At 56.8% G+C, this 115,343-nt stretch carries 104 protein-coding genes, 1 tRNA gene, 2 pseudogenes and 1 riboswitch (2 of these 108 only partly in view); of the genes and pseudogenes, 48 read left to right on the top strand and 59 right to left on the bottom strand.

Features of this window, described 5'->3' with window-relative positions; translation table 11 throughout:
- Positions 1-67 carry the 5' end (the start) of an argininosuccinate lyase gene (argH, locus tag ACZ1HJ_RS07340; protein ID WP_472721657.1) on the bottom strand. 1,325 nt of this gene lie to the left of the window's left edge, so 67 of the gene's 1,392 nt are visible here — the first part of the coding sequence; it begins with the start codon at positions 65-67; its stop codon lies beyond the left edge, outside the window.
- A 21-nt stretch (positions 68-88) separates the two neighbouring features.
- Here argH and ACZ1HJ_RS07345 point away from each other — a divergent pair, with 21 nt between their 5' ends.
- Positions 89-655, top strand: a complete 567-nt coding sequence (locus tag ACZ1HJ_RS07345; RefSeq protein ID WP_472721658.1) for a TlpA family protein disulfide reductase — start codon at positions 89-91, stop codon at positions 653-655.
- A gap of 75 nt (positions 656-730) precedes the next feature.
- On the opposite strand, the gene ACZ1HJ_RS07350 is transcribed toward ACZ1HJ_RS07345, so the two are convergent.
- Together ACZ1HJ_RS07350 and ACZ1HJ_RS07355 are read right to left on the bottom strand one after the other, a co-directional pair.
- Positions 731-886 carry a hypothetical protein gene (locus ACZ1HJ_RS07350; protein WP_472721659.1) on the bottom strand — a complete coding sequence of 52 codons (156 nt, stop codon included), beginning with the start codon at positions 884-886 and terminating at the stop codon, positions 731-733.
- A 109-nt stretch (positions 887-995) separates the two neighbouring features.
- A complete protein-coding gene (locus ACZ1HJ_RS07355; RefSeq protein WP_472721660.1) occupies positions 996-2,027 on the bottom strand; it encodes an AraC family transcriptional regulator in 1,032 nt (343 codons plus the stop codon).
- Positions 2,028-2,207: 180 nt separating this feature from the next.
- Between ACZ1HJ_RS07355 and ACZ1HJ_RS07360 the strand changes: the two genes are divergently transcribed.
- Complete coding sequence (locus ACZ1HJ_RS07360; protein ID WP_472721661.1) at positions 2,208-4,088, top strand: SLC13 family permease; 1,881 nt, start codon at positions 2,208-2,210, stop codon at positions 4,086-4,088.
- Positions 4,089-4,160: 72 nt separating this feature from the next.
- Positions 4,161-4,904 (top strand): SDR family NAD(P)-dependent oxidoreductase, encoded by a 744-nt coding sequence (locus ACZ1HJ_RS07365; RefSeq protein WP_472721662.1) that lies wholly within the window; start codon positions 4,161-4,163, stop codon positions 4,902-4,904.
- Positions 4,905-4,908: 4 nt separating this feature from the next.
- On the opposite strand, the gene ACZ1HJ_RS07370 is transcribed toward ACZ1HJ_RS07365, so the two are convergent.
- Entirely contained in the window at positions 4,909-5,301 is a 393-nt protein-coding gene (locus ACZ1HJ_RS07370) for a hypothetical protein (RefSeq protein WP_472721663.1), read from the bottom strand.
- A gap of 57 nt (positions 5,302-5,358) precedes the next feature.
- Positions 5,359-6,606, bottom strand: coding sequence for a glycerate kinase type-2 family protein (locus ACZ1HJ_RS07375; protein ID WP_472721664.1), 1,248 nt, complete (start codon positions 6,604-6,606; stop codon positions 5,359-5,361).
- 330 nt (positions 6,607-6,936) lie between these two features.
- Here ACZ1HJ_RS07375 and crcB point away from each other — a divergent pair, with 330 nt between their 5' ends.
- From crcB to ACZ1HJ_RS07415, 8 genes and pseudogenes are all read left to right on the top strand, one after another.
- The gene (gene crcB, locus ACZ1HJ_RS07380) at positions 6,937-7,314 is read left to right on the top strand and encodes a fluoride efflux transporter CrcB (RefSeq protein ID WP_472722174.1); all 378 of its coding nucleotides are present in this window, start codon (positions 6,937-6,939) and stop codon (positions 7,312-7,314) included.
- On the top strand, positions 7,311-8,351 hold the full coding sequence (locus tag ACZ1HJ_RS07385; protein WP_472721665.1) for an RluA family pseudouridine synthase: 1,041 nt from the start codon (positions 7,311-7,313) through the stop codon (positions 8,349-8,351). The genes crcB and ACZ1HJ_RS07385 overlap by 4 nt, the downstream gene beginning before the upstream one ends.
- Positions 8,351-9,034, top strand: coding sequence for an HAD-IA family hydrolase (locus ACZ1HJ_RS07390; protein ID WP_472721666.1), 684 nt, complete (start codon positions 8,351-8,353; stop codon positions 9,032-9,034). Before ACZ1HJ_RS07385 ends, ACZ1HJ_RS07390 begins: the two co-directional genes overlap by 1 nt.
- Positions 9,031-9,747 carry an ATP12 family chaperone protein gene (locus ACZ1HJ_RS07395; RefSeq protein WP_472721667.1) on the top strand — a complete coding sequence of 239 codons (717 nt, stop codon included), beginning with the start codon at positions 9,031-9,033 and terminating at the stop codon, positions 9,745-9,747. The genes ACZ1HJ_RS07390 and ACZ1HJ_RS07395 overlap by 4 nt, the downstream gene beginning before the upstream one ends.
- A 201-nt stretch (positions 9,748-9,948) precedes the next feature.
- Positions 9,949-10,968 (top strand): amino acid ABC transporter substrate-binding protein, encoded by a 1,020-nt coding sequence (locus ACZ1HJ_RS07400; RefSeq protein ID WP_472721668.1) that lies wholly within the window; start codon positions 9,949-9,951, stop codon positions 10,966-10,968.
- Positions 10,969-11,099: 131 nt separating this feature from the next.
- Positions 11,100-12,314 (top strand): amino acid ABC transporter permease, encoded by a 1,215-nt coding sequence (locus ACZ1HJ_RS07405; RefSeq protein ID WP_472721669.1) that lies wholly within the window; start codon positions 11,100-11,102, stop codon positions 12,312-12,314.
- A 3-nt stretch (positions 12,315-12,317) separates the two neighbouring features.
- A pseudogene (locus tag ACZ1HJ_RS07410) lies at positions 12,318-13,615 on the top strand (amino acid ABC transporter permease).
- A gap of 12 nt (positions 13,616-13,627) precedes the next feature.
- Positions 13,628-14,395, top strand: coding sequence for an amino acid ABC transporter ATP-binding protein (locus ACZ1HJ_RS07415; RefSeq protein WP_472721670.1), 768 nt, complete (start codon positions 13,628-13,630; stop codon positions 14,393-14,395).
- 93 nt (positions 14,396-14,488) lie between these two features.
- On the opposite strand, the gene ACZ1HJ_RS07420 is transcribed toward ACZ1HJ_RS07415, so the two are convergent.
- From ACZ1HJ_RS07420 to meaB, 11 genes are all read right to left on the bottom strand, one after another.
- Positions 14,489-14,968: a hypothetical protein gene (locus ACZ1HJ_RS07420; protein ID WP_472721671.1), complete on the bottom strand. Its 480-nt coding sequence runs from the start codon at positions 14,966-14,968 to the stop codon at positions 14,489-14,491.
- A 170-nt stretch (positions 14,969-15,138) separates the two neighbouring features.
- Positions 15,139-15,636, bottom strand: a complete 498-nt coding sequence (locus tag ACZ1HJ_RS07425; protein WP_472721672.1) for a SixA phosphatase family protein — start codon at positions 15,634-15,636, stop codon at positions 15,139-15,141.
- On the bottom strand, positions 15,633-16,274 hold the full coding sequence (locus ACZ1HJ_RS07430; RefSeq protein WP_472722175.1) for a ferredoxin: 642 nt from the start codon (positions 16,272-16,274) through the stop codon (positions 15,633-15,635). The genes ACZ1HJ_RS07425 and ACZ1HJ_RS07430 overlap by 4 nt, the downstream gene beginning before the upstream one ends.
- Complete coding sequence (locus ACZ1HJ_RS07435) at positions 16,271-17,062, bottom strand: sterol desaturase family protein (protein ID WP_472721673.1); 792 nt, start codon at positions 17,060-17,062, stop codon at positions 16,271-16,273. Before ACZ1HJ_RS07435 ends, ACZ1HJ_RS07430 begins: the two co-directional genes overlap by 4 nt.
- Before the next feature lie 36 nt (positions 17,063-17,098).
- On the bottom strand, positions 17,099-17,962 hold the full coding sequence (gene argB, locus ACZ1HJ_RS07440) for an acetylglutamate kinase (protein ID WP_472721674.1): 864 nt from the start codon (positions 17,960-17,962) through the stop codon (positions 17,099-17,101).
- Between the two features lie 111 nt (positions 17,963-18,073).
- A complete protein-coding gene (gene yihA, locus ACZ1HJ_RS07445; protein ID WP_472721675.1) occupies positions 18,074-18,724 on the bottom strand; it encodes a ribosome biogenesis GTP-binding protein YihA/YsxC in 651 nt (216 codons plus the stop codon).
- On the bottom strand, positions 18,724-19,470 hold the full coding sequence (locus tag ACZ1HJ_RS07450; protein ID WP_472721676.1) for an MOSC domain-containing protein: 747 nt from the start codon (positions 19,468-19,470) through the stop codon (positions 18,724-18,726). The genes yihA and ACZ1HJ_RS07450 overlap by 1 nt, the downstream gene beginning before the upstream one ends.
- Positions 19,467-21,269 (bottom strand): membrane protein insertase YidC, encoded by a 1,803-nt coding sequence (gene yidC / locus ACZ1HJ_RS07455; RefSeq protein ID WP_472721677.1) that lies wholly within the window; start codon positions 21,267-21,269, stop codon positions 19,467-19,469. The genes ACZ1HJ_RS07450 and yidC overlap by 4 nt, the downstream gene beginning before the upstream one ends.
- 110 nt (positions 21,270-21,379) lie before the next feature.
- Positions 21,380-22,924, bottom strand: a complete 1,545-nt coding sequence (locus ACZ1HJ_RS07460) for a putative bifunctional diguanylate cyclase/phosphodiesterase (RefSeq protein WP_472721678.1) — start codon at positions 22,922-22,924, stop codon at positions 21,380-21,382.
- A 55-nt stretch (positions 22,925-22,979) separates the two neighbouring features.
- A complete protein-coding gene (ttcA, locus tag ACZ1HJ_RS07465; protein WP_472721679.1) occupies positions 22,980-23,873 on the bottom strand; it encodes a tRNA 2-thiocytidine(32) synthetase TtcA in 894 nt (297 codons plus the stop codon).
- Between the two features lie 41 nt (positions 23,874-23,914).
- A complete protein-coding gene (gene meaB, locus ACZ1HJ_RS07470; RefSeq protein WP_472722176.1) occupies positions 23,915-24,889 on the bottom strand; it encodes a methylmalonyl Co-A mutase-associated GTPase MeaB in 975 nt (324 codons plus the stop codon).
- Positions 24,890-25,003: 114 nt separating this feature from the next.
- Here meaB and hrpB point away from each other — a divergent pair, with 114 nt between their 5' ends.
- Entirely contained in the window at positions 25,004-27,448 is a 2,445-nt protein-coding gene (hrpB, locus tag ACZ1HJ_RS07475) for an ATP-dependent helicase HrpB (protein ID WP_472722177.1), read from the top strand.
- Positions 27,449-27,508: 60 nt separating this feature from the next.
- Here the strand turns inward: hrpB and ACZ1HJ_RS07480 are convergent, their stop codons facing one another.
- Together ACZ1HJ_RS07480 and ACZ1HJ_RS07485 are read right to left on the bottom strand one after the other, a co-directional pair.
- On the bottom strand, positions 27,509-27,886 hold the full coding sequence (locus tag ACZ1HJ_RS07480; RefSeq protein WP_472721680.1) for a GFA family protein: 378 nt from the start codon (positions 27,884-27,886) through the stop codon (positions 27,509-27,511).
- An 18-nt stretch (positions 27,887-27,904) separates the two neighbouring features.
- Complete coding sequence (locus tag ACZ1HJ_RS07485) at positions 27,905-28,846, bottom strand: sterol desaturase family protein (RefSeq protein WP_472721681.1); 942 nt, start codon at positions 28,844-28,846, stop codon at positions 27,905-27,907.
- A 151-nt stretch (positions 28,847-28,997) separates the two neighbouring features.
- On the opposite strand from ACZ1HJ_RS07485, the gene ACZ1HJ_RS07490 reads away from it, so the two are divergent.
- Positions 28,998-29,930 carry a LysR family transcriptional regulator gene (locus ACZ1HJ_RS07490; protein WP_472721682.1) on the top strand — a complete coding sequence of 311 codons (933 nt, stop codon included), beginning with the start codon at positions 28,998-29,000 and terminating at the stop codon, positions 29,928-29,930.
- Between the two features lie 82 nt (positions 29,931-30,012).
- Positions 30,013-31,092, top strand: a complete 1,080-nt coding sequence (locus tag ACZ1HJ_RS07495; protein ID WP_472721683.1) for a PLP-dependent cysteine synthase family protein — start codon at positions 30,013-30,015, stop codon at positions 31,090-31,092.
- Between the two features lie 32 nt (positions 31,093-31,124).
- On the opposite strand, the gene ACZ1HJ_RS07500 is transcribed toward ACZ1HJ_RS07495, so the two are convergent.
- The 10 genes from ACZ1HJ_RS07500 to ACZ1HJ_RS07545 form a co-directional block, all read right to left on the bottom strand.
- Positions 31,125-33,095, bottom strand: a complete 1,971-nt coding sequence (locus ACZ1HJ_RS07500; protein WP_472721684.1) for a sensor histidine kinase — start codon at positions 33,093-33,095, stop codon at positions 31,125-31,127.
- A gap of 67 nt (positions 33,096-33,162) precedes the next feature.
- Entirely contained in the window at positions 33,163-33,879 is a 717-nt protein-coding gene (locus ACZ1HJ_RS07505) for an RES family NAD+ phosphorylase (protein WP_472721685.1), read from the bottom strand.
- Positions 33,866-34,246 (bottom strand): MbcA/ParS/Xre antitoxin family protein, encoded by a 381-nt coding sequence (locus ACZ1HJ_RS07510; RefSeq protein WP_472721686.1) that lies wholly within the window; start codon positions 34,244-34,246, stop codon positions 33,866-33,868. The genes ACZ1HJ_RS07505 and ACZ1HJ_RS07510 overlap by 14 nt, the downstream gene beginning before the upstream one ends.
- Positions 34,247-34,397: 151 nt before the next feature.
- The gene (locus ACZ1HJ_RS07515; RefSeq protein ID WP_472721687.1) at positions 34,398-35,276 is read right to left on the bottom strand and encodes a lysophospholipid acyltransferase family protein; all 879 of its coding nucleotides are present in this window, start codon (positions 35,274-35,276) and stop codon (positions 34,398-34,400) included.
- Between the two features lie 44 nt (positions 35,277-35,320).
- Complete coding sequence (locus ACZ1HJ_RS07520) at positions 35,321-35,599, bottom strand: HPr family phosphocarrier protein (RefSeq protein WP_472721688.1); 279 nt, start codon at positions 35,597-35,599, stop codon at positions 35,321-35,323.
- A 10-nt stretch (positions 35,600-35,609) separates the two neighbouring features.
- Positions 35,610-36,002 carry a PTS sugar transporter subunit IIA gene (locus tag ACZ1HJ_RS07525; RefSeq protein ID WP_472721689.1) on the bottom strand — a complete coding sequence of 131 codons (393 nt, stop codon included), beginning with the start codon at positions 36,000-36,002 and terminating at the stop codon, positions 35,610-35,612.
- A 7-nt stretch (positions 36,003-36,009) separates the two neighbouring features.
- A complete protein-coding gene (gene rapZ, locus ACZ1HJ_RS07530; RefSeq protein ID WP_472721690.1) occupies positions 36,010-36,936 on the bottom strand; it encodes an RNase adapter RapZ in 927 nt (308 codons plus the stop codon).
- 11 nt (positions 36,937-36,947) lie between these two features.
- Complete coding sequence (locus ACZ1HJ_RS07535) at positions 36,948-37,391, bottom strand: HPr kinase/phosphorylase (RefSeq protein ID WP_472721691.1); 444 nt, start codon at positions 37,389-37,391, stop codon at positions 36,948-36,950.
- Positions 37,392-37,394: 3 nt separating this feature from the next.
- Complete coding sequence (locus ACZ1HJ_RS07540; RefSeq protein ID WP_472721692.1) at positions 37,395-39,104, bottom strand: sensor N-terminal transmembrane domain-containing protein; 1,710 nt, start codon at positions 39,102-39,104, stop codon at positions 37,395-37,397.
- 2 nt (positions 39,105-39,106) lie between these two features.
- Positions 39,107-39,808, bottom strand: a complete 702-nt coding sequence (locus ACZ1HJ_RS07545) for a response regulator transcription factor (protein ID WP_472721693.1) — start codon at positions 39,806-39,808, stop codon at positions 39,107-39,109.
- A 372-nt stretch (positions 39,809-40,180) separates the two neighbouring features.
- On the opposite strand from ACZ1HJ_RS07545, the gene ACZ1HJ_RS07550 reads away from it, so the two are divergent.
- Positions 40,181-41,779, top strand: a complete 1,599-nt coding sequence (locus ACZ1HJ_RS07550; protein ID WP_472721694.1) for a phosphoenolpyruvate carboxykinase — start codon at positions 40,181-40,183, stop codon at positions 41,777-41,779.
- Between the two features lie 178 nt (positions 41,780-41,957).
- The gene (locus tag ACZ1HJ_RS07555) at positions 41,958-42,347 is read left to right on the top strand and encodes an Imm39 family immunity protein (RefSeq protein ID WP_472721695.1); all 390 of its coding nucleotides are present in this window, start codon (positions 41,958-41,960) and stop codon (positions 42,345-42,347) included.
- A gap of 199 nt (positions 42,348-42,546) precedes the next feature.
- On the opposite strand, the gene ACZ1HJ_RS07560 is transcribed toward ACZ1HJ_RS07555, so the two are convergent.
- Positions 42,547-43,422 carry a 3-hydroxybutyryl-CoA dehydrogenase gene (locus ACZ1HJ_RS07560; protein ID WP_472721696.1) on the bottom strand — a complete coding sequence of 292 codons (876 nt, stop codon included), beginning with the start codon at positions 43,420-43,422 and terminating at the stop codon, positions 42,547-42,549.
- Positions 43,423-43,583: 161 nt separating this feature from the next.
- Here ACZ1HJ_RS07560 and ACZ1HJ_RS07565 point away from each other — a divergent pair, with 161 nt between their 5' ends.
- Entirely contained in the window at positions 43,584-44,417 is an 834-nt protein-coding gene (locus ACZ1HJ_RS07565; RefSeq protein ID WP_472721697.1) for a DUF6473 family protein, read from the top strand.
- A gap of 71 nt (positions 44,418-44,488) precedes the next feature.
- On the opposite strand, the gene ACZ1HJ_RS07570 is transcribed toward ACZ1HJ_RS07565, so the two are convergent.
- The 3 genes from ACZ1HJ_RS07570 to ACZ1HJ_RS07580 all read right to left on the bottom strand — a co-directional run bounded on the left by ACZ1HJ_RS07570 (position 44,489) and on the right by ACZ1HJ_RS07580 (position 47,404).
- Positions 44,489-45,415, bottom strand: coding sequence for an electron transfer flavoprotein subunit alpha/FixB family protein (locus tag ACZ1HJ_RS07570; protein WP_472721698.1), 927 nt, complete (start codon positions 45,413-45,415; stop codon positions 44,489-44,491).
- Positions 45,415-46,173 (bottom strand): electron transfer flavoprotein subunit beta/FixA family protein, encoded by a 759-nt coding sequence (locus ACZ1HJ_RS07575; RefSeq protein ID WP_472721699.1) that lies wholly within the window; start codon positions 46,171-46,173, stop codon positions 45,415-45,417. The genes ACZ1HJ_RS07570 and ACZ1HJ_RS07575 overlap by 1 nt, the downstream gene beginning before the upstream one ends.
- Positions 46,174-46,447: 274 nt before the next feature.
- Entirely contained in the window at positions 46,448-47,404 is a 957-nt protein-coding gene (locus ACZ1HJ_RS07580) for an ABC transporter substrate-binding protein (protein WP_472721700.1), read from the bottom strand.
- 114 nt (positions 47,405-47,518) lie between these two features.
- Here ACZ1HJ_RS07580 and ACZ1HJ_RS07585 point away from each other — a divergent pair, with 114 nt between their 5' ends.
- A complete protein-coding gene (locus tag ACZ1HJ_RS07585; RefSeq protein WP_472721701.1) occupies positions 47,519-47,986 on the top strand; it encodes an Lrp/AsnC family transcriptional regulator in 468 nt (155 codons plus the stop codon).
- A gap of 69 nt (positions 47,987-48,055) precedes the next feature.
- On the opposite strand, the gene ACZ1HJ_RS07590 is transcribed toward ACZ1HJ_RS07585, so the two are convergent.
- From ACZ1HJ_RS07590 to ACZ1HJ_RS07615, 6 genes are all read right to left on the bottom strand, one after another.
- Entirely contained in the window at positions 48,056-49,657 is a 1,602-nt protein-coding gene (locus tag ACZ1HJ_RS07590; RefSeq protein WP_472721702.1) for a BCCT family transporter, read from the bottom strand.
- A 30-nt stretch (positions 49,658-49,687) separates the two neighbouring features.
- Positions 49,688-50,851, bottom strand: coding sequence for an extracellular solute-binding protein (locus ACZ1HJ_RS07595; RefSeq protein ID WP_472721703.1), 1,164 nt, complete (start codon positions 50,849-50,851; stop codon positions 49,688-49,690).
- Positions 50,852-51,170: 319 nt separating this feature from the next.
- The gene (locus ACZ1HJ_RS07600; RefSeq protein ID WP_472721704.1) at positions 51,171-51,743 is read right to left on the bottom strand and encodes a cob(I)yrinic acid a,c-diamide adenosyltransferase; all 573 of its coding nucleotides are present in this window, start codon (positions 51,741-51,743) and stop codon (positions 51,171-51,173) included.
- 1 nt (position 51,744) lies between these two features.
- Positions 51,745-51,954 carry a twin transmembrane helix small protein gene (locus tag ACZ1HJ_RS07605; RefSeq protein WP_472721705.1) on the bottom strand — a complete coding sequence of 70 codons (210 nt, stop codon included), beginning with the start codon at positions 51,952-51,954 and terminating at the stop codon, positions 51,745-51,747.
- An 87-nt stretch (positions 51,955-52,041) separates the two neighbouring features.
- Positions 52,042-52,875 carry an SDR family NAD(P)-dependent oxidoreductase gene (locus ACZ1HJ_RS07610; RefSeq protein WP_472722178.1) on the bottom strand — a complete coding sequence of 278 codons (834 nt, stop codon included), beginning with the start codon at positions 52,873-52,875 and terminating at the stop codon, positions 52,042-52,044.
- Positions 52,876-52,910: 35 nt separating this feature from the next.
- Positions 52,911-53,528, bottom strand: coding sequence for an SH3 domain-containing protein (locus tag ACZ1HJ_RS07615; protein ID WP_472721706.1), 618 nt, complete (start codon positions 53,526-53,528; stop codon positions 52,911-52,913).
- Positions 53,529-53,668: 140 nt separating this feature from the next.
- Between ACZ1HJ_RS07615 and parC the strand changes: the two are divergent.
- From parC to ACZ1HJ_RS07630, 3 genes and pseudogenes are all read left to right on the top strand, one after another.
- Positions 53,669-55,973, top strand: a pseudogene (gene parC / locus ACZ1HJ_RS07620) (DNA topoisomerase IV subunit A).
- 101 nt (positions 55,974-56,074) lie between these two features.
- Positions 56,075-57,271: a DUF898 family protein gene (locus ACZ1HJ_RS07625; protein WP_472721707.1), complete on the top strand. Its 1,197-nt coding sequence runs from the start codon at positions 56,075-56,077 to the stop codon at positions 57,269-57,271.
- Positions 57,271-58,392, top strand: coding sequence for a M48 family metallopeptidase (locus ACZ1HJ_RS07630; protein WP_472721708.1), 1,122 nt, complete (start codon positions 57,271-57,273; stop codon positions 58,390-58,392). The genes ACZ1HJ_RS07625 and ACZ1HJ_RS07630 overlap by 1 nt, the downstream gene beginning before the upstream one ends.
- Before the next feature lie 3 nt (positions 58,393-58,395).
- On the opposite strand, the gene ACZ1HJ_RS07635 is transcribed toward ACZ1HJ_RS07630, so the two are convergent.
- A complete protein-coding gene (locus tag ACZ1HJ_RS07635) occupies positions 58,396-59,760 on the bottom strand; it encodes a cytochrome P450 (RefSeq protein ID WP_472722179.1) in 1,365 nt (454 codons plus the stop codon).
- 109 nt (positions 59,761-59,869) lie between these two features.
- Here ACZ1HJ_RS07635 and ACZ1HJ_RS07640 point away from each other — a divergent pair, with 109 nt between their 5' ends.
- The 6 genes from ACZ1HJ_RS07640 (at position 59,870) to ACZ1HJ_RS07665 (ending at position 64,900) form a co-directional block, all read left to right on the top strand.
- Positions 59,870-60,649, top strand: a complete 780-nt coding sequence (locus tag ACZ1HJ_RS07640; RefSeq protein WP_472721709.1) for a hypothetical protein — start codon at positions 59,870-59,872, stop codon at positions 60,647-60,649.
- A gap of 112 nt (positions 60,650-60,761) precedes the next feature.
- A complete protein-coding gene (tuf, locus tag ACZ1HJ_RS07645) occupies positions 60,762-61,937 on the top strand; it encodes an elongation factor Tu (RefSeq protein WP_472721710.1) in 1,176 nt (391 codons plus the stop codon).
- 66 nt (positions 61,938-62,003) lie between these two features.
- The gene (locus tag ACZ1HJ_RS07650; protein ID WP_472721711.1) at positions 62,004-62,423 is read left to right on the top strand and encodes an ATP-dependent Clp protease adaptor ClpS; all 420 of its coding nucleotides are present in this window, start codon (positions 62,004-62,006) and stop codon (positions 62,421-62,423) included.
- Positions 62,424-62,691: 268 nt separating this feature from the next.
- Positions 62,692-63,534: an HTD2 family dehydratase gene (locus ACZ1HJ_RS07655; protein ID WP_472721712.1), complete on the top strand. Its 843-nt coding sequence runs from the start codon at positions 62,692-62,694 to the stop codon at positions 63,532-63,534.
- Positions 63,531-64,772, top strand: a complete 1,242-nt coding sequence (locus ACZ1HJ_RS07660) for a CoA transferase (protein ID WP_472721713.1) — start codon at positions 63,531-63,533, stop codon at positions 64,770-64,772. The genes ACZ1HJ_RS07655 and ACZ1HJ_RS07660 overlap by 4 nt, the downstream gene beginning before the upstream one ends.
- Positions 64,773-64,824: 52 nt before the next feature.
- A tRNA-Trp gene (locus ACZ1HJ_RS07665) sits at positions 64,825-64,900 on the top strand.
- A 48-nt stretch (positions 64,901-64,948) separates the two neighbouring features.
- On the opposite strand, the gene ACZ1HJ_RS07670 is transcribed toward ACZ1HJ_RS07665, so the two are convergent.
- From ACZ1HJ_RS07670 to ACZ1HJ_RS07690, 5 genes are all read right to left on the bottom strand, one after another.
- Complete coding sequence (locus ACZ1HJ_RS07670) at positions 64,949-66,196, bottom strand: thioesterase domain-containing protein (protein ID WP_472721714.1); 1,248 nt, start codon at positions 66,194-66,196, stop codon at positions 64,949-64,951.
- Positions 66,197-66,339: 143 nt separating this feature from the next.
- Positions 66,340-67,452 carry an AMP-binding protein gene (locus ACZ1HJ_RS07675; RefSeq protein ID WP_472721715.1) on the bottom strand — a complete coding sequence of 371 codons (1,113 nt, stop codon included), beginning with the start codon at positions 67,450-67,452 and terminating at the stop codon, positions 66,340-66,342.
- Positions 67,453-67,517: 65 nt separating this feature from the next.
- Positions 67,518-68,291 (bottom strand): aspartate/glutamate racemase family protein, encoded by a 774-nt coding sequence (locus tag ACZ1HJ_RS07680; protein WP_472721716.1) that lies wholly within the window; start codon positions 68,289-68,291, stop codon positions 67,518-67,520.
- Positions 68,288-69,097 (bottom strand): GNAT family N-acetyltransferase, encoded by an 810-nt coding sequence (locus tag ACZ1HJ_RS07685; protein ID WP_472721717.1) that lies wholly within the window; start codon positions 69,095-69,097, stop codon positions 68,288-68,290. Before ACZ1HJ_RS07685 ends, ACZ1HJ_RS07680 begins: the two co-directional genes overlap by 4 nt.
- Before the next feature lie 2 nt (positions 69,098-69,099).
- On the bottom strand, positions 69,100-69,897 hold the full coding sequence (locus ACZ1HJ_RS07690; protein ID WP_472721718.1) for a hypothetical protein: 798 nt from the start codon (positions 69,895-69,897) through the stop codon (positions 69,100-69,102).
- 625 nt (positions 69,898-70,522) lie between these two features.
- Here ACZ1HJ_RS07690 and ACZ1HJ_RS07695 point away from each other — a divergent pair.
- The 5 genes from ACZ1HJ_RS07695 to rplA all read left to right on the top strand — a co-directional run bounded on the left by ACZ1HJ_RS07695 (position 70,523) and on the right by rplA (position 73,556).
- Positions 70,523-71,290 carry a hypothetical protein gene (locus ACZ1HJ_RS07695; protein WP_472721719.1) on the top strand — a complete coding sequence of 256 codons (768 nt, stop codon included), beginning with the start codon at positions 70,523-70,525 and terminating at the stop codon, positions 71,288-71,290.
- 113 nt (positions 71,291-71,403) lie between these two features.
- Complete coding sequence (gene secE / locus ACZ1HJ_RS07700; RefSeq protein ID WP_472721720.1) at positions 71,404-71,601, top strand: preprotein translocase subunit SecE; 198 nt, start codon at positions 71,404-71,406, stop codon at positions 71,599-71,601.
- Positions 71,602-71,791: 190 nt separating this feature from the next.
- Entirely contained in the window at positions 71,792-72,325 is a 534-nt protein-coding gene (gene nusG / locus ACZ1HJ_RS07705) for a transcription termination/antitermination protein NusG (protein WP_472721721.1), read from the top strand.
- A 105-nt stretch (positions 72,326-72,430) separates the two neighbouring features.
- Positions 72,431-72,856, top strand: a complete 426-nt coding sequence (rplK, locus tag ACZ1HJ_RS07710; RefSeq protein ID WP_472721722.1) for a 50S ribosomal protein L11 — start codon at positions 72,431-72,433, stop codon at positions 72,854-72,856.
- Position 72,857: 1 nt separating this feature from the next.
- On the top strand, positions 72,858-73,556 hold the full coding sequence (rplA, locus tag ACZ1HJ_RS07715; protein ID WP_472721723.1) for a 50S ribosomal protein L1: 699 nt from the start codon (positions 72,858-72,860) through the stop codon (positions 73,554-73,556).
- 70 nt (positions 73,557-73,626) lie between these two features.
- On the opposite strand, the gene ACZ1HJ_RS07720 is transcribed toward rplA, so the two are convergent.
- The gene (locus ACZ1HJ_RS07720) at positions 73,627-74,466 is read right to left on the bottom strand and encodes a hypothetical protein (RefSeq protein ID WP_472721724.1); all 840 of its coding nucleotides are present in this window, start codon (positions 74,464-74,466) and stop codon (positions 73,627-73,629) included.
- 269 nt (positions 74,467-74,735) lie between these two features.
- On the opposite strand from ACZ1HJ_RS07720, the gene rplJ reads away from it, so the two are divergent.
- The 6 genes from rplJ (at position 74,736) to ACZ1HJ_RS07750 (ending at position 86,862) form a co-directional block, all read left to right on the top strand.
- Positions 74,736-75,254 carry a 50S ribosomal protein L10 gene (gene rplJ, locus ACZ1HJ_RS07725; RefSeq protein ID WP_472722180.1) on the top strand — a complete coding sequence of 173 codons (519 nt, stop codon included), beginning with the start codon at positions 74,736-74,738 and terminating at the stop codon, positions 75,252-75,254.
- Between the two features lie 69 nt (positions 75,255-75,323).
- On the top strand, positions 75,324-75,704 hold the full coding sequence (gene rplL / locus ACZ1HJ_RS07730; protein ID WP_472721725.1) for a 50S ribosomal protein L7/L12: 381 nt from the start codon (positions 75,324-75,326) through the stop codon (positions 75,702-75,704).
- Between the two features lie 251 nt (positions 75,705-75,955).
- Entirely contained in the window at positions 75,956-80,092 is a 4,137-nt protein-coding gene (gene rpoB, locus ACZ1HJ_RS07735; protein WP_472721726.1) for a DNA-directed RNA polymerase subunit beta, read from the top strand.
- Positions 80,093-80,147: 55 nt separating this feature from the next.
- The gene (rpoC, locus tag ACZ1HJ_RS07740) at positions 80,148-84,392 is read left to right on the top strand and encodes a DNA-directed RNA polymerase subunit beta' (protein WP_472721727.1); all 4,245 of its coding nucleotides are present in this window, start codon (positions 80,148-80,150) and stop codon (positions 84,390-84,392) included.
- 232 nt (positions 84,393-84,624) lie between these two features.
- Positions 84,625-85,917 (top strand): nicotinate phosphoribosyltransferase, encoded by a 1,293-nt coding sequence (gene pncB, locus ACZ1HJ_RS07745; RefSeq protein ID WP_472721728.1) that lies wholly within the window; start codon positions 84,625-84,627, stop codon positions 85,915-85,917.
- 21 nt (positions 85,918-85,938) lie between these two features.
- The gene (locus ACZ1HJ_RS07750) at positions 85,939-86,862 is read left to right on the top strand and encodes an LAPAL motif-containing putative phage structural protein (RefSeq protein ID WP_472721729.1); all 924 of its coding nucleotides are present in this window, start codon (positions 85,939-85,941) and stop codon (positions 86,860-86,862) included.
- A 233-nt stretch (positions 86,863-87,095) separates the two neighbouring features.
- Here ACZ1HJ_RS07750 and arfB read toward each other — a convergent pair whose 3' ends face one another.
- The 5 genes from arfB to ACZ1HJ_RS07775 all read right to left on the bottom strand — a co-directional run bounded on the left by arfB (position 87,096) and on the right by ACZ1HJ_RS07775 (position 91,279).
- Positions 87,096-87,518, bottom strand: a complete 423-nt coding sequence (arfB, locus tag ACZ1HJ_RS07755) for an alternative ribosome rescue aminoacyl-tRNA hydrolase ArfB (protein WP_472721730.1) — start codon at positions 87,516-87,518, stop codon at positions 87,096-87,098.
- Positions 87,519-87,780: 262 nt separating this feature from the next.
- A complete protein-coding gene (locus ACZ1HJ_RS07760) occupies positions 87,781-88,398 on the bottom strand; it encodes a queuosine precursor transporter (RefSeq protein ID WP_472721731.1) in 618 nt (205 codons plus the stop codon).
- A gap of 2 nt (positions 88,399-88,400) precedes the next feature.
- Complete coding sequence (gene mepA, locus ACZ1HJ_RS07765; RefSeq protein WP_472721732.1) at positions 88,401-89,324, bottom strand: penicillin-insensitive murein endopeptidase; 924 nt, start codon at positions 89,322-89,324, stop codon at positions 88,401-88,403.
- Positions 89,303-90,688 (bottom strand): MFS transporter, encoded by a 1,386-nt coding sequence (locus ACZ1HJ_RS07770; RefSeq protein WP_472721733.1) that lies wholly within the window; start codon positions 90,686-90,688, stop codon positions 89,303-89,305. Before ACZ1HJ_RS07770 ends, mepA begins: the two co-directional genes overlap by 22 nt.
- Before the next feature lie 54 nt (positions 90,689-90,742).
- Complete coding sequence (locus ACZ1HJ_RS07775) at positions 90,743-91,279, bottom strand: acyl-CoA thioesterase (protein ID WP_472721734.1); 537 nt, start codon at positions 91,277-91,279, stop codon at positions 90,743-90,745.
- A 128-nt stretch (positions 91,280-91,407) separates the two neighbouring features.
- Between ACZ1HJ_RS07775 and ACZ1HJ_RS07780 the strand changes: the two genes are divergently transcribed.
- The 3 genes from ACZ1HJ_RS07780 to yaaA all read left to right on the top strand — a co-directional run bounded on the left by ACZ1HJ_RS07780 (position 91,408) and on the right by yaaA (position 94,604).
- On the top strand, positions 91,408-91,695 hold the full coding sequence (locus ACZ1HJ_RS07780) for a YggT family protein (protein ID WP_472721735.1): 288 nt from the start codon (positions 91,408-91,410) through the stop codon (positions 91,693-91,695).
- 72 nt (positions 91,696-91,767) lie between these two features.
- Positions 91,768-93,807: a DNA helicase RecQ gene (recQ, locus tag ACZ1HJ_RS07785; RefSeq protein WP_472721736.1), complete on the top strand. Its 2,040-nt coding sequence runs from the start codon at positions 91,768-91,770 to the stop codon at positions 93,805-93,807.
- Positions 93,808-93,839: 32 nt separating this feature from the next.
- Entirely contained in the window at positions 93,840-94,604 is a 765-nt protein-coding gene (gene yaaA / locus ACZ1HJ_RS07790) for a peroxide stress protein YaaA (protein ID WP_472721737.1), read from the top strand.
- Here yaaA and ACZ1HJ_RS07795 read toward each other — a convergent pair.
- A complete protein-coding gene (locus tag ACZ1HJ_RS07795) occupies positions 94,595-96,832 on the bottom strand; it encodes a response regulator (RefSeq protein WP_472721738.1) in 2,238 nt (745 codons plus the stop codon). The genes yaaA and ACZ1HJ_RS07795 overlap by 10 nt on opposite strands.
- A gap of 139 nt (positions 96,833-96,971) precedes the next feature.
- Between ACZ1HJ_RS07795 and ACZ1HJ_RS07800 the strand changes: the two genes are divergently transcribed.
- A complete protein-coding gene (locus ACZ1HJ_RS07800; RefSeq protein ID WP_472721739.1) occupies positions 96,972-102,416 on the top strand; it encodes an alpha-2-macroglobulin family protein in 5,445 nt (1,814 codons plus the stop codon).
- 48 nt (positions 102,417-102,464) lie between these two features.
- Positions 102,465-104,513, top strand: a complete 2,049-nt coding sequence (pbpC, locus tag ACZ1HJ_RS07805; RefSeq protein WP_472721740.1) for a penicillin-binding protein 1C — start codon at positions 102,465-102,467, stop codon at positions 104,511-104,513.
- 15 nt (positions 104,514-104,528) lie between these two features.
- Here the strand turns inward: pbpC and ACZ1HJ_RS07810 are convergent, their stop codons facing one another.
- The 4 genes from ACZ1HJ_RS07810 to ACZ1HJ_RS07825 all read right to left on the bottom strand — a co-directional run bounded on the left by ACZ1HJ_RS07810 (position 104,529) and on the right by ACZ1HJ_RS07825 (position 109,469).
- Positions 104,529-105,704, bottom strand: coding sequence for an acetyl-CoA C-acyltransferase family protein (locus ACZ1HJ_RS07810; RefSeq protein ID WP_472721741.1), 1,176 nt, complete (start codon positions 105,702-105,704; stop codon positions 104,529-104,531).
- 79 nt (positions 105,705-105,783) lie between these two features.
- On the bottom strand, positions 105,784-106,506 hold the full coding sequence (locus tag ACZ1HJ_RS07815) for a metallophosphoesterase family protein (RefSeq protein WP_472721742.1): 723 nt from the start codon (positions 106,504-106,506) through the stop codon (positions 105,784-105,786).
- Between the two features lie 146 nt (positions 106,507-106,652).
- Entirely contained in the window at positions 106,653-108,248 is a 1,596-nt protein-coding gene (gene serA, locus ACZ1HJ_RS07820) for a phosphoglycerate dehydrogenase (RefSeq protein ID WP_472721743.1), read from the bottom strand.
- A gap of 66 nt (positions 108,249-108,314) precedes the next feature.
- Positions 108,315-109,469 carry a phosphoserine transaminase gene (locus ACZ1HJ_RS07825; protein ID WP_472721744.1) on the bottom strand — a complete coding sequence of 385 codons (1,155 nt, stop codon included), beginning with the start codon at positions 109,467-109,469 and terminating at the stop codon, positions 108,315-108,317.
- 159 nt (positions 109,470-109,628) lie between these two features.
- On the opposite strand from ACZ1HJ_RS07825, the gene serB reads away from it, so the two are divergent.
- On the top strand, positions 109,629-110,498 hold the full coding sequence (serB, locus tag ACZ1HJ_RS07830) for a phosphoserine phosphatase SerB (RefSeq protein WP_472721745.1): 870 nt from the start codon (positions 109,629-109,631) through the stop codon (positions 110,496-110,498).
- A gap of 9 nt (positions 110,499-110,507) precedes the next feature.
- Here serB and ACZ1HJ_RS07835 read toward each other — a convergent pair whose 3' ends face one another.
- Complete coding sequence (locus tag ACZ1HJ_RS07835; protein WP_472721746.1) at positions 110,508-111,209, bottom strand: hypothetical protein; 702 nt, start codon at positions 111,207-111,209, stop codon at positions 110,508-110,510.
- A gap of 137 nt (positions 111,210-111,346) precedes the next feature.
- Between ACZ1HJ_RS07835 and ACZ1HJ_RS07840 the strand changes: the two genes are divergently transcribed.
- The 3 genes from ACZ1HJ_RS07840 to ACZ1HJ_RS07850 are packed head-to-tail and all read left to right on the top strand — an operon-like array spanning position 111,347 to position 112,449.
- Positions 111,347-111,679 (top strand): ArsR/SmtB family transcription factor, encoded by a 333-nt coding sequence (locus ACZ1HJ_RS07840; RefSeq protein WP_472721747.1) that lies wholly within the window; start codon positions 111,347-111,349, stop codon positions 111,677-111,679.
- A complete protein-coding gene (locus ACZ1HJ_RS07845) occupies positions 111,672-112,112 on the top strand; it encodes an SRPBCC family protein (protein ID WP_472721748.1) in 441 nt (146 codons plus the stop codon). The genes ACZ1HJ_RS07840 and ACZ1HJ_RS07845 overlap by 8 nt, the downstream gene beginning before the upstream one ends.
- Positions 112,113-112,137: 25 nt before the next feature.
- Positions 112,138-112,449, top strand: coding sequence for a YciI family protein (locus ACZ1HJ_RS07850; protein WP_472721749.1), 312 nt, complete (start codon positions 112,138-112,140; stop codon positions 112,447-112,449).
- Between the two features lie 133 nt (positions 112,450-112,582).
- On the opposite strand, the gene ACZ1HJ_RS07855 is transcribed toward ACZ1HJ_RS07850, so the two are convergent.
- From ACZ1HJ_RS07855 to ACZ1HJ_RS07865, 3 genes are all read right to left on the bottom strand, one after another.
- Entirely contained in the window at positions 112,583-113,050 is a 468-nt protein-coding gene (locus tag ACZ1HJ_RS07855) for a 6,7-dimethyl-8-ribityllumazine synthase (protein ID WP_472722181.1), read from the bottom strand.
- Positions 113,051-113,090: 40 nt separating this feature from the next.
- Positions 113,091-113,240: riboswitch (FMN riboswitch) on the bottom strand.
- A 119-nt stretch (positions 113,241-113,359) separates the two neighbouring features.
- On the bottom strand, positions 113,360-113,602 hold the full coding sequence (locus tag ACZ1HJ_RS07860) for an EF-hand domain-containing protein (protein WP_472721750.1): 243 nt from the start codon (positions 113,600-113,602) through the stop codon (positions 113,360-113,362).
- 270 nt (positions 113,603-113,872) lie between these two features.
- Complete coding sequence (locus ACZ1HJ_RS07865) at positions 113,873-114,871, bottom strand: asparaginase (RefSeq protein WP_472721751.1); 999 nt, start codon at positions 114,869-114,871, stop codon at positions 113,873-113,875.
- Between the two features lie 182 nt (positions 114,872-115,053).
- On the opposite strand from ACZ1HJ_RS07865, the gene ACZ1HJ_RS07870 reads away from it, so the two are divergent.
- Positions 115,054-115,343: the 5' portion of an invasion associated locus B family protein gene (locus ACZ1HJ_RS07870; protein WP_472721752.1), read on the top strand. 238 nt of this gene lie beyond the right edge of the window; the window shows 290 of its 528 coding nt (coding positions 1-290); the start codon lies at positions 115,054-115,056; the stop codon falls past the right edge of the window.

Raw genomic sequence — 115,343 nt, forward strand, 5'->3', positions numbered from 1 at the left:
CCATGATCGCGTCCGGCCCCGCGGAAAAGCGGCCACCCCACATCTGGTTCGAGGTCTTGTTGGTCATGTCCTACCCTTTGGAGGGAAAATGAAAGTCTTTGGTTCGCTCGTCCTTTATATGGCCCTAGCCTTTGGTGCAAATACTGCCATGGCTGATGTTTCGGATATTGCCGCCCTGCGAGAAGGCGACATGAAAAAGCTGAACCTGCATTCTGAACCGCGCGCCGTCAGCGATGCGACCTTCATCCACGAAGACGGTGGTGACGCCACACTGGCGGATTACAAAGGCCAATACGTGGTTTTGAATTTCTGGGCGGTCTGGTGCCCCCCGTGCAAAAAAGAAATGCCCATGCTTTCCGATTTACAGACCGAGCTTGGCAGCGATGATTTCAAGGTGGTCACGCTGGCTGCTTTACAAAATCCCCCGGCGGCGATGAAGAAGTTTTTTGATGAGCGGGGCATTGATAATTTGCCCCTGCACCGTGATCCAAAGAATGCTGTTGGACGCGACATGGGTATTTTTGGCCTGCCTGTTACCCTGATCCTTGACCCGGAAGGCCGTGAAATAGGCCGTCTTCAAGGTGAGGCGGACTGGAGCTCGGACAACGCAATCGAAATCTTGCGCGCCCTGATGGACCGTGGCGAGGCCAGTTAAAGCAAGGGCGTGATGCCGGTCTGCTGAACGGCACCACGCGTTGCGATGTATCTGATACCGGGGTGGGGTGGCAGATTACTCGGCAATTTGATCCTTGGTGACATCCCCGGCAGGCGGTGTGGTTCCGTGCGTGGGCCAGTCGCTGGGGAAACTCGAGCTGCCTACGATAAAGGCATGCGCCGGGAGTGTGAGGGCTGTCAGAAAAGCCACAACCAAAGCAATGCGTGTCATAACGATCTCTCCAAAATGATGTCTTGGTGAGATGAAGGTGGTTCATCGGACGCGGCACATCCTATTCATTCTGAAATCGACGCGTATTTTGCGGGATCAACGCGGATTTTCAGGAATCAACCAGCTCTGCGGCCAAAGCATCGCGCCTGTAGTCGCGTGGGCTGGTGCCGGTCAGCGACCGAAATGCCTTGTTGAACGGCCCCAGAGAGGCAAAACCGCAATCATAGGCAATTTCAAGTATGGTTTTCTGCGCCTTTTCAGGAGCTGAGAGCTCGGCTCGTGCGGCATTTATCCGGTAGCTGTTGATGAAGGCAGGAAAGTTGCGAAATCCCAACTCGCTGTTGATGACCTGGCGCAATCGATGCTCGGGCACACCCAGTTCTTCCGCCAGCGCGCCAATGGTCAGACCTTCGCGCCGCCAGAACTCTTCTGACATGGCCGTTTCTAGTTTGGCCAACGTGTATGTGTCGGCCTGTGCGGCACCGCTCACCGGCTTGCGCCCCGGTTTTGCATCGCTGAGCCACAGGCCACTCTCTGGCCGAAGCGACCAGATTGCAAACCCGGCAGCCAGCGCAAAAAAGGCGGATGACTGACCCAACAGGACAATGGTTGGCATATTGTCCGGTTCGACCAGTATCTCGACGATGATGATGACGATGCCCAAGACAACCATCGCCGTCATGAAAACAGGCCGAAACTGTCGTCGCTTTTCAACAAGATCATCGCCAGCGGTCATCAAGGTCGCCCACAGCAGGGCGAGATGCAAAACCAAGGCCATCGAGTGGCAAACGAAATCCATTACCGGGTAATTATGCGACAAACTGCTGGCAAGAACCGTGAGGCCGGCAAACATATACCACGGCCAATGCCGCCCCGGCGTGTCCAGAAAGATATCCAGAACCATCCACGTGAATGACAGGGTCATCATGACCGCCCCGAAGACGCCGATATTAAAGATCACGGGGGGTAGTTCGTATTTGAAGGTCGATGAGACCAACAGGTAGCCCATGACGCAGAAACCCATTGCAGCCACAGAATACGATTTTGCACGGGTCTGCGGGTTGCGCATCAAGACGATGGAAACCACCAAGATGATCCCGATCGTATTTCCCCGTAACAAAGTGTCCAGTATGGCCAGCACGCGCCCTGCCTTCGCAAATAATCCCGATAGCAGATAGCGTAGAGACACTGTTCATTCTCGTCAAAAACTGGAAGAGCAGGATTTTTCAGAAATCAACCTGTTTTGGTGGGCCAGATTGGCCGAAAATTGACCATTCCTGATTTTCGCCTCACACTTGAAGGAAAAGGGCGAGGGATTCATATGGAAAGCGTGGCCTTTACCACGGAAATGGCCGTCGTCGTCGGCGCGCTGGCATTCACCGTTTTCCTGTTTGTTTCTGAAATTATCCGTGTGGATCTGGCCGCTATTTTGGTTTTGGTGCTGATTGGCATCCTGTCCTACATCCCGGGGCTCGAGAACGTTGCCGATGTGAACCACCTCTTCGACGGGTTCGCCTCCAACGCGGTGATTTCAATCATCGCCGTGATGATCGTGGGCGCTGGGCTCGACAAAACCGGCATAATGAACAAGGTCGCAGCACAGATACTCAAGCGCGGCGGAACCACCGAAGCGCGGGTGATGCCCATCGTGTCCGGAACCGTTGGGTTTATTTCCAGCTTTCTGCAAAACGTTGGTGCGGCGGCCCTTTTTCTGCCCGTGGTCAGCAGGATTTCCGCCCGCACCGGTATCCCGCTGTCGCGCCTTTTGATGCCCATGGGGTTTTGCGCCATTCTGGGCGGCACCATGACAATGGTCGGCTCATCGCCCCTGATCCTTCTCAATGATCTGATCCGCACCGCCAACGAAGGCCTGCCTGCCGATGCCCAGATGGAACCCTTTGGCCTCTTCTCCGTCACCCCGATTGGGGCGGCGTTAATTCTGACAGGGATCTTGTATTTCTTTTTTCTGGGCCGGTTTGTTCTGCCCGGAAGCACGAAGGTCGAAGCATCGCAAGGACAAGGGACGTCGGAATACCTGGACCGTGTCTATGGGTTGAAGGCGGCCGTTTTCGAAGTAGATGTACCGGAAAACAGCCCGTTGGTGGGGCAAATCCTGGCTGACATAAATCTGGAAAACAACCTCTATATCATCTCAACATTTTATCGCGGCAAAGTGTCGATGGTACAGATTCTGACCGCCGAAATCGCAGCCCCCTGTCGGCTGGCGATCATTGGCAAAGAAAACGTTGTGCGCAGCTTTGCCGAAAAGTTCGGACTATATATCCGGCCCAGCCTTGATGTTTTTGCTGAGGAGTTTGCGCAAACGAATGCCGGTATCGCTGAAATCGTGATCCCACCGGACAGCAAACTGATCGGTAAATGCCCCCGCGATCTGCTTTTGAGAAAAACCTATGGTCTGAGCCTTCTGGCCATTCACCGCGGCGAAGAAAACCTGAGCCATGTTGAATACGGTGAACATAAGCCAACCGCGATTGGGCTGGTGCCGTTTCAATCCGGCGATATGCTGGTTGCCCATACGCGTTGGGACAACCTGGTCCGTATTAAGCATGACCGCGACTTTGTGGTTGTAACCGCCGATTTCCCGCAGGAAGAACTGCGCCCGAAAAAGGTCGGCTGGGCGCTCTTTTTCTTTCTCGTGTCGCTGACGATGATCCTGTTCACTGACGTGCGCTTATCGCTCTGCCTGCTGACCGGTGCGGTCGGGATGATGTTGAGCCGGGTCCTGAGTATTGACGAGGCGTACCGTGCCGTTGGATGGAACACAGTCTTTTTGCTGGCCAGTCTCATCCCGCTGGGTCAAGCCGTTCAAAACACCGGTACGGCGGAATGGATTGCGCAACAAATCCTTGTGGCGTTGGACGGTTGGCCCCTATGGGCGTTGCAGACGGGTATCGCAATCCTTGCCACCGCGTTTTCGCTGGTGATGTCCAATGTCGGGGCCACGGTTTTGCTGGTGCCGTTGGCTGTGTCCATCGCCGTGGCCGCTGGCGGTGACCCTGCAATTTTTGCACTGACCGTCGCCATTTCGACATCGAATTCCTTCATCATCCCCACCCATCAGGTGAATGCTTTGATCATGGGTCCGGCGGGGTACAAAGTGACAGATTTCGTGCGGTCGGGCGGGATCATGACAATCCTCTTCCTGATCGTTTCCATGGTGATGCTGAACATTATTTTTTGACACAACCGATGATGGCCAATGGCGTCCCGCTCGGGCTATGATGCTCAAAAATCTTGATCCGGAGAACGTCACATGAAAACAGCCATCGTCACCGGGGCGGCGCGCGGTATTGGTTTGGCCGCGACGCGTCAATTTCTCGATCAGGGGTGGCGCGTTGTGATGTTGGACAGGGACGCGCCGGCCCTCGAAAGCGCAGCGCTTGGTTTGTTGAATGTTGAACCCGTTGTTGCTGATGTGTCATCGCCAGAACAGGTGGCGCAGATCACCGCTCAGCTCATTGAGAGTTGTGACAGCATTGATGCCCTTGTGAACAATGCCGGTGTCGCGGATTTTGGACCCATAGCCGAAACTGATTTCCAGCGGTGGCGACAGGTCATGGAAACCAATCTGGATGGCGTATTCCTGATGTCGCAAGCCTTGCGCGAAAGCCTTTGTGCGTCGCAGGGCGCGATGGTGAACATCGCATCCATATCTGGCCTGCGAGCCAGCACCCTGCGCGTGGCATATGGCACGTCAAAGGCGGCGGTCATGCACCTGACCCAACAACAGGCCGTCGAAATGGGAGAACATGGCGTGCGGGTCAATTGTGTTTGCCCGGGACCGGTGGATACGAAACTTGCTATGGCAGTTCATACACCGGAAATCCGCGCGGCCTACCATGATGCTATCCCGCTGAACCGTTACGGCACCGAAGATGAGATTGCCGCGATGATTACATTTCTGTGTTCACCCGCGGCCAGTTTTGTGACCGGCCAGATCATTGCTGTTGACGGCGGATTTCAGGCTACGGGCATCGGCCTGCCAGGCTTGCGGTAAGCGCTTAAAAATTCACCTGCTTGCCGCTCAAAACTTCGAAGGGTTCAAGCGTGTCTTTGTTGACCCAGGCGTAACCATCATTGGTGATCATTACCTTATAGGGTGTCCAGCCGGTGTTTTCCCACCAACTGTCATATTCATTCGTATCTTCCTTGACGCGCCATTTGCCCCGGCTGGGTGGGCCGTCATCCGGAACGTAAACCGTAAATCCGCTGTCGCCGTAATATTGCCGGTACGTGGTACCTGACCATGTGCCGACGATGGTGTTTCCGGACAGCAATGCTTGAATTTGGCCGGCGGTGGCTTGCACGGTGCCAGCATTTTGTGTGTCACCTGCCAGAGCGGGCAAAGCACAAAAGGCCAGTGACGCAAGTGCCATAAACGATCTGCGAAACATACAACACTCCTTTAGGTTCGAGCGGTCAGCGTCGCATCTTTGATGTGTAATGGCGAGTCACGACGGGGTGATCAGAATGGCCCGGAAGTCATTAACATTTGTGAGCGTCGGACCGGTGATAACCTGATCTCCAATGCGCCCGAAAAATCCGTGTGCGTCATTTTCAGCGAGGGCCTGTGCCGCATCCGAAGCTTTGCTCAGAGTGTCTGGTCCGATGACCGCGCCAGCCACTTCCGCAGCGCCGTCCACGCCGTCTGTATCGCAGGCAATCGCGTGAATGCCGGGCGCCCCTTCCAGCGCAAGCGCCAGTGCCAACGCAAATTCTGCGTTGGGCCCGCCAATGCCATCGCCGCGACGGGTGACGGTCAGTTCGCCACCGGACAGGAGCAGGAGAGGTGCCGCATCCCGGTTCATGCCCGATTGCAGCGCGAGTGCCTGTTTGGCCTGTGCGCGCGCGACGTCACGCGCCTCGCCTTCCAACGCATCGCCGAGAATTTGGACAGCGACCCCCTTGGCCTGTGCCACGTCGGATGCCGCCTGCAAGGATTGCGCCGGTGCCGCGTAGATCACGTTTTCAACTGTGCTGAGCCGGACATCGTCTGGCGGCAGCGGCGCGCCACCCGCCTCTAGATACCGTTTGATCGTATCAGCCGGCGTGACGCCCCAATGCGCAAGCGCGGCCAAAGCGCGCGCGGCATCGCCGCTATCTCCGACGGTTGGTCCGCTGGCAATGTCTCCTGGGTCGTCCCCGGGCACGTCCGAAATCATCAAGGCCAGCATCTTCGACGGATACGCGGCTGCGGCCAGTTTGCCGCCCTTGACGGCCGAGATTTGTTTGCGAATGCCATTGATCTCGCCAATCGGGGCGCCACTGGCCAGAAGTGCGTTGGTCAATGCCTGTTTTTCTTCCAGCGTGATATCTCCCGCTGGGGCATTCAACAAAGCCGACCCGCCGCCAGAAATCAAAGCCAGCACAAAATCATCAGGGCCCGTCTCTTCAACCATTGCCAACATGCGGCGTGTGGCTTGCATCCCCGCGTCATCCGGCACGGGATGGGCGGCTTCGACAATTTCGATCCCCGCACAGGGCCGCGCGTATCCGTAGCGCGTGATGACCAATCCCTCGCAGGGGCCATATTCGGCCTCGACAGCTTCGGCCATACGCGCACTGGCTTTTCCCGCGCCGATGACGATCAATCGACCTTTGGGTTTGGGTGGTAAGGCTGCGCTCAAACTGCGTATTGGGTCAGCCACTTCGACTGCGCGATCAAAGAGATGGCGCAAAAAGACAAAGGGTTCAGTCATCGGGGATCTTTCAAGCGAGTCACGTTGTGGCAACATTAGCGCTAACAATTGCGCGTTAACAGGTCTCTTGCCGTAAAATTCCGGCAACCCGTTGCCATGCGGTGTTCGCGTTCGCTCACGTATGTCAGTTTGAGTTCAGGCCACTCAGGCCTTGGGGGGCGTCCCCCAAACCCCCGCGTGAACGGAATCAAGGGTGTGTCACGCCTGAGGTGTTCCGCGAGGAGGACACCGGAGGTGAGACGACGAGATATCCAGAGTGCGCATGCGCGTACGCAATTTGATCATGCCCTCAACTTGACAAAACCCATAGGGCGCGCGACAGACCCCGCCATGTTCATGTCCTTTCTTCAAGTGGCCTTGGGTGGTGCAATTGGCGCGTCAATGCGATTTGGCGCAGGTATGGCCGTGGCAAGAGCTGCCGGTCAAAGCTTTCCGTTGGCGATCCTGCTGGTCAACGTCATCGGTTCATTCCTGATGGGGTTGTTTGTGGTGTACGCCGTGCAGCGTGGCGTTGAGCATCTCAATCTCTTTGTTTTGACCGGCATCCTGGGTGGATTCACGACGTTTTCTGCCTTTTCTCTCGAAGCATTCACTCTGTTTGAACGCGGACAGGTCGGATCGGCTATCGTCTATGTGCTTTTGTCAGTGTTTTTGTCGATCGCGGCATTGGCGTTGGGGGTCTGGATGGCCAGAGGGATTTGGGCATGAGCCGGGTTCAGATGCTCACAATTGAGGCCGATGACGCGGATCAGCGGCTGGACCGTTGGTTGCGGCGCCAGTTTCCGCATCTTGGGCAGGGTCGGATCGAAAAGATGTGCCGAAAAGGCGAATTGCGCGTCGATGGCGGGCGGGTCAAACCAGCGACACGTCTGAGTATGGGCCAGCAGGTCCGCATTCCGCCGCTACCGGACCCAAATGCGCCGAAACCGGACTACGGCTCTCGTGTCTCTGAGGCAGATGCGAAACTAATCCAGTCGTGCGTGATTTACCGCGACGATGATGTGATCGTTTTGAACAAACCACCAGGATTGCCGGTGCAGGGCGGATCAAAGCAAGCGCGGCATGTGGATGGCCTGGCCGAAGCGCTGCGGTTTGGATGCGAAGAAAAACCCAGGCTGGTTCACCGGTTGGACAAAGACACTTCGGGGGTTCTGGTTCTCGCACGCACCCGCCTTGCGGCAAAGGGGCTGACCGCAGCTTTTCGCCACCGGGCCACGCGCAAGATTTACTGGGCGGTGATTGCGGGCGTGCCTTTGCCGCGTATGGGCACAATAAAATACGGGCTTGTCAAAGCGCCCGGACACGGCGCGAAGGGCGAGGGTGAAAAGATGCTTTGCCTGCATCCCCGCGATGTGGATGCAACGCCGGGTGCCAAACACGCCACGAGCGACTATGCCGTTCTGGATGCCGCGGGCAGCCGTACGGCCTGGGTGGCCCTGAGCCCGATCACCGGCCGAACGCACCAATTGCGCGCGCATATGGCAGAGATGGGTCATCCTATCATTGGTGATGGGAAATACGGCGGCTCGGGTCAGGAGAATTTGGGCGATGGCTGGGGCGCGCAGTTGGGTGGTGACATCAGTCGGAAACTGCACCTGCATGCGCGCACGCTGATGATTGAACACCCGATCACCAAGGCCATTCTTCATCTGACAGCCCCGTTGCCACCCCATATGACGCACACGTGGGAGACGTTTCAGTGGCAGCCCACGGACGCGCCGGAAGATCCCTTCGAGGCGGCGTGATGACGACGGCTAAACATCTGATCATCTTTGACGTGGATGGCACGCTTGTGGACAGTCAGGGCGATATTCTGGCCGCCATGACCCACGCCTTCGAGCGAGCCAACCGGACAGTTCCGACCGAACGTGACATTTTGGGCATTGTTGGTCTGTCTCTGGATGTTGCGATCCGGCAGCTTGCGCCGGACGCGCCTGACGAGATCAACGCGCAAATGGTGGACTGGTATAAAGAGGCGTATCTGCATCTCAGGGCCAAAGCCGGGGCCGCACAATCGTCGCCGCTTTATCCGCATGCACGCGCAACCCTTGAGCAACTTCACGGCGATCCGGATGTAATCCTCGGGGTGGCGACGGGCAAATCCCGTCGTGGTCTGGACAAGCTCTTGGAGGCACATGGGCTGGGAGACTTCTTTGTGACGCAGCAGGTCAGCGACAATGTCCCGTCCAAACCGCACCCTGCCATGTTGCATGCGGCGCTGGCCGAAACCGGGATGGATGCCTGCAATGCGGTGATGATCGGGGACACCAGTTTCGACATGGAAATGGCACGATCGGCGGGAATGTGCGGCATTGGGGTCAGTTGGGGATATCACCCCCGCGATCGCCTTGTTGCTGCGCACCACATTATCGATGATTTCCGTGATTTGACGATCTGTTTGAAATCGGTCTGGGATAAGCGGTCATGAGTGATTGGAAACTCAAACGATTTTGGGACACGGCGAGCGTGTCACCCAACGAAACCGGATTTGCCATTTTGTTGGATAACCGACCGGTCAAAACGCCAGCGAAGGCGTCTTTGGTTGTGCCCGCCCAAGCCCTCGCGGACAAAATTGCCGAAGAATGGAACGCGGTCGACGACCAGATTGACCCGGCCAACATGCCGTTCACACGCTCCGCAAACGCGGCCATCGACAAGGTGACCCATCAACACGCTGAAGTCGCCGACATGCTGGCGGCCTATGGGGATGCCGATCTGATCTGCTACCGGGCGGATGGTCCGGAAAATCTGGTGCAGCGCCAGGCAGAGGCTTGGGACCCGCTCCTGGCCTGGGCGGAAACAGCATTGGGGGCGCAATTGCAGACGGTGCAGGGCGTTATGCACGCTCCGCAAAATCCACAGAGTTTGGACGTGTTGAAACAGCAGGTTCACGCGCTGGATACATTTGCGCTAACAGCTTTTCATGACCTCGTTAGTCTTTCTGGCTCGTTGGTTATCGGTTTTGCGGCATTGCATGATGTCCACGACGCGGGGAAACTTTGGCATTTGTCGCGAATAGACGAGACGTGGCAGCAAGACCAATGGGGCGAAGATGAAGAAGCCATTGAAATGGCCGCAAAGAAAGAATCAGACTTTTTGCACGCCAAGTTCTTTTACAATCTTTCCCGTTCATCCGGGTAAGGGGCCGGGATGTCGGTTTCCGCAAGGTAAACTATACTGAATTCCCATGGTTTTTCGTGAACTTGGTCTTGACGTTTTGTGATGAATCCACACACACTCACGGGCACTGAGGGGTCAACGCCCCATTTACAGTATCGCCCCGGTCCGTAAAGGGCCGTACGAACCACCCCCAAAGGGTGGACAATCAGGAAGAGGTAAAAAATGAAAAAATCCGTATTTTTTGGCGCGCTCACGCTCGCCGGCCTGGGTGCCGGTGTCGCAGCGGCTGGTACGCTGGATGATGTGAAGCAACGCGGCAAACTGAACTGCGGTGTGACCACCGGTCTGGTCGGCTTTGCAGCGCCAGATGCAAATGGTGAATGGAAAGGCTTCGACGTTGGCGTATGCCGTGCTGTTGCCGCTGCCGTTCTGGGGGATGCGTCCGCTGTTGAATTCGTGCCGACAACAGGCAAAACGCGCTTCACAGCGCTGGCCTCCGGTGAAATCGATATGCTGGCCCGTAACACCACATGGACATTCTCGCGTGACGTGGACCTGAAGTTCACATTCGTTGGCGTGAACTACTATGACGGCCAAGGCTTCATGGTTCCAAAAGATCTGGGCGTTGGCTCGGCCAAAGAACTCGACGGCGCAACCGTCTGCATCCAGACCGGTACAACAACCGAGCTGAACCTGGCCGATTTCTTCCGTGCCAACAACATCAGCTACGAGCCTGTGCCAATCGAAACCAACGCAGAAGCACAACAGCAATATCTGGCTGGTGCCTGTGACGTTTACACCACGGACGCCTCGGGTCTGGCCGCGACACGCGCCACATTCGAAGATCCTGCTGGTCACGTCCTGCTTCCAGAAATCATCTCGAAAGAGCCTCTGGGTCCGCTTGTTCGCCATGGCGACAACGAGTGGGGTGACGTCGTGCGCTGGACGCTGAATGCGCTGATCACAGCTGAAGAGCTGGGCGTAAGCTCGGCCAACGTTGCAGACATGAGCTCTGCAGCTGGCAACAACCCTGAAATCAACCGCCTGCTGGGCACCGAGGGTAACCTGGGTGAGATGCTTGGTCTGTCGGCTGACTGGGGCGCCAAAGCCATCATGGCTGGCGGCAACTACGCCGAGCTGTTCGAGAAGAACATCGGTGAAAACACTCCAATCGGTCTGGCCCGTGGCCTGAACGCACAGTGGACCGATGGCGGCCTGATCTACTCACCGCCCTTCCGCTAAAATCCAAAAAGTTAAGGGCGCGGTAATCACCGCGCCCTTTTCCTATCTGTCGAACAAACACCTGAGCATGTACAGGAGCGAGGCACACCTCGCCGGGATAAAAGCTTGGGGGCAATCAGGGATACGTCTTTATGACAACCATTACCGACCCTCCGAAGGAGTCGTTTCGGTTATCGCAACTCATTTACGATACCCGCTACCGATCTTTAACATTTCAAGCCATTGCCGCGCTCGTTCTGGCGTTGTCCATTTGGTACCTCGGCAATAACCTGATCCAGAACCTGCGCGCTGCGGGCCTCAACATCTCCTATGATTTCTTGAGAGACCCCGCCGGGTACGACATCAACCAGCGACTGGTTGAATATGACAGCCAATCCTCACATGCCAAGGCGGCAATTGTCGGTGTTCTTAATACGCTGCTTGTTGCCTTTCTGGCGTGTATCACCGCGACGATCTTTGGTGTTCTGGCCGGTGTCATGCGGCTGTCGAACAACTGGCTCGTCTCCAAGATCATGGCGGTTTATGTCGAGATTTTCCGCAATATCCCGGTTCTGATCTGGATCATCATCATCTTCACCATCATGACGGCCGTGTTGCCCGGCCCGCGGGCGTTCCGCGGTGATGAGCCTGAAGCCTCGATGTTGATGAACGCATTTGCCTTTACCAACCGCGGTATCTACATCCCTGCACCCGTCTGGGCCCCGGGCTCCATGGTCGTGGTCGCTACCTTCCTGGCGTCTTTGGTCGGGATCTTCGCATACCGGCGCTATGCCACCAACCTGCTCTACGCCACCGGGCGCCTGTTGCCGGTTCTGTGGCCCTGCGTTGCAATGTTCTTTATCCCGGCCATTCTGATGTTCTTCATCATGGGCAAGCCCATCGGTCTGGATTTACCCGTTCTCAAAGGGTTCAACTTTACCGGCGGGATCAAGGTTGGCGGTCCGCTGATTGCCCTTTGGTTTGCGTTGTCGATCTACACGGGCGCCTTTATTGCGGAAAACGTGCGCGCTGGTATTCAGGCCGTCTCCAAAGGCCAGACAGAGGCCGCCTCTGCCTTGGGCCTGCGCCCGGGTCGCGTCATGAACCTTGTGGTTCTGCCGCAGGCGTTGCGCGTGATCATTCCACCGTTGATTTCGCAATATCTGAACATCACCAAAAACTCCTCACTGGCGATTGCCGTGGGGTACGCAGATATCACTGCGACCCTTGGTGGTATCACGCTGAACCAGACAGGTCGTGCAATCGAATGCGTGCTGCTCTTGATGTTGTTCTATTTGACGATCTCGTTGCTGATTTCAGCCTTCATGAACGTCTACAACAATTCAATCAAACTGAAGGAGCGCTGAGCCATGTCAGATACACAAGCACACTCAGTTTCCTTCGTACGTGAAACGACAATTCCGGAATCGCCGCCTCCGGCAGCGGAAACCGGGATCGTCAAATGGCTGCGTCAAAACCTGTTCGCCACACCGGCCAACAGCGTATTGACCATCGTTGCGCTCTACCTGATCTATCTGGTGTTGGCGCCTTCGGTACCTTGGATCATGAACGGTGTCTGGAGCGCGAACAGTCTCGCAGAATGCCGTGAAATCCTTGATGGCACATCCGGTGCGTGTTTCGCCGTGTTGTCGGAACGCTTGCCGCAATTGCTCTATGGCTTCAAATACCCGACCGATGAGTACTGGCGGCCAAATCTGGCCTTCCTGTTGCTGTTCATTGCGGCAGCGCCGGTGCTGTTCTTCGACCTGCCGCGCAAAATGCTGATCTTTACGGGCCTGTACCCGTTTATCGCATATTGGCTGATTTGGGGGGCAGTATTCTGGTCCCGATCGTCGCCTTGTTGGGCTTTCTTGGCGGTGCGCTGGTCTATCAACGCTTCGTTAAATCCAGCTTCGCAGCCGGTTTCTTTGGTGCAATCGTCACGGCCTTCGTGATCTGGACCATCGCAGGCATGATCATTCCGGACAACGCGTCGGATAATGCGATGCTGCCAGCGGTACCAAGCCGTGATCTGGGCGGCTTCATGCTCAACATGATGTTGGGTGTGACCTGTGTGTCCTTGTCCCTTCCCATCGGGATTGCCTTGGCGCTCGGCCGTCAGTCCGACATGCCGCTGATCAAATGGGTCTGTGTGATCTTCATCGAGTTCATTCGCGGTGTGCCTTTGATCACGCTGCTCTTTGTGGCTTCGGTGATGCTGTCCTATTTCTTCCCGCCGGAAAGCACGGTGGATCTGTTCCTGCGCGTTGTCATCATGATCACGATGTTCTCCTCGGCCTACATCGCCGAGGTGATCCGGGGTGGTCTGGCCGCCTTGCCCAAGGGACAATATGAGGGCGCGGACAGCCTCGGCCTTGATTACCCGCAAGCCATGCAACTCATCATTCTGCCGCAAGCGCTCAAGATCTCCATCCCGGGGATCGTGAACGTCGCGGTGGGTCTCTTCAAGGACACCACACTCGTCTCGGTCATCTCGATGTTTGACCTTGTGGGTATGATCCGCGGACCGATCCTCGCCTCGACGGAATGGAACGGCGTCTACTGGGAGCTTCTCGGCTTTGCCGCGCTTCTCTTCTTCGTCGTCTGCTATGGCATTTCACAATACTCGCAATGGCTGGAACGCCGTCTTGCGACCGATCATCGATAAGGAGGCCAGAAAATGGCTGAATCTGCACAAATGAAGGTCTCCGACGAGATCGCGATTACCATCCAGAACATGAACAAGTGGTACGGTTCTTTCCACGTGCTGCGTGACATCAACCTGACAGTCAACCGCGGTGAGCGGATCGTGATCTGCGGCCCGTCCGGTTCGGGTAAATCCACGCTGATCCGGTGCATCAACGCGCTGGAAGAACATCAGCAGGGCAAGATCGAAGTAGATGGAACGGTCCTGTCGAATGACCTCAAGAACATCGACAAGATCAGGTCAGAAGTTGGCATGTGCTTCCAGCATTTCAACCTTTTCCCGCATCTGACCATCTTGGAAAACTGTACGCTGGCCCCGATCTGGGTGCGCAAGACGCCCAAGAAAGAGGCCGAAGAAACGGCGATGCATTTCCTGGAAAAGGTCAAGATTCCCGATCAGGCCATGAAGTACCCCGGACAGCTCTCCGGCGGGCAACAGCAGCGGGTGGCGATTGCGCGTTCACTTTGCATGCGGCCTCGGATCATGCTCTTCGACGAGCCCACATCAGCGCTCGACCCCGAGATGATCAAAGAGGTGCTCGACACAATGATCGAGCTGGCCGAAGAAGGCATGACCATGCTCTGCGTGACCCACGAGATGGGCTTTGCCCGTCAGGTTGCGAACCGCGTGATCTTCATGGACCAAGGCCAGATTGTTGAGCAAAACGAGCCGGAAGAGTTCTTCAACAACCCGCAGAGCGAGCGGACACAGTTGTTCCTGAGCCAAATTCTCGGCCACTGACCGGCCCGTCAAAAACGCGAAAACCCCGTTGGTTTTGCCAACGGGGTTTTTTGTTGCCCACATACATGCGGGCAAACGGATTGATCTCAGCGATCAGAGTTTGAGTTCCATCTCGGTGAACCCGAAGATTTCGTTGTCTTTCGACTTCGATGCATTTGCGGCCGCAACGCCAAGACCGCAGATCGGGCAAAGTACAGCAACGCCAACGGCTGATCCCGTGCGCGCCTTCTTGGACAGGTTTACAGGTTTGAAGGTTGCGGCTTTCGTTTCTTCCTCGGTGGTACATGACAACGTGGCATTGACCGCGCCCTTGCTATAGGCGGGTACGTTGACCTTGGCTGGGGCGGCAAATTTGGCCGAGTACTTGGATGATGTAAGCTCGCAGTTGGCCGGTACACTGTCGCCGTTCTTCGTCACGCTCACTTCGACAGGCTGATACCCGGCGACAAAGGCTTGTGCGTTTTCACTGGTAAAGGTCGCGTTGACCCCGCTTGCATCCGGGCCCTGTACGGGTGCACATGCCGCTACTGCGACAAACGATAGAACAAGGGCTTTCGGAAATAGGTTTTGCATCGTTGATTCACTTTCATTTTTCGAGCCATGGGGGCTTAGGCGGTTCCTTGCCGATGTCCCGCCGGGCCGTCAACCTATGAAAACGCATAAGTTGTATCGGAATTTGAAAATGTCGCCTAAAAGTCGATCAATGTTGGGAAACGGGCCCCCACCTCAAGCGTTCTTGAAGATTACCCGTCCGTCAGCTCCCGTGGGGTGATAAAATTCACCACATATCCCATGCCGGGCCTGAGTTTTGACCAAGCGTCGATCGGAAAATCTGCAATCAGCGTGGCGCAGGTCGGATAGTCATCAAATCGCGCGTGTTTGGGAGGCGTTGCCACTAGCTCGGTGGCGAACCAGGCGATGCCCGGATTGTGGCCCAGTACCAACACGGATTGTCCCGACGCTTGTTGCAATATGCTCATCATGCGCCCTGCGCCTGCATGATAGAGCCCGTCGAGAAAGCGTTTATCGGCGTCTAACCCGAGACCTGAGCAGGTTTCCCGCGTGCGGGCCGATGACGAGCTGAGAATTTGATCCGGAAGGTAGTCGTTTAGCCGTAACCAGTCTCCCAATGCCTTCGCGGATCGCCGTCCGCGCGCGTTCAAAGGGCGTTCATGGTCCGGCATCAAGGGATCGTCCCAGCTCGATTTTGCATGACGCATCAGGATTAAACGGAGCGTCACAGGAATGCCTCCATGTGAAACGCCGATTGCGCTTCGTCCCGGCCATAGCTTTGGCTGACCGGACAAATGCGTCGGACAGCGCAACCTCGGGACAGGCAATCATTGCCTTCTCGGACCAGATCGGCCTTGCATGCGGCCACGTCATACGCATCTCCCTTGAGAGCGTCCACGGGGCAGGCCGTTTTGCAGGGTTGCGTCGCGCAGGCGATGCACGGGCTGGGCTTTGCTTCTGGTAGGGCCAGTTTTTCCGAAAAACCCAAGGCGCCGCGATACGACACCATCAAACCCGCCACGTCATGAACCAGCAAGCCCACGGGGGAAATATGTGCCCGTCCGCTGTCTTGTGCCCATTGAATGAAGGGTTGATAGGGCGGCCCCCCAAAGGGAAAAAACGCCTGGCATCCCAAATCATCTGCAAGGGCTGAGATCACACGTGTCGACCAGCGGTCAAGTGGGTCCGCGCCCTTGTCGCGGGCCTCCGGTGAAGCTGAAAAATGCACCCAAAATCCGGGTTCATGCGGGCCCAGCAGGACCAGTGTTTGAACGTCTTCCGGCGCGTTTTCAGGCGCTGGATGCCATGCACCATAAACTGCAAGACAATGCGGTTCCGCCAGTTTATGGAGGGCCGCCAGCGTCATTTTTTGAACGGCAGCCAAAGCGACCACCCCAGCTTCGACGGTTTTTCGTCCTGCCATTCGAGGCCGATCGTCATGTCGTCATGGCCTTTGTCCGGCTGTGCGATATAGGTGCCGAACATCCGGTCCCAAATCGACAAGGCAAAGCCATAGTTGCTGTCGTGCTCATGGCGATGGATCGAATGATGCACGCGGTGCATGTCCGGTGTCACCAGAACGCGCCGCACGATCGCATCCATGGCCAATGGCAGGCGGATATTGGCATGGTTGAACATCGCGGTGCCGTTCAGGATAATCTCAAAAACGATGATCCCGATTGCAGGCGGACCCAATAGATAAACCAGACCGATCTTCAACAACATCGACAACGCAATTTCAACCGGGTGAAACCGGATCGCCGTGGTGACATCAATGTCGCGATCCGCATGATGAACGCGATGAAAGCGCCATAATATCGGTACCTTATGGGTGATCAGGTGCTGCGCCCAAATCGCCATGTCAAAGATCAAAACCGTCAGGATCACCGCAACCCATAACGGTAAATCAACCGCGTTCAGAAGCCCCCAGCCGTGTGTCTGAGCATCTACTGCCGCGCCGACGGCCAGCAGGGGTAAGGCGATGGCAAGGAGCCGCAAAGTCAACGTGTCCAGGATGATGATCGCCCAGTTGGTGATCCACCGGCTGCTACGCGGCTGCATGCGTTGCCGACGTGGTATCGCTGTCTCGACCATCGCAAACAAGACGAACAGACCTGCAAAGACACTCAGGCGGACAAGGGCTTCGTTTTCCATGCTCCGGAACCTAAGTCAAAATGCCGTCTGCGCAAGTTACTTTGCACGGATAAGCGTACCAGCACCATGTTCTGTGAAAAGCTCGAGTAGCGTCGCATTTGGTGCGCGCCCATCCAGTATGACAACCGCCTGCACCCCCCCGTCGATGGCAGCCAGGGCCGTTTCGGTTTTGGGGATCATCCCACCGGCGATGGTGCCATCATCGGTCATTTGCTTGATCTGTTCCGCATTAAGGTCAGTCACGACAGCACCGTTGGCGTCCTGAACCCCATCGACATCGGTCAACAACAGCAAACGATCCGCATGCAACGCCGCCGCAATCGCACCAGCCGCAGTATCACCATTGATGTTGAATGTCTCACCGTTGCGGCCCGCGCCAAGAGGCGCAATCACCGGGATGGCATCTGCGGTGAAGAGGGTATGCAGAAAGCCCGGTTTGATTTCCGACGGTTCACCCACGAGCCCTAGTTCGGGGTTTGATGGATCGCATGTGATCAGGTTTGCGTCTTTCCCGGATAGACCAACAGCCTTTCCACCCTGACGGTTGATGGCTTGAACGATGCGTTTGTTAACGCGCCCTGACAAAACCATCTCGACCACTTCAATGGTGGCCTCGTCTGTGACACGCTTTCCGTTCACGAACTCGGATTCAATGCCCAGTTTATCAAGCATCTGATTGATCATGGGGCCGCCGCCATGAACGATCACAGGGTTCACACCCACTTGCTGCATCAAAACGACGTCGCGGGCAAACGCATCGACCGTCTCATCGCTGCTCATGGCGTGGCCGCCGAATTTGATCACAACTATGGCGCCATCGTAGCGTTGCAGATACGGCAACGCCTTGCTCAATGTCCCGGCGGCGGCGATCCAATCCTGGTTCATATCAAGTGTCTTCATCTTGTCCCTCGTCTCCAAGGGTTATCCCCGCATGCGCGGCGCGGCGCAAGGGGGTCACGAAGTATGGGAGTGCGGAACGTTAGGAGCTGATTATCAAGTCAACAGGGTGTTCTACTGAAGCGTAGCAATCGTGGCGCGCAACGTGGCAATGCCATCGCCCTTTTCGCTCGAGGTCAGAATGAGTTCCGGGAAGGCCGCGGGATGTGGCGAGAGCTTTTGCCGGACTTGGTCCAGCACCTTCTCCAGATCATGCGCTTTGACTTTGTCGATCTTGGTCATAACACATTGGAACGTCACCGCCGCGCTGTCCAGCAATGCCATGATCTCTTCATCAACTGATTTGATGCCGTGTCGGGCGTCGACTAGGACGAATGCACGCCGGAGGGTTTGACGCCCAGCAAGGTAGGCTTTCAGCAGTCGTTGCCATTTTTCAACGATCGGCAGAGGCGCATTGGCATATCCGTACCCCGGCAGATCGACGAGATAGTGACTGTCGGTCAGCGTGAAATAGTTGATCTCCTGGGTGCGCCCTGGCGTATTGGATGCCCGCGCCAGACCCTTTCTACCGGTGAGGGCATTGATCAACGTTGATTTGCCAACGTTCGACCGCCCGGCGAAACAGACTTCGGTGCGGTCCGCTGGCGGCAGGCCGGACATGGCGACGACGCCTTTCAGAAAATCGGTCTGGCCTGCAAAAAGCTTCCGACCTTTTTCGGACGTCAGCTCATCAGGGGCGTCAGCCACAGGAAAAGAGAGTTGCACTAGAGCACCTCAACCGGGTGGCCAAGTTCAATTTTGCCGCTCTTGGTAACCATCGCATAGACGCCAAAATTCTGGTGATCCAGATAGGCTGAAAGCGCGCCCAACGTATCCGCATCACGCACACCTGTCGCAGGGTTGGCGACCGTGGCCATGCATCGTACGATTGGCTCCACTACGTCCAGCTCGACCTCTCCGATACGCAGTTTTTTCCCGACCCAATCGAACTCTTCCCAAGCCTTCAAACCTTGGATGTGAATATTGCAGCGCCACCGTAATGGCGACAATTCTTGCTGCATGTAAGACGACAGATCATCGTGTGATGCCAGATTAATGAGGCTGATCGAGGCATAATCACTGTCGGTCATCCCGCGCCCCGGGACGCAATGAAAATGCGTGGATTGCGCGCGCTCCACCGGCATAAGTGGCCGTACCCAATCCAGGAATGCAAATGCATCACGGTCTGGGTCAAAGGTAATGTCAGGCCGGTCCGGATGCGAAAGGGTCACCGTTCCCGCATCTTCATCAACGCTGGCGCTGATAGCCATGAGCGCGCCGTTTTTTGAACCGCGAGAGTAGTTTGCGCAAGGAGCCCACGCCGTGCCATCGGATTTTGTGGCCTCATGGGCGACCGCCCATTTGCGATCCCAGGGCATCGTTTGCCCCTCTGTCAGCTCAACCGAACTCAGCGCCTCGCGTCCGTGCCCCTTGATCGGATGCCGCCATAATGCGCTGACCTCTGCCATCATTCGTCATCCGGTTTCGGTTTGCGTTTGAAGCTGGATTTTATGTTACCGAACACATCAGGCGTGTATCCTTGGCTGCGCATGATCAGGTATTGCTGCGAGAAAGTGATCATGTTGTTCGCGATCCAGTATACCACAAGTCCGCTGGCGAAACTGCCGAGCATGAACATGAATACCCATGGCATCCACGCAAAGATCATCTGTTGTGTCGGGTCTGTGGGCGCGGGGTTGAGCTTTTGTTGCAACCACATCGAAATGCCCAGGATCAGCGGCAGAATACCGATGAAGATAAGCGCCATGATGGAGCCGGGCTCTGGCGCGTCCCAGGGAAAGACACCCCAGAAATTGTAGAGGGACGAAGGATCCGGTGCGGACAAATCCTTGATCCAGCCAATCCAAGGGGCGTGTCGGAGTTCAAGTGTGACGAAAATCACCTTGTAGAGCGAAAAGAAGATCGGGATCTGCAACAGGATGGGCAAACAGCCAGAAGCCGGGTTTACCTTTTCCTTTTTGTAGAGGGCCATCATTTCTTTTTGTAACTGCTGGCGATCATCGCCTGCGCGCTCTTTGAGCTGTTCCATTTGCGGCTGCAGCTCTTTCATCTTTGCCATCGATACGTAGGATTTAAAGGCCAACGGCAACAGGATCGATTTGATGATCAGGGTCAATGCGATGATGGACCAACCCATGTTCCCGATCAGGGCGTTCAAATTGTGAAGCAGCCAGAAAATAGGTTTGGTCAGGAAGAAAAACCAACCCCAGTCGATGGAATCCAGAAAGCCGCCAACATTTTCCTTGTTTTGATAATTGCGAATGGCTTCCCATTCCTTGGCGCCCGCAAAAAGGCGGGTGCGTACGGTCACCGACTGCCCAGGTGCGACAGTCTGAGTGCTCAGTTTGGCGTTGGACTGATAAATCTCACGGCGCGTGTCGCGGAAGGTGCTGAATTTGGCACCGGTATTGTCATCCGGGATGAGGGCTGTCATCCAATAGTGGTCGGTGAAACCCGTCCACCCGCTATCGGTGACCGACAATTCTTCCTGTGCATTGGCGGGATCGAAATCGTCATAATCCGTTTCGGCCAGCTCGCCATCGATCATGCGAACCGCGCCTTCATGCAGGATGAAAAAGTTCTTCAGGTCATCTGGCAGGCCGTGACGTGCCAAAATCCCGTATGGCGCCATTGATGCCGGCGCGTCACCTGTGTTTTCCACGGATTGTTCGACATCAAACATGAAATCGGCGTCGACCTTGATCACACGCGTGAAGGTCAATCCTGCGCCGTTGTTCCAAGTCAGCGTGATTGGTGTATCCGGAGACAGCGTTTCACCGGATGCGACTTGCCAGATTGTGTTGGCATTAGGGACTTGATCCGCCGCCAAGCCAGCCCCGGGCGCCCAGCCAAACAGCGCATAATATGGCGCATCACTTCCAACGGGTTGCAACAGGTTTACGATGTCGGAGCCCGGCCGTAGCGTCTCGCGGTAGTTCTTCAGAGACAGCTCATCAATGCGCCCGCCTTGAAGCGACAAAGACCCTTTGAGGGTTGGCGTATCGATGGTTATGCGAGGGGCATCAACGACTTTTTCTTCCGCTTCACCTGCTGTTGTCGCGCCGGCGTCGGCGGTGGTTGCATCAGCCGTTGGTGTGGAAACTGCATCCGACGTAATCGCAGTTTCACCGGTCGCGTCTGCGTTGGGACCACCTGGCTGTTCCGGCGGCGGAAACAGTACGAACCAAACCATAATCACCAGGAAACTGAGAACGGTTGCGAGAATGAGATTTTTATTCTGTTCGTCCATCACCGATGGCCATCTTTCTGTTGCTTGTCTTGGGGTTCAACAGAGTGCAGCAAGAAAGGTCAAGGGTGTTTCGGAGATTCGGTGCCGACCAAGGCGGATAAGCCAGCAATTCAACCGGTTTTGTAGCCAATCGACGGGGTGTCTGAAAGCTTTGCCAGATGTTGCGTCATCCAACCTTGGGTCTTTTCAAGTGGCATCGGACGACCAATCCCAAACCCCTGAACATGCCGACATCCCAATTGGGCCAGCATCGTATGTTCACCGGCTGTTTCGACGCCTTCTGCAAGCGTGTCGAGATCCAGACGTTCGGCCATCAGAAGAATGGCTGACACCATCCTTTGTTGTTCCGCGTCTTGATCGACTTTCATCACAAAGGAACGGTCGATCTTCAACCGTTGAATATCAAACCGCCGGATAGACGAGATCGACGCATGGCCTGTACCAAAATCGTCCAAATCAATTTGGCAGCCCAGTTCCGACAAACCGCTGATATTGCGCGCGACCATGTCATCCGGGGAGGTCGCAACGACCGTTTCAAGAATTTCCACGGCCAATCTGTTGGGCGTTAACCCCTGCCGGTCCAACTCCCATTCGATTTTTTGGATCAGGTTCGGACTGCGCAATTCTTCCGGTGAAAAATTTACAGCCACTTGCGGAACGTGCATGCCAATCGCGTCCCAGGACGTTAAAGCGCGGAGCGCGTTTTCCAACATCACTTCACCGAGGCGTTCCATACGTCCGGCCTTTTGGATATGTGGCAAAAATTCCATCGGTGGGACAGTGCCGCGTTCCGGATGCTCCCACCGAGCAAGCGCCTCAAATCCCGTTATCTGACCGGTATCGGTAGAGATTTGTGGCTGAAACCACGGCAAAATCTGCCCGTTTTCGAGCGCGGTATCAATTTCGGTGTTAGAGGTGTGTTTCTGGACGTTAACGTCGCGCATATCCGGGGAATAGGCGCGAATGGACGATGGTCCGCTGCGTCTGGCTACGGCAAGTGCAATTTCCGCCGCGTTGGTCATTTTCTTGCCCGTGTCATTGCGGAAATTCGCGTCCATGCAAAACCCAACAGAAGCGGAAATATAGATTGTGGTTGCCCCGATTTCGATAGGTTCTTCAACGACAGCCTGCAGTCGCGAGGCAAGTTGCAACATGATATCGAGATTTAACAACCCAACCGGCGCAATCACGATACCAAATTTGTTTTCACCAACGCGGGAAATTTTATCGCGATTGCGCAGGGCCAAACGCAATCTATCATACATTTGATCAACGACATCCTGGGTCACGGCCATGCCGTACCGGTCCGCGATGGCATCAAAATCATCTGCACCAAGCACCAGGCACGCTGTCTTTTTCGATTTCTTACGGGCCAGTTTCAGTGCATTACCCATAATGCTGTTGAATTCGTTCGGATTTGAGCGGCGGTTGGTTCGCCGGGTTTCGCGCGCAGGCATGTTGAGTGGTTGGACCATTGCAACGATCGCCATGATGGCGGGAAATCCAATTGCGGTCAGCATCAGGACCAATTCGCCACCGACCCAATATCCGCCCAACACCACGGCAGGAAGAAACGCAAGAAGCTGCGGCCCGCTGAAGATGGTCCGGACCGACGATGCGGTGCCCCAAAATAGGTCTTTGATCTGCCGAGACATTATTCGATTCCCGTTACTGCTCGCAAAAAGCTAGTCTCGGCGCTTCAAAACGACCTTAACGGAATTTGGGCAAAGTCGGATCTTTTGCATCAAATTTTACCGACCCCAATTCGAGGCCGGAAAAATCGAAGAGTTTGGGGTCCAGAAGATGCGATGGACGGGCGTTCATCAAGGCGCGAAACATCACCTGACGCCGACCGGGGCTATTGGCCTCCCATCCATCCAGAATTTGTTTGACCTGCTGTCGCTGCAGCCCATCTTGCGAGCCGCATAAATCACATGGAATTATCGGGTAATTCATCGCGTTAGCAAACTTTTCGCAATCCGTTTCAGCGACATGAGCCAACGGGCGAAACACAAAAAGATCGCCCTCTTCATTCACCAGTTTCGGCGGCATGGTCGCCAACCGGCCACCATGAAAAAGGTTCATAAAGAACGTCTCGAGGATGTCATCGCGGTGATGGCCCAATACAACGGCCGTGCATCCCTCTTCTCGTGCAATTCGATACAGATTCCCACGCCGTAGCCGCGAACAGAGCGCACAATAGGTGCGCCCGGCAGGCACTTTGTCGACCACAATAGAATAAGTATCCTGATACTCTATGCGATGCGGCACCTGCATACGTTCCAGAAACTCCGGCAAAACCGTCGCCGGAAAACCGGGTTGTCCCTGATCAAGATTGCACGCCAGAAGATCCACCGGTAACAAACCGCGCCATTGCAATTCGTGCAGTACGGCCAGCAACGTGTAACTGTCTTTTCCGCCAGACAGACACACCAGCCAGCGCGCTTTTTGTGATGTCGTTGGATCCGCATCGCGGTCGACCATACCGTAGTGTTCGATGGCTTCCCGTGCCTGCCGGACAATGCGCTTGCGCAGCTTTTTGAATTCGGTTGTCCCGGGGGCACCTGCAAAAAGGGGGTGAATATCGTCGCTTTCGTCCAACATGAGCTGGCTTTAGGCGCTTTGCGCTTACCGGGCAAGGGGGATCAGGTTTTGAGGCGCGCCAGGATTTCTTGAGCCGCCAGCGATGGAACAATCGCACCGCGGGCTACGTTTTCTGCCATTTCTTGCATTGCCGAGCGGGCGTTTGGCGTTTCCAACTGGGCCAGAAGGCTTTGGCGCACCTCCTGTTCGAACCAATACCGCGCCTGTTCTGCCCGACGACCGGTAAAATGGCCGTTCGACTGGCGCCAATCTGTCAGCTTGGTCATTTCTTCCCAGGCCTTTTTCAACCCCTCCTCATGAAGCGCAGACACCATCATGGCCTTGGGGAACCCTTCGGGATCCTGGGGGCGTTTTCGCAACAACCGCAATGCGCCGGCATAGTCAGAACAGGTTCGCGTTGCGGCGGGCTTCAGATCGCCGTCGGCCTTGTTGATCAGGATGATATCGGCCATCTCCATGATGCCGCGTTTGACACCTTGCAATTCGTCCCCGCCGGCCGGCGCCAGAAGCAGGATAAAGAGGTCCGACATTTCAGCGACAACCGTTTCGGACTGCCCGACACCAACCGTTTCAATCAAAACCGCATCAAAACCGGCAGCCTCGCAGACGGCGACAGCCTCGCGCGTGCGACGGGCGACCCCGCCAAGATGCGTTTGACTGGGTGACGGGCGAATGAAGGCATTGGGATCACGGCTCAATCTCTCCATGCGTGTCTTGTCGCCGAGGATTGAGCCGCCTGAGCGTGCTGAACTGGGATCAACGGCCAATACGGCCACGCGTTTGCCCTGAGAGGTCAGCATCATGCCAAAACTCTCGATGAACGTGGATTTGCCCACGCCCGGCGTGCCGGAAAGGCCAATTCGAACCGCCTGGTGATCTGACCTGCGCAGCGCTTCCATCAATTCGGCCGCTTGGGCGCGATGATCCGGATGCGTACTTTCAATCAGGGTGATGGCCCGGGCCAACGCCCGGCGGTCCTGTTTGATGATCTTGTCGGCAAGCTCGGCGATGTTCATGGGCACGCTGTGTCTGGGCAAATGGGTCTGGCCGCCTTCATGCCTTGGCCTATGCATCTTTGTCCAGAGTATCTGGTTATGGAAAACTCCGCGAAACTGACAGATAAGCGTTTCATGAAGACCGATCTGCCCATTCAGGACGCGCTTGCCCCGCTGATGACCGCGTTGCGAGACCACGGCAGGGCTGTGTTGCAGGCGCCTCCGGGCGCTGGGAAAACCACGATTGTGCCATTGGCTATACATGCGGCCAACCTGTGCGAGGGGCGTATCCTGATGCTGGAGCCGCGTCGTCTGGCAGCGCGCGCCTCGGCAGAAAGGATGGCGCAAAGCCTTGGCGAAAAGGCGGGTCAAACCGTGGGTTACCGTGTCCGGGGACAATCCAAGGTAAGCGCACACACGAAAATTGAAGTTGTCACCGAAGGCATTTTGACCCGGATGATCCAATCGGACCCTGAATTGTCGGGTGTGGGTGCCGTGATCTTTGACGAGTTTCACGAACGTTCGCTGAACGCGGACCTGGGCTTGGCGCTATGTCTCGAAATCGCAGGCGCCTTGCGAGATGATTTGTTGCTCTTGGTGATGTCGGCCACGTTGGATGCCGCGCCCGTGGCTGTTCTGATGGGCAACGTCCCGGTGATCACGTCGGAAGGTCGTAGTTTTCCGGTTGAAACAGGATGGCTGCCACGTCCGGTGCCAAAGTCCACTCGGTTCGAGCAGGCAGTGTTCGATCTGGTTTTGCAGGCCGTTGCCGAGACGGAAGGCGGTGTGTTGGTCTTTTTGCCGGGGGAAGGTGAAATCAGACGCGTCGAAGGGTTGTTGAAGCAGAGGTTGCCACCAGACTGCAACCTACGTCCCCTGTTTGGCGCGATGGATTTTGCGGCACAGCGCGCGGCGATCGGACCCGTTGAGCACGGGCGGAAGATCGTTCTGGCGACCTCGATTGCCGAAACATCACTGACCATTCAGGACATACGCGTTGTCGTAGATGGTGGGCGCGCCCGTCGATCAAGGTTTGATCCTGCCAGCGGCATGGCGCGATTGGTGACCGAACCCGTGACACGGGCTGAGGCAACTCAGCGGGCGGGTCGCGCCGGGCGTGTGGCCGAGGGCATAAGCTACAGGCTTTGGACCCGAGGCGAAGAAGGCGCGCTGGCGGCCTTTCCGCCAGCTGAGATCGAAGCCGCCGACCTCAGTGGATTGGCACTCGAATTGGCGCTCTGGGGTAGCGCGCCAACGGACATGCCGTTTTTAACACCGCCACCGCCTGGTGGTTTTGTCGAAGCGCAAGATCTTTTGCGAATGCTTGGCGCGCTGGACGCTGACGGTCGGATTACGCCGCATGGTCGCAAGATCGCAGCACTGCCGCTGCATCCTCGTCTTGCGCATATGTTGATTACGGCCGGCCCCAAAGCCGCGCCCTTGGCCGCGCTCTTGGCGGACCGGGACCCGCTGTCGCGCGGTGCACCGGTGGATTTGTCATTGCGTCTGTCCGCACTAAGAGATCTCCGCGCCTTTTCGGACCGTTACCCATGGCAGGCCAACCGCGGCGCAATCGAACGCATCCGGGCTGAGGCCAAACGTCTGGCGGCGCGCGCCGGTGATGGTGGCGGTTACAGTGAGGCCGAAATGGCCGCGCTGGCCTATCCGGACCGTATCGGGTTGCGCCGCAAAGGCGACACCCCCCGTTATGTTTTGTCGGGTGGCAAAGGGGCAGTGCTGCCGGACGAGGATGACTTGTCCTCCACGCGCCTGATTGTGGTGACAGATCAGGATGGCGATCCGCGCGAGGCCCGTATTCGGCAAGCCATCGCGCTTTCGGAAAGCGAGTTGCGTGGGTTGTATGCGGATCAGATTGCCTGGCAGGAGTCCTGTGCGTGGTCCAAGCGTGAGCGCTGCGTGGTTGCACGGCGCCAGGAGTGTTTTGGTGCGCTGGTTCTGGATGATCGACAGTGGAAGGACGCGCCACCAGAAGCCTTCGCGCATGCGATGCTGGACGGCGTGCGCGAATTGGGTCTGACCTGGACAGATGCTGCCCGTCGATTTGTGGCACGGGTCAAGCTCCTGCGCGAGGCCGGACATTATGCGCCGGACATGTCCGATGCCGCCCTTTTGGAGGATCTGGAGGCATGGCTTCTGCCCTATGTTGAAGGTGTAAAATCAGCGCAGGACTGGAAACGTTTTGACATGTTGGATGCGTTGCGGGCCCGGCTGGATTGGGATCAGATGCAGGCGCTGGACCGGTCGACGCCCGCGCATTTCACCACGCCTCTTGGTCGCAAGATCCCGATTGACTATGGCGGAGAGCATCCGGAAATCAGTTTGCGCCTGCAGGAAATGTTTGGTCAAACCACGCATCCGACTGTTGGCAAAACGCCGCTGCGTGTCACGTTGCTTTCTCCCGCCAAGCGCCCCTTGCAAACCACGATGGATATCCCCGGGTTTTGGGCGTCGTCCTATGCAGATGTTCGAAAAGACATGCGGGGGCGATACCCCAAACATCCGTGGCCGGAAGACCCAACGGAAGCTGATCCGACATTGCGCGCAAAGCGACGCAAGTGAACAGCTTGGCGGCACGGGTCCCTGAGTGGCCCTGTTCACTAAATTGGATGTATTACAGATTTAACCGTCGTCGCGATCTTTCGCGTATTGCTTGGCGCCTGGAATAGGCGGGAGCCAGCGTTCGCGCCGAATTGTCCACGTTTCATAGGTGGGGACAAACTGATCCGGCGCGTCAAGGCTGCCCAGATGTATCTCAGTCTCATCCGCACTGCGCGCAAACACGGACGCACCACAGGCCGGACAATAATGTCGCCCGGTAAAATCGCGTGTTTCGCCGTCAATTTTGACGGCATCCTGCGGGTAAATTGCAGCGGCGTAGAACAGGGCACCGTGATGTTTGCGGCACTCCAGACAATGGCAGACACCAACCCGGCGCGGTTCTCCGGTGGCGACAACTCGAACATGGCCACACTGGCATCCGCCAGTCACACGCTTCATCCTTTGCCCTTTCTGAAATCAGCTTCGGGTTTGGCGGCGGTCCTTGAGCCGCTCATGCGTTTCAGCGGTGCCATCATGAAACGATCCGAACCATTTGTCCCATGGCATTTCCAGATTGCCGTAGTTCACTTCGAAGTACCGGTGATGCATCTGGTGGTGAAACGTCCCAAGCGCCAATCGTTTTTTGTCCTGGACCAGTATGTGCTCAAAACCGGTATGTGAGGTGACGGCAGTCAAGGCCTGATGCTGCAAATGAAACAGGATGTGTAGCGGATTGGCCGCGACGATGACGTGCAACAAGATAGAACTGAAGAACATCACGTGTTCGACCGGGTGCATCGATAAGCCTGACCAAGGGCCGACATTGACGTTGCGATGGTGTAGCGCATGGGCGAGCCGATAAAGCGGCCCCCAGTGAAGAGCACGGTGGATCCAATAGAAGTGGAACGATATCCAGACGGGTGTGAGCAAGAAGAGTGCGCAGAACCAGATTGGCTTGTCGGCAAAGACCAACACCGGCGCCCAGCCATTGCCCATCGCCCAGAGCATTAACACCTCGAATGCCGTCCAAACCCCAACACCGCTGGTCAAGGACCAGAACATATTATCACGGACTTGCCCGCCCATGGTGAATTGTCGGCCCTTTAGCATCAAATCGCGCTTTTCATATTTCAGGTCCATGCCTTGCGCTTTGCGTATGTAAAACAGCCAGTGCAGGCCGCCCGCCACCAACAGGAACAGCGCCATGTTGCGCAGCCATATGGCGGCGATCCATCCCGGGGCAAGCGTTGCCGTTGTTTCAAGTGACGGCGACAGGAAGCCCCACGAAATCAATGCGATCGCCAGCACAGCCGTATTTTCAGCCAAGCCCAGCCAACGGACCGCGATCCACTGTCCCATTCGTTGCGGGTTGGGCGGCCAGCTGAAAAAGGGTGACACTTTGAGCGGCACATCTGGCACGTGATGCCAGCCGGGCAGGGGGGATGATCAGATCGCTGGTCACTTGGCATTGCAGAGGTCCTTTTGGTTTGAATGATCATGCCATCTGCACATTCACTGGAAAAATAGAAATAGACGCAATATAAAATCTGAAAATCCGAGGATGTGACCCATGCTGACCAATCTGCGCCTTTCCTTGCGGGCCATTCGCGCGTTTGTAGCCGTGGTCGATCATGGTTCAATTGTCGGGGCTGCGCGCGATTTGAATGTCGCCGCATCCGCTGTCTCGGCAGGGCTGGATCAAGTTGAGGCTGAATTCGGCGCTGACTTGATGATCCGGACGCGCGCGCGTGGCATTTCGGTTACCGCTGAAGGCCGCGACATTGCCGCGCGGTTCCGCGCCTTGCTCGAAGACTACGCCGACGTCATGGATCATGGACGTGCTATGGCGCAATCGGTCAGTGGGAGCCTTCGGATTGGGTATTACGCCCCCGTCGCGCCTGCCTTTTTGCCACGCATCTTGCACCCGCTTTTGCAGGCTAACCCCGGATTGCGATTGGAACTGCACGAACATGATAACGACAGCGCCCAGGAGGCGATGTTGAACGGGCGCTTGGATGTGATCCTGTTTGCAGGCCAAGATGTCCGCAGCGGAATTGAAACCACGCCCTTGATGGAGCTGCCGCCCTATGTGCTGGCACCAGCGGGCCATCCGGTGGCACATTCGGGTCCGATCAGTCTAGCGGACGCCGCGCAGTATCCACTCATTCAACTCGACCGCCCTCTGGCCCGACCCTATCTCGACCGCCTTTTTCGGCAGAAGGGGCTCAAGCCTGATGTCATCGCACAGGTGGATAGCACCGAAATGGTGCGCAGTTTGGTGGGTGCCGGTGCGGGCATCGCGGTTTTGGCGATGCAGCCTCTGACCGACGTGACCTATAGTGGAGATCGGCTTTGTGCCGTGCCGCTCGAGCCGGGATTGGCACCTCTGCAATTGTTCGCAGGCCGTGTTCGGGGCCGCCCCCGAAAACCGGTGCATGTCTTTCTGGAGGCTTTGCGCGCTTTCTTCGGAGCGGAAGACGCACATCGCCTGATTTGCCAGTAAAGCCCGTGCGGTTGAGGGGGTGGTCGTTGTGAATACGTTCCGCTAGCGTAATCCCATCATTCGAAACCGGGGAGTGAGCCAGATGGCAGATCGTGGAATTCGCAGCACCAAAGGGCGCGGCAGACTATTCGACAGCGTGTTGGACACAATCGGCGACACGCCGGTGATCCGTGTGAACAACCTAGCGCCCGAGGGTGTCCGGCTCTATGTCAAAGCCGAGGCGTTTAATCCCGCCGCATCCGTAAAGGATCGATTGGCGGTGAACATTATCGAGGCCGCAGAGCGCAATGGCACGTTGAAACCCGGTCAAACCGTGGTGGAGGCGACCAGCGGTAACACGGGCATCGGTCTGGCAATGGTCTGTGCGCAAAAAGGCTATCCGCTTGTGGTAACCATGGCCGACAGCTTTTCCATTGAACGCAGACGCCTGATGCGCATTCTGGGTGCTAAAGTCGTTTTGACACCGCGTGCCGAGAAGGGCTTCGGCATGTATAAAAAGGCTGTCGAACTGGCGGAAGCCCATGGCTGGTTCCTCGCACATCAGTTTGAAACGGATGCCAACGCCGAGATCCATGAAGCGACGACCGCGCAGGAAATTCTGGCGGACTTTGAGGGCGACAGGCTCGACTATGTTGTGACCGGATACGGCACGGGAGGCACCGTCACCGGACTGGGCCGGGTGCTACGCAAAGAGCGTCCTGACACGAAGATTGTGCTTTCTGAGCCCGCGAACGCTCAATTGGTGGGCAGTGGTCATGCGCAGGAGCGCCTTGAGGATGGGGCGCCCGCAGTTAGTCACCCGGAGTTTGAGCCGCACCCGATCCAGGGATGGACGCCAGATTTCATTCCGCTTGTGTTGCAGGAAGCGATTGATGAAGGTTTCTACGACGATCTGATCCCGGTATCCGGCCCGGATGGTATAACGGGCGCGCGTGATTTGGCGGCCCAAGAGGGGATTTTCACGGGTGTCTCTGGCGGATCGACCTTTGCGGTTGCCTTGGGCATTGCACAAAAGGCAGAGGCCGGATCGGTGATCCTGTGCATGTTGCCGGATACGGGCGAACGCTACATGACGACACCTTTGTTTGAAGGCATCGCCGAAGAGATGTCAGACGAAGAGATCGAAATCTCGAACTCAACGCCCGGATATCAAATGGGTTGAAACAGGGGCGCTGCCGCCGGGCAGCACTTCATTCATTCGGCGGCGGCCTTGCTGGACTGTTCATCCGGAAGCCAGATGGTGAAGACGGCCCCGCCGCCCGTGCGGTTAGTGACCGAAATCAATCCGTTGGCATTCTGGATCAAGGTCTGACTGACGGACAGGCCCAATCCCGTGCCTTCACCCAGTTTGGTTGTAAAAAACGGATCGAAAACTGTTTCCAGTTTGTGCTCTGAAATACCGGCTCCGGTATCGGCAATGCTGAGTTGAGCGCCGGGCTGGCCATCGCGGTCGGTACGGCTGATCGCGATATCCAAGGCCCCTTGCCCCTCCATCGCCTGCACCGCATTGATAATCAGGTTGATGATCACCTGTTGCAGCTCACCGGGGTTTATCCGGACATGCGGGGCATCCCCGCGGTCAATTGAAACAGTAATCTCGGCCTTTGAGATTACGTGATCGACCAGAACGAGACAATCGTCCAGCACGCTTGATATATCGACACTTTCTTCGAAGTTTCCGAACTCTGTCGGCCGCGCAAACTGCAACAATTTACCAACGATGGCGTTGATCCGTCCGACCTGTTGATCAATCAGCTCAAGCTCCGTCATGACGGGGTCGGCCTCGTCACCAAGCGTTTGGCGGATCACATCAACGTTGCCTTGGATCACGGCAACGGGATTGTTGATCTCATGAGCCACCCCTGCTGTGATCTCACCGATAGAGGCCAGCTTTTCACTCATGACGAGTTGCTGATACGTGGTTTCCAGTTTCTTGTTGGCATCGCGCAGCTCAGTGGTTCGTTGCTCGACCCGGACATTCAGCTCATCGGCCCAAGACCGTAAGGTGCGATCTCGCTCCTGCACCTGATCCAAGAGTGTATCGAGATGTGCCGCAACGGTGCCGATCTCATCCTGCGCGGCGACAGGCCCGATCCGTGCGCCCAACTCACCGGATTCAACCTTTTCCATCGTCTTGGTCATTTGCTCAAGCGGTGAAAAAATCCCTCTGGCGAGGCGCAGAAACAGCGGCACGGTCAATGCCAATACAAGCGCAAAAGCCGCCAAAATCATGAAGTAGGCCGACCGTTTTGCGGCGGTGAACGGCGCTTCGAGAAACCCCACATAGAGCATTCCAACCCGGTTTCCGAAGCTGTCAATCAACGGCAAATACCCGGAGATATACCAGTCATTGACGACAAATGCGCTATCAAGCCAGGTCCGTCCTTCACTCAATACCTTTTGTCGAACCGCGGCCGACACACGTGTTCCAAGCGCGCGGGCCCCTTCAAAAAGCCGCACATTGGTTGAGACCCGCACATCTTCCAAAAACAGGGTTGCTGTGCCCTGTCTGTCGCCCTCAGCACCTTCGGAGTGATAGACCAACGCGTTGATTGTATCGATGAACCCGAGGTTGCGGTTCAACAAAACCCCACCCACCAGCACGCCCAACCGGCCGGGCACACGCACATCCGTCGCGGTATGTACCACCATGCCGCGGTCTTCTACGATGCGTTCCGTCGGGACGGCGGCCTCGGTTTCGATCAGGGGGAGGCGGGCTTGTTCGGCCAGTTCCGCGGACAGTGCCATCAAATCGTCACCGGTAAAAATATCGATCTGGCTGGCGGCACGCCCTTTGACGGCGGCATCTATCACGGGCCATGTTTTGGCGGCTTCCTGCGCGCGCCCGAGTGGCAGGTAATAGAGAAAGTCCAGTTCCAGCTCTGTCTGATTGCGGGCCAGAAACGCGGCAAAAGCGTCTTTTGGCAATTGCGCTGCTGTCCGAAAATCAACAGATCGAGCGAGGCTTTCGACGTCATCACCGGTCGTGAGGAGGATCTGTTGCATGTATTGTTCAGCGATGCGCAGATCACTTTCGACATTGGCGATCAGAACGTCATCGTAATTTGAGGACCAGCGCCCTATCGCCAACACCAAGAGCAGTGGCATCAGAACCATCAGCGGCAGCAGCGCGAGGATCAGCAGTCTTAGCCGAACGGATTTCATCGTGGGGTCCGTCTCAAGGTCATCGCGTGCAGTCTATCGTCAATGCCAAGACCCGGCAAATGCAGCGTTAGTCGGGATGTTGCAGCCCGTAATCTCCAACCAGAAACTGATGGCGCTGTTTCAAGGTTTCGCAATGGGCCCTCACACGCTGAGGCGTCACAAGGATATGCCATTTCTGCGTGGCAATCGGTGCGGGCTGGGCAAAGGCTTCGCAGGCTAAAACAGCGACATTGGCCCGGAGATCTGGATCGCGGGCAGAAACGTAACGGATTGCTTGGCAGCCATCTGCCCGCACGCGGTCCGCGAGGTCCAGACAATCCGTGTAATCATCAGGATCAGACCAACGGCCCTGTTCGGCCATTTCAGGTGTCGACAAATCGATGGATTGCTCCGCCTGAATGTCTGCCAGAACGGCCGTGTGTTCCACGGGCCAGCGCGGCATTGGGGTTTCAGGTGAGGCCGCAAAGAACCGCAAAGTCCCCCAGATGCTTTCGACCACGGCAGTCAAAACCCGTTCCGAGCCATACCACACACCCGGTGTGCGCCCGGCCCGCCTGAACCTGGACGCACGTGGGTAACAGCCATACCGGAAGGGCGACCAAAATTGGTAATCCAAGTGTGTGCATGGGGGCGGCACTGCAGGTTTTGACGCCTCCAGAATATCCTCCAACACAGATTGTTCGTTGTCGGTTTCTACAATTCGCATGGTTGAAGCGCGATACTGACCTTCGATCACCCGCCAGAGATTGCCGTGATAGGGCGGGAATACATCAGGTAGGCGCACGGGCGGCATCAAGATAATCCATCACCGCAATCAATCCCGTTGCCTGGGCCATCAGGTCGCGAGGAACGCCCAACAGATCGTTATTCTGATTGGCCATCCATCCCCGCATGCTGTCCGGGTCCGCCCCGACAATCGCATCCAAAGATCGAAAAATCCGGATCACGCAGGTTGCCAATTCAAATGGTTTGCCCTGCAACACAAACGCGCCGCCCTTCATTCGCGAAACTGTGGCTTCGCTGACACCGATAACATGTGCCAAATCGCGCTGCGACAATCCCAATTCCTGTGCTGCATTGAATGCAGCCTTCGCCACAACCCGTCCAGGTTCGGCGCTGACGTCATGCAGATTTTCAGCGAGGGCATTCATTACGTTATCCTTTCTTCAGAAATCAATATAGCATTTCTTTCTGAAGAATTCAATATACGGGCATTTTGCCAAGTTTTTGTTATTCAAACGCGCGGATAACGGCAGAAAACAAGGTTCAGTGTGCATGTGCACTGATTGAGGTCGTAAAGGTCTATTCGCCGAGCGACAGGGTGTGTTCGCGCAACCATGTCATGAACCCGCGCGGGTCCGTTTCCAGCATTTTCATCTGCTCATCGCTGATTGGCTCACCGACCACTGGTTTTTGCGGCTGATTGCAGCTGTGAACAACCTCGTGCAACAACAACCCTTGGCGCAGGGTTGCCGAAATCCGGTTGGCCATTTGATACCAACGGGAATTTGCCCCGGGGAAATAGATTGGCACCACCTTGGCGCCCGACCTACGGATCATTTGCGCGGTGAAAACATTCCACTCCCGCTCGATCGCAGGGCCAAAAAGTGAATCCGAGGATGCCACAACGCCCGACGGAAAGACGCTGATCAAGCCGCCTTCCTTCAAATGGGCCATCGCTTTTGCGCGCATTTCCACAGATTTGCGCTGAGCGTCCGGCTCATGCGGAAAGGGCACCGAAATCATGTACGAGGCCGCAACTTCGTCGATGCCGGTCAAAAGCGCGCGTGTCAGGATCTTGTAGTCATTGCGCCGCCGGCCAATCAGATCAGCCAGGATCATGCCATCCACCAGACCATGCGGGTGGTTCGACACGGCCACGACAGGCCCCGACAGCGGAATATTTTCGACCTCTGAATCCGGTGTTTCCAGATCAATGCCCATCGTCCCAAGAGCCGCACGCCAGAACGCTTGCCCAGTGGGTGCGCCACGCTTTTCGAACTTTCGGATCATACGGATAATGCTGACCTTGCCCGTCATCCATTCAATCGTGCGGATGATAAAGGCCGTCATTGGGGTATCAAACGAATTGGCGTAGGTCAGACTGCGACGGTCATAGGTGGTGAACAACACCTCCTCTGTCGTTGGTTCAACACCCCTGTCCTGCTGATTTTGCACCAACTGGTTTGTCCCTATATCGCCGCCTGCGCGTCTCCCTCGCGCTGTTACTTGTCTTCGCCGAACTTGTCGGCGACAAGGGCCTCAACCGCTGCGGCCATCGCCTCGGCATCTGGCCCCGAGACCTGCACGTCAATAGTAGTTCCTTTCGATGCTGCCAACATCAAAAGCCCCATAATACTGTCCGCACCGGCCGATTGCCCGTTTTGTGACACTTCTGCCGTAGCGTCAAAACCTTCAGTTACCTCAACCAGTTTGGCGGCTGCCCGCGCATGCAGCCCCTTTTCGTTTACGATCTTCAGATGCCGTTTGATGGTCTCAGTCATTTTTCGTTCGCTATTCCGCTGTCACATTGTGGCTGTCGATGTATTTTCGCCCGGCGTTGAGCGCTGCGCGCACGGCCTCTGGCACTGTGAGGTGGCGGCACTTGGCAAGCTTGATCAGCATCGGCAGATTTGCCCCATAGAGAATACGCCGATTTTCCGGCGCACAGGCCATTAAAGACAGATTTGACGGTGATCCGCCAAAAAGGTCCACGACAATTACCACGCCTTCACCTGTATCAACTTCGTTGGCAGCAATGCAGATTTCAGATTCCTTGGCCCCGCGATCATGATCCCCCTCAATCGTGATGGCGCGCGCGCCTGTCTGAGGTCCTACAACATGTTCGATCGCACGCAGGTATTCCCGGGCCAGCCCGCCATGTGCAACGATCACAATACCGATCACCGCTCACTCACTCCTTACTTTTACCTTGGGCCGTAAGGCCGCGCTCGGACAGCGCCGGCTCTGTCGCCCGTCGCTCCAGTTCGCGATGCCTAATTGACACCTGCCAGCCCTCCTCTGCAAGGGCTTTGGCCAATGTTTCTGCCATTGCAACACTGCGGTGTTGCCCACCGGTACAGCCAAGGCCGATCGCCAGGTATGCCTTGCCCTCAGCCTGATAGGCGGGCAACAACAATTCCGTCAAATCCTGCACTTTTTGACGGAATGGTTCGAACAACGGATCATCGCGAACGTAAGCGGCAACATCACTGCTGCGTCCGTCGAGGCTGCGCAGGCTCTCTTCCCAGTAGGGATTGCGCAGAAACCGGCAATCCAGAACCATGTCGAGGCCGCGCGGAAGCCCGCGTTTATAGGAAAAGGATTGCACTGATACGGCCAACTGGCTTTCCAGTTCGGTGACGAACCAGCGTTCCAATTCAGCGCAAAGATCACGTGGGGCCATTTCGGACGTGTCGATCACAATGTCAGCCCGCGCCCGGATTGGAACAAGAAGATCAAATTCGCGCGCGATCCCGATGTCGGGTGTCTCTGCCGGGGCCAAGGGATGGCGACGACGGGTTTCTGAAAAACGGCGCATCAGGACTTCCGCACTGCAATCAAGATACAATACCTGCATGGGCGCCGGACTTAAGCCGCTCATGCCATCAATGGCTTCGATCAGTGCGTTGGTCGAAAAATCGCGATTTCGCGTATCGATGCCCAAGGCCAACGGTTTTTCGGGCGCTGGCCCATCCAGTAGGCGAGGGAGCAAAGACAGGGGAAGATTGTCGATCGCCTCGTATCCCATATCTTCCAATGCCCTGATCGCAGAGCTTCGCCCGGCGCCCGAAGGGCCTGTGACAAGCACGAGGCGGTTGGCGGCCTGCTTAGGCGGCATGTGTGCGTCCTTTATTCGATCCGACCGTGCTCAAGATATGCCATGATTGCCGCAGGAAAATGGGTGAACGCAACTTTTCTTTGCATCGGTAGCGTTACCCCCAGGATTTCTGTCACTCGCAGAGGGGGTAATCTTTCGGTCTCTTCTGTGTCCAGATCTACAACCAGCGCCACTCTGGTGGGGCCTGCAACCGGAGCGGCCAGAATACCGATACCTCTCGCTTCGATGCGCCCGCGTAGAGTGTCTGGCGCGTCCGCGATCAAAGCGCCGTGACGTGTCCAAAGCAGGGTTTGGTCATCCGATACCAATTTGGCACCGTTGCTTAGCATGTGCAGAGCAAGGGATGATTTCCCGCTGCCGGATTTTCCTTGGATCAAAGCTGCGCGGCCCGCATGGGCGACCGTGGTTGCGTGGATGCATTGGCGAACAGCAGATGTGCCGGTCTCGGCGCTCATTGCTCAGACGGGCAGGCCCACAACGAACCTCGCCCCCAGAGGATCCGAAGTCACGTCAGCGTCTGTTGGGCGAATATTTTCCGCCCAGATCACGCCGTCATGTGCCTCGACAATCTGTTTCGAGATCGCGAGACCAAGCCCGGAATTGTTGCCGAAATCGCCTTCAAGGCGTTCCGAATAGAAGCGCTGGAAGACTTTTGTAAGGGCCTGATCCGGAATGCCGGGCCCGGTATCTTCAACCACCACCAACACGCGATTTTCGCGCTTGCGGGCCCAAAGCCGGATCGCATCTCCATCTTCACAAAAACTGATCGCGTTGGTGATCAGATTGACAAATACCTGCGCCAAACGCCCTTCAAGCCCGGTAATGACGATTGGTTGATCCGGGAAATCCGTAATGAAATCGATGCCCTTTTTGCTGGCCTCTTCGCCCAGATAGTGACCAAGGTTGCCCAGCATACTGACCAGGTCAAATGCTTCCTGCTCTTCCTTGACCAATTCGCTGTCGAGCCGTGATGCATTCGAAATATCGCTGACCAAGCGATCCAGCCGACGCACGTCATGTTCAATCACTTCCAGCAGTTTCTCCCGCTGATCGTCACGCTTGGCCACACGCATTGTGCCAACGGCACTACGCAGGCTGGCCAACGGGTTTTTGATTTCGTGGGCAACGTCTGCGGCAAACTGCTCGTTGCTATCGATCCGGTGATAAAGTGCGGCGACCATGCCGCGCAAGGCACCGGACAATCGTCCGATTTCGTCCGGACGCGCGGTGAGGTCTGGAATACGAATACGGCCTGACGCACCGTTCGATTGCTTACGATCCCCTCCAATTTCGGCGGCCGAGGCCAAGTCTGACAAGGGGTTCGCGATGGTAGACGCCAAAATCAGGCTGAGGCCGACGCTGACAAGGGTGGCGATGACAAACATCTGCAATACCCGCTCGCGTTCCGAAGCCACCAGATTGTCAATCTCACCTGACGCGCTGACCAGAGCGACAACAGCCACCGGCGTTGCGCCCTGCATGACAGGTGTTGCCACCGAGAAAACCGTTCCTTCATAGGCGTCGCCGGACGCCACCTGCGTGCCTTCACTCAACGTGGTTTCAACCAGTCCGCGGGCTTGTTCTTCCAAGGTTGGCGGCACTTTCTTGGCGGAAAACGAAGAAAACGGCCCTGAAATCAGGTTCCAAACGCTTGAAAGCGCGTCGGTGATAACTGTTGGGCGGTCTTCGTCAGGTGTGTCGCCGCGTTGGGCCTGTCCGACCGTGTGACCGGCCACCCGCCCGTCGGGGCCAAAGACATAGACCTCTACGCCGGACCGAATATCAAGCCCGCCGAGCGTCTCGTTGACGTCCACGCCGTCACCGGAAAACAAGCTGACAGGCAGGGTTGCAGGGAGTTGAGCTTCGAAGACATCTGCGATCAGTTCTACTTCGCCCACCAGACCATTGGCCCGCTGAAGCGCGAGACTGTCGCGTGACGAATTCAGGTACAGAATACCGGCGACCAGAACATTCAGTGCAATAAGGTTGAACGTGACAATTTTGCGGGTCAGTGACGACTCGCTCAAAGAGAATTTGCGGCGCCGTTCGCGCCGCACTCTCAATTCATCCTGAACGTTGTCGGGCGCAACAAAATCGTCGCCTAGAACAACGTCACCGTCCTTGTGTGGGGTGAGATCGCGCACGTCAGTCCTCTCGGCCAGAGCCACACCTATTCTTCGTTGTAACGATACCCGATACCGTACAGCGTTTCGATTGCTGAAAATTCATCGTCGACCATCCGCAGCTTTTTGCGCAGACGCTTGATGTGGCTGTCGATCGTACGATCATCCACATACACCTGATCGTCATAGGCAACATCCATCAGCTGATCGCGCGACTTCACAAAGCCGGGGCGCTGTGCCAGCGCCTGCAGCAAAAGAAACTCTGTCACTGTCAGTGATACGTCGAGACCCTTCCACGTGACCGCATGGCGCAGCGGGTCCATCCGCAGATCGCCGCGTTCAATCACTTTGGTTTCTTCCGTGTCGCCCACGATTTCCCCGGCAACCGCATCCTGGCGGCGCAGAAGAGCGCGGATGCGTTCAACGAGAAGACGCTGGGAAAAAGGTTTTTTGACGTAGTCATCCGCGCCCATGCGCAGGCCCAGTACCTCATCAATCTCATCGTCTTTTGATGTCAGAAAGATGACTGGCATGGATGATTTTTGACGCAACCGCTGAAGCAGATCCATCCCGTCCATGCGGGGCATTTTGATGTCCAGCACCGCCATATCGGGGAGCTTTTTGCTGAACGCATCAAATGCTTGCTGTCCGTCGTTGTAGGTTTCCACTTCGAAACCCTCAGCCTCGAGGGTCATCGAAACCGATGTCAGAATATTCCTGTCATCGTCCACAAGGGCGATTTTTGACATTGGGGTTTTCCTTATACTGCTCTTGTTGCCTGTTTTTTCGTTCACTATGCGCTTTTTCGCTCTTTACAATCAATCCCAAAGTGCGAATCGCCCTGTTTGACTGTCTCAATTGGGACACAAAACTTTTAGGAATGACTAAATTGACTCACTTTTGGTTTCAGCCTGGCGGCGTTTTTGGACCTGTGGGGTGATGGTTGCGCTAACTTCTGGTTGGTTGCGCTAACTGCGCCAAAGCGTCCTGTTCATTCCCAAAACCGTCATGCTAAGAGGCGCGCCAAAGGCGGCATACATCGCCATACCGGTGCCACTTTCGGCGCGTAGTAGCAATCTGATCCGCCAAACCGGGCGGAGTACTACAGGAGCACGACACATATGACATTCGGACGGGTAAACCCGCAATTCCGGCTTGAAGATCAGGGGATCAAAGGCTTGGGAAATGTCTATTACAACTTGATCGAGCCGGCGCTGATTGAGACAGCACTGAAGAACGGTGAAGGAAAATTGGGCCAGGGCGGCGCGTTTCTGGTGACGACGGGCAAATTCACCGGGCGCTCTCCCAAAGACAAGCATGTGGTAAAGACCGAGAGTGTGATGGACACGATCTGGTGGGAAAACAACGCCGCCATGTCGCCCGAAGGTTTTGACGCGCTCTACACCGATATGATCGAGCACATGAAGGGCCGCGACTACCACGTGCAGGATTTGGTTGGCGGCGCTGATCCGACCTATTCGATCAATGTGCGTATGGTCACGGAACTGGCGTGGCACGGGCTCTTTATCCGCACCATGCTGCGACGCCCGGATCGCGAGGATCTGGATGATTTCACGGCTGATTTCACAGTCATCAATTGCCCGAGCTTCCAGGCGGATCCGAAAAAGCACGACTGCAAATCGGAAACCGTGATTGCCATGAATTTCGACCGCAAAATGATCCTCATTGGCGGCACGGAATACGCCGGTGAAAACAAGAAATCCGTGTTCACGCTGCTCAACTACCTGCTGCCTGATCGTGGTGTCATGCCTATGCATTGCTCGGCCAACCATGCCAACAACAACGCGGTTGATACGGCTGTTTTCTTCGGGCTGAGCGGCACGGGCAAAACGACGCTTTCCGCCGATCCTGCCCGCACGCTGATCGGCGATGACGAGCATGGCTGGTCGGATCGTGGCACCTTCAACTTTGAGGGCGGCTGTTACGCCAAGACGATCAACCTCAACCCCGAGGCAGAACCTGAGATTTACGCCACGACGACCAAGTTTGGTACCGTCATCGAAAACATGATTTACGATGATGAAACACTGGAGCTGGATTTTGAGGATGACAGCCTCACGGCCAACATGCGTTGCGCCTACCCGTTGCACTACATCTCGAACGCGTCGCAATCGGCCATTGGCGGGCATCCCAAGAACATCATCATGCTGACCTGTGATGCGTTCGGTGTTCTGCCTCCCATTTCGCGGCTGACGCCTGCGCAGGCGATGTATCATTTCCTTTCCGGTTTCACATCCAAGGTTGCGGGAACCGAGCGTGGCGTGACCGAGCCGGAACCCACATTCTCAACCTGTTTTGGCGCGCCGTTCATGCCGCGCCGTCCCGAGGTGTACGGCAACCTTCTGCGGGAAAAGATCGCCAAACATGGTGCAACCTGCTGGTTGGTGAACACAGGCTGGACCGGTGGCGCCTACGGCACAGGCTCGCGCATGCCCATCAAGGCTACACGTGCATTGCTGACGGCCGCACTGGATGGCTCGCTCAACAAGGTTGAGTTCCGCAAGGACGAGAACTTTGGGTTCGAAGTACCCGTTGATGCCCCGGGTGTCCCAACGGTGCTGCTCAACCCGCGCCGCACATGGGACAAGCCCGACAGCTACGACCGTCAGGCCGAAAAACTGGTGCAGATGTTCGCGGATAATTTCGAGCAATACATCCCGCATATTGACGATGACGTAAAAGCCGCCGCAATCGGCTGACGCATAATCGACACCCGCATTTGAAAAGGAGCGTTTAATTGGCGCTCCTTTTTGGTGTCCGCTGTGCGGGACAAAGCGTACGTTAGCCTTTGAAGCAATCCTGTATTCGACGTAGAGTGCGAATACGTTTTATATTATTGCTTCCGAAGAACTCACTGACATCAAAGAAAGTTTGAAAATGGACTCCGACGGGAAGAGAAGGCTTCTAATTGGAGGCGTTGGATTGGTTCGGGGAAAGATTAGGCATGCCGGTAAAGTTATGGTTGGCCTATGTGACGAGTTGGAACCAAAGATAAATTCGACTTCTTTTCTGCACGACGCTCCATTCGAAACAGTCAGTTTGATTATTCAATTTGGCCAGGCGGCGGGCGAACCTGCGATAGGAAGGATAAACAAAAAGCACTCCGAACTTGAGGTCTCAATTGAAGTTCCTCTGTCGGAGATTCGATCCATAGGTGTTAAGGAATTGACAGATAGATTTCGAAATCTGACACTTGTCAGTCTGCGGAAAGTTGCAAGCAGCTACGATTTAGAAACCCCAGATTGGCTGAAGTCGGTTGATGTTTGACGTTCGTTTGAAACGCTGTTCTCGTTAACATGCGGTCATGAGGAAGCAGAGACCATAGCACCTGAATGTGACTTCCGTTTCGCCGCATTTTTCGACTTTAACTCACTGTCCGCTTTGGGCTCGAAGCTGTCATTCGCAGCACTGAAAGACACGTTTTTGCGGTCTGCAACGGCGTCGACAAACAGATATGGACGTCCGGTTATCTTGTCGGCACCGGTTCTTCGCCGCGGTAGTCATAAAAGCCTCGGCCGGTTTTTCGACCGAGCCATCCAGCCTCGACATATTTGGTCAAGAGCGGGCAGGGGCGGTATTTGGTATCTGCCAGCCCGTCATGTAGCACGTTCATGATGGCCAGACACGTGTCCAACCCGATAAAGTCCGCCAGCTCCAGCGGTCCCATAGGATGGTTTGCGCCGAGCTTCATCGATTGATCAATGGATTTGACGTTACCGACACCTTCATAAAGCGTGTAGACCGCTTCGTTGATCATCGGCATCAGGATACGGTTGACGATAAAGCCGGGAAAATCCTCTGCGGTCGCGGATGTCTTCTTTATCTTTTCGACCACTTCCATGCAGGCGTCGAACGTCTCGGAATCCGTTGCAATGCCGCGGATCAGCTCGACCAATTGCATGACTGGCACCGGGTTCATGAAATGGAAACCCATAAACTTTTCCGGTCTATCCGTGCGACTGGCCAGCCGGGTGATCGAAATCGAAGAGGTATTGGATGTCAGGATCGTGTGGGGTTGAAGATGCGGCAGCAATTCATCGAAAATGGCCTGCTTGACGGTTTCGCGCTCGGTTGCGGCCTCGATCACAAGATCCGTTTTCCCCAAATCGGTCAGCGTAAGCGTGGTATCGATCCGACCCAATGCACCATCCATGTCAGCTTGGGTGATTTTATCCCGGCTGACCTGCCGTTCCATGTTCTTCGTGATCGTCTCACGAGCGCTGTCCAGAGCGTCCTGACTGATATCCGTCAGCAAAACGTTATACTCCGCCAAGGCCATCACATGAGCGATGCCATTGCCCATCTGACCCGCGCCGACCACACCTATTGTCTTGATCGCCATCGTGATGCCCTCTCAGCCTCAATGGCTTCAACATAGGCCTGCCATAGGGCCGGTCGCAAGGGTCGAGGACCGTTAAAAACTGTGACGAATTCGAACATTAGAGAATTCTCAATGCAAATCTTGGAATCATAGTCATGGGTGAATGAAATTAGGTGGTAGATATGGCTTTTGAGCGGCTCGGGGGACGGACCCTAGACTATAAAACGTGTCAGTATCGGGGGTCCAAATTACAGTTTCGGGGCCCAAAGCGCGAGCTTGAGGGGCCCTATGCGGTTTTTCTGGGCGGAACGGAAACTTACGGTCGCTTCATAGAACGCCCGTTTCCGGCCCTGATCGAGGCGAAAACCGGCGTCAAATGCATAAACATGGGCTGGCCCAATGCTGGCGTTGATGTATATCTCAACGACACGGCCATGTTGGCGGCGGCATCGGATGCACAGGTGACGATCCTGCAAGTCCCCAGCGTGCAAAACATGTCCAACCGCTTTTATTCAGTTCATCCGCGCCGTAACGACCGGTTCTTGGAGCCGTCAGGCGTGTTGCGGGCGATTTTCAACGAGGTTGATTTTACGGAGTTCCATTTTGTGCGGCATATGCTGAAACGGTTGCAAAGCCTGTCACCCGATCGGTTTGGCGCGGTACGCGATGAGATGCAGGCTGCGTGGGTGTCACGGATGCAGCTTTTGTTGCGCAAGATTGATGGCAAAGTCGTCTTGCTGTGGCTCTCGGCGCGGCGCCCGGAAGAAGCGGCTAACAGCGTGGAAGTGGCACGCGACCCAAGCTATGTCACCCGCGAAATGATTGAACAGCTGCGCCCATTGACGGACCAGTTGATCGAGGTGATAGCCAGCGCGGCCGCCATGGCGGATGGCACAAAAGGTATGCGATTTTCAGAAGTCGAAGCCGCTGCGGCGCAAGAGGTTCTGGGGCCGACCGTGCATTACGAGGCTGCAGATGTGTTGGGACCTGTCATCGCACCAATGGTGCGGCCCTAAAAAAGGCCCGCCATTTTCATGGCGAGCCGCATTTTTGTAAAAGACGCCAGCGCCGAGGCGCAAACGATCTATCAGAGTTTTTCAGTCAGTTCCGGCACTGCTTGGAACAGATCGGCCACGAGGCCATAATCGGCCACCTGAAAGATCGGCGCTTCTTCGTCTTTGTTGATGGCCACGATGATCTTCGAGTCCTTCATGCCCGCAAGGTGCTGAATGGCGCCTGAGATGCCCACCGCGACGTAGAGATCAGGTGCAACAACCTTACCGGTCTGACCCACCTGCCAGTCGTTTGGCGCAAAGCCACTGTCGACCGCGGCGCGTGATGCACCAACGGCAGCGCCGAGCTTGTCGGCCAAGGCTTCGATGATCTTGAAGTCGTCTTCCGACCCAACGCCACGTCCACCAGATACAACCACGCCGGCTGATGTCAGCTCGGGGCGATCACTTTCGGCAACCTTGTCTTCAACCCATTCGCTCAGGCCAGGATTGGCGGCAGCAGAAATGGTTTCCACACTTGCCGACCCGCCTTCGCCAGCGGCGTCAAAGGTAGAGGTCCGGAAGGTCACAACCTTCTTGGCATCGCTTGATTTGACCGTCTGGATTGCGTTACCCGCATAGATCGGACGTTCGAACGTGTTGGCATCGACAACACCAGATGCGTCCGAGATCACCATCGCGTCCAACAATGCTGCCACACGGGGCATCACGTTTTTAGCGTCGGTGGTGGCAGGGGCCACGATGTGCTCGTAGTCGCTCGCCAGCGATACGATCAGCGCGGCGGTCGATTCCGCCATGCGGTGACCCAGAGATGCGTCCTCGGCGACCAGCACTTTGGATACGCCGTCGATCTTGGCCGCGGCAGCACCGGCATCAGCGGCAGAACCACCACAGCACAGCGCCGTTACGTCACCCAGTTTGCTTGCGGCAGTGACGGCCTTTGCGGTCGCGTCCATTGCCAGTTCGCCATCGGTTACTTCTGCGAGAAGAAGAACAGCCATTATACAGCCCCCGCTTCTTTGAGTTTCGCTACGAGCTCGTCGACCGAGCCCACGATTTCACCCGCTTTGCGCGCTTCGGGCTCGTCCGTTTTGACAACCTCGAGACGCGGGATGACATCAACGCCGTAATCAGCAGCTGTTTTCTCATCCAGCGGCTTCTTCTTGGCTTTCATGATGTTTGGCAGAGACGCATAGCGCGGCTCGTTCAGACGCAAATCAACGGTGATGATCGACGGCATCTTGACCTTGATGGTCTGCAGGCCGCCATCAACTTCGCGCGTGACTTGCGCGCTGTCGCCATCAATGTCCAGCGCAGAGGCGAAGGTCCCTTGAGACCAGCCCAGAAGCGCGCTCAACATTTGACCTGTTGCGTTCATGTCGTTGTCGATCGCCTGTTTCCCGGCCAGTACGATACCGGGCTGCTCTTCTTCCACGATCTTGGCCAGGATCTTGGCAACGGCCAACGGCTCAATATCATTGTGAACGTCGTCGGTTGCGACAACGAGGATGGCGCGATCTGCACCCATGGCCAGCGCTGTACGAAGTGTTTCCTGGCTTTGCTTGACGCCGATCGACACGGCGATCACTTCGTCCGCCTTGCCGGCTTCTTTCAGGCGGATGGCCTCTTCGACAGCAATCTCGTCAAAAGGGTTCATCGACATTTTGACATTGGCAAGATCGACACCGCTGCCGTCCGCCTTGACGCGGACCTTAACGTTATAGTCGATCACGCGTTTGACAGGTACGAGCACCTTCATTGGCATGGTCTCCGTTAAAATGACGGAGAGCCGCGCGGATGCGACTCTCCAAAAAGCTCTGAAGCGTTCAATATAGATTTGTTAATCAAGGAAACAGGGAAAAATCGTCACGTTTGCGTCTTACGACGTCGCGTTTCCGATTTTATCTGCTCAAACGGCGTCATCCGGCGGCAATAAGTGCCGGTTTGCCTGTTTTTGCCGGGCTTCCGATGATGTTTGCGATGTGACCGGGGCGGTGGTCGCCCCGATCTTTCTCGGTTGCGATTGGACTTGATCAGGAACCGCTTGCTGCGCTTACCCACGGCTCCCAGATGTTGCGGTTGTTTTCCAACCACTCGGCTGCGGCATCCTCTGGTTCCATCTCGTCAATATCGACCAACTTGGCCATCTCGGCGATCTGTGGATTGGTGAAGGAGATTTCGGTCAACACCTTATAGGCGCCCGGCCATTTGTCCGGCATGCCGTCCCAAGCGGCCTTTTTCAGATATCCATTGGCTGGATTGCCGCAATCATGCGCTTTGTCCGGGTTTGGTCCAAAACTTGGGTCTTTGTCACAGCCGTCTTCCCACACCGGGAAATCCACAAATTCTCCCGGCCAGACGGCCTCGGCAAAATTGGGTGTCCAGTTGAAGACAACAACAGGTCTCTTGTCTTCTTCAGCAGCAGCGATCTCTGCCCAAAGAGCCGCGGCGGATCCCGCATTGATCACGACGAAATCCATTTCCAAGGCTTCGACTTTTTCCTGCGCGTGTTTCAACCAATCAACCGGACCGTCCAGATAGCGGCCCTTTGAACCGGTTTCAGCAGTGGCAAAGAGTTCCGCGCAATCATTTAGCGCTTTCCAGTCCGGCAAACCGGGGCAGGCTTCCTTGCTCCAGAGCGGATACCACCAGTCTTCCCGCGTCACGGCGTCATGATCACCCGCATCATGCAGGCCGCCCTTTTCCAACGCTGTTGTAAAGGACTTGCCGAAGGCACCTTCCCAGACTTCCAGCTCAAGAGTTACATCGCCAAGGCGCACGGATTCGTAGACCGCCTGACTGTCTGTCGTGACGTACTCGACATTGTTCCCCATGGATTCGAAGATTTGCCCGACCACGTTGCTCATCACAATTTGGCTGGACCAGTTGTGGATCGGAATAACGATCGGTTCACTGCTGTCGGCGGCGTGTGACACCACCGGGGCGGCTGCCAGCACGGCAGACATCATTGCGATTTTTATCGGTTGCATACTACAGTTTTCCTCCAAAGATTCTGTACTATTCAAAATTGTACCCATGGCACGCGAGCCAAATCTGGTTTAAAATCCATCGAATTTGCCATTTTGTAGAGGATTTCATCTAAGATGACCGAGAGTGATGAGCTTGACCATGTTGACCGCGAAATCCTTCAGGCATTGAGCGAGGATGGTCGTGCCAGTGTTGAGAAAGTCGCAGAACATGTGGGGCTGTCCCCGACTCCGGTGCGTCGCAGAATAAAACAGCTGGAAAAGAGGGGTGTCATCACCGGCTACCGGGTTGTGATCGACCCCGAAAAATGCGGGCTTGATCTGGCCGTCTATGTTCTGGTGACACTGACGGCAGGAAGCGCTGAGATGATGGCCGAATTTGAACGGGCTGTGAAACAGATGCCCGAAGTTCAACGGTGTGACCTCCTGGCTGGTCCCAATTGCTATGTGCTGACGATGCGGGTCAAAAGCATGAAATATTACGACAAATACCTGCGGGAACATCTCGTGAGCTTGCCGAGCGTTCACGCGATTGAGTCGCGCTTTGTGATTGGTCAGGTCAAAGACGTGGCTTTGTTGCCCTGAATGCTGCGCGTCATGCAGAAAGGAAAAGGGGCGGTTGAACCGCCCCTTCTTTTGGTTTGAACACCCTGTTTAACGGTTCAGGAATTCGAGGTCATACTTATCCTCGACATCCGGTACCGGGTGATCTTCGTGCAAGGATTTAACCGTACCGTAGATCATGAAGAGCAGGATGACCGCGATCGGCAGACCGGCCACGATCGACGCGGTTTGCAGAGCGTTGAGCCCGCCCGCCAGCATCAACACGCCAGCCACCAGACCCGCGGTCAGACCCCAGAAGATGCGGAATTTGACCGGCGGGTTCTCATCACCCATCGACAACATCGTGCACATCACAAGTGTGCCCGAATCCGACGATGTCACGAACCATGAGATCAGCAGGATCGTGATCAGAACGGTGATTGGGTAGGTAAGCCAGCTATAGCCGAAGCCTGCGACGGTCTTGAACACGCCGGTGGCGTAGTCCTCATTGACCGCGTCCATAACGCCCGCGCCATAGAACAGATCTACCCCGGCAGCGGCGCCACCAAAGACACCCATCCACAGCATCACGACCGAGGTCGGGATCAGAAGGACGCAGAAGCAGAACTGTCGGATGGTACGGCCCTTGGAAACCCGCGCGATGAAGAGACCCACGAAGGGGCACCACGCAATCCACCAACCCCAGTAGAAGATGGTCCACCAGCCTTGCCATTGCACTTCGGGATCACCGTTGATCCAGAAACCCATGGGAATGACGTTCCAAAGGTAGTCACCGAAACCAGAGATAGTGACGCCCAGCAAAAACGCCGTTGGTCCAAGGATGATGAAGAGCACTAACAGACCGACGGAGGCCATCACATTTGCCTCTGAAAGGATCCGGACGCCTTTGCCCACGCCCGACGCGGCGGATGCCGTACCAAGACAGGTGATGATGGCGACCAGTATCAGTTGGTTTGTTTGCGTATTCTCCATCCAACCCAGGTTTTCGAGGCCGGCGGCAATCGGTGTCACGCCAAGACCAAGCGACGTGGCCAGACCAAAGATGGTGCCGAAGACACCGATCAGATCCACCAGATGACCCCAGGGACCGTAGATCTTGTCCTTGAGCACCGGGTAGAGTGCTGTCCGCAGTGTCAGCGGCAGATCGCGGCGATACGAGAAATACGCTAGGCTCAAGCCAACAAGGACGTAAAGCCCCCAGCCGTGAAAACCCCAGTGGAAGTTGGTCACCGTAACCGCCGAGATGGCGGCATCGACGCTGCCAGCCTCTGCGCCAGCGCGGTCCATGAACGGGCTGCCCTGGATGTGATACATCGGCTCGGCCACGCCCCAGTAGATCAACCCAGACCCCAGGCCCGCACTGAAGAGCATGCAGATCCATGAGAAAGTTGAAAAATCGGGTTCGTCGTCATCCTTGCCCAGTTTCACCTCTCCAAACCGGCTGATCATCAGCCAGAAAACAAAGAAAAGTGCAGCATTGACGACGATGACATAGAACCAGTCCATCGTGTTCAGGATGAAGTCTTTGCCCGCCGAGAATACCTCGGACGAGCGTTCGACATCCATGATTGTGTAGAGCACAAAGCCGATGATCATCACCATGGATAGGATGCCCATCAGGGGGTTCATGCCCGCGAATAAGCCCGACTTGGCTACAAGATTGTCGGGTTTGTTGGTTGTTTGGTCACTCATTTTCTTAACCTCTATATCCTGTGAGCCGCATCAGCGGACTGTGCCCGAGGCACCCTGACGGGCACCGGCGGTCAGCCAGGCTTGGAATGCTTCTTCGAGGCGGGCATGGTTTTGGGCCCACCAATTGGCGTCAGACCGGATGCTCAGCTTGTCCTCATAGGCGGGGCCATTGGGGATTTGCGCTAGCGTGTCGCCCGTCAGCCGCGAAACAGCGGATTTTCGGGTAGGGCCGTTGGGTAGGAAACCCACCATATTGGCCAGCGACGTGGTGCTGCTGGCATAGCGGATAAACTCGATCGCTTCGTCCTTGTACCGGCTGCCTTTGGGAATGCCGAAGAGATCCATTTCGATCACACGACCATCCATGTTGACGGTGAAATCCGCGCCGTCTTCCTTGGAGGCCGTAGCCCCCGTGGTGGCCCAGATCATCGACATGGCAACCTCGCCATCATTGAGAAGGCGCACCGGCTGACGCCCTGATTGCCAGAGCATCAAGCCCGGACGGATCGCGTTCATCTTCTCCAAGGCGCGCTCGACACCCTCTTCGGTTTCAAGCGTGGAATAGACATCGTCGCGCGCTACGCCATCGGCCATCAGCGCCCATTCCATTATGACCGTGGGATCGTTTCGGATCGCACGCGGGCCGGGGAAAGTTTCGGTGTCGAAGAAATCGGCGATGCTGGCCGGTGGGTTCGACGGGAAGGCCGATTTGCTATGGGCGAACGCCGTTGCCCAGACAATCACACCTACACCACAGTCGTTCAGGGCACCCTCAACGAAATCCTCTTCTGCGGGCGTGCCATCGGACCCCGCTGGCAGGGAAATTCCAGACAGATCCTCCAGCAGTCCTTCTTCGCAGGCGCGAAGTGAATCGGCTTGCGTCAGATCAACCACGTCCCAAATCACATTGGCAGATTCGACCTGATCGCGGATTTCGGAAATGCCACCATTGTAGTGTTCAACGTTGACACGGGACCGTGTCTCTTGCTCGTAGGGCCGCACAAAGCCCAGCATCTGGCTGCGCATGTAGGGACCCGTCCATGACGTAAACGTAATTTCGCTCGGCGCTGCAGCGGCCGCGCCATCCACGGCGGCGGTGCTTTGCGCAAAGGCCAATGCGGGTAGCACCGTTACTGCCAGTGTGGCCCCAAACATTCGGGCACGCGCAGGCAACGGGTTTCGGATAAATCTCATTTTTGTCCTCCCTGGTTCTAGGATCGCCCGGTTGTTTTTCTCACCCTAAAATTCTGTTTAGGATGGCCGGGATATTCTTGAGCTAAACTTCAGGCTGGCTGAATTTAACTTCAGGAAAGATTGAATGGGATTCGGCCCGTTACGGCAAATGGAATCGACTCTAATTGCCGATAAACCGACATTTGAAATTAAAGTTCTGGTTGAAGGCGGCAACGGCACAATCGTGCCAATGGGTCAATAGGTAGAACTACGCATGGCGGTTTGGAAGCTGTCGGGCACGGCCAAGTTGTTCGGCATGCGGGAGCAAATTCGCTTGAAATTAGCGATTGGCGCCGGGGACCCAAAGCACATCATCACGGCCATCATCATTGGCCATCCGCGCCGCAACGAAAAACCAGTCCGAAAGCCGATTGAGGTACTTTACGGCGGCCGGATTGATGTTTTCCATCGTGGCCAGTTCTACCGCCAGCCGTTCTGACCGGCGACACACAGTCCGACACAGATGCAGATAAGCGGCCAAAGATGATCCGCCTGGCAGGATGAAGCTGCGCAAGGGCTCCAGCACGTTGTTCATGGCGTCGATTTCGGTTTCGAGGCGGGCCACCTGAGCATCGCTTACACGCAATGGCGGATACTCCGCATCGGCATCTTTTTCCATGTCGGGGCGGCAAAGATCAGCGCCAAGATCAAAAAGGTCGTTCTGAATGCGGGCAAGGGCCGCGTCCACATCACCCTTGGCATGCAAGCGGGCCAGCCCAACGGTCGAGTTCACTTCGTCAGTTGTGCCATAGGCGTTGACGCGGGCGGAGTGTTTGGCCACGCGCGTGCCATTGCCCAGAGCGGTTTCACCGGCATCGCCGGTTTTGGTGTAAATCTTGTTCAGAACGACCATGTCATTGCCCCGTTTGTCTGCGGATAAAGACGAAAAGTAGGATAAGTGCGACAGCGATAAACTGCGCCCCAATGCGCCAACGCATGATCTTGTTGGCATGTTTCCGGTTGAATTCACCACCCTTGCCGAAGGTAAAGATGCCAAACATCAAAATACCCGCGACACCCAGACAGGCGATGGCCACGACGTAAAAAAGAGGGTCGTCTCTCATGGGCGGGTCCTTTCTCCGACACTGAGCGCACATTTAGGCGGCCCGGCGCGGAAAGCAAAACAGTTATTCATCAGCGGCAACTCAGGATCAGGACTTCGAGAGTACCCAATCAAGCGCGCGTGTCGGCAAAACACGTCGCAATGTGCCCATGATGTAGGTGGGTGTCGTCACGTAATACCGTGGTTTCGGGCGGCTCGATTCCAACGCATGGATGAGTTTCTGGGTCACCGCGGATGCAGGAAGTTCAAACTGGTCCTTTTTGCCATCATGTTCATAAAGACGTTTCAAGACCCCTGTGCGATACTGTTCGGCCCGGGGGGAGTTTTCCCAATCAATCCACCGTTCAAAATGCGGGATACTGTTTATGCGAATATCAGATGTCACCGGTCCGGGCTCAATCAGGATGACTTCAACACCGGTGCCGCGCATCTCGATGCGCATCGTGTCCGTCAGTCCTTCAAGAGCGAATTTCGTGGCATTGTATGCGCCGCGCATTTTCAACGTGACGAAGCCCAGAACCGAGGAACACTGGACGACCCGCCCGTGTCCCTGCGTGCGCATCACTGGCAAAACCTGCCGGGTTAATTCGTGCCAGCCAAAGAAATTCGCCTGAAAGATGTCACGCAGCGCATCGGTGGGTAAATCTTCCACGGCGCCAGGGCATCCGAACGCACCGTTGTTGAACAGTGCGTACAACGTGCCGCCCGTGGCTTCCAATACCTCTGCCAAGCCGGATGCGACGGTTGCTTCATCCTGATAATCGATCAGCGGACTTTCAAGCCCTTCAGCGATCAGCCGGTCGCAATCAACTTGTTTGCGGCAGGACGCAAAGACGCGCCAGCCGCGCGCCTTTAGCCCGTGGGCGGCATCATAGCCTATTCCCGAAGAACAGCCGGTGATCAGGATGGTTTTCTGGCTCATGCCCAAGCTATGGCGCGCCGGGATGTTTGATGCAATCAGTTTGCGGCGGCGCTGACCAACCAATCGGCCATCCAGCCTTCTTGCTGGGTGTCCAGCACGCGGATGTTAAGCCAGCCGTCCTCGGATGCGCCAATGACTTCAACTTCGGTGTCTTTGGTCAGTTTGCCAATGGCCAGGTAATAGGTGCTGGGACCATCCCGCATATTCACCACCGTGCCGGTGACGCGCCGAATATCCAGCGGTGGCAGATCCACCTCGGCCAGATCGGCGTCGGCATCAGGCGCCTCCGTGAGAACTTCGGTCTTCAACGGATCGCTTTCGAAAACGGGTTGTGCTTCTTCGGTCACATCCACGGCGGCAAGCGTGACCTGCAAGCGGCTTTCATCGGTCAGGTTGAGGTCATCAAGCGTCGAGAGCGCACGGGTCACGTCGCCTGCATCAGAGCTGTCTTCAACAGCCGCGGCACCAACCGTCGCGGTGTCCGCGTCCAAGACAGCAACGTCCACTTGCACAGGTCGGGCCAGAGGTCGCACATCGTCAAGCTTTGCGCGCGCTTGTAGCGACTGTGTCTGCGGCTGATAGTCAGCCCCGCCACTGAGCACATAGAATGACCATCCCAGAAAGGCGAATGTTGCTATGATAAAGCGCCACATCGCGCGTCCCCCATTTACCAAACGAATTTGAGCAGTGACGTGTATATAAGCGATTCCCTCCGTCGACACATGGGAAAAGCATAAAACTTTCCCACCTAACCCGCTTTACGGGCGAATCCGCCTTGGGTATCACAGCATCTATGAGCGATTTGCTGGACGACCCCAATATCGAGCCTGAAACAATATCTGAGCCTCTGCGCCGTGCGATCGGTGACAGGTATTTGACCTATGCGCTGAGCACGATCATGCACCGCGCGTTGCCGGATGCGCGGGATGGATTGAAGCCTGTGCATCGGCGAGATCCTGTATGCAATGCGCGAGTTGCGTCTGAGTTCGACCGGGGGGTTCCGCAAATCCGCCAAGATCAGCGGCGACGTGATGGGCAATTATCACCCGCATGGCGATGCTGCGATCTACGATGCGATGGCGCGGCTGGCCCAGGATTTCGCCGTGCGCTACCCGCTGGTCGATGGGCAGGGCAATTTCGGCAATATCGACGGGGATAACCCCGCCGCAAGCCGCTACACCGAAGCGCGCATGACCGCAGTCGCAGAGGCGTTGCTGGAGGGGCTTACCGAAAACGCCGTAGATTTTCGCGACAATTACGACGGGACGCTGACCGAGCCGGTCGTTTTGCCCGCGACCTTTCCCAACCTGTTGGCCAATGGGTCCTCAGGCATTGCCGTGGGTATGGCCACCAACATCCCGCCGCATAACATCGCGGAGCTGTGTGAGGCTTGCCTGCACCTGATCAAGACGCCGGATGCGCGGGACGACACGTTGCTCAAATACGTGCCCGGCCCCGATTTCCCGACAGGCGGTGTCATTGTAGAGCCGCCCGAAAGCATCGCGCAGGCCTACCGCACCGGGCGCGGATCCTTCAGGTTGCGTTGTAAATACGAGGTCGAGGATATGGGGCGGGGGCAGTGGCAGATCGTTGTCACCGAAATCCCCTATCAGGTTCAGAAATCCAAGCTGATCGAAAAGATTGCCGAGCTGATCCAATCGAAGAAAATCCCGATCCTTGCCGATGTCCGAGATGAAAGCGCAGAAGACATTCGACTGATCCTTGAACCACGCTCCAAAAATGTCGAGCCGGACGTGTTGATGGGGATGATGTTCCGCAATTCAGACCTGGAAGTGCGGTTCTCGCTTAATATGAACGTGCTGATTGATGGGGTCACGCCCAAGGTCTGCAGCATGAAGGAGGTCTTGCGCGCATTCCTCGACTTCCGCCAAGAGGTACTGATCCGCCGGTCGACACACCGGATGGAGAAAATCGACCATCGGCTTGAGGTGTTGGAGGGGCTTGTAGTTGCCTTCCTCAATCTGGACCGGGTCATCGATATCATCCGCTATGATGAGGATCCCAAAGCCGCACTGATGCGCGAAAACTGGTCCAAGACCCATGTCCGCGCCAACGACGAAGCTGATTATGTACCGCCGCCGCCCAGTGAAGGTGAATTGACCGAATTGCAGGCGGAATCGATCCTGAACATGCGGTTGCGCAGTTTGCGCCGACTGGAAGAGATGGAACTGCTGCGTGAGCAATCCGAGTTGATGGAGGAACGTGCAGGTCTTGAGGATTTGTTGGACAGCGAAGACTTGCAATGGGAAAGCATCGCAGAGCAGCTCAAAGACGTCCGCAAAAAGTTTGGCAAAGACTATGAATTCGGTGCGCGCCGGACGCAATTCTCGGAAGCCGGTGAAGTGGAAGACGTGCCGCTGGAGGCGATGATTGACCGTGAACCGATCACGGTTGTCTGCTCGCAAATGGGGTGGATCCGGGCCATGACTGGCCATATCGACCTCACGCGGGAGCTGAAGTTCAAAGACGGTGATGCGCCGCGCTTCATGTTCCATGCCGAGACGACGGACCGGCTGTTGGCGTTTGGGTCAAATGGCCGGTTTTACACAATCAGCGCATCCAACCTGCCGGGCGGGCGCGGCATGGGGGAACCGCTTCGCCTGATGGTCGACTTGCCGAATGAAGCCGAGATCGTTGATCTATTTATCCACGAACCCGCGCGAAAACTGCTCGTCGCGTCCAGTGCGGGCGACGGGTTTTTGGTGCTTGAAGATGACGTTCTGGCCCAAACGCGGAGCGGCAAGCAGGTCCTGAACGTCAAGGACGGGGTGCAGGCGCATGTGTGCCAGTCTGTGACCGGCGACCACGTGGCCTGCGTTGGCGAAAACCGAAAGGTCCTGATCTTTCCGTTGGATGAATTGCCGGAAATGGGCCGTGGCAAGGGTGTGCGGTTGCAGAAATACAAGGATGGCGGCCTGAGTGACGCCACCACATTTACGCTATCTGAGGGGCTAAGCTGGCTTGATCCGGCGGGGCGCACCCGGACTGAAACTGAATTGGCGGAATGGATTGGTAAGCGGGCCAGTGCGGGTAGAATGGCGCCGCGCGGCTTTCCGCGCGACAACAAGTTTACCTGAAATCTGCCTAAAAGAGACCTCATTTACCCGGAATATCCTTCTGGTAGTGCTACGGAATTCGAACTAAGGCACCCGAAAGAGTAAGCGTTGGAAGGTTCACCATGAACGACAATAAATCAATAATTGCGGGCCATTACACAGGCGACCGCAGCGAACTTTTCAAATTGGCTATGGTGACATCACTGCTGACCATGGGCACGCTTGGCATCTACCGGTTCTGGGCCAAGACACGTATCCGAAAATACATCTGGTCGTCGATCAGCGGAAAAGGTGATCGCTTTGAATACACCGGCACCGGTCTTGAAAAACTGTTGGGCTTTCTGGCCGCCGTTGTGATCTTGGCCATCTATCTGGGCGTGATCCAGATGTTGTTGTTCTACTTTGGTGTGAACCTTTTTCGCGAGCCGCAATCGATGGCCGAACTGGTGGCACAGCAAGCCGGGCTTTATGTCAGCGTGTTTGCCGTTCTGCCATTGATCCTGTTCGCTCAGTATCGCGCGCGCCGCTACAAAATGGCCCGAAGTCGATGGCGCGGTGTGCGTTTTGGCGTTGAAAACGGCGCATGGGGATACGCGATCCGTGCGATTGGACACTGGATACTGACGATCCTGACCTTGGGATTATTGTTGCCCCGACAAACCTTCATGCTGGAAAAATACATCACGGATCGCAGCTGGTACGGGTCCGCCAAGTTTGAACAGCAGGGTCGCTGGCAAGAGATGTATCCCGCAATTACGCATCTGGCGATCGGTATCGTGGTCACAGGGTTGGCAGTCGCCCTGCTTATCTCGGGCGGTTCAATTGCTGGCGTTCTGTTGGTGTTGGTCGGCTATATCTGGACGTTGATCGGGTATGTGTCCTACCGCGTGCGCACGTTCAAATACCTGACTGATCACAAAACTCTGGATGGCGACATCAGTTTTCGCGCAGTCCCGGAGACAAGCTCGGTCGTGGGCTACATCCTTCTGGGCGGGCTGGTCCTGATGATCCTCGGATCCATACTGGTGTCCGTTTTCACCGCGATTGTGAGCTTTCTTTTGGGCCCGTATTTGATGGCGGGTCCGGGTGAAATGGGTGTGATCGGTTTTGTTGCGGCGGCTGTGATTTACCTCGGCACGCTGACAATTCTTTCTGCCCTGTTGCTGGTCTGGATCACGCAGCCCACCCTGCAGCATGTCATTGCATCAACGGTGCTTGAAAACGCGGAAGCGCTGGATGCTGTTCGGCAACGTTCAACCGATGAAGGTGCGGATGCCGAAGGCTTCGCAGATGCGCTTGATGTGGGCGGCGCCATCTGATGCAAAGTGTGGCGGGCAGTTACTTTGACGGACAGTCGGCTGTGCGCCACCGGGTCGATCTGCGGATCGAGAATGAGACCGATCTGGTGATCATAGGTGCGACGTTGCCCGATGCATTGATCTGGCCCTTGTCCCGCCTGCGCGTCACCGACAAACGTGCCAAGACTGGTGAGATGACGCTGAGCCTGCATTCACATGAAGGCGATGAGAAGCCTCTGGAAACGGCGCGTGTCACCCTGAGTGAGCAATCCATGATCGCTCGGATTGAAAAGCTGAGCCCGGACTTGCACCGCAGGGACCTGCGCCCTGGTACGTGGGGCAGGGTGGTGAAATACACCACAATTGCTGTGGCATCGGTGGTGCTCATGCTCTTTGTGATCCTGCCACGAATGGCGGATACGTTGGCGGGATTGATCCCCATAGAAAAGGAAATTGCCCTTGGCAAATCGATCACCGCCCAAATTGAAAGGGCCTTGGGTGGGACGGATTTTGGCGCCCTGAACTGTGTCGATCCAATGGGTAGGGCAGCACTTGATCAGATGACGGCCACGTTAACCGAAAGCCGGGACATGCAATATGAATTGGACGTCACGGTTTTCGATCACCCGATGATGAATGCATTTGCCGCCCCCGGTGGCCAGATCGTCATCATGCGGGGCTTGATTGATCGGGCCTCAAGCCCTGAAATGGTGGCAGCCGTCCTCGCCCATGAAATCGGACATGTCGAAAACCGCGATCCCACGCGGCATGCATTGCGCGCCGTTGGCACGGGTAGTTTGCTATCGATCGTTTTGGGAGACGTTACCGGCGGGGTGGTGGCCGTTTTTCTGGCAGACCGTCTCTTGCAGGCCAGCTATACGCGCGAAGCAGAGGCACGCGCGGACGTCTTTGCGCTGGAGACGTTGAATAATGCGTCCATCGACAGCACCGGCATGGCAGATTTCTTTACGCAGATCGACGAAATGAGCGGCGAGAGATCAGAAGTGATGGAATATTTTGCCACTCACCCTGCCAGTGCGGGTCGCGCGGCGCGGGCGCGAGAAAATGCCGAACTGAATGGCGGCTCGGCAACGGTCTTGAGTGAAGAGCAGTGGCAGGACCTGCAAAACATTTGCGATTAATCTTTACGGCGTCATCGCTTCAGCTTCGAGCCAGACACCCCCTTCGGGCCTAAGGGTCAGGATCATGACAGGGTCCGGATCGCGACCCGGGACTTGTGTGAACCGGAACCGCGACAAGAGCGTGGCCAGAATGATCACCGCTTCCTGCAACGCAAAGCTGGCCCCGATGCAAATCCGCGGCCCATCCCCAAAGGGCAGGTAGGCATACCGTTCAATCGCCTTGCGGTCGGCAAAACGATCCGGGCGGAATGCGTCGGCGTCCTCCCACAGCAATTGGTTTCGATGCAGGGCGTAGATCGGGATGATCACGGTATCACCTGCCCGAATGTCCCGGCCGCAGAGGGTATCATCCGCAAGCGCTGTGCGTGAAACCATGGCCGCAGGTGGATAAAGGCGCAGAGCTTCGTCGGCAATCATGCGAATGAAGGGGAGGTTTGCGACATCGGCGCCTGTGGCTGTCCGGCCTTGCAGCACCGATTGTGCCTCGGCTCGGGCCCGGTCCTGCACGTCCTGATCGAAGGCACAAAGGTAGAGTGACCAGGCCAGTGTGAGCGCCGTGGTTTCATGGCCAGCCACGATAAAGGTCAGCAAGTTATCCCGTAATTCGGCCGTGTTCATCTGGCGTTTGGTCTCTGGATCTTCGCCGGCCAGCAACAGGTCCAGCAAATCGGGCACACCCTTGCTGCCGCGCGCGCGCCGGGCTTCGACGGCCTCATCGGCGACGCTCTTCATTTGCGCCACGGCCTTGCCGGTCATCATGCGACCCGGACGCGGCACCCAATCGGGAAACCCGAGGATGTCAAAAAGCGAGATTTTTCCGGCCTCGGCGATATAGGCGTCGATGGATTTGTGAACAGCGTCGCCATCAAACGTGCCATCCCCGGAGAACGTGACCTCGCTGATCACGTCAAAAGTTGTGCGCACCATGTCATCCGCCATGTCCACAGCACGCGGGCCCGCGGCGGCGATGCGTTCACAACTGCGCTCGGCCGCAGCCCCCATGATTGGTCCGAGATTTGTCACGTTGCGATGCGAAAAGACCGGGGCGGCCGTGCGCCTCTGCCAGCGCCAATGGGCGCCTTCAGCAATGAAAAGGCTATCCCCAATAGCCGGACGCAACAGGTTTTTGGTCACAATGGATTTTGGGTAATTGTCCAGGTTTTCCAACAACATCTGACGGATTGCACCCGGATCCATCACCATATGCCACCGTTTGCCGGTTCGGCCCGAGATCATCGGCTGTTTGGTCGCGATCTGTGGAATGATGGTCAGCAGGTTGTGTCGTGCAGCTTTGAGGCTTTGCAAAATACCCATCGGTTCGGTCACAAGCGGGACGTGAACGGGAAGGTTGGGTTTCAACATCGGCATACCTTTCGCGGTTGCCATAGATATAGGTTGGCCCGTGCGGCGCGGCAAATGATTGCGCTGAAACGTCCGCTGCGGTATCCGGATTGCATAAAAACCTGAAGGGATGCTGATGTTTCGCAAGTTTGCCGCCGTCCTGGCAGTCGTTCTACTTGGCGCATGTACCAATCCAAATGATCTCGATGACGCGCCTGCCTATCTGGGCAACTTCACTTTGGCGCATAATGTGGTTGTCGCGCCCAACATCACAAAAGGTCCCGCGTCACGGGAAGCCAGCACCGAAGAGTGGATCACCGAGATGAAGGCGGCCGTTGATGAGCGGTTCCGGCGATATGACGGGGACAAGCTCTATCATCTCGGGATCAGCATCGAAGGCTACGTCCTCGCCATTCCCGGCGTCCCGATCGTTGCCTCTCCCAAATCCGCGCTGATCCTGAATGTGACCGCCTGGGATGATGCGTCTCAGACCAAGTTGAATGAAAAGCCCGAACTGATCACGGTTGTCGAGAGTTTCTCGGGCAAAACCATTTTGGGGTCAGGGCTGACGCAGTCAAAAGAAGCGCAGATGTTCAACTTGACGCGCAATGCGTCGAAACTGATTGAGAACTGGTTGGTCAATCAAAACAATCAACTCGGTTGGTTCGAGGCCGATGGCAGACCTGCCAAGGAAAAACTGACATTGCTGGGGAATCGGGTGGAGCCGGAAGCGGATGAAGCCTATGCCTCTGAAGATGCTGGCGCAGAGGACGCAACGGCGACTGATACGCAAGCACCCGTTGAAGAAGCCGGTTCTGATGCGCAAACACCATCGAGTGACGCGGCAGCCGCCGCGGCGGCGGCTGCCACGATCATCGAAGAGCCCGAAGTGGTCGCACCCGGCGAGGACGGTTGATATCCGTGAATTGGCATGTAGCGCTTGATTTTCTGTGCGCCTTTCAATAAACGGCGCGCGATGAGCATAATCGGGCCGGCATGGCCCCCCAACAGACAAGGCGCCTCGAGACATGGCAAAGGAAAAGTTTGATCGTTCGAAACCGCATGTGAACATTGGGACCATTGGTCACGTTGATCACGGCAAGACGACGCTGACGGCGGCGATTACCAAGTATTTTGGTGATTTCAAGGCGTATGACCAGATTGACGGCGCGCCGGAGGAGAAGGCGCGTGGGATCACGATCTCGACGGCGCATGTTGAGTATGAGACCGATGCGCGCCACTACGCGCATGTGGATTGCCCCGGCCACGCCGACTACGTGAAGAACATGATCACGGGTGCGGCGCAGATGGACGGTGCCATTCTGGTGGTGAACGCGGCCGATGGCCCGATGCCCCAGACCCGCGAGCACATCCTGCTGGGCCGTCAGGTGGGCATCCCCTACATGGTTGTCTACATGAACAAGGTCGATCAGGTTGACGATGATGAATTGCTGGAACTGGTTGAAATGGAAATCCGCGAGCTTCTGAGCTCGTATGACTTCCCTGGCGACGACATTCCTGTGATCCCCGGCTCGGCGCTGGCGGCGATGGAAGGCAACAACCCAGAGATTGGCGAAGAGTCGATCAAGAAGCTGATGGCGGCCGTGGATGAATACATCCCGACCCCTGCGCGTGCGGTGGATCAGCCGTTCCTGATGCCGGTGGAAGACGTGTTCTCGATCTCGGGCCGCGGTACGGTTGTGACCGGCCGGGTGGAGCGTGGCGTGATCAACGTGGGCGACGAGATTGAAATCGTCGGCATCCGCGACACGGCGAAAACCACCTGCACGGGCGTTGAAATGTTCCGCAAGCTGCTGGATCGCGGTGAAGCGGGCGACAACATCGGCGCGCTGCTGCGCGGGATCGACCGTGACGGTGTTGAGCGTGGTCAGGTGCTGTGCAAGCCGGGTTCGGTGACACCACACACCAAGTTCGAGGCCGAAGCCTATATCCTCACCAAAGAGGAAGGCGGGCGTCACACGCCGTTCTTCGCGAACTACCGCCCGCAGTTCTATTTCCGGACAACGGACGTGACCGGCACGGTTGAACTGCCAAGCGGCACCGAGATGGTGATGCCGGGCGACAACCTGAAGTTCGTGGTTGAACTGATCGCGCCGATCGCGATGGAAGACGGCCTGCGCTTTGCGATCCGCGAAGGCGGCCGCACCGTCGGCGCCGGCGTCGTCGCCAAAATCATCGAGTAAGGCTTTGCCCAATAAACCAATGGAAAGCGGTCAATTTTTGGCCGCTTTCTTTTTTTATGTAAAGCCATGCGAGAATTGTATGGCATTGAATTTCAAAATGATGATGTCACGCCCATGGAGCACGTTGTTGAGCTCTTGGTGCGAAGTTTGGATCTGTCCGAAGCTGAAGCATTTGAACGCGTATTAGCAATCCACACTAATGGTTCCTTTGTTGTGACGCTGGCGGGCAAACCCAGTATCGACAATACTTTTGCTGAGTTAGTGCAAATATCAGATGAGCTGAATTCTGACGTGAAGTTTTCAACGGTTGGTCCGTTTCCCACGGATTACCAGGAAAAATGGGAAAGTGAATTGCAGAGTGCCACACTCGTGAAAAGTCCCATCGCTTTTTTGCTGATTGTCTTTTTGGTGGTCGGGCTTTTTATTAGTCTTGCCGCGATCGCCGGGTACAACCTGTTACCAACGACTGACATTTTCCGGCGATAATTTCGGCAGATCATTTTGCATGTTTCAATGATCCAGTTGCATTTAGCAAAGCACCTGCGACGCACTGTCGCGTGCCGCTTTAGCGCCTGAAAATGCTGCAACGCGGCAAATTCGCGAAAGGTTGTGCGAATTCAACAGTGTTTGTCTTTTTGCAGCTGCAGCATACGCGCGTTCGGTATGCCGTTGTCTACCGTTAAGTCTTTATAAACATTGATTTTTTTCTGCTCTCATATATATTAATCATCAATCAACAAACGGATGTGGCCAAATGGACAAGGTCAATTTCACCGCTTGGGCGGGCAAAGAAGATGTTGCGGAAGGCCAGGTGGATGCCACCATGGCCGCGATGCTGGCCGCCACGTTGGATGTAGCCACACCGCCCGCCACCGATGAAGAGTTGCCACAGCTCTGGCATTGGTGTTCTGTCTTGCCGACGGTCCCTATGGATGCCTTGGCCGCGGATGGGCATCCGGCCCTTGGCGGGTTTTTACCACCGGTTCCGCTGGAAAGACGTATGTGGGCGGGAGGACAGCTCGAATTCCTACAGCCCCTGCATGTCGGCGAAACCCTGACAAAAAAATCGCGTATTGCCTCTGTGACCGAAAAAGAAGGCGCCACGGGGCAGATGGTTTTTGTGTCGGTGGACCACGAAATCCACGGTGAAAACGGGTTGGCGATCAACGAAAGCCAGGACATCGTCTATCTGGCGATCCCCGACGAATTTAAACCGCCCAAGGCCCGGGAATTGCCGGAAGGGACAGCTTTTGCCGAAGAGGTCGCCGTAAACGAGGCACTTCTTTTCAGGTATTCGGCCTGTACCTTTAACGCACACCGCATCCATTTCGACCTGCCTTATGCGCAGGACGTTGAACACTATCCAGGCCTTGTGGTGCATGGACCGTTGCAGGCCACGCGCCTGATCGCCTCCGCCCGCACCGTCGCTGGCCGGGCACCGGATGGTTTCAAGTTTCGCGGTGTTCATCCACTGTTCCATACCGACGGCCTGCACCTGCGGGGCGCCTGGGACGGCGACGCGCTCAAACTTTGGGCAGGTGCGACGCAAGGCCACCAAACAATGCAAGCAGAAGCAACATGGAGAGACAAAAAATGACCGGAATTTTGCAAGGAATGCGTGTTGTTGAGGGTTCTGCGTTTGTTGCGGTGCCGCTTGCGGGAATGACACTCGCGCAGTTGGGTGCTGAAGTGATCCGATTTGACCGGATTGGCGGCGGTATGGACGCGCGGCGCTGGCCCGTGGCGCCTAATGGTGACAGCTTGTTTTGGTCCGGCCTGAACAAGGGCAAAAAATCCGTAGCTGTCGACATGAAATCACCAGAAGGGCGCGAACTGATCACACGGATTATCACAGCGCCCGGCGAGGACGCGGGGCTCTTTATCACGAACCTGCGCGTGCGGGGCTGGTTGGATCACGAAACGCTGAGTAGCCATCGTGAGGATATGGTGACGGTGACCCTTACCGGTGATCGTCACGGCAACCCGGCAGTAGACTACAGCGTAAACCCGAGCCTAGGTGTGCCGGCCATGACCGGGCCGGAAGGCAGCGAAGATCCGGTGGCACATGTGGTACCCTGTTGGGACTTGATCGCGGGCAACGTCGTTGTGTCCGCGCTGATGGCTGCGGAACGACACAGGTTGCGCCGCGGCGTAGGCCAGGAGGTTGAACTGGCGCTCAAGGATGTGGCTGCAGCAGCACTCGGCCACCTGGGTATGATCGGTGAGGCCGCCGTAACCGGGCATGGGCGCGCCAAGGCCGGCAATGCGCTCTATGGTGCCTATGGGCAGGATTTCATCTGCAAAGATGGTCGCCGGATCATGATCATCGGCCTGACCGAGCGGCAATGGGCAGGCATCGTCCAACAAACCGGAACACAGGATGCGATGGATGCTTTGCAGCGTCGCTCCGGCCTCGATCTGCGCGAAGAAGGCAACCGGTGGGTGCTGAAAGATGAAATTACAGCGATCCTGAAGCCGTGGTTTGCGGCACACAACGTCGCTGATTTTGCAGGCGCTTTTGATAAGGCGTCATTGACGTGGTCAGAATTCCGCTCCCTCGATCAGGCACTGCGTGAAGACCCCGACCTGAGCGAAGACAACCCAATGTTCAAAATGATGGATCACCCCGGTGTTGGTCGGTATCCCGTTCCCGGCAGCCCGACCGTCTTTTCGGAAATGGGCCGTACGGATCCTGTGCAGGCGCCGATCCTGGGTGAGAACACCGAAGAGGTGTTGGGCGATGTCGCAGGGCTGGATGATCGGGAGATTTCAATACTCTTCGACAAAGGCGTCGTACAGAGCCCCGAATGGTGCAAATCGAGATCAGCTGCATGAGTGCTTCGGGTCTTGCGCCCGGACGAAACATGTCGTACTTCGTCGCCTCGATAGGGGTATAGCTCAGCTGGTAGAGCGACGGTCTCCAAAACCGTAGGTCGCGGGTTCGAACCCTGCTGCCCCTGCCAAAACTACCTCCGTTTGACCAATTTGAGCGTCGTTTTGTCGGCTTTGCGTCACATCGACCAGTTGTCGATCACGTGTTTCCATTGCGCAATGCAATCGGGTTTAATCAGGCTTTTGTGATCCTCGGATGTCACTTTGTGCAACCGCAAATTCAAGCCTGCGATATCGTTCCATGCTCGAAGCGATTGGTTGTGGAAACCATCCGCATAGATCAGATCGACCGCGCCAGCGTAGGATTGCAATTTCTCTGCCGCGATCACCAGATGACCGTATGCCGGCTCCAGCCCCTGTTGCGGGCGTGACCATCGCGGACCCATCGAGTTCTTCGCGAGCCGCGCCATCATCCGAGCCTTGTAGAATTCACGTTTGGCGACAGATTTGAGCGCCAGCGCACTGGCAACCTGGCCATATCTACGGCTTGATTTCTGGGCTAAGGGCGTTACCGGTTCGATCAGCGCGATACCGGTGATTTCTTCGCCATCCGCCTGCAATCGGCGCGCAACCTCATAAGCCAGCAATCCGCAGAACGAAAAACCAATCAATTGGTAGGGTCCGTTGGGTTGTACCTTGCGCAGGCCTTCCAGATATTCGGTTACGTAGTCATCCAGACGTTTATGCAGGGAAATGCGCGGATCGCCCGTGATACCGGGGCTGACGAAAAGACGTCTGCCGTTCCATGTGCCGGCCAGGTGAGAAACGCCAAACCCGATTGCCAAAAGGCTGGGGCCGTTAACACCCTCGACATGGAAAAACGTGCGAGCGGATTGCTCTCCCCCGCGGCTTTCGACGAAACCTGACAGCTCCCGCGCCGTTGGGTGGAGCCAGACTTCCTCGAACCCGATTTCAGTGTTGAAATGGTCTGAGACGAGGCACGCAAGCGTGACGGCCTCCAGCGACGTGCCACCGTAGTCGAAGAAGTTTTCGTCCATCGGGATGCGGCGTTTTCCAAGGGCTTGCTCAAAGCAATTGAGCACTGCGATTTCCGTCGGCGATACGGTGGCACCCTGCGCCACTTGCGGGGCGGTTTCCGCTGCCTTGATCAGGCTCTGTGCAGCCTCTCGTGCAAGGCTTTGCGCATCCAGCTTCCCATTGGCGGTCAGGGGAAACTGCGCATGCGACAGTATCTGGCGGGGCACAGCCAGCGTTGGCAGGCGACGTGTCAGTTCGGCCCGCAACGCCTCGGGATCAATGTCATTTCCGGCGCGCGGCACACAATGACCGACAAGCACGGGATCACGCCCCTCAGTGCCGTCAACGGCGCTGACCCAGGCATCGGAAACGTCATCAAGGCCACACAATGCCTCGCGGATTTCAAGAAGGCTGATGCGAACGCCGTGAATATTGACCTCGCTCAGATCGGACCGGCCCAGTATTTCGACCTCATTGCCGGCCAGTCGCCGGGCAAGATCTCCGGTGCGATACCACCGTGCGCCGTCCCTTTTTACGAATTTTTCGGCCGTGAGTTCCGGCCGGCCGTAATAGCCCGCCGCAAGGGCGCAGCCCCGATCCAGATTTCACCTGTCTCGCCTACCGCAACTTCCCGACCATCGCCGTCAACAACCCGTAGGGTTACAAACGGCTGGGGTTGGCAGATTGTCGTGTCAACTGGTGGTGTGTCATTGTCAAAGGCCCGGAATGCGACGGCAGGAGCCTCTGTCGCGCCGTAAAACCCCAGCAACGTGACAGAGAGTTTTTCGTGCACCAGTTTCTGCAGGTCGGCTGAAATAGCCTCACCGCTGCAAATGAGTGTTCGCATCCCGGCAAGTGCCTCCGCCGCCCCTGCGGTGCGCAGGACAACGTTCAAAAGGCTGGGTGTGATGCGGAAGGTGGTGATACTCTCCTGCTTCACCAATTTCAAAAAGGCGCGCGGGTCTGTTCTGATTTCGGGTTCGGCAATGACAGTCGGCAGACCCACGAGAAGCGGCAGGAAGATTTCATCCACCATCGTAATGAAGCTTGAGGGCGTCCAGGCCAGATCCACATCCGTGTCGCGAATGGTAACAGACGGCACGACATGCTGCATCCGTTTCACGTAGCTTTCCTTTGAAATCATCACACCCTTGGGTCCGCCGGTCGAGCCCGAGGTGTAGACAATGAAGGCAAGATCAGGATGGGTGTCTTTTTGCCCCGTCTGACCGGGGTCGTGATGGGCGATATCTATGCCAATCTGGGCGTCTTTGTCGCGCGATGTGGCGCGCCGCAACACATGGGCCGCACCAATATCGGACATTATGGCGTCGCGTCGTTCGGCGCCAACATCCGGGTCGATGGGCACAGCACAAGCACCGGCGGCCTGGACACCGCACATGGCAACGGCCAGCTCGAGAGAATGCTCTATCTCGACCACAACTGGCGACCCCTGGCGCACGCCCGCCTGTTTCAGACGTGCCGCAAGCTGACCTGTCTCATCGCGCAGTTGACGACGCGTAAGCTCAGCACCCTGAAATCGAAAGGCGCAACGATCAGGATTGTTTTTCAGCGCATCAAGAACCATCGCGCCAAAGTCATAGTCCCGAAGTTCAGGGTTCTGATGGTCCTCTTGGACAGCGTCCATCACAGCGCAGTCCTGAGCCTTTTTTCGCTCGTCATACATCTGCACACTCCAACCGGCAGGTTTCGTCAGCTGCCGGATCCAACTGCCGCCAGGCGCTGCGCAGGGCGCGGTTCACTCTGACTGTCGCCGCGCAAACGGGCCGGGGTTCGAAAGGCTTGTTTTGAATGGCTCAGGCCGACTTCGGCAAAGGTTTTCGCAAATTTCACGGTCATCGGAATGGGGTCGATGACCGGCACGTCATATCCTTCGACCTTCAGGTCTTCTTCCAACTGACGCGCTGCCCCGAACATCTGGGTGCAGCCGATGATCAGCGTGTCGGCCCCGTCTTCCTCGATGGCGGCCTTGGCGGCCACAACAAGGCGCTCGCGCCTCAGATCAGACTGCGCGCGAAGGTCTGCGACACGAATGTCGATGGACCGGGTTGAAGCATATTTCTCTGCCAGGCCGTATTCCCGCGCGCGCCGCATGAACGCGGCATGGGTGGCCTTGGAAATCGACAAGACGCTGTAGCGATGCCCCAGAGTTGATGCGATGCTCATTGCCATCTGGCAAGGCCCAAGGACCGGAATGCTCACGCATTCGCGCGCGGCAATCAGGGCAGGATCCCCCATACAATCGATGACAACCGCATCTGCGCCGTCCGCTTCAGCGGCCATGATCTTGGCGACGGTATCTGGTGCAGCGAGAATGGAATCGTAATTGCTCTCGATTGACGCGGGACCTTCGTCCAGTTCGGTAAAATCTAGAATGTCATCCTTGTCGAGGATGCCCTCAAAGTCGGACGCCTGAACCAAACCCGTCGATACGATTGGCGTGATGACGCGGATATGAACGCTCATGGCCGCCACCGATGCAGTTGCAGGTTGCCCGTATTCTGGAAGCCCAGTTGTTCAAGGCACCGTTGTGATCCGATTGAATAGGCATGCACAAAGGCCTGTGTTCTGCCGTGTTTGGCAGCTTCTTGCAGGCGTCTCAGGACAAGGGCCTTGTAGATTCCGCGCCCGCGGGCTTCCTCCAAGGTGCTTGACACCCGCATCAGGACGGCGGGGCCGTCCCCGATATACGACAGATAGCCGACACCCACCGGCGTATCGTCATCATCCAGCGAGACGGCGTAAACCTCGGATGTCTGATTTTGGTGTTGGGTCAGATATGCATCGTGAAACACCTGCGCCACATCGTCGGGCACATCGAAACCGCGTGCCATGATGTCCCAGATCCGGCTGTCCGAGGGATCAGTAACTTTCCAGATGTTCAGACCTTCGGGCATGGCATGGTCATTCTCGGAGGCCACGGACCGTGCCATGGCGGCGATCATCAGCGGCGGATTGATGAACCCCTGGCTTTGCAGCAGCGGGAGAAGGCCATGTTCCGCACAGCGTGGGCCGGTCATCCAGTCAAAGCCACGCCCTGCGTCGCGAAACCGTGTGACGATTTCTTCGAGGGACGCCGCCGCTATGTCAGGATCATGTGTTGTCCAACGCCCGATGCTGAGCGCCGGGTGCGGATTTGGAGAGGTCCAGCCATCCACGCCCTTTATATCGAACGCGTCGATTGCGCCGGGCTGTGAAACCAGCGAGAAGTGACTTTCAAGGACCGCCTGCGCCGAGGCGACGGTCTCTACTTTTGGTCGCGTATCCAACATGGTCATTTCTTGTTACCCGTCCGGTCGTGCGTATCGAGATAAAGCATCGACCGACCCTTGCGCGTCAGAGCCGTCAGCAGGGGCAGTTCGTCTTCAAACTCACCCAATTCGATCTGCCAAAAGAATTTCGGCTGCGGGCCGGGGTAAATATCCATCGTGGGGCCGCTGCTGTAATACGTGTTGAGCAGAACCGGAACCTCGCATAGGAAAAACTCCGCAAAACGCTCGAAATCTTCTTCGCTGTCGAGCGGTTTCACTGACGAAATATGATCGTAGAGGTGATCGCGAATGCTGGTGCCTGCTTTGAAGGCTTTGGTCAGTTCGGCGCGGTAGGCTTTCGGCGTTGCGTCTTCGAGATCGCGCCATTTGACGATATCCACCTGCTTGGTCAGCTTACCGTTGATGGCTTTCTGCACCATCCGGGTGATGTCGGACGACAGCCGTTCAATCTTCGCGGCTTCCTCTTCGGGCAGCACATCGGTTTTGAGTTCCGCCATGCTGTTGTAGCGATAGGGATCATCCACCGGGCAGACATGGCCGTTCAGGCCCAGCCCTTCGCACATGTCGATGAAGCGGTTGATATAGGGTCGGTTAAACCCGCGGTTCTTGATGCTGATGAAAATCCACGCGTCGCGGCCCTCCAGCTCGAAATCACCGGCACGGTTGGTCAAGACGCCGCCAACGCCGGGCAACACGCATTCGCGCGCGGGCAGTTGTGCAGGGACGCTTTCCCTGAGCGAGATGTTTCCAGCAACGCTTGCTGCGTCAGCAAGCAAATTGACCATTCTGGCGCTGTACATATTAAATCCACCTATAAATTCGCGATCAAAACAGCCACCAAATGCCATTTCGATCAGTTAAAAATCAGTTATTGCTGTTGTTTTCGCCCATGCACATGCTGTGCAGTGGGCCGTGTTGTCCGACGCGTTGATCTTTATTTGGGCAAAACCAAACAGTAACATTGAAAAACCACCCTACAAAAAACAGAGCACTTTAGAGTTCAAAAACCACGCCTAATCACCAGGGCGCATAGTGTTAATACGCTGAAACGATACAGTAATCAGGCGGCGTTTGCGAGTCTTTTTGCCGGAGTTTATGGCAGAATTATGACTTCGCATCCCAAGTAGACGAAAAAGAGGCCGAACCGGCCCTAAGCCGTTACATCGTTGAGGTGATGTCGGAAGATTTTTTGATCTCACCACTCTACGAAATCGCGGCGAGTTCACAATCGGGGCAGACGTATCAGCAAAGAAGACGATCGTAAAATCCAACGCATTTTCCGTTTATTTCAGCACGAAAGCCGCATTCCGGTCGCCGTTTTGCCATGTTTAAGCCCGATTTCAGCCGCATCATTACCTTTAATCGTTTGCCGTGCTGCTGAGTGGCAAGTGGACACGTGGGGGCGTGACATTTTTGGACGATGACATGACCGGTTCTACGCATTCATCAGATGCGCCGCAGGTGAAAAAAGAAATTCAGGCGATACCCGCGAAACCAGAATTTTCGCCGGATGCTGAAGAAATGAGCGCTCAGGCGCTTGTCCGAAAGGTGATGGTTGCGCAAAAACGCGACGCTGCGCTGGACGCTTTGCCTGATTTAGAAGACTGCGAGGACGCCGCGCCCGACGCGTCTCCTTCCAAAACCATCCGTCACCCACGGCGTCTTTTCAAGCTTGGCAAAAAACAGAAGTCAGCCCCTGCCGAAATCCGAACGCCCAGTGAAACGCCCGCTGAGGCGACCACGAAGCCCACCAATACCGGCCCCGGCATGATTGCGCGTCTCTTTGGCCGCGCGGTTGGCCGCGTCCAAGCGTTCAGACCGACCCGGAAACAGTCATTTTTGGTTGTGCTGGCGGTGATTTTCTACCTGCGGCCCTGGTTGATCCCAATCACCCTTTTCATCGCCTTCTGGGTTGTCTTGATCGCCTATTTCTCAATTGGACCGGATCGCGTGGCGGAACTCGTCGTTACAGCCTGGCGCAAATTACACGCGCGACGTCCCGCTTTTGCCGATCGCCTGCGCGAGCGCGCTGAGGCAACCGCCAAAAAGATCGACGCCTTTCTGGACCGACTGCCTGAGAAATGGACAGACGGCATCTATGTGCCAGATTTTTCCGGGGAAGAAATCAAGCAAGACGATTTACCAGACCCGTTTGACCGATTGGCAAAAGAAGTACGTCAAGGCAGCGCATAAGCCGGGGCGCAACAGTTTTGCAATGCCCGCAAGTCCGGCGGCTTCTACTCTTGAATTTGCCTGCCTGCCCGCGTATGTCGCGCTGTACAGTTATCTCAGAGAAGTCAGCGCATATGGCACGCACAAACCCGCTTCAGTTCATTCAACAGGTGAGAGCCGAGGTCTCGAAGGTTATCTGGCCGACGCGCCGGGAAGTCATGCTGACCACGGTGATGGTTTTCATCATGGCCACGCTGACGGCAATCTTCTTTGCATTGGTCGATCTGATGATCCGCAGCGGTCTGCAGGGCATCTTGGGGCTGTTCGGGTAACACACTAGAAAATCCAGCCCGAACCCTTGAAATCAAAGGCGAAGGGCGGTAGTGGACACCACACTTTGAGGCATGGCGCGCTGCGATTCGAGTTGCGCGCCGATTTTTGTTTCGGGGATGCAGGCGCAACCGCCTGAAAAAGAATTGAATTTCGGCCTCAAGGGCTGAACAGACGAGGACAAGGTGCACAATGGCGAAACGGTGGTACTCGGTTAGTGTTCTCTCGAATTTCGAGAAGAAGATCGCCGAGCAAATCAGAACATCCGTCGTTGAAAACGGTCTCGAGGATGAGATCGAAGAAGTGCTTGTGCCGACTGAAGAGGTGATCGAAATCCGCCGCGGCAAGAAAGTGACCGCCGAGCGTCGGTTCATGCCTGGCTACGTGCTGGTGCGGATGGAAATGTCGGATCAGGGCTATCACCTGATCAACTCGATTAACCGCGTCACCGGTTTCCTGGGCCCGCAAGGCCGTCCGATGCCGATGCGTGATGCCGAGGTCAATGCGATCCTGAACCGTGTGCAGGAAGGCGAAGAAGCGCCGCGCACACTCATCCACTTTGAAGTGGGAGAGAAGGTTAAGGTCAACGACGGGCCGTTCGAGGATTTCGACGGTATGGTCGAAGAAGTGGATGACGACAACCAGCGCCTCAAGGTGACGGTGTCGATCTTTGGCCGGGAAACCCCGGTCGAACTGGAATACACGCAGGTCACGAAACAGACCTGACGTGTTCAAATCGTGGGAGGCGGCCGTCACGCGTGACGGCACCGAACCACGGGCAAACCTGTCCGGCCACCGCGGTGGTTTGGATGCTGTAAAAGGAGAAGGCTTATGGCCAAGAAGCTCGCAGGGACGATGAAACTGCAAGTGCCCGCCGGTCAAGCGAACCCATCCCCGCCGGTTGGTCCGGCACTGGGTCAGCGCGGCATTAACATCATGGAATTCTGCAAGGCGTTCAACGCCAAGACGCAGGAAATGGAGCCCGGCGCGCCGTGCCCGACCGTGATCACCTATTATCAGGACAAGTCCTTTGACATGGACATCAAGACGCCGCCTGCGTCCTATTACCTGAAAAAAGCTGCCAAGCTGAAATCGGCGGCCAACTTGCCCGGTCGAGAAACCGTTGGCACCGTGACCACCAAACAGGTCAAGGAAATTGCCGAAGCGAAGTGGAAAGACCTGAACGCGAATGATGTGGAAGCCGCGATGAAAATCATCCTGGGCTCGGCACGTTCCATGGGCATCGAGGTAAAGTAAGATGGCAAAAATTGGAAAACGTACCCGCGCGGCGCGCGAAGCATTCGCCGGTCAGGAAAACGTAACGGTTGAAGAAGCCGTTGCATTGGTCAAAGGCAGCGCAACTGCCAAATTCGACGAAACCGTAGAAATCGCCATGAACCTGGGCGTTGATACACGGCACGCAGACCAGATGGTCCGCGGTGTTGTTGGCCTGCCAAACGGCACAGGCAAAGACGTGCGTGTCGCCGTTTTTGCCCGTGGTCCCAAGGCTGAAGAAGCGACAAAAGCGGGTGCTGACGTTGTCGGTGCCGAGGACCTGATGGAAATCGTTCAAGGTGGCAAGATCGACTTTGAACGGTGCATCGCTACCCCTGACATGATGCCGATTGTTGGCCGTTTGGGTAAAGTTCTGGGCCCGCGCAACCTGATGCCAAACCCCAAAGTGGGCACGGTTACCATGGATGTGGCCGACGCTGTAAAAGCCGCCAAAGGTGGTGAAGTTCAGTTCAAGGCCGGCAAGGGTGGCGTGATCCATGCGGGCGTTGGCAAAGCATCATTCGATGAGGCCAAACTGGTGGAAAACATCCGCGCATTTGTGGATGCGGTCGCCAAGGCCAAACCAACCGGTGCAAAAGGCGCTTACATGAAGAAAATCTCGCTGAGCTCAACAATGGGCCCGGGCGTGAGCGTTTCTGTGGACAATGCGACCGGCAACTAAGCCGCGCTGATGCCAAAACAAAAGACCCGGTTGCAGGGATGCACCGGGTCTTTTTCGTTATTGGTTCGGGTCAGGCTGCTTCTGGCTCTTCTTGCTGAGCCAGATTTTTCTCAAATCGACCACGCCACGTCCCGCCGCAACTTTTGACCAGGCGGGCCACGCCCTTTCGGTCGTACGCGACACAGGCGGTAACCAGGTCCGCCAAAATGCCGTGGTCCTCGAAGTGCTGCCCCAGATCGGCATGGGCCACATCGGGAAATACGAAATGATCGCGATTGGGTTGGATTGCAAAGGCACGCATATGCTGGAGATCATTCTCCAGCCCGTGAAAGAGGAAGGCCCGCTCCGGCACCGGCGCATCATCGGCCGTTTCAAACCGGAAAGACTTGATGCCACTTCGCCAAGTTTGCCACCGCTTTTCGCCGGGCATCCGTTCTTTCGACATCGTAAACTGAGGTGATAGGGCTATGGCTGTGGTCACAGGAAAAAGTGCGGGTGCAACAAGCGCGCTGAATGCGCCCATGCCCAGACCCAAAGTCGTGATCCGTTTGATCTTGGCGCGCTCACGCAGTTTGTTGACTGCCGTTTGAACCGATTTGAGATAGTGTGGATCATTCATCCAAGAACGCCGCAGGTCACTAATGAACAAAGAATGGTGCCGGGCATTCTGCAAAACCGTCCCGGTAAACTCATCCGGTGGCATGTGGTCGCGTTTCTTGCCGATACCGGCAAAAGAAATGACCAAATGGTCGTTCTTGCCGCCTGCATATCTGATTCTGGTATAGGGTGTGCTTACCAGATCAATTGGTTTTCGCTGCTCAGCCGTAGACGTGTTTTTCTTCATGAACCGCAAGGTAAACCGGGGTTTTGCGCCCGGAAAAGGCAGTTTCTGAAAATTTTTTCCAACCATGGCCTATTTGCCCTTCACTTTTGGCCCGGTTCAGCCTATTGGGCGTGCTCGATAGGTCGTCGCGTCCGCGCGGCGATCTGTTGATTCGTCCAAGACGGTGGGTGGGGTTTCCCCTTAATTTCCTGCCTGAGACGGGAAAAGACATAATTGACCGTGGATAACCTCGGGCGATTTGGTGCTGTCCCCGTAATTCGGACTTAAACGCCGGAATGCAAATTTCGGTTTATCTGAGCCGGGGGGCGCAAGCCTTCCAATACTGGAGTGAAACTGTGGATAGAGCCCAGAAAGAGAAAGTGGTCGACGAGCTCGGCCAGATCTTTGAAAGCTCTGGCGTCGTAGTGGTTGCCCACTACACGGGTCTTACAGTTGCAGAGATGCAGGATCTTCGTGCCCGCGCCCGCGGCGCCGAGGCATCCGTTCGTGTCGCTAAAAACAGGCTCGCCAAAATCGCCCTTGAAGGAAAACCATGTGAAAGCATTGGTGACTACCTTTCGGGTATGACCGTTCTGACCTATTCCGAGGACCCCGTGGCAGCAGCCAAGGTGGCCGAGGACTTCGCCAAGGATAACAAGAAATTTGAAATTCTTGGCGGGGCGATGGGTGAGACCGCTCTGGACCGTGCTGGTGTTACAGCAACATCCAAACTGCCGTCGCGCGATGAACTTATCGCGACAATCGCCGGCATGCTGGGTGCTCCTGCTTCGAACATCGCGGGCTCCATTGGCGCACCTGCTTCTAACATCGCGAGCATCATTTCGACGATCGAAGAAAGGGCGGAAGCCGCCTAAGCAACTTGTAACATTCGCGTAGGGTTGATTTCCCGACGTTGGAACACATCTAAACGGAAAGAGTCTAAAATGGCTGATCTGAAAAAACTGGCAGAAGAGATCGTTGGTCTGACGCTTCTCGAAGCACAAGAACTGAAAACCATCCTGAAAGACGAGTACGGCATCGAGCCCGCCGCTGGCGGCGCGGTCATGATGGCGGGCCCGGCAGGCGACGCAGGCGGTGACGCCGGTGCAGAGCAAACTGAATTTGACGTTATCCTGAAATCGGCCGGTGCGTCGAAAATCAACGTCATCAAAGAGGTTCGCTCCATCACTGGTCTGGGCCTGAAAGAAGCAAAAGACCTGGTCGAAGCTGGCGGCAAAGCTGTCAAAGAAGGCGTCGACAAGGCCGAAGCAGACGACATCAAGGGCAAGCTGGAAGCAGCTGGCGCAGAAGTCGAACTGAAGTAAGTCTCGCCGGGGCAACCCGGACGAAAATTCTGGCTGGGTCCGGCAAATTCCGGGCCCAGCCGAACCTGTCTTAGAAAGGGCTTTCTGCCCGGACGTGGCGCAAAGCCCTTTCTAAGGTGCGGTTTTTGCAATCGGGAGGTCTGTGGTGGGACATGGACCGGGAATTGATTGCAACCCATCGTCTCGAAAGGACGCGGTGCAGGGGCCCGACTGCATGCGCGACCGTTGAGAAATGAAAGGTGACATCGACCATGGCTCAGACCTACCTCGGCCAGAAACGTTTACGCAAATATTTCGGCAAAATCCGCGAAGTGCTGGACATGCCAAACCTCATTGAGGTGCAGAAATCATCCTATGATCTGTTCCTGGATTCCGGCGATCAGCCCGAACCCATGGACGGCGAAGGCCTGAAAGGTGTTTTCCAGTCGGTCTTCCCGATCAAGGATTTCAACGAGACCAGCGTGCTGGAATTTGTCAGCTACGATCTGGAGAAGCCCAAATACGACGTTGAAGAGTGCATGCAGCGCGACATGACGTACAGCGCGCCTTTGAAGGTGACGCTGCGCCTGATCGTGTTTGATGTTGATGACGACACCGGTGCTAAATCCGTGAAGGACATCAAGGAACAGGACGTGTTCATGGGCGACATGCCCCTGATGACGCCAAACGGGACGTTTGTTGTGAACGGCACGGAGCGCGTGATCGTTTCTCAGATGCACCGCTCGCCCGGGGTGTTCTTTGACCATGACAAGGGCAAAACCCACAGCTCGGGTAAACTTCTGTTTGCCTGCCGCATCATCCCCTATCGCGGCAGCTGGCTGGACTTTGAGTTCGACGCCAAGGATATCGTCTTTGCCCGGATCGACCGTCGCCGCAAATTGCCGGTGACCACGCTGCTTTATGCGCTTGGTCTGGACCAGGAAAGCATCATGGATGCTTACTATGACACCGTCGATTACAAGCTGAAGAAGAAAAAGGGCTGGGTCACCAAGTTCTTCCCAGAGCGTGTGCGCGGCACCCGCCCGACCTATGACCTGGTGGATGCGAAATCCGGCGACGTGATTGCCGAGGCTGGCAAGAAAGTGACGCCCCGCGCCGTCAAAAAACTGATCGATGACGGCAAAGTCACCGATCTGCTGGTCCCTTATGAGCAAATCCTCGGCAAGTTTGTCGCCAAGGACATCATCAACGAAGAAACCGGTGCGATTTACGTCGAGGCCGGGGACGAGTTGACGCTGGAATACGACAAAGAGGGCGAAGTCACAGGCGGGTCGCTGCAGGAACTTCTGGATGCGGGCATCACCGAGATACCCGTTCTGGACATCGACAACGTCAATGTTGGCCCCTACATGCGCAACACGATGGCGGCGGATAAGAATATGAACCGCGTCACCGCGCTCATGGACATCTACCGCGTCATGCGCCCGGGTGAGCCACCTACAGAAGAGGCCGCATCGGCACTCTTTGACACGCTCTTCTTTGACAGCGAGCGCTATGATCTGTCGGCCGTTGGCCGCGTGAAAATGAACATGCGTCTGGCGCTTGAAAAGCCGGACACGCAGCGCACGCTGGACCGCGAAGACATCGTGGCCTGCATCAAGGCACTGGTGGAACTGCGCGACGGCAAGGGCGATATCGACGATATCGACCACCTTGGTAACCGCCGTGTGCGTTCCGTTGGTGAGCTGATGGAGAACCAGTACCGTGTAGGTCTGTTGCGCATGGAACGCGCGATCAAAGAGCGTATGTCGTCGGTCGAGATTGATACCGTCATGCCGCAGGATCTGATCAATGCGAAACCTGCCGCCGCGGCCGTGCGTGAATTCTTCGGCTCCTCGCAGCTGTCGCAGTTCATGGACCAGACAAACCCACTCAGTGAAGTCACCCACAAACGCCGTCTCTCGGCGCTTGGGCCAGGCGGTCTAACGCGCGAACGTGCGGGTTTTGAGGTGCGTGACGTTCATCCAACCCATTATGGCCGGATGTGTCCGATTGAAACGCCGGAAGGGCCAAACATTGGCCTGATCAACTCGCTCGCCACCTTTGCGCGCGTGAACAAATATGGCTTCATCGAAACGCCCTATCGCAAGGTCGAAGGCGGCCATGTGACCGACGATGTGCAATACATGTCTGCCACCGAAGAAATGCGTCACACCGTGGCGCAGGCCAACGCGTCGCTGGATGAAAAAGGCAATTTCGTCAATGAAATGGTCAACACCCGCCAGTCGGGTGAATACATGCTTGCGCCAAGCGAGAATGTGGACCTGATCGACGTCTCTCCCAAGCAGTTGGTCTCGGTCGCGGCCTCGCTCATCCCGTTCCTGGAAAATGACGACGCCAACCGCGCCCTGATGGGATCGAACATGCAACGTCAGGCGGTTCCGACGCTTCGCTCCGAGGCTCCCCTGGTGGGCACCGGCATCGAAGGTGTGGTTGCGCGCGACTCAGGCGCGTCGATCCTGGCCAAACGGGCCGGTATCATCGACCAGGTCGATGCGACACGTATCGTTGTGCGTGCGACCGAGGATCTGGAACTGGGTGACGCGGGTGTGGACATCTACCGCATGCGCAAATTCCAGCGTTCGAACCAGAACACCTGCATCAACCAGCAGCCACTTGTAAAAGTGGGTGACACGGTGATGAAGGGCGAAGTGATCGCGGACGGTCCATCGACCGATCTGGGTGAACTTGCACTGGGCAAAAACGTGGTCACGGCGTTTATGCCGTGGAATGGGTATAACTTCGAAGACTCGATCCTGATTTCTGAACGTGTGGCGCGTGATGACGTGTTCACCTCCGTTCATATCGAGGAATTCGAAGTGGCCGCGCGGGATACCAAGCTGGGTCCGGAAGAGATCACCCGTGACATCCCGAACGTTGGCGAGGAAGCCCTGCGCAACCTCGACGAGGCGGGCATCGTTTACATCGGTGCCGATGTGGAGCCGGGTGACATTCTGGTGGGTAAGATCACGCCCAAGGGTGAATCGCCAATGACGCCTGAGGAAAAACTTCTTCGTGCGATCTTTGGTGAGAAGGCCTCGGACGTGCGCGACACCTCGTTGCGCGTCAAACCCGGTGATTTCGGCACGGTTGTTGAAGTGCGTGTCTTTAACCGCCACGGCGTGGAAAAAGACGAACGTGCGCTTCAGATCGAGCGTGAAGAGGTTGAGCGCCTGGCGCGTGACCGTGATGACGAGCTGGCGATCCTTGATCGTAACATCTATGCCCGTCTGCAATCGCTGATCATGGGCAAGGTCGCTGTCAAAGGCCCCAAAGGTGTCAAAGCCAATTCGGAAATCACCGAAGAACTGCTTGAGATGCTGACCAAGGGCCAATGGTGGCAACTGGCGCTCAAGGATGAGAAAGACGCACAAATCGTCGAAGCCCTGAACGAGCAATATGAGGCGCAGAAGCGTACTCTGGACGCGCGTTTTGAGGATAAGGTCGAAAAGGTCCGTCGCGGTGATGATCTGCCCCCGGGCGTGATGAAGATGGTCAAAGTCTTCATCGCGGTGAAGCGCAAGCTGCAGCCGGGTGACAAGATGGCCGGTCGTCACGGCAACAAGGGTGTGATTTCCAAGGTTGTACCGATGGAAGACATGCCGTTCCTTGCCGATGGGACGCCGGTTGATTTCTGCCTCAATCCGCTGGGCGTTCCCAGCCGGATGAACGTGGGTCAGATCCTTGAAACCCATATGGGTTGGGCCGCGCGCGGTCTTGGTCTTAAGATCGACGATGCGCTGCAAGAGTATCGCCGGTCCGGTGACATGACCCCGGTGCGTGAAGCGATGAAAATCGCCTATGGCGAGGATGTCTACGAAGAAGGCATCGCTGGCATGGACGAAGAGCATCTGATCGAAGCGGCAGGCAATGTGACCGGCGGTGTGCCGATTGCAACGCCGGTCTTTGACGGCGCGAAAGAGGCTGACGTCAACGATGCGCTCAAGCGCGCGGGCTTTGACGAAAGCGGTCAGTCTATCCTGTTTGACGGTCGTACTGGTGAGCAATTCGCGCGTCCGGTCACGGTAGGTGTTAAATATCTGCTGAAACTGCATCACCTGGTGGATGACAAGATCCACGCCCGCTCGACCGGTCCGTACTCGCTCGTCACGCAGCAGCCGCTGGGTGGTAAGGCGCAGTTCGGTGGTCAGCGTTTCGGGGAGATGGAGGTCTGGGCGCTGGAAGCGTACGGCGCCGCCTATACCCTGCAGGAGATGCTGACGGTCAAGTCGGACGACGTTGCCGGACGGACAAAAGTCTACGAAAGCATCGTCAAAGGCGAGGACAACTTCGAAGCCGGTGTGCCTGAATCGTTCAACGTTCTGGTCAAAGAGGTCCGTGGCCTCGGCCTGAACATGGAACTCCTGGACGCGGAGGAAGCGGAATAACGGCGGGGTCCCACCCCCGCCAACCCTTCCAACGCCCGAATTCAAGGATTTGAAAATGAACCAGGAACTGACAAACAACCCGTTCAACCCCGTCGCGCCGGTCAAGGTGTTCGACGAGATTAAGGTATCGCTGGCCTCGCCAGAGCGCATCCTGTCGTGGTCGTATGGGGAGATCAAAAAGCCCGAAACCATCAACTATCGGACCTTCAAGCCCGAGCGTGATGGCCTGTTCTGTGCGCGTATCTTTGGTCCGATCAAGGATTACGAATGCCTTTGCGGCAAATATAAGCGGATGAAATATCGCGGCGTTGTCTGCGAGAAATGCGGGGTCGAGGTGACGCTGCAAAAGGTCCGTCGTGAGCGTATGGGCCATATCGAACTGGCCGCTCCCTGCGCGCATATCTGGTTCTTGAAGTCGCTACCATCGCGCATCGGCCTCATGCTGGACATGACCCTGCGCGATCTGGAGCGGGTTCTTTACTTCGAGAACTATGTTGTGATCGAGCCGGGCCTGACCGATCTGACCTATGGCCAGATGCTGAGCGAAGAAGAGTTCATGGATGCGCAGGACGCGTATGGCATGGACGCGTTCACCGCGAACATCGGTGCCGAAGCGATCCGTGAGATGTTGCAGAACATCGACCTTGAAGCCGAAGCCGAACAGCTGCGCGCCGATCTGGCTGAAGCCACTGGTGAGCTGAAGCCCAAGAAGATCATCAAGCGTCTGAAAGTGGTCGAGAGCTTCCTTGAGTCCGGCAACCGCCCGGAATGGATGGTCATGACGGTTATCCCGGTCATCCCGCCGGAACTGCGCCCGCTGGTGCCGCTGGACGGTGGCCGGTTTGCGACCTCTGACCTCAACGATCTCTATCGACGCGTGATCAACCGGAACAACCGTCTGAAGCGCCTGATCGAGCTTCGTGCGCCCGATATCATCGTGCGTAACGAAAAGCGGATGCTGCAGGAATCGGTTGACGCCCTCTTTGACAACGGCCGTCGTGGCCGCGTCATCACCGGCGCCAACAAACGCCCGCTGAAATCGCTTTCGGACATGCTGAAAGGCAAGCAGGGCCGTTTCCGCCAGAACCTTCTTGGTAAACGCGTCGACTTCTCCGGCCGCTCGGTCATCGTGACCGGACCGGAACTGAAACTGCACCAATGTGGTCTGCCCAAGAAGATGGCTTTGGAGCTGTTCAAACCGTTCATCTACTCGCGGCTCGAAGCCAAAGGCATGTCTTCGACCGTGAAGCAGGCCAAGAAACTGGTGGAAAAAGAGCGTCCGGAAGTCTGGGACATCCTCGATGAGGTGATCCGCGAACACCCGGTCATGCTCAACCGGGCACCAACGCTGCACCGTCTGGGCATTCAGGCGTTTGAGCCGGTGCTGATCGAAGGCAAGGCCATTCAGTTGCATCCGCTCGTCTGTTCGGCCTTTAATGCCGATTTCGACGGTGACCAGATGGCTGTGCACGTGCCGCTGAGCCTTGAGGCCCAGCTGGAAGCACGCGTGTTGATGATGTCGACGAACAACGTTCTGTCGCCCGCAAACGGTGCGCCGATCATCGTTCCGTCGCAGGACATGGTTCTGGGTCTTTACTATGTCTCGCTGGAGCGCGAAGGCATGAAGGGCGAAGGCATGGCTTTTGCCTCGATCGAAGAAGTTCAGCATGCGCTGGACGCGGGCGAGGTGCATCTGCACGCCAAGGTGACTGCGCGCATTCCTCAGATTGACGAGGAAGGCAATGAGGTGATGACCCGCGTGGAAACCACGCCGGGCCGTGTCCGTCTGGGCGCGCTTCTGCCGCGCAACGCCAAAGCGCCGTTCAGCCTGGTCAATAAACTTCTGCGCAAGAAAGAAGTGCAGCAGACCATCGATACCGTCTACCGCTATTGCGGTCAGAAGGAGTCGGTTATTTTCTGCGACCAGATCATGACCATGGGCTTCCGTGAAGCGTTCAAGGCGGGCATTTCGTTCGGTAAGGACGACATGGTGATCCCGGACACCAAATGGCCGATCGTTGAAGAAACCCGTGATCAGGTCAAAGGGTTCGAACAGCAATATATGGACGGCCTGATCACCCAAGGTGAGAAGTACAACAAAGTGGTTGATGCCTGGTCGAAATGTAACGATCAGGTGACCGAGGCCATGATGGGTACAATCTCGGCCTCCAAACGCGACGATGATGGGTCAGAGGCCGAGCCTAACTCGGTCTACATGATGGCGCATTCCGGTGCGCGTGGTTCGGTCACGCAGATGAAACAGCTGGGCGGGATGCGCGGCCTGATGGCCAAGCCGAACGGTGACATCATCGAAACGCCGATCATCTCGAACTTTAAAGAAGGTCTGACCGTTCTTGAGTACTTCAACTCGACCCACGGTGCGCGAAAAGGCCTTTCGGATACGGCGCTTAAAACCGCGAACTCGGGGTATCTGACCCGTCGTCTGGTGGACGTGGCGCAGGATTGCATCATTCGTGAGCATGATTGTGGCACGGATCGTGCCATCACAGCCGAAGCCGCCGTCAACGACGGTGAGGTTGTGGCCACATTGGGTGAGCGCATCCTGGGCCGTGTTGCTGCCGAGGACATCCTCAACCCGGGCAATGATGAGGTCGTGATTGCCAACGGCACGCTGATCGATGAACGTATGGCTGATGCGGTGGAAGAAGCTGCAGTGCAGACCGCACGCATCCGCTCGCCGCTGACCTGCGAAGCCGAAGACGGCGTTTGCGCCATGTGCTACGGTCGTGACCTTGCGCGCGGTACGATGGTCAACAACGGCGAGGCCGTCGGCATCATCGCGGCGCAGTCGATTGGTGAACCCGGTACACAGCTGACGATGCGGACATTCCACATCGGTGGTGTTGCGCAGGGTGGTCAGCAGTCTTTCCTCGAAGCCAGTCAGGAAGGCAAGATCGAGTTTGAAAACGCACAGACGTTGGAAAGCTCGAGCGGCGCGATCCTGGTCATGGGCCGTAACATGAAGTTGCGGATCGTCGGCGAGAAGGGTGTCGAACTGGCCAGCCACAAGGTTGGATACGGTACGCGTCTCTTTGTCAAAGAGGGTGACAAGGTCGCTCGCGGTGACAAACTCTTTGAGTGGGATCCATACACATTGCCCATTCTGGCCGAGAAATCCGGTACCGCAAAATTCGTTGACCTTGTCAGCGGTGTTGCCGTGCGGGACGTGACCGATGATGCCACAGGCATGACCCAGAAGATCGTGACCGATTGGCGCGCGGCCCCCAAGGGCAACGAGCTCAAGCCAGAAGTTCTGGTTGTCGGCAAGGACGGTGAACCGGTCCGCAACGATGCGGGCAACCCGGTGACCTATCCGATGTCAGTGGACGCGATCCTGTCGATCGAAGACGGTCAGGAGATCGAAGCCGGTGACGTGGTTGCGCGTATTCCGCGTGAAGGTGCGAAAACCAAGGACATCACCGGTGGTCTGCCGCGTGTGGCCGAACTTTTTGAGGCCCGTCGCCCCAAAGATCACGCCATCATCGCCGAGATCGACGGGTATGTCCGCTATGGGCGCGACTATAAGAACAAGCGTCGCATCAGCATCGAACCCGCGGATGACACGATGGAGCCCGTCGAATACATGGTGCCCAAGGGCAAGCACATTCCTGTTCAGGAAGGTGATTATGTCCAGAAGGGTGACTACATCATGGACGGCAACCCGGCCCCACATGACATCCTGAGCATCATGGGTGTCGAAGCGCTGGCGGATTACATGATCGACGAGGTGCAGGAGGTCTATCGTCTGCAAGGCGTGAAAATCAACGACAAGCACATCGAGGTCATCGTGCGTCAGATGCTGCAGAAATGGGAGATCCTGGATAGTGGCGACACAACGCTTCTGAAGGGTGAACATGTCGACAAGCAGGAATTTGACGTGGCCAACGAAAAGGCACTGTCGAAGGGTGGCCGTGCGGCCCAAGGCGAGCCGATCCTTCTGGGGATCACCAAAGCGTCGCTGCAAACCCGCAGCTTCATCTCGGCGGCCTCGTTCCAGGAAACCACGCGGGTTCTGACCGAAGCATCGGTTCAGGGCAAGCGCGACAAGCTGGTCGGCCTCAAGGAGAACGTCATCGTGGGTCGTCTGATCCCTGCCGGTACCGGCGGTGCCACGCAACAGATGCGCCACATCGCGCAGCAGCGTGATAACGTGGTCATCGAAGCACGCCGCGAAGAAGCCGAAGCCGCTGCAGCCCTGGCTGCGCCGACCGAGGATGACATCGTGGGTGGAGATGAGTTCGACAATCTGGTGGAAACACCGGAGAGCCGCGACGAGTAACGCAAAGCGTTTTGAATTCAAAAAGCTCCGCTGGAAACAGCGGGGCTTTTTTTGTGCACGTTCGCTGCGTTCAACAGGATGTCAAAAACCCCATCAAGTCGCGTGCGTCACGTGTTTGACCGACAAATCCGTGGACATTGACCGAACGGCGGCGTCTCTCGCTCAGCACAGGCTTGCCACTCACCGCCCCCTTTGATTTAACCATCCGGGTCACACCTGCCGGAGCCCTCTCATGGTCGATATCGCCACCCGCGTCCATAACCACAAATGGAAGATCGACCCAATCGTCCGGTCTCTGATCGATACTGATTTTTATAAGCTATTGATGTGTCAGTCTATTTTTCGCAACAAACCGGATACACAGGTCACGTTCAGCCTGATCAACCGCACCAAATCGATCCGTCTAGCCGATCTGGTGGACGAAGGCGAACTGCGCGAACAGCTCGACCACATCCGCTCCCTCTCGCTGACCCGCGGGGAAAGCACATGGATGCGCGGCAACACCTTCTACGGCAAACGCCAGATGTTCACGCCCGAATTCATGGACTGGTTCGAAAACCTGTCGCTGCCGCCCTACCATCTGGAAAAACACGACGGCCAGTATGAGCTGACGTTCGAAGGCAACTGGCCCGAGGTCATGCTCTGGGAAATCCCCGCGCTTGCGGTGCTGATGGAACTGCGTTCGCGGGCGGTGCTCAACACGATGGGCAAATTTGAACTGCAGGTGCTCTATGCCCGCGCCATGACCAAGCTCTGGGAAAAGGTCGAACGCCTGCGCGAGGTCGACGGGCTGCGCATAGCCGATTTTGGAACGCGGCGGCGGCATAGTTTCCTCTGGCAGGACTGGTGCGTGCAGGCAATGGGCGAGGGGCTGGGCGAGAAATTCGTCGGCACCTCCAACTGCCTCATCGCCAAGAACCGCGATGTCGAGGCGATTGGCACCAACGCCCACGAGCTGCCGATGGTCTATGCCGCCCTTGCCGACACGGACGCCGAACTGGCACAGGCCCCCTATGATGTTCTCAGCGACTGGCACGAGGAGCATGACGGCAACCTGCGCATCATCCTGCCCGACACCTACGGCACCCAAGGGTTTCTGGACAACGCGCCCGACTGGCTGGCGGGCTGGACCGGCATCCGCATCGACAGCGGCGATCCGGCCGAGGCCGCCGAGATTGCCATCAACTGGTGGAAAAGCCGGGGCGAGGACCCGCTGGAAAAACTCATCATCTTCTCCGACGGTTTGGGCGAGAAAAAGATCGCCGACCTGCACGCCCAATTCAAAGACCGCACGCGTGTTTCCTTCGGGTGGGGCACGCTCCTGACCAACGATTTCCGAGGCCTCGTCCCCGACGACGCCCTCAACCCGTTCAGCCTTGTCTGCAAAGCGGTTTCCGCCAACGGCCGGCCTACTGTTAAGTTGAGCGACAACCCCCGCAAAGCCATGGGCCCGCAGGACCAGATCGAGCGGTATAAACGCGTGTTTGGGGTGGGGGAGCAGGAGGCTTTGGAGGTGGTGGTTTAACGAATTTAAAGTATTGAAAAAATGAGCGACTTGATGATTAGTTTGAGCGACTTGGAATCCACGCCTGAAAGCGAAATCATTCTAAAAATTGATTTCGACCCGAAGGAGTCTTCTCCTGCAAGAGTCTTCGAACGAGTTGCCGGTTTAATTAGATCGCTTGAAGAGATGGACCGAGTTTTTGTCCAGAGTATCAGCAGCGAAATTCAGACGACGTTTATCCTCGAAGACTTAAGGCGCTCAAGCATAAAAGTTTTCCTGAGAAACGTTTTGAAGAATATTGATGATGACGCTCTGAAAGACTTGGATTGGAAGAAGCAAGTCGGCGCATATTTAGTCAAAGCAAAATACGCGGCAATTTCGTGGCTTGACGAACAATCTGAAGACAAAGCGCCTAGAAAAATTTCCGACCTTACTACTGAGGTTGCAAAGCTTGCGAAACAGACCGACACCCGAAGACTCCCGGATTACCCAGAACCAAATAAAACACGGTTGGCTCAGGCTATGGATCACTTCCAAGAAGAAAAAGCCAAATTCAAAGAGAGCGACAAAGTCACAATTACACTCGATGAAAAAGAGTATTCTGTGGTTTTGGAAAACACTTGGTCTCCTTCAGAATACCTGTCTGAAGAAGAAGAGGAACGAGAACTGTCTAATGAAGCAGACATGTTCTTGATTATTAGGAAACCTGATTTTCTCGGCAATACTCGGTGGCAATTCAAGCACGGTGATAATAGTCTTTCATTGCCCATCGAAGATGGGCAATGGCTAGAAAAATTTAAGGCCGGTGAGTTTCCAATAAAGCCGGGAGACGCTTTGCGCGTCAGAATAAGAAGCCGTTTCATTTATGATAAAATGGGCGACCTCAAGGAAACTGAGATGGCAATCATTAAAGTGTTCGAAGTAAAACCAATGGACGAGAAGACAAAAGACTTTTGGCCGGATTGAGCTAGTTTTGATTGCGATGAAAGCACGCGCGGGATCAAGGCCGCAGGCCGCCGCGCGATCGCCAGACCGCCCGCACGGGCTGGCGATTTGGCTAGCGTCGGTGCGTTCCACTGATCTTTTTCGGATTTGGCTGGGATAAACTGCCCTGAAAACACCGGATCATCGCCATCCCGCGGTCTGGCCATCGCGCGGCTCGGTCAGCATACGACAGGTGTGTGCCAACCCACCACGTTTCAATCCTCTCCGTCAACACGTCCCCTGAGCGCCTTTACCTCCCCCCGCACCTTTTTCGCCTTCAACCGCCGTTTCTTTGACCCGAGCGTGGGCCGCGTCGCAATCCGGCGTTTGGGTTTTTCAAGCGCTTTGCGGATCAGTTCGGCCAGCCGCTCCCGTGCGATGTCGCGGTTGCGGGATTGGTGGCGGGTTTCATCGCATTGGATGATCAGCGCGCCTTCCTTGGTCCAGCGCCGGCCCGCCAGCCGCTGCAGCCGTCGTTTCACCGCATCGGGTAGGTTGGGGGAGCGATCGGCTTCGAACCGCAGCTCAACCGCGGAGCTGACCTTGTTCACATTCTGCCCGCCCGGGCCGGACGCGCGCATAAACTGCTCAGTCAGTTCCCAGTCTTCGATGGTGATCTGATCATTGATTTTCAGCACAACGCCGTGCACTCCCAAAAGCGCAAATTCAGAAATTCAAAAGGGCCGCCCTATTCGGAACGGCCCTCTAGAAGTCAGCGGAAGTGGGCCGGTTAGGCGCACCAATCCAAGTGGTATTCAAGCACCCAAGGGCTGCCTCAGGTACGATCCTCCCGAACTGTTCCAACACCTCTTCCCATTACCTCTATAGACATGGGCACCTCCTTTCTGCTGTTAAACTCACCCGCAGCTTGCCACAGATTTTTTGTTTGTCAAAACAAAATCATGTGGTGCGATTGGTTAACGACCCCACGATGATGCGGAAGGGCACAAGGGCGATCAGTGCCAGCGCCAGTTTGACCAGCCAATCGGCCACCGCCAGCGAGACCCAGAGCGGTGCCGCGGGGCCCATGCCCAGAAGCGGCAGGACCTCACCCGCCCATCCCACATCATTGCCCGGCTCCAGCCATGTGAGCCCGGCCGAAAACGCGATGGTGAAGAAGAGTGCCGTATCGATCGAACTGCCGATGATGGAAGAGATCACCGGGGCCTGCCACCATGATCCGTGGCGCAGGCGGTCAAAGATCGAGATGTCGATCAGTTGCGCGGTGAGGAAGGCGAGGCCCGATCCAAGGGCGATCCGCAGGGTGACCAATGGCCCAAACTCGCCCATGATCTGCGTGCCGATGAAGGAACAGATCAGACCGACGACAAAGCCAGCGATCACGACCTGACGCGCGGCATCCCGGCCATAAACGCGGTTCATGACGTCGGTCACCAGAAAGGCCAGCGGATAGGTGAATGCGCCCCAGGTCAGCCATTGGCCAAAGAGGAACTGCACCAGGATGTTCGAGGCCACGACGATGGCGGCCATCGCAAGAATGCCGGGGAGATACCGCATGTTTACTGTGATTGCAGAACCGCCACGCATTGTCCGGGCAGGTCTCTCATTGTCAGCTCCCGCCGCGGTTTGGGTTTGGGCGCATCAGGATTTGGGGGCGGTGGATTTAGAATGTTTTTCACCCATTGTTGTGCATCCGCACATCCGTCGCCCGCGGGTGGTGCGGCCTGATTAACGCAGCCGCGGGCACCGTCCGGACATTTCAGGCGAACATGGAAGTGGTAATGGTGGCCCCACCAGGGGCGGACTTTGCGCAGCCATGCGCGGTCGCCTTTTTCGTCATTGCACATCCGTACTTTGGCACCGGGGAAGATGAAAATGCGGGCGGTGCGGGGGTCTTGGGCGGCTGCCTTGACGATTTCGTGGTGCTGGCGGGTCCAGTTGGAATTGGTATACGCCCCGTTTGCGCGGCGCATGGAGATAGATGAGATGTTTTCACGCTCCGTCCGCGTCAGGGTCAGGTTCGTGGCAGGGCGCAGCCAGATATCGGCGTCCATACCAACCTGGTGCGAGCGATGCCCGCTCAGCATCGGCCCGCCGCGGGGCTGGCTGATATCGCCCACATAGAGCCCGTTCCAGCCAGGTTGCGCGGCTGCCTTGCGAGACAGTTTCTGAATAAAATCAACGGTCTGCGGATGGCCCCAATTACGATTGCGACTGAGCCGCATGGCTTGCCATGTGGGGCCTGTTTCGGCCAGTTGCACCCCGCCAGCAATGCATCCTTTGGCGTATCCACCGTAGGGTTCGGCGGCCTGCGCCGAGCCGCGTGCGTGTTTCCCGAAGAGCTGTTTTGCTTCGATACCTTGCATCGACGCCGGAACATTCTGGGTGGAGAGTGCCTGTACCCGGGCCGGGGTTTCCGGCGTTGAGCCGCCGCAGCTGGCCAAGCCCAATGTCAGAGCCATCAGTTTGAAGAAACGGTCCATGTCTCGCTGTCTCCTTCGGCTTTGACCCAGCGTAACAGGAAGAGGCCGATCAGGAAAAGGGCAATAAGTGGCGAAACACCGATGCGCGCGCTGCCGCTCAGGGCCGTGATCGCGCCGATCAGGGCAGGGGCCATAAATGCGGTGGCGCGTCCGGAAAGCCCGTAGAGGCCAAAGCTCTCGGTCGGGGCATGTGGATCGGTGTGGCGCACCATCAGGGATCGGCTGGCGGCCTGCAACACGCCGCCCATGCCCCCGATCAATGCGCCGCAGACGAAGAAAACGGTGTCTGGGACGCTGGAACCTTCGGCGAGAGGAATGCCGAAAATCTGCTGGCGGTCCATTGAGACAATCGTGATGCAGACCACGATCAATACCCAGATCGACACCACAATCACCGGGCGGGGGCCAAATCGTTTGTCAGCCTTGCCACCTACCCAGCTGAAAGCGGCAGCGGAAATCGCGGCGATGATGCCGAAGACGCCGATGGAGACCAACTCCCAGTTCAACACAAGTCGCGCATAGGTGCCGCCAAATCCATAAAGTCCATTGAGCGCATCACGGTAAAACATTGAGGACCCGAGATAGGCCGTGAGGCTGAGGCGGTGGCGCAGGCTTTTGACCGTGTTGACCAGCAAAACCAGCGCATCCCCCATGCCTTTGCCTTGTGGCGGCGTGCGGGTGTCGCGGGTCCAGAGCAAATAGGGCAGGATGAAGATCACAAACCAAATTGCGGTAAACGGTCCGACGAAACGTGTGCCTTCGTTCTGCGTGGCATCCAATCCAAAGGCGGGGCTAAGGCCAATCAACGTCTTGCCGTTGGGTTGTTCCATGAAAAACAGCAACATGATTACCAAAGACAAAATGCCGCCCAGATACCCAAATGCAAAACCCGAGCCGGAAATCTCGCCGACCTCGGATTGCGAACCCAGTGACGGTAACTGCGAGTTGACGAAGACCAATGCATATTCCGCGCCGATAAAGCCAAAGCCAAAAGCAATCAGCATGGGCCACAGGGTCGAGCCGTCCGGATACGTCCACCAAAGCGCGAACGACCCCAGCACATACATGATCGAGAAACCAACGATCCACGGCAACCGTCGTCCGGCGGTATCGGCCAAGGCACCCATCAGAGGTGCACCAAATCCGATGATCAGCCCTGTCGCCGTCAGGCAAAGTGACCAGATGCTTTGCGCCCGAGCATCTGCAGCGCCTTCGTTCAATCCCGACGTCATGAAGAATTCAGCCGCGACGCCCACGAAATAGGGTCCAAAAACGAAGGTCAGCAGCAGTGTATGGAACGGCTGGCTGGCCCAGTCGAAAAAGTACCAGCCCCATATGCGTTTGCGCTGTGAAACCTCGCCCATGCCATCCCCTTGCATTTGCAGGCGATATGACAGGCTATTGACGAGGCTGGCAAGTTATTCCTGCATAGGGGGCCAGGGGCGTATTGCGTCCGCCTCGATCCATGCCTTGATCCAGTCGGGCGCGGGCGGTTTCTGGGCGTCGGATGCAATCATTTCGACAACCCTTTGCGGCTCAACGATCCCCGCTTTGCTGGTCACGGCAGAGCGATAAACGATATGGTTCGCGCACTCGCCGTTTTTCTTCCACATTGATTGTTCGACATAGAAAAACCTGTCGTCCCACCACGCCAATCGGGAGCGCATTTCGATGGTTTCGAACGTTTGGATGCGACGCCTGTATCGTACGCTGGCCCCCGCCATCGTTAATCCCCATTTGTTTTTGCGAAGAACACTGACCAAACCACTGCGTTGCGCAGCGGCAGTCCGCCCAAGATCATAGAGCGTCAGCGTGCGGCCGTTGTTCAACTCCATCCATAAATCGATATCCCAAGGCAGACACATATGCCGCGAAACATGGGTGCCTGTCAGAGGCAGCGGGGGTGAATTCCGGTGCTTCAGCAGCTGAATGAACAGACGTATGGCGGGGTACATCGCGGGTCTCCTTTGCGGGGTAAGTGTGGCGTGTCCGGCACCCCGTCAACCACAACCTCGCGTCAGGCTTGCGCTTTTGCGGCACTCCGCTTACCTGTGAGGCACGTCGCGATCAGGGGAAGACACCGATGCAGTCATTGTTTCAGATCATCATGCTCATACTGGACATTGTCTGGTTCTTCATCATTGCCCACGTGATCATGAGCTGGCTGATCAATTTCCAGGTCTTGAACCTGCGGCAGCCGCTCGTCGCTCAGATCTGGGATATGCTCAACCGTATTCTGGAGCCGGCGTATAATTTCATTCGCAGGTTTTTGCCGCCGATGTCGGGGATTGATCTGGCGCCGCTTGTGGCCCTTGTTGCGGTCTTTGCGCTCAGGATTATCCTGATCAACAATGCGGCTGTTTTTTACTGAACAGACCCTTGTTCACCGAATCTTAGTGTGAAATGATTTCCTGTAAGAGCAGAAAAAAATTACAGGGATCTCATGCCAGGCGCTGCCACGCTTTTGCGCGATGTATTTGGGTTTGACGCCTTCCGCCCCGGGCAGGAAGACATCGTCAAGGCCGTGTCAGAGGGTGAAAACGTGTTGGCGATCATGCCAACAGGCGGTGGTAAATCTCTTTGTTTTCAGCTTCCTGCGTTGATGCGCGATGGTGTGACGGTGGTGATTTCTCCGCTGATTGCCTTGATGCGGGATCAGGTTCGCGCGCTCAAGGCCGCCGGGGTTGAGGCAGGCGCCTTGACCTCGGGCAACACCGAACAGGAAACAGATGAGGTCTGGCAGGCGCTGGAAGATGGGCGGTTGAAACTGCTTTACATAGCACCGGAACGGCTTGCAGCAGGATCGGCCATTGGCATGTTGCGCCGGATCGGCGTTGGTCTGATTGCCGTCGATGAGGCGCATTGCGTATCGCAATGGGGGCATGATTTCCGGCCGGATTATCTGCGTATTGGCGAGTTGCGGCGGGCACTTGGCGTGCCGCTCGCGGCCTTCACGGCCACCGCGGATTCCGAGACGCGCGACGAGATCGTCGAGAAGCTGTTTGATGGCGACGCGCCCGCCCAGTTTCTGCACGGATTTGACCGGCCCAATATCAATCTGGCCTTCGCGGCAAAGGATGGCCCCCGTCGCCAGATCACGGAATTTGCGGCCGCGCGCAAAGGCCAGTCTGGCATAGTTTACTGTGGCACACGTGCAAAAACAGAAACGCTCGCCCAGGCTCTGCGACAAGAGGGGCACAATGCCTGTCACTACCATGGTGGTATGGATGCCGATGATCGCCGCCTGGTCGAAGCCCGTTTCAATACGGAAGATGGCTTGATTGTTGTGGCTACGGTCGCCTTCGGAATGGGCGTAGATAAGCCCGACATCCGATGGGTCGCCCACGCGGACCTGCCCAAATCAATTGAAGCCTATTATCAGGAAATTGGCCGGTCGGGACGTGACGGCGCCCCGGCAGAGACACTCACACTTTATGGCGCCGACGATATTCGATTGCGCCGCAGCCAGATCGATGAAGGCCTGGCGCCGCCGGAACGTCGCATGGCGGATCACGCGCGTTTAAACGCGTTGTTGGGGCTGGCCGAAGCTCAAGAATGCCGCCGCGCGGTTCTGCTGCGTTACTTTGGTGAGGATAAACCCGCCTGTGGCAATTGCGATACCTGCGAAACACCGCCGGATATCTTTGATGGTACCGAAGCTGTCCGCAAGGCACTTTCGGCGATCCTGCGAACAGACGAATTTTTCGGCGCGGGCCATCTGATCGACATTCTCACAGGTAACGAAACGGAAAAGGTGCGCGCCCGCCACCATGATCAGCTGCCAACATTTGGCGTTGGTCGTGATCTGGACCGACGGACCTGGCAGGGTGTTTTTCGCCAGATGATGGGGATCGATTTGGTGCGACCCGATCCGGAACGCCACGGCGCACTACGGATGACGCAACTGGCGCGACCGATCTTGCGGGGCGAAGACACGATTTCTCTGCGGCGGGACACATTGGTTTCAAAGTCGCGCCGCCCGGCCGCAAAAGCATTGGTGTCTGAGGAAGATGCACCGCTTTTGTCGGCACTCAAGGCCAAACGGCGCGCCCTGGCCGAAGCTGCACGCGTCCCGGCCTATGTGGTTTTCACGGACCGGACGCTGATCGAAATGGCAGAAACGCGCCCTGCCAATCTGGACCAGATGGCACGGATCAGCGGTGTGGGTGCCAAGAAACTGGAACGCTACGGTGATGCGTTTCTGGAAGTTATCAACGGCGACACACCGGACGTGCATCCGACACGGCGCAAACTGGCGGGGCGGACTTCGGGCGCCGTCTATGACCAATTGCTAGAGGCGCAGGCGGATTTGGCGCGCGGAGAGACAGGGATAGATCGCCCGCTGAGCTGTTCGGCATCGCTTTTGGCGCGAGTAGCGTCGACCCGACCAAGGGACGTTGGAGAGATGAGACGCCTTCTGGGCGAAAAGCGTGCGGAAAGATTTGGGTTGGCTTTTCTGGACGTCCTGAGGGCGGCGGGCTAAGTCACCTCTCAGAAAACGATGGGGGATATTGAATGCTGGTTGTGGTTTCACCTGCGAAGAAGCTCGATATGGGTGCCGTTGACGATGTTGAAGTGTCACATCCGGCGTTTCGCGATGAAGCGAAAACACTGGCGGATGTCGCGCGAAAACTGTCAGTCAAAGATTTGCAAAAGCTGATGGGCATCAGCCAGAACCTTGCGGAACTCAATGCACAACGCTTCAGCGACTTTGGCCAGATGGATCGGAAACCTGCGGCACTCGCCTTTGCTGGCGACACGTATCAGGGCTTGGAGGCCAGCAGCCTCGACCAAGAGGAAATGAGCTGGGCGCAAGACCATCTACGCATTTTGTCCGGTCTCTATGGGCTGTTGCGGCCATTGGATGCCATCGAGCCCTACCGCCTTGAAATGGGTAGCAGGTTAAAAACGAAACGGGGGAAATCCCTGTATGACTTCTGGGGCGACCAGATTTCGAGCGCGCTCAACCATCAAGCGGCCTCGGTGGGTGCCGATACGCTGATCAACTGCGCCAGTCAGGAATATTTCGGGGCGGTCGATCTGGATGCGCTCCAATTGCGGGTGGTAACCCCGGTATTCATGGAAGAAAAAGACGGCGCCGCCAAGATTGTGAGTTTCTTTGCAAAAAAGGCGCGCGGCGCCATGGCCCGTTTTGTTATCCAGAACCGGCTTACGGATGTCGATGGCATCAAGGATTTTAACGCGGGCGGATATGGGTACCGTCAAGATCTCTCGGATGAGAAAAACTGGGTTTTTCTGCGTGACTATCCTCAGGTTTGATCGTCGTCTACAGGGCTGCGTGCCTCTTCCGGACATGCCGCAACAATCCGTTCGATGATCGCAGCTTTTTTGAGGGGCTTGGTCAGATAAAAATCGAGACCTGCCTTCATAATGCCGTCCTGATCGCCATCCATGGCATGTGCCGTCATGGCAACAACGGGCACGTGTCGACCGGAGGTCTTTTCGATCGCGCGAATTTTTTGGGTGGCCTCTTTTCCATCCATTTCCGGCATCGATATGTCCATGAACACGATATCGGGATCGAAGGATTGGTAGAGGTCGACCGCCTCAATGCCGTTTTCGGCGAACTTCAGATCGATATCCAGCGCTTTGACCATTTTGGTATACACCAAGCGATTGGTCTTGTTGTCTTCCGCAGCGAGGACACGCATGGCCCGCGCCTCTGTGGTTTCTTCTGGTGCTGTAGGTGCGGGTCCAACGTTCTCAGGTGGAGTCTCTGCGGCATCTTGAATAGACGTTTCTGTCTGAACAGGCTCGACCTCAACCACCTCTATCGATTGCAGCGAAGAAAAGAGATCTTGCCGCGGCACAGGTTGCTGCAACAAGGCATGCAGATGACGTTTGCACGGGTCCTGATTGGCGGCGCTGGTGTTGGAACTAAGCATCACAATTGGCGTGTCATATCCTGCCTCACGGATGGCCTCGGCTAATTCCATGCCGTCCATTTCGGGCATCGTATGCGTGGTCAAAACCAAGTGGAATTCTTTGTCCATTTTGGACAAAGCTTCCGCTCCGCTGGAACATGGTACACATTCGATTCCCAGAACTCCAAGCTGTCGTTCCAGAATTTCGCGATTTGCAGTCAGATCATCGACCACAAGCGCGCGTTTCAATCCGGCGGGCATACGGGCCGCATCGGGTTGGATTTTTTCAGCCAGCGGGAGGGTCAGCGAAAAGCCGAAACTTGACCCTTGTTGATCAACGGAATCCACCCAGATTTCGCCCGCCATCATCTTGATCAGCTTCTCAGAGATCGCGAGACCCAGCCCCGTCCCTTCGAATTTTCTGTTACGTTCGTCATCGACCTGATTGAACTCACCAAAGATGTGCTGGATTTTGTCTTCTGGAATGCCGATGCCGGTATCTTCGATGGTGACATGCAGCGTCATCGCATCCGCATCGTCGGCCGCCACACCGATCACCCGCACCAATACGTGCCCGGATTCCGTGAACTTGACCGCATTGCCCATCAAATTGGTCATAACCTGGCGGATACGCCCGCGATCCCCAACAAATTGCGTTGGCAGGAACATGTCGTAATCCACCAACAAATTCAGGCTCTTATCCTGTGCCGTGGGCTGCAGCAACATGATCAACTCGTGGATGCAGCGCTCCAGATCAAAGGGTTCTTCATGCAGAACCATCTTTTCGGCTTCGAGCTTTGAATAGTCCAAGACATCATTGATGATCACCAACAAGGCCTCGCCGGAATTCTTGATCGTTTCCGCGTAAAGCTTCTGTTCGTCGTTCAATTCAGTGTCTTGCAGCAGATCGGCCATACCGACCACGCCGTTCATTGGCGTCCTGATCTCGTGGCTCATATTTGCCAGGAACGAGGATTTGGCCCGATTGGCGGCTTCGGCTTTTTTGCGGGCGTCTTTCAGCTGTGTTTCGTACCGTACGGTTTCGGTGATGTTGAGGGCGAGGCTCACGACATCCCCGCCATGGCCGCGCTGATCAATCAGTTTGAAGTAGGCGCCGTTCCAGATCCGGATCACCTTCGGCTCGGGCGCGTTGCTTTGCCAGCGATCCAGCATCATTTCACGCCATTCCGCGGGTTTCATATCGCCAATGTTTACGATGCCTTCTTCCGTCGCAAATTGCAGAACTTCGACATAGCTGACACCGGGTTGGACATCCTCCAACCCGTCAAAGACGCTTAGCCACGCGTTGTTGGCAGCAATCAGCCTGCTGTCGGAATCAAAAACCGCGAACCCGTCCTGGAAGGTTTCAATGGAATGCCACAACCGGCGTTCGGCAATTTCAACCTTTTCGTTCGCTACGTTCAGGTCCGATTTCACCCGCTGGTTTTCGTCTCGAACGTTCTGAACTTCGGCCCGAGTTTCAACGATTTCGTCAGACAAAGCGCGCGCATGACTGCCCAGCTTACGGTTCGCAGACTGCAACTCCGCCTGTTTTTGCTCAAGCAAGCGCTCGGCGGCCAATCGGGCGCGCCGTTCTTCTGACAGTTTGTTGGCAAGGCTCATGCCAGCCCTCCGCAAAGCCTTCAAGCGATCCGGCCACATTCTGATATCTAAGTGAACAACTGCTTAAAGAGAGCCGTCGAAATCGTTGTCAGTTGCGGGCAGCCATGGCACCATGAAACGGCATTTTTGGGAGGGTCTCATGCTCAACCGCATTCTCTTTGCATTATTTTTGACAAGCTTAGCCACAATCGCCTCAGCGCAAGGCGCAGGGCCTGTTTCGGAACGACACATCACTGTCACCCGAGATGTTGATTTTTTTGGTGGTGATCTTGATCCACTATTTGATACGACATTTGATGCCTGTCACAGGGCATGTATTGCCAATACGGCGTGCCAGGCGTTTACGTTCAATACGCGTTCCAATGCATGTTTTCCCAAGACGACAGTTTCGGAGCGGCAGGTCTATGAAGGTGCCGTTTCTGCGGAAATCAGCCTCACGGATCCGCGAATTCTGGCCGTTTCTGATGCGCGCGCCGCTGAGCTGAGCTTTCTGCAACCCCGGGATCTGGAAGAAGCGCGCGCGCAGGCCCATTCCATTGCATGGCGTCATCCCGCCGATGCGTGGACGATTGAAGCGATGTTGAGTGCCGCGCGTGAGCGTGAAACATCCGGTGATCATCTGAATGCCATGCGCTGGATTGGGGCGGCCGTATCGCGGGGCAACAGTAGCGACCTTTGGGTCGACTATGCACGTGTATCTCTTCTGATCACGTCACAGAACACATCCGAAACGCGCCGGTACCGGCTTCAGGCCGTTCAAGCCGCAACAAACGGGTATCTGAGGGCGCTATCCGATCCGGCACGGGCTACGGCGCTCAATACGTTGGCTTCTGCGCTGGAGGTTACCGGGCGAGGCCGGGACATGATCAGCGCGTTGCGGTTGGCACAATCCGTTCAGCCACGCCAGGATACGGCAACCGCGCTCGAAGCTGCCATTGCCAAATACGGGTTCCGCATCACAGAACATCGCAGCGATAATGAAAGCGCTGCGCCGCGGATTTGTGCGGATTTTTCCGAGCCTTTGTTCAAGGCTGGCGTGGATTACACACCGTTTGTACGTCTGCCGGACCCGGGTTTGGTTGTCTCGGCGCAGGACCGTCAGCTTTGCATTGACGGCGTGCAACACGGCCAGCGTTACACGATGACGTTCCGCAAAGGTCTGCCGGCTGCCAGCGGTGAAACACTGCACAAGGATGTCGAAATATCGGTTTACGTGCGGGACCGTGCACCATCAGTTGCTTTTGCGGGCCGTGCATTCATTCTGCCCAAAGCGGCAGACGCAGCGGTGCCGATTGATACGGTCAATCTTGATAGCGTTGATCTTTTGCTGCGGCGGATCAGTGATCGCAACCTGTTGCGCGCCATTCAGGATGATTACTTCGGTCGTCCGTTGAGTGAATATCAGGATCAGGCCTTTTCCAACGATGTGGCTGAAGAGGTCTGGTCAGGAACCGGTGAGGTTCAAAACAGCTTGAACCAGACTATGACAACCCGCCTGCCTTTGGGCGATGTCTTGGCGGATCAGCCGCCCGGCATCTATGCTCTGAGCGCACGGGTCGAGGGCCGTCCGCTCTATGATGATCCCGGTGCGACCCAATGGTTTGTCCTGACGGATCTGGGGCTCACGACGCTCAAGGGTACAGACGGGTTGCACGTGTTTGTAAGGGGTCTTTCAGACGCGGCCGCGCGCGAAGGCGTGGAACTGACCTTGCTGTCACGGGCCAACCGCGCGTTGGGAACGCTCAGGACGGATGCAGAGGGGCATGCACTCTTTGCTCCCGGCCTTACACGTGGGGAAGGTGGAGCGGCACCGGCATTGGTTCTGGCCCGCGCCGACAACCAGCAGGATGGCGGAGATCTGGCGTTTTTGTCGCTGACCGATCCGGCCTTTGATTTGTCAGACAGGGGCGTCGAAGGGCGCGTCGCGGCACCGCCGATTGACGTCTTTTTGGCCACGGATCGGGGTGCGTACCGGGCCGGTGAGGTCATTCATGCCACGGCACTTGCCCGCGATGACAAGACCCGAGCCAACGGAGGCCTGCCGCTGACGGCCATCCTTTTGCGCCCTGATGGGGTGGAATACGCCCGCCACGTCTCAACCGATGATCGCGACGGTGGCCATGTCTTTGCCATGCCGATTGGCGACACTGCGCCGCGCGGCACCTGGACGATCGAGATCAAGGCCGATGACGACGCGCCGGCGTTGGTCAATCGGCAGGTTCTGGTGGAGGATTTCCTGCCGGAACGGATTGATTTTGATCTGTCGCTGCCTGAGGGGCAAATCCGCCCCGGTGACACGCCACCGCTAACTGTCGAAGCCAGGTACCTCTTCGGCGCACCGGGTGCTGGCCTACGGGTTGAGGGAACAGCGCGCCTGATCGCAAAACGCACGTTGCCCGACTACCCCGGTTTTCAGTTCGGACGTCATGATGAGCGTGCAGATGCGCGAACGGGTTTTCTGGAGGGCAGTGAAACAGGCGCAGACGGCCGCGTCACACTCGCCATGCCGGTGCCCTCTGCGCAAGTGAGCGACCGTCCCTATGAGGTAGAGGCGCTGATCCGCGTACAAGAAGGATCGGGTCGTCCGGTTGAGCGGCGTTTGTCACGCCTTCTGGCTCCGGCCGGGCCAATGATCGGCATCAAGCCAGCGTTTGACGGTGTGGTGCCTGAAGGCACCGAAGCAACTTTCCAGGTCATCGGTATTGATGCGGACCTGGCACAAGTACCGATGCAACTCAGATGGAATCTCAACCGGATCGAGACCCGGTACCAATGGTACCAGCAATTTGGCAACTGGAACTGGGAGCCAATCACAACGCGCACCCGCATCGCAACCGGGGAAGCTGCGCTGACCGGTGAGGCATTGAGCGTGTCAGCCGGGGTGCAATGGGGTCAATATGAGCTGGAAGTCGAACGGCTGGACGGGCATTACGTGGCCAGTTCTGTGGCGTTTTATGCCGGGTGGTATGCACCTGCTGATGCATCGCAAACACCCGACACATTGGAATTGTCGCTTGATAAACCAAACTACCGGTCTGGCGATACGGCGCAGCTGCGATTGGTCCCGCGATATGCGGGTACGGCGGTGGTGACTGTCTTGTCGAACCGTGTGATCGACATGTTGGCCGTTGAGGTCGGTGAAGGTGAAAACATGATCCCGATCCCCGTGACGGATGAGTGGGGTGCGGGCGCTTATGTGACCGCTCAGGTCATTCGACCGATGGATGTGGCGGCGGGGCAGAATCCGGCCCGGGCGCTTGGTCTCAGCTACGCACAGATTGACCCCGGCGCACGGGCGCTCGAGGTGAAAATTGACGCCCCTGCCACAGCCGCGCCACGGGGGCCGCTGGATGTGGCTGTGCAGGTTGATGGCTTGGCTGAAGGGCAGGAGGGTCATGTCACATTGGCGGCTGTTGATTTGGGTATTCTCAACCTCACGGGTTTCAACAGTCCGGATCCAAGCAGTCACTACTTTGGCCAGCGGCGCCTCGGCGTCGAATTGCGTGACCTCTACGGGCGATTGATCGACGGGATGAATGGGGCCATGGGGCAAGTACGTTCGGGCGGCGATGCGGGCGCGCAGATGTCATTGAAATCACCGCCGCCCACGCAAAAGCTGGTCGCATTCTTTTCGGGCCCGATCAGCGTTCAGGCGGACGGCCGCGCGGTGGCGCAATTCGACATTCCCGATTTCAATGGCACGGTGCGGTTGATGGCCGTGGCGTGGTCAAACACAGCTGTCGGGCAGGCCGAGCGCGATGTGCTTGTGCGCGACCCGGTGGTGGTGACCGCCAGCCTGCCGCGTTTCCTGGCCCCGGGCGACCGGAGTGAGATGTTGTTGGAAATTGTCCACGCGGAAGGCCCTGCAGGGCGCATGGGGCTGGATGTGAGCGCCAATGGCGTTCGCCTTGAGGGCGATGTGCCGTCCGGGATTGATTTGGCGGAAGGCGCTACATCTGTCCTGACACTCCCGATAAGGGCCGAGAGTGTCGGAGATCACACGCTGCGTATCGCCCTGACAACACCAGACGGCAAGCAATTGACCAAAATGCTGACCTTGCCGGTGCGCGCGAATGATCCTGAAATTGCGCAGACCCGCCGTCTCGCGCTGGCCGAGGGTGAGACCTTTACGCTGAGCAATGATATATTCGACGGGCTGCAAGCGGGCTCGGGCCGGGCTGTGATTTCGGCGGGTCCATTGGCGAAACTGAATGCACCTGCATTGCTGACCGAGCTGGATCGATACCCATATGGCTGTACCGAACAGGTCACGTCGCAGGCGATGCCATTGCTCTATTTCAATCAGGTGGCGCAGGCGATGGGCATGGGCGATGCCGCGCAAATCGACGCGCGCATCGATCAGGCCATTGCGCGCATTCTGACACGTCAGTCCAGCAACGGTGCATTTGGTCTGTGGCGCTCGGGCTCCGGCGATTTCTGGCTGGACGCCTATGTTGCGGACTTCCTGTCCCGCGCCCGTGCCGAAGGGTATGACGTCCCCGCCCAGGCTTTTGCCATGGCGATGGATAACCTGCGCAACAGGGTGAATTACGCACCGGATTTCGACAGCGGCGGGGAAGATATCGCCTATTCATTGATGGTACTTGCCCGCGAGGGCGCGGCGCGAATGGGTGACTTGCGCTATTATGCCGACGTGAAGGCCGACGCCTTTGCAACACCCTTGGCGGCGGCGCAACTGGGTGCGGCACTTGCGGCCTACGGCGATCAGACCCGGGCCGACAGGCTCTTTGCTCGGGCCGGTCAGATGATCCAGACACAAACCGGTGACGAGCGCCAGCTGTGGCGCGCGGATTACGGCACGCGGCACAGAGATCGCGCCGCAGTTTTGACCCTGGCCGTCGAGGCAAAAAGCGACGTGATTAACGCCGCCACGTTCAGCGACGCGTTGGTGGTTCCCGGCGCGCATTTGTCGACGCAAGAGCAGGTCTGGACGTTGATGGCGACGCAGGCGTTGATCGATGCGCCCGATGCGTCGGGATTGACCATCGATGGTGTGCCCACCGCCAGTCCGTTCATGCGCAGTGTTGACGCTGGCATGGCCACGCCGCAGGTGATCCGCAACGAAGGGCGCTCTGCCACCGACATCACGCTTACCACCATTGGCGTGCCCCAAACGCCGCCCGACGCTGGCGGATATGGCTATGCCATTGAGCGCCGGTACTACGATATGGACGGATCCGAAGTGTCGCCGAATGGTGTGCCCTCGGGTGCCCGGTTGGTTACCGTGCTCACCATTTCCCCGTTCGAGAGCAGCGAGGCGCGGTTGATGGTGAACGATCCACTGCCGGCTGGGTTTGAAATCGATAACCCCAACCTTCTGCGGTCTGGTGATGTCAGGTCATTGGAGTGGCTGAAACCCACAGACGCCCGCCATACCGAGTTCCGGTCCGACCGTTTTTTGGCAGCGGTCGACTGGCGCAGCGATAAAGCTTTCCAACTGGCCTATATCGTGCGGGCTGTGTCCCCGGGCATGTATCACCACCCGGCGGCAACGGTCGAAGACATGTACCGCCCGCGTTACAGGGCGCATACCGATACTGGCACGCTTGCGGTTATGCGATGAACACTTTGGCAATGACATCACCCACTTGGCGAGGCAGAGGAGCAATGCATGTGGCGCATTGATCGATGGGTCTTGGTCACAGCGATGACGCTGTTTGCCGTTGCGACAACACGTGACGTCGCGGATCGATGGGTTGCGAACACGGAACTGCCTGTCTTGATTGCTGAAACTTCCGTGGAAGTTCGCGACCGGAACGCAAATCTCCTACGCGCGTATACTGTGGCGGATGGACGGTGGCGTCTTGGCGTGAATGTTGCAGATGTTGACCCGACATACCTCGCGATGCTCACCGCGTTCGAAGACAAACGTTTTTTCTCTCATGCTGGCGTGGACCCTTGGGCGATGTCGCGCGCGGCGGTACAGGCCATGTGGAATGGACGCGTGGTATCGGGCGGATCGACGCTGACGATGCAAGTGGCGCGTCTTCTGGAAGACAGCGGCACCGGCAAGTGGCGCGGTAAACTGCGCCAGATGCGCGTGGCACTGGCACTGGAGCGCCGCTTGAGCAAGGATCAGATCCTGTCACTCTACCTGACCCATGCGCCTTTTGGCGGCAACATCGAAGGGGTCCGGGCCGCGTCGCAGAGTTGGTTCGGCAAGGAACCAAAACGGCTGACACCTGCACAATCCGCGCTTCTGGTAGCGTTGCCGCAATCACCAAAAGCTCGCAGGCCTGACCGACATCCCGAGACTGCAAAGAAAGCCCGCGACAGGGTGTTGCAGCGGATGGCCGCGATATCGGTTTTGGCCCCCGATGCAATTCGCGTTGCCCGTGCGGCGCCGATCCCACGGAGCCGGCAAGCGTTCCCCGCCTTGGCCCCACACCTAAGCGATCTGGCCCGTTCGCGTGATCCTTTAACGCAACAGCATATCCTGACCCTCGACGGCAGCTTGCAAAAGGCGCTGGAGCGTCTGGCCCGTGCCCGATTGCACGCATTGCCGGACGACGTGTCGATTGCGATGGTGGTCGCTGATCACCACACTGGTGAGATTTTGGCATCCGTCGGCTCCGGTGGCTATGACACGGACCAAGAGCGGCAGGGATATGTGGACATGACCCGCGCGCTACGCTCCCCCGGCTCGACCTTGAAACCGTTGGTGTATGCCATGGCCTTTGACCGGGGCCTTGCCCATCCTCAGACGCTGATTGATGACCGCCCGACAGCCTTTGGCTCCTACGCGCCGCAGAATTTTGATGGCACGTTTCGGGGCGAGATACCGGTGGCAGAGGCCCTGCGGCAGTCTCTGAATATCCCTGTTGTCCTGCTTATGGATCAAATTGGCCCGGCACATCTTCTCCATGCGCTCAAGCGATCGGGTGTTTCCGCGCATGTGCCTGGCGATCAGGCGGGGCTGGCTGTGGCTCTGGGGGGTGTGGGTGTCACGCTGGTGGATCTGGTTCAACTCTATGGAATGCTTGCCCAAGGCGGGCAGGCAGCACCGCTGATCTGGGCGGGCGACGCCGCGCCAGACCTTGGCAAACATGCAGTGATCAGCCGATCCTCTGCCTGGCAGGTGGGCAACATACTGGCCTCGCTTCCCGGCCCAAATGGTATCCCGGCCGGGCGACTGGCCTACAAAACGGGCACGTCTTATGGCCACCGGGATGCCTGGGCCATTGGCTTTGATGGCCAGCATGTGGCGGGTGTCTGGATCGGCCGGCCTGATGGCACCCCGGTGCCCGGCGCATTTGGCGGTGATCTGGCCGCACCCATTCTTTTTGCAGCATTTGATCGGCTGAAAACGAAATCCGTTCCATTGCCGCCCCCGCCGCCTGAAACGCTGATTGTGTCCACGGCAAACTTGCCGCAGCCCTTGCGCCGCTTCAAAGGTCGCAATGCCGCGTTTCAGGCAGAACCTGACACACCCAAGCTGATCTTTCCACCTGATGGCGCACGTTTACCCGTCGGCGCCGCGTTGCCCGTCAAGGTGCGCGATGGCAAACCGCCCTTCACCTGGCTGGCAAATGGCACGCCCCTCTTAACGGGTTTGCAGCGTCGTGAGGCCGCGTTAACTGGTTTGTCGGTTGGGTTCTCGAAGCTTTCCGTGATCGATGCCGCGGGCCGATCCGCAACTGTGACCGTGCAGATCGACTAAGCGCAACGGGATTGTCTAGAGCCTTTCGATGGCCACGGCGATGCCTTGTCCACCGCCAATGCACATGGTGATCAGAGCTTTTGACCCGCCAATTCGCTCCAGTTCATAAAGGGCCTTGACCGTCAGGATGGCACCCGTCGCGCCAACAGGGTGGCCCAAAGCGATGGCCCCGCCATTGGGATTGACCTTAGCGCCGTCCAGACCCAAGCCTTTGTTGACCGCAAGAGCTTGTGCGGCAAACGCCTCGTTGGATTCGATCACATCAAAATCACCCACACTCAATCCCGTCCGCGCCATCAGGTTCTCTACGGCCGGTACCGGGCCGATGCCCATCACCTCGGGGCGCACACCGGCATGGGCATACCCCAAAACACGTGCTTTCGGCTTCAGCCTCGCCGCTTCGGCCGCCTCGGCCCGCGCCATGACAATGGCGGCGGCTCCGTCATTGATCCCGCTTGCATTCCCTGCCGTTACGGTTCCGTCCTTTTGAAAGACAGCGCGCAACCCTGAAAGGGTATCTACCGTGGTTGGTTTTGGATGCTCATCGGTGTCAAAAGACACCATATCGCGTTTGACCTTCACCTCGATCGGCACGATCTGTGATTTGAAATGTCCCGCGTCTATTGCTGCGGCCGCCCGGCTTTGGCTTTCTGCGGCAAATGTATCTTGATCTGTGCGGCTGATGCCATGTTCGGCAGCGACGTTTTCGGCGGTCACACCCATATGACCGGTGCCGAACGGACAATTCAAAGCACCCAGCATCATGTCCAATGCTTTGACGTCTCCCATCTTGGCGCCCCATCTTTGATCGGGCACGATGAAGGGCGAACGGCTCATGCTCTCCGCGCCGCCTGCCAGGGCGAAATCCGCATCCCCCAACATCAAGGTTTGCACGGCGGATACGACGGCCTGCGCACCCGACCCACATAGCCGGTTTACATTCATGGCCGGCGTCGTGTCTGGGATGCCCGCATCCATCGCCGCAATCCGTGACAGATACATGTCCCGCGGTTCGGTGTTGATCACATGGCCAAAAACCACATGCCCAACCTGGCCCCCTTCAACGCCGGACCGAGCCATGGCCTCGCGCGCCACATGCGCCCCCAGTTGTGCGGGCGGGATGGCGGCCAAAATGCCACCAAACGTGCCAATCGCAGTGCGCGCGCCGTCGAGAATTACGATATCGGTCATGGGAAAGCTCCGGAAATTGTCGAGTCGGTGCATCGTAGCGGATTGCGACCTGTGCTCACAGCGTGATGTTGCGTCACCACTATGGCGTCAGCGGGATCCGACCTTGGTCCGACAAGAGCCAGCATTGACGACCCTCCAGTACCGCAGGCCAAAGCGGCCGACCCCACCCGGCACCGCCATCCAGATCAATTCGATTGCCGAAGTGCTCCGGGTGATCCAGCGCCGTATGACCATGAACCGCCAGCCAGGGGTGGGGTGCGCTGTGCTCCAGAAAGGGGCCGCGGATCCATATCAGATCATCTTTGCTTTGTTGGTCCAGTGGAAGCCCGGGTTGTAGGCCTGCATGCACAAAAAGTATGTCGCCCTGCACATAATGATAGGGCAATTTTGCCAGCCAATCTCGGTGCTTTTGTGGGACAGCATCCAGCACTTGCGCGTGCTTGGTATCGGTTTCGCTGGCAAAGACGCCGTACGACGCCAAAGTTTCAAGCCCGCCCAGCCGGTGATGAAGCCACGTGTAATGCGGTTTGCTGAAACGGCTGTTCGCAATGCGCTCATGGTCCAAAAAGTCCAGAAACATCTGGTCGTGATTGCCGCGCAAGGTGATCCAATCGCGCCCATCTGCCTGTGCCGTGATCAAGAGGTCAATGACACCGCGGCTCTCCAGACCTCGGTCCACGTAATCGCCCAGAAAAACGATCCGAGCCGCGGGCCCGCCATCGCGTTCAACACGCGCAAGGGCAGCTTCCAGCATTTCAAGCTGGCCGTGAATATCCGGGATTACATAAATCGGGTCGCTCATGTAGGTACTGAGACGTGGCAGGGTTCAAATGTCCAGCGGCAATGCGTCTGATGCGCCCCGTGGCCCGTGGTTTAGGGCCATTCCCTCAAGAGTAACGCCGCCCCAATCGGGCGGCGTTTCCTTTGAACTACAGATGGATAGGGGGGTCAGACCACATCAAATTCCAGATGCCGGATCAGCTGGAACTTGCCTGTTTCCTTGAGCTTGGAAATCACCGGATCAGGCACTTTGTCATCGACGTAAAGCAACGCGATGGCCTCTCCGCCGGCCGCGGCACGACCCAAGGTGAAGTTCGCGATATTCACGCCGTTTTCGCCCAGGGTCTGGCCCAAGGTCCCGATGATGCCAGGCTCATCATTGTTGGTGGTGTACAGCATGTGACGTCCGATCTCGGCATCGATATTGATCCCCTTGATCTGAATAAAGCGCGGCTTGCCATCGCTGAAAACGGTACCGCCGATCGAACGTTCGCGCTGATCCGTCACGACAGTCAGTTTGATATACCCCTCAAAAGCACCGGATTTGTCCTGCTTGGTGGTGCTGATCTTCACACCGCGTTCTTTGGCAATCACCGGCGCGGAGACCATGTTCACCTCCGGGTTTACGGATTTCATGATGCCAGCAACCGACGCCGAGGTGAGCGCGCCAAGGTTCATTTCGGACACGACACCGTCATAGAGAATATTGATGGCCTTGATGGGTTCGTCCGTCATCTGGCCGATGAACGCGCCAAGATGATCAGCCAGTTTGATCCAAGGTCCCATGACCTTGGCTTCCTCGGCGGTCACCGACGGCATGTTCAGGGCATTGGTCACGGCACCCGTCAACAAATAGTCTGACATCTGCTCGGCCACCTGCAGGGCAACGTTTTCCTGCGCCTCGGTCGTAGCGGCGCCCAGATGCGGGGTGCAGACCACATTCGGCAAGCCAAAGAGCGGGTTTTCCGTGGCGGGTTCCTGCGCAAACACATCAAATGCCGCACCCGCCACGTGACCGGATTTCAAAAGCTCAGCCAATGCTTCTTCGTCCACCAGCCCGCCGCGCGCACAGTTGATGATCCGCACGCCCTTCTTGGTTTTTGCCAGATTTTCGCGGCTCAGGATATTGCGCGTCTGGTCGGTCAGGGGCACGTGCAGCGTGATGAAATCAGCACGCGGCAATAACTCATCCAACTCCACCTTTTCCACGCCCATTTTGTCGGCTTTTTCCTCACTCAGGAATGGGTCATAGGCGATGACTTTCATCTTGAGACCGCGTGCGCGCTCACACACGATCCCGCCGATGTTCCCGGCACCGATAACGCCCAGGGTCTTGCCGGTCAGCTCCACTCCCATGAACTTTGACTTCTCCCATTTCCCGGCATGGGTGGACGCCGAGGCTTCTGGCAATTGCCGCGCGGCGGCAAACATCATTGCGATAGCATGTTCAGCAGTTGTGATCATGTTGCCAAAGGGCGTGTTCATGACGATCACGCCTTTTTTGGAGGCCGCTTCTTTGTCGATGTTATCCGTGCCGATGCCGGCGCGTGCGATGACCTTGAGATTGTCAGCGGCTTTCAGGATCTTTTCCGTCACCTTGGTGGCCGAGCGGATGGCAAGGCCATCATATTGACCGATGACTTCGGCCAGTTTGTCTTTGTCCTTGCCAAGATCAGGTTGGAAATCCACGTCGATGCCGCGATCACGGAAGATCTGCACGGCGGTCTCGGAGAGTTTGTCGGATACGAGTACTTTGGGAGCCATTTTGAGCGTCCTTTGGAATATAATTTTGGGAGAGTGTGCGCAGGTTTTCCGCGCACCCGAATGAGATCAAGCGGTCTCGGTCAGCGCTTCGATTTCAGCTTCGAACGCCCATTCGATCCAAGGCATCAGAGCCTCGATATCGGACGTCTCAACCGTACCACCGCACCAAATGCGCAAGCCCGGCGGGGCATCGCGATAAGCACCGATGTCATAGGCCACACCTTCCGCTTCCAGCCGTTTGGCGACAGTCTTGGCAAAGCCTGCGCAATCCTGAATGCGGGCGTCGTCGAATTTCAGACATACGGATGTGTTCGACATGGTTGCCGGATCGTCGGCCAGAAATGAAATCCAGTCATGCATCTCGACAAAATCCGCGATGGCCTTGGTGTTGCCATTTGCGCGGGCCATCAGGCCTTGCAATCCGCCCACTGAACGGGCCCATTCAAGCGCCAACAGGTAATCTTCAACCGCCAGCATCGAAGGTGTGTTGATGGTGGCACCTTCAAAGATGCCGTCGATAAGCTTGCCTGCTTTGGTCAGGCGGAAGATCTTGGGCAGGGGCCACTCAGGCACATAGCTTTCCAGTCGCTCAACCGCGCGGGGGCTGAGGATGATCATGCCATGCGCGGCCTCGCCACCCAACACCTTTTGCCAGCTGAACGTGGTTACATCGAGCTTGTCCCAAGGCAAATCCTGCGCGAAGGCGGCAGATGTGGCATCGCAAATCGTAAGGCCTTGGCGCCCCGCATTGATCCAATCGCCATTCGGCACGCGCACGCCCGAGGTAGTGCCGTTCCATGTAAAGACCACATCGTTGTCTGTATCGACATTGCTGAGGTCAACAATCTGACCGTAATCCGCGGTTTTGACCTCAGCATCGAGTTTCAGCTGTTTGACCACATCTGTGACCCAGCCCGCGCCGAAGCTTTCCCAGGCCAGCATTTCAACCTTGCGCGCGCCCAGCAGGTTCCACATGGCCATTTCGACAGCGCCCGTATCCGAAGCGGGCACGATGCCCACTTTGTAGCTTTCCGGAATGCCCAGCACCTCGCGCGTGCCTTCAATCGCGGCTTTCAGGCGTTCTTTGCCCACAGTAGCGCGGTGGCTTCGGCCCAGAGGCGCGTCGCTCAGTCGGGTGACGTCAAATGTCGGGGGTTTGGCGCAGGGGCCAGATGAAAAACGCGGATTAGCCGGCCGCGTTGCCGGTTCTTGAGTAGCCATTGATGCTATCCTTCCAGATATGCGCCCTTCGTTGGGGAAGGGTGTCCCACGGATGGGAATATTCCTGACCGGGACCTTTCGCAAGTGCAGAATTGGCGCTATAGCGCCGCTTGAGTGATTAAATACGACCCACATGTCCACGATCGGAAACTTCGTTAAATGTTTGTCACGACCCTGATTGCGCCCGAGGGGCTGCTTGATCCTTCTTTGGTTGAAAATCTGCGCAATGCATGGGGCGGCGAAGACGTGCTTTGGTTGGCGCCGGATACCGCCGCGGAGTTTGCGGTATCGCATGTGCCCGATACGCGTTGGGAGGCATGGAGCAGCCTGCAAGCCATGCAGGTTGATCTTGTTGTCCAGCCCGCCGATGGCCGCCGCAAGAAAATGTTGCTGGCGGATATGGACAGCACGATGATCCAACAGGAATGCATTGATGAGCTTGCCGAAGAGGCAGGCGTGGGCGCACAGGTGAAAGACATCACCGCGCGCGCCATGAATGGCGAGCTGGATTTCGAAGGCGCGCTGGTTGAACGGGTCAAACTGCTGGAAGGGCTGGATGAGGCCGTGATTGCCCGCGTAATCGAAGAACGCATCACCTACACGCCGGGTGGTGATTTTTTGGTTGCGACCATGCGGGCAGGCGGCGCGCACGCGGCGCTGGTGTCGGGCGGGTTTACCGCCTTCACGGCGGAGGTGGCAGCAAAACTCGGCTTTGACGAAAACCGCGCGAATGTACTCCTGACCGACAAGGGACAGGTGACAGGTGACGTGGGGCGACCAATTTTGGGCCGGCAGGCCAAGATCGATGCCTTGGAAGAGATTACAGCCCGGCTAGGGGTCACAGAGGCGGATGTGATTGCCGTGGGTGATGGTGCCAACGATCTGGGTATGTTGGGCCGCGCGGGCACAGGGGTGGCTTTGCATGCCAAACCTGCTGTGGCGGCGGAATGTGACGTGCGGATAAACTTCGGGGACCTGACCGCACTCTTGTACCTTCAGGGCTACGCCAGAGACGAGTTCGTAAGCTGAAGTAATCGGTTAGTTAGGTGCCAGCGCCGTAATCCATGACCGGTTGCTGATGCGGTAGCCGTGTTTTTCGATCAAGGACTGAGCCAGCTGAGGAATATGAGCCGCACCCCAGATAACGGCAACCCTGTCGTTTGGTCGACGGTCAATTGCGATTTCACAACTTCGTAGTAAAGCGGCATCCCGGTCATCCATCACGACTTGCCGAAACTCCTTGCCAAACAGTCCTTCCAGCGAAGAGCCATCGGTCATGGGCGATGTGGCCATCGCGTCGGCCAGCAGAGCGCGGGCTTTGCCAAACCGCATGATCAGGCCCACAACCCGCAAGGCCACGTGAAACAAAACACGCTTCAACAGCGGAATCTGCTTCCATTTCTTTCGAAAGTCGTCGGCGTTCAGATCGCTGTTGAACCAATTGTCATGCGGATTCTTCGGCCCGGTAGGTTGCACAGCCAGTCCAGTGTCGTTTCTGCTGATGTTTCGATAGGCAGCCCGCGTGGTGCGGGCGGCAGGGCCTGCGCCGATGCCTTCTTTCAGAACGCAGTCATGGAGATTGGCCTCCTCCATCACCGCATCGAAGAAGGCGGCATCAGCGACGTGGATCATGGGAAACAGCGTGAAGCTCGGCTTGCCCCGTGCGGTAAGCGTCAATCGCTGGACCTGCAGGCCGTCATCGGTCTTGCGCGTGATCTGTTGTGGTCTGTCTTGATGCATGGTGGCGCTCGTTTGAGGTGTTCGAGCCATCCAGAAACCACGCCAAGCGTCCGGAATTGCGGCGATTGCAAGGGATTATTCGGGTATTTCAAAAAATTAACTTGAATGTTAATTAACATAAATGTAAATCAATGGACATGAGTAATTTGATCCAAACCTTTTCTGCCCTGTCGGATGCCACCCGTTTGGCCGTGGTCGAAAAACTGATGGCCGAGGGAGAGCTTCCGGTGAGTGACCTTGTCGAAACGGCGGATCTGTCCGCGCCAGCCATGTCGCGCCACCTCAAGGTTCTACGGCAAGCAGGTCTGGTACAAAACCGCGTCGACGGCACGTGGAGGCTTTATTCGGTGCGACCAGAGGCATTGAAGGTGATTTCTGACTGGACGCTGGATCATTGCGCCTTTTGGCAGGCCGGTATGGACCGGCTGGAGGCTTTTCTGGCCGCTGAAAGTGAGACAAAGAATGGCTGATATTCAGATCATCCGTGAGTTTCCGGTCAGTCCTGAGCGGCTGTTTCAGGCGGTGACGCAACAAGCAGAGATTTTGAACTGGTGGGGGCATGACGGAATGCAACATCCCGCGCAACATCTGGATTTCAGCACGACCGGCCCCTGGTTTTCGGAAATGATTGGCGCGGACGGCACGCCGTACAAATTATCTGGCCAGGTGACCCATGTCAGCCCACCCACATCCGTCGGATTTACCTGGGGGTGGCATGATGCGGAAGATCAGCGAGGGGCGGAAAGCCATGTGACGTTCACGATAGAGGCCACTTCCGATGGCGCGCGTTTGATCGTGGATCACCGAGAATTGGCTAGTCCCGAAATCGCCAAACGGCATTCGGCAGGTTGGGCCGGGCCACTGGGACGCCTGGAGCGTTTCATCGCAACACTCACGGTCTGAAAATTTCAAAAAAAGGAGACAGAAAATGCCCAAATTTATCTTTGCCTATCACGGGGGCAGTATGCCCGAAACCGAAGAAGAAGGCGCCAAGGAGATGGCGGCATGGCAATCCTGGTTAGGTGGAATGGGCCAGGGTTGTGTCGACATGGGCGCGCCGGTGGGTAAATCAAAAACAGTAAGCGCAGATCACGTCGCAAATGACGGCGGATCCAACCCGCTTTCGGGGTATTCGATCGTTGAAGCGTCCGATGAGGATGCCGCTGTGGAGATGGCCAAAGGATGCCCTGTGCTCAATCGTGGTGGATCGGTCGAAGTTGCGCCAATCGTCGACATGTGACGTCAAGAACGGGATCAAGGCGCCCTGACGGGCTCTGGTAACCCGGCCCCCTCCCTGTCCCTCCCCAAGGGGGAGGGAACTTGGTTGCACTCAATCGAGAGTAAAATACCCCGGGGATTGTGAAGCGGGCGTTTCAAGCGGCCAGTTGAGCCCGTGTCTTGCCAATCATCATCGCAGCACGTGCGGCTTCACGACCTTTTTCGACGAAATGTTTTTGGAATATCGCCGTGTGATGTGCGGTTTCCTGAAATTGGTGCGGTGTGAGTGAGATGGACAATACCGGTACATCGGTGTCCAAACCGGCGCGCATCAAACCGTCAACCACAGCCTGCGCTACAAATTCATGCCGGTAAATGCCGCCATCCACCACAAAAGCAGCCGCCGCGACAGCGCTATACCGACCGGATTTGGCCAGATCGCGGGCCAGAAGCGGCATTTCGAACGCACCGGGCACGTCAAATACGTCTATCTGTTCCAAAGGGATCAGTTCGGCAAAGCCTTCAAGCGCGCGGTCTACGATATCGGCATGCCAATTGGCTTTGATGAAGGCGTAACGGGGGAGTGTCATGATGGTCTCCTTTTCGTTTGACACGTCACCCAGAGCATCAAACGAAAGGAGTACCGGCCTGCGCCAGTGCACCTGTCATCCTCTTTCATCCGGACTATGACCGTCGGCTCTGGAATCGCACCAGATCTGCTGACACCATGGCAATCCCGTGGCCGCTCGCGGGCTTCGGGATGCACATCCCGTTACCGCCGGTGGGGAATTTCGCCCCGCCCTGAGAATAACAGTCACAATGTGGGAAAAGACCCGCGCAAACAAGGGGTGTTTGCGGCAGGATGCGCCGGAATTCCGGCGGGTTCCCGAGGGCGCAAAAGCGCCCCCGGGGCCAAGCTGTTCCGCCCGGGATTACGAGGCGTCAGGCAGAACGCCGGCTTCGCGTGCCGCGGAGATTTCGTCCTCGGCGAGAGCGCCATCGGCGTTGGTGTCGATCTGCTCAAACGTACCCGCGGAGGCTTCGGGATGCGCGGCGGCGAATTCTTCAGCTGAGACAGCGCCGTCACCATCTGCATCCATGGCTTCTGATGCCAGAGCGGCAGCAGGAAGTGTCAGGGCGATGGCGAAGGTGGCTGCGGTGATTTCTTTCAACATGGTTTCATTCCCTTTTCTGATGTCTTTAACGAGAGCGTTTTGTGCCCTCGAACTGAACATGGGGAGGGTGGCATCGAATGTCCCGACCTTGCGGATCGATGAGCGAAAACCATGCGAGAACAGGCCGAAATGGCCGGCTGACCTCGGCAGATCACTGCCGTGACCAGGTCACATCTTTGCATCGGCGGGACGGTGCCCACCGCGGACTTGTTTCTGGGCGAGATTCGGCCTGAAATACCCGTCTGGGTTGATGGGCGATTGCCCGCTGGCTCAGTTCAGAAGTGAGTCGGCTGGCTTCACGACACCGGTTACGATGCCACGACGGTTGAGAATCGGCGCATTCATGAAGCGCATTGTTGCCGGATGATCCGCCTCAAGCACACCGACGCGCACCAACAGGGCCGCAATGGCGCAGTTTGCTCCGCGAACAGCCCCATCCATCACCTTGACGGATATCCCCATCTTTCGACCGGGGATGATGGCGCTGAAATATCCTTCGGCACCGGTCTTCAGGGCAACTGGTTCGGATGTGGCGCGCATCAGCTCGGTACAGGCGCGTCTGTCTCCGGCGATCAGATCCGGATGCGCGACCATGGCTTGCCACAGGCGGACGGCCGCGGTTTGCCGTTGGTTTGCGCCCTCTGTCGCTGTGGCAAAACCGGCCATTGCGCGCGCCATACCGTGCATTGAGCAGGCATGGTTAGGGGCCGAGCATCCGTCGATGCCGAAACCGGAGCTGGTTTCCATTGTGGTTTCTTCAAACGCATCCAGGCAGGCTTTTTGAACGGCGTGGTCCGGTGCGATGTAATCTGCATCTCCGCCAAGGTGTTTTGACAGGGTCAGGAAGCCCGCATGTTTGCCGGAACAGTTGTTATGCACCTGACAGGGTTTTCCGTCGGTTCGGATCAGGTGGTTAAAAGCGGCGCGGTCCTTGGGCATTTGCGGGCCACAGCGGAAATCATCGTCACCCAAACCCAAATCCGTCATCCACATTCGCACCGGGTCGGTATGGATTGCGGCCCCGTTGTGAGAGGCGCAGGCAAGGGCGAGCTGTTGATCCGTCAGGCCAAATCTTTCAGCCGCTCCGGTTTCTATCAGCGGCAACGCCTGGATCATCTTGGCCGAACTGCGCGGCATCACGACAGCGTTCGGGTCGCCCCAGGCATCGACAATCTGGCCGGTTTCGTCGCAGATCACGGCGTGACCCAAATGGACACATTCCAAAAATGGTCCCCGCCAGATTTCTGTCAGGGGTACGGGGTTCGACATACCGCTCTCCGATCTCTTGGCGGGCTGTGCAAATTTCCGCCAATTGCGTCTTTCATATCTCGCCTGTTTCAGGCTATTGTTGCAATGTCGAGTACGTTGAGGCCGTTCACAACAATAAATCCGACGAGGGATGCAATCGGCCCACGAAAATTGAGGCAAATGTCAGCTTGGAGGCTGAGCAAATGGTATCACGTTTAGTTCGCGGCATTGGGTGCGTTTCGCTCGCGCTGGCCGCTACTGGTGTTTGGGCACAAGAAGAAAGCACCAATCAGGTCGCGGCGAAAACCGCATGGAGTGTTTTCGAAGATAAAGACCCGCGCGAATGCTGGGCTGTATCGGCCCCCACTGAAACAGTTAACACCAAAGACGGCCGCGTCGTGGCTGTGCGTCGCGGGGACATCCTGTTGATGACCTTTTTCCGGCCAGGTGCCGGCGTCAAGGGTCAGGTGACCTTCACCGGCGGATATCCCTT

The organism is Roseovarius sp. JB2-10 (genome assembly GCF_055693585.1).

Excerpts from the sequence above, each read along its gene's own strand:
- ACZ1HJ_RS07345 (WP_472721658.1), top strand. The coding sequence starts at position 89 with ATGAAAGTCTTTGGTTCGCTCGTCCTTTATATGGCCCTAGCCTTTGGT.
- ACZ1HJ_RS07350 (WP_472721659.1), bottom strand. The coding sequence starts at position 886 with ATGACACGCATTGCTTTGGTTGTGGCTTTTCTGACAGCCCTCACACTC.
- ACZ1HJ_RS07360 (WP_472721661.1), top strand. The coding sequence starts at position 2,208 with ATGGAAAGCGTGGCCTTTACCACGGAAATGGCCGTCGTCGTCGGCGCG.
- ACZ1HJ_RS07365 (WP_472721662.1), top strand. The coding sequence starts at position 4,161 with ATGAAAACAGCCATCGTCACCGGGGCGGCGCGCGGTATTGGTTTGGCC.
- ACZ1HJ_RS07370 (WP_472721663.1), bottom strand. The coding sequence starts at position 5,301 with ATGTTTCGCAGATCGTTTATGGCACTTGCGTCACTGGCCTTTTGTGCT.
- ACZ1HJ_RS07375 (WP_472721664.1), bottom strand. The coding sequence starts at position 6,606 with ATGACTGAACCCTTTGTCTTTTTGCGCCATCTCTTTGATCGCGCAGTC.
- crcB (WP_472722174.1), top strand. The coding sequence starts at position 6,937 with ATGTTCATGTCCTTTCTTCAAGTGGCCTTGGGTGGTGCAATTGGCGCG.
- ACZ1HJ_RS07385 (WP_472721665.1), top strand. The coding sequence starts at position 7,311 with ATGAGCCGGGTTCAGATGCTCACAATTGAGGCCGATGACGCGGATCAG.
- ACZ1HJ_RS07390 (WP_472721666.1), top strand. The coding sequence starts at position 8,351 with ATGACGACGGCTAAACATCTGATCATCTTTGACGTGGATGGCACGCTT.
- ACZ1HJ_RS07395 (WP_472721667.1), top strand. The coding sequence starts at position 9,031 with ATGAGTGATTGGAAACTCAAACGATTTTGGGACACGGCGAGCGTGTCA.
- ACZ1HJ_RS07400 (WP_472721668.1), top strand. The coding sequence starts at position 9,949 with ATGAAAAAATCCGTATTTTTTGGCGCGCTCACGCTCGCCGGCCTGGGT.
- ACZ1HJ_RS07405 (WP_472721669.1), top strand. The coding sequence starts at position 11,100 with ATGACAACCATTACCGACCCTCCGAAGGAGTCGTTTCGGTTATCGCAA.
- ACZ1HJ_RS07415 (WP_472721670.1), top strand. The coding sequence starts at position 13,628 with ATGGCTGAATCTGCACAAATGAAGGTCTCCGACGAGATCGCGATTACC.
- ACZ1HJ_RS07420 (WP_472721671.1), bottom strand. The coding sequence starts at position 14,968 with ATGCAAAACCTATTTCCGAAAGCCCTTGTTCTATCGTTTGTCGCAGTA.
- ACZ1HJ_RS07430 (WP_472722175.1), bottom strand. The coding sequence starts at position 16,274 with ATGACGCTGGCGGCCCTCCATAAACTGGCGGAACCGCATTGTCTTGCA.
- ACZ1HJ_RS07435 (WP_472721673.1), bottom strand. The coding sequence starts at position 17,062 with ATGGAAAACGAAGCCCTTGTCCGCCTGAGTGTCTTTGCAGGTCTGTTC.
- argB (WP_472721674.1), bottom strand. The coding sequence starts at position 17,962 with ATGAAGACACTTGATATGAACCAGGATTGGATCGCCGCCGCCGGGACA.
- ACZ1HJ_RS07450 (WP_472721676.1), bottom strand. The coding sequence starts at position 19,470 with ATGATGGCAGAGGTCAGCGCATTATGGCGGCATCCGATCAAGGGGCAC.
- yidC (WP_472721677.1), bottom strand. The coding sequence starts at position 21,269 with ATGGACGAACAGAATAAAAATCTCATTCTCGCAACCGTTCTCAGTTTC.
- ACZ1HJ_RS07460 (WP_472721678.1), bottom strand. The coding sequence starts at position 22,924 with ATGTCTCGGCAGATCAAAGACCTATTTTGGGGCACCGCATCGTCGGTC.
- ttcA (WP_472721679.1), bottom strand. The coding sequence starts at position 23,873 with ATGTTGGACGAAAGCGACGATATTCACCCCCTTTTTGCAGGTGCCCCC.
- meaB (WP_472722176.1), bottom strand. The coding sequence starts at position 24,889 with ATGAACATCGCCGAGCTTGCCGACAAGATCATCAAACAGGACCGCCGG.
- hrpB (WP_472722177.1), top strand. The coding sequence starts at position 25,004 with ATGAAGACCGATCTGCCCATTCAGGACGCGCTTGCCCCGCTGATGACC.
- ACZ1HJ_RS07480 (WP_472721680.1), bottom strand. The coding sequence starts at position 27,886 with ATGAAGCGTGTGACTGGCGGATGCCAGTGTGGCCATGTTCGAGTTGTC.
- ACZ1HJ_RS07490 (WP_472721682.1), top strand. The coding sequence starts at position 28,998 with ATGCTGACCAATCTGCGCCTTTCCTTGCGGGCCATTCGCGCGTTTGTA.
- ACZ1HJ_RS07495 (WP_472721683.1), top strand. The coding sequence starts at position 30,013 with ATGGCAGATCGTGGAATTCGCAGCACCAAAGGGCGCGGCAGACTATTC.
- ACZ1HJ_RS07500 (WP_472721684.1), bottom strand. The coding sequence starts at position 33,095 with ATGAAATCCGTTCGGCTAAGACTGCTGATCCTCGCGCTGCTGCCGCTG.
- ACZ1HJ_RS07510 (WP_472721686.1), bottom strand. The coding sequence starts at position 34,246 with ATGAATGCCCTCGCTGAAAATCTGCATGACGTCAGCGCCGAACCTGGA.
- ACZ1HJ_RS07520 (WP_472721688.1), bottom strand. The coding sequence starts at position 35,599 with ATGACTGAGACCATCAAACGGCATCTGAAGATCGTAAACGAAAAGGGG.
- rapZ (WP_472721690.1), bottom strand. The coding sequence starts at position 36,936 with ATGCCGCCTAAGCAGGCCGCCAACCGCCTCGTGCTTGTCACAGGCCCT.
- ACZ1HJ_RS07535 (WP_472721691.1), bottom strand. The coding sequence starts at position 37,391 with ATGAGCGCCGAGACCGGCACATCTGCTGTTCGCCAATGCATCCACGCA.
- ACZ1HJ_RS07545 (WP_472721693.1), bottom strand. The coding sequence starts at position 39,808 with ATGTCAAAAATCGCCCTTGTGGACGATGACAGGAATATTCTGACATCG.
- ACZ1HJ_RS07550 (WP_472721694.1), top strand. The coding sequence starts at position 40,181 with ATGACATTCGGACGGGTAAACCCGCAATTCCGGCTTGAAGATCAGGGG.
- ACZ1HJ_RS07555 (WP_472721695.1), top strand. The coding sequence starts at position 41,958 with ATGGACTCCGACGGGAAGAGAAGGCTTCTAATTGGAGGCGTTGGATTG.
- ACZ1HJ_RS07560 (WP_472721696.1), bottom strand. The coding sequence starts at position 43,422 with ATGGCGATCAAGACAATAGGTGTGGTCGGCGCGGGTCAGATGGGCAAT.
- ACZ1HJ_RS07565 (WP_472721697.1), top strand. The coding sequence starts at position 43,584 with ATGGCTTTTGAGCGGCTCGGGGGACGGACCCTAGACTATAAAACGTGT.
- ACZ1HJ_RS07570 (WP_472721698.1), bottom strand. The coding sequence starts at position 45,415 with ATGGCTGTTCTTCTTCTCGCAGAAGTAACCGATGGCGAACTGGCAATG.
- ACZ1HJ_RS07575 (WP_472721699.1), bottom strand. The coding sequence starts at position 46,173 with ATGAAGGTGCTCGTACCTGTCAAACGCGTGATCGACTATAACGTTAAG.
- ACZ1HJ_RS07580 (WP_472721700.1), bottom strand. The coding sequence starts at position 47,404 with ATGCAACCGATAAAAATCGCAATGATGTCTGCCGTGCTGGCAGCCGCC.
- ACZ1HJ_RS07585 (WP_472721701.1), top strand. The coding sequence starts at position 47,519 with ATGACCGAGAGTGATGAGCTTGACCATGTTGACCGCGAAATCCTTCAG.
- ACZ1HJ_RS07590 (WP_472721702.1), bottom strand. The coding sequence starts at position 49,657 with ATGAGTGACCAAACAACCAACAAACCCGACAATCTTGTAGCCAAGTCG.
- ACZ1HJ_RS07595 (WP_472721703.1), bottom strand. The coding sequence starts at position 50,851 with ATGAGATTTATCCGAAACCCGTTGCCTGCGCGTGCCCGAATGTTTGGG.
- ACZ1HJ_RS07600 (WP_472721704.1), bottom strand. The coding sequence starts at position 51,743 with ATGGTCGTTCTGAACAAGATTTACACCAAAACCGGCGATGCCGGTGAA.
- ACZ1HJ_RS07605 (WP_472721705.1), bottom strand. The coding sequence starts at position 51,954 with ATGAGAGACGACCCTCTTTTTTACGTCGTGGCCATCGCCTGTCTGGGT.
- ACZ1HJ_RS07610 (WP_472722178.1), bottom strand. The coding sequence starts at position 52,875 with ATGAGCCAGAAAACCATCCTGATCACCGGCTGTTCTTCGGGAATAGGC.
- ACZ1HJ_RS07615 (WP_472721706.1), bottom strand. The coding sequence starts at position 53,528 with ATGTGGCGCTTTATCATAGCAACATTCGCCTTTCTGGGATGGTCATTC.
- ACZ1HJ_RS07625 (WP_472721707.1), top strand. The coding sequence starts at position 56,075 with ATGAACGACAATAAATCAATAATTGCGGGCCATTACACAGGCGACCGC.
- ACZ1HJ_RS07630 (WP_472721708.1), top strand. The coding sequence starts at position 57,271 with ATGCAAAGTGTGGCGGGCAGTTACTTTGACGGACAGTCGGCTGTGCGC.
- ACZ1HJ_RS07635 (WP_472722179.1), bottom strand. The coding sequence starts at position 59,760 with ATGCCGATGTTGAAACCCAACCTTCCCGTTCACGTCCCGCTTGTGACC.
- ACZ1HJ_RS07640 (WP_472721709.1), top strand. The coding sequence starts at position 59,870 with ATGTTTCGCAAGTTTGCCGCCGTCCTGGCAGTCGTTCTACTTGGCGCA.
- tuf (WP_472721710.1), top strand. The coding sequence starts at position 60,762 with ATGGCAAAGGAAAAGTTTGATCGTTCGAAACCGCATGTGAACATTGGG.
- ACZ1HJ_RS07650 (WP_472721711.1), top strand. The coding sequence starts at position 62,004 with ATGCGAGAATTGTATGGCATTGAATTTCAAAATGATGATGTCACGCCC.
- ACZ1HJ_RS07655 (WP_472721712.1), top strand. The coding sequence starts at position 62,692 with ATGGACAAGGTCAATTTCACCGCTTGGGCGGGCAAAGAAGATGTTGCG.
- ACZ1HJ_RS07660 (WP_472721713.1), top strand. The coding sequence starts at position 63,531 with ATGACCGGAATTTTGCAAGGAATGCGTGTTGTTGAGGGTTCTGCGTTT.
- ACZ1HJ_RS07675 (WP_472721715.1), bottom strand. The coding sequence starts at position 67,452 with ATGGACGCTGTCCAAGAGGACCATCAGAACCCTGAACTTCGGGACTAT.
- ACZ1HJ_RS07680 (WP_472721716.1), bottom strand. The coding sequence starts at position 68,291 with ATGAGCGTTCATATCCGCGTCATCACGCCAATCGTATCGACGGGTTTG.
- ACZ1HJ_RS07685 (WP_472721717.1), bottom strand. The coding sequence starts at position 69,097 with ATGTTGGATACGCGACCAAAAGTAGAGACCGTCGCCTCGGCGCAGGCG.
- ACZ1HJ_RS07690 (WP_472721718.1), bottom strand. The coding sequence starts at position 69,897 with ATGTACAGCGCCAGAATGGTCAATTTGCTTGCTGACGCAGCAAGCGTT.
- ACZ1HJ_RS07695 (WP_472721719.1), top strand. The coding sequence starts at position 70,523 with ATGACCGGTTCTACGCATTCATCAGATGCGCCGCAGGTGAAAAAAGAA.
- secE (WP_472721720.1), top strand. The coding sequence starts at position 71,404 with ATGGCACGCACAAACCCGCTTCAGTTCATTCAACAGGTGAGAGCCGAG.
- nusG (WP_472721721.1), top strand. The coding sequence starts at position 71,792 with ATGGCGAAACGGTGGTACTCGGTTAGTGTTCTCTCGAATTTCGAGAAG.
- rplK (WP_472721722.1), top strand. The coding sequence starts at position 72,431 with ATGGCCAAGAAGCTCGCAGGGACGATGAAACTGCAAGTGCCCGCCGGT.
- rplA (WP_472721723.1), top strand. The coding sequence starts at position 72,858 with ATGGCAAAAATTGGAAAACGTACCCGCGCGGCGCGCGAAGCATTCGCC.
- ACZ1HJ_RS07720 (WP_472721724.1), bottom strand. The coding sequence starts at position 74,466 with ATGGTTGGAAAAAATTTTCAGAAACTGCCTTTTCCGGGCGCAAAACCC.
- rplL (WP_472721725.1), top strand. The coding sequence starts at position 75,324 with ATGGCTGATCTGAAAAAACTGGCAGAAGAGATCGTTGGTCTGACGCTT.
- rpoB (WP_472721726.1), top strand. The coding sequence starts at position 75,956 with ATGGCTCAGACCTACCTCGGCCAGAAACGTTTACGCAAATATTTCGGC.
- rpoC (WP_472721727.1), top strand. The coding sequence starts at position 80,148 with ATGAACCAGGAACTGACAAACAACCCGTTCAACCCCGTCGCGCCGGTC.
- pncB (WP_472721728.1), top strand. The coding sequence starts at position 84,625 with ATGGTCGATATCGCCACCCGCGTCCATAACCACAAATGGAAGATCGAC.
- ACZ1HJ_RS07750 (WP_472721729.1), top strand. The coding sequence starts at position 85,939 with ATGAGCGACTTGATGATTAGTTTGAGCGACTTGGAATCCACGCCTGAA.
- ACZ1HJ_RS07760 (WP_472721731.1), bottom strand. The coding sequence starts at position 88,398 with ATGCGGTATCTCCCCGGCATTCTTGCGATGGCCGCCATCGTCGTGGCC.
- mepA (WP_472721732.1), bottom strand. The coding sequence starts at position 89,324 with ATGGACCGTTTCTTCAAACTGATGGCTCTGACATTGGGCTTGGCCAGC.
- ACZ1HJ_RS07770 (WP_472721733.1), bottom strand. The coding sequence starts at position 90,688 with ATGGGCGAGGTTTCACAGCGCAAACGCATATGGGGCTGGTACTTTTTC.
- ACZ1HJ_RS07775 (WP_472721734.1), bottom strand. The coding sequence starts at position 91,279 with ATGTACCCCGCCATACGTCTGTTCATTCAGCTGCTGAAGCACCGGAAT.
- ACZ1HJ_RS07780 (WP_472721735.1), top strand. The coding sequence starts at position 91,408 with ATGCAGTCATTGTTTCAGATCATCATGCTCATACTGGACATTGTCTGG.
- recQ (WP_472721736.1), top strand. The coding sequence starts at position 91,768 with ATGCCAGGCGCTGCCACGCTTTTGCGCGATGTATTTGGGTTTGACGCC.
- yaaA (WP_472721737.1), top strand. The coding sequence starts at position 93,840 with ATGCTGGTTGTGGTTTCACCTGCGAAGAAGCTCGATATGGGTGCCGTT.
- ACZ1HJ_RS07795 (WP_472721738.1), bottom strand. The coding sequence starts at position 96,832 with ATGAGCCTTGCCAACAAACTGTCAGAAGAACGGCGCGCCCGATTGGCC.
- ACZ1HJ_RS07800 (WP_472721739.1), top strand. The coding sequence starts at position 96,972 with ATGCTCAACCGCATTCTCTTTGCATTATTTTTGACAAGCTTAGCCACA.
- pbpC (WP_472721740.1), top strand. The coding sequence starts at position 102,465 with ATGTGGCGCATTGATCGATGGGTCTTGGTCACAGCGATGACGCTGTTT.
- ACZ1HJ_RS07810 (WP_472721741.1), bottom strand. The coding sequence starts at position 105,704 with ATGACCGATATCGTAATTCTCGACGGCGCGCGCACTGCGATTGGCACG.
- ACZ1HJ_RS07815 (WP_472721742.1), bottom strand. The coding sequence starts at position 106,506 with ATGAGCGACCCGATTTATGTAATCCCGGATATTCACGGCCAGCTTGAA.
- serA (WP_472721743.1), bottom strand. The coding sequence starts at position 108,248 with ATGGCTCCCAAAGTACTCGTATCCGACAAACTCTCCGAGACCGCCGTG.
- ACZ1HJ_RS07825 (WP_472721744.1), bottom strand. The coding sequence starts at position 109,469 with ATGGCTACTCAAGAACCGGCAACGCGGCCGGCTAATCCGCGTTTTTCA.
- serB (WP_472721745.1), top strand. The coding sequence starts at position 109,629 with ATGTTTGTCACGACCCTGATTGCGCCCGAGGGGCTGCTTGATCCTTCT.
- ACZ1HJ_RS07835 (WP_472721746.1), bottom strand. The coding sequence starts at position 111,209 with ATGCATCAAGACAGACCACAACAGATCACGCGCAAGACCGATGACGGC.
- ACZ1HJ_RS07840 (WP_472721747.1), top strand. The coding sequence starts at position 111,347 with ATGAGTAATTTGATCCAAACCTTTTCTGCCCTGTCGGATGCCACCCGT.
- ACZ1HJ_RS07845 (WP_472721748.1), top strand. The coding sequence starts at position 111,672 with ATGGCTGATATTCAGATCATCCGTGAGTTTCCGGTCAGTCCTGAGCGG.
- ACZ1HJ_RS07850 (WP_472721749.1), top strand. The coding sequence starts at position 112,138 with ATGCCCAAATTTATCTTTGCCTATCACGGGGGCAGTATGCCCGAAACC.
- ACZ1HJ_RS07860 (WP_472721750.1), bottom strand. The coding sequence starts at position 113,602 with ATGTTGAAAGAAATCACCGCAGCCACCTTCGCCATCGCCCTGACACTT.
- ACZ1HJ_RS07865 (WP_472721751.1), bottom strand. The coding sequence starts at position 114,871 with ATGTCGAACCCCGTACCCCTGACAGAAATCTGGCGGGGACCATTTTTG.